Here is a 114520-nt window from a genome sequence, read left to right on the forward strand (position 1 = left end):
GTTTCCGCAAACCACATTGTGGCTCGGTTCGCATCGATGAGACCTATGTGCGCGTCAAGGGCCAATGGCACTATCTGTATCGGGCCATCGACAAGCATGGAAATCCGGTCGATTTCTTGCTCACGGCAAAGCGCAATCTGAATGCGGCCAAGCGGTTCTTTCGAAAAATATCGAAGGATGCCCCGCTGCTTTCACCGAGCAAAATCGGCACAGATGGTGCCTGCAGGTTTCCTGCGGACATCGGGGACGAGGTTGACGGCGGTTTGCTTGCTTCTGATCCGGTGCACTATGTGACCAAGCATTTGCAAAAAGGTATCGAGAGCGATCATTTCAGGATGAAGAAGAACATGCCAAAAGTCGGCGGGTTCCGTTCGTTCAATTCAGCCAGAAAATCTATTGCCGGTTTTGAAGCCATGCTGTGGCTAAGGAAGGGCTTCGACTTTGACGGTCAGTGGAACGTCCGCGAGCAGAACGATCTGCTTGCGGTGCTCTTCGGAATCGAGAAAGGGAACGAAGCCTGAAAAGCGCTCCCATAACGGGATACGTCCGTCTGCGAAAATTGCGACAGGCCCGATGGGCGAGCATTTTCTGGGGCGCTTGATCAACCGACAGTTCGGACAATTTAGAAGGTGCCCTTGTGAAGGCAGGGATAGCGGTCTTTTTGAGGTTAGCGATGCGAAGGAATGATGAAGAACGTTTTAGGGGAAAAAATTTTAAGGTCATTATTAAGGGGATCTTTTTTCTTGCTGCCGCTCTGATTTTTGCGCTGCTTCGCGAAATTTTGCCAGTGCCATATGGTAATTTCGTTCCAGGGATGGTTGCGGTTTCCGTTGCTGCGTTCGCAGTTTATAAATTTAGGTAAAGGGAGCTGATCCATGCCGTGCTAGGAGCGGACGAAGTGCCGGTCAAACCGGTTCATCCATTTGCCGATCGCTTCCCGACTGACACCAATATCCCTCTGCGGTTCTGTCGCCAAGGGCGGCCTGCGGGTCTGTCGTGAAGGCATCGAGTAATGCTCGTCGGGGTGTCCACATAGTCACTTGATAAAGACCGGCCTCACAGGTGCCGCCCTAATAGGATATCTGATTGTCTCAGAAGGTTCCCGTATTCTCTTCCCCCCGCCCCGTAATCTCGTGCCGGTGCCATGACCCAAGAACTCCTCAAACGTTATCAGCCCAACTATCTGGGGGTTATGATTCTAGTTTTGTCCCTAGACGGCTTTCAGAAGATTTTGCCGCACATCTTTCTAAAACTCGATGACCCGAAGGCTTTTCAGCGAGCATGCTTTGCCGCCACGAAAGAAGTGCCAGAAGCCTATTATGATGAGAATGCGGTGGGGTGGCACCAGTGGCATGAGAAGATTGGTGCCAACTTCAGCAAACGTGCTGTTTACGATATTGCCCAACCGGATCGAAACCGTGTTCTGCACTGGCTTGAAAATGGAAACCCTTGCCAATTCCATGGCTTTGCTCATCGGCATTTTTGGGCTGGAGCTTGTACCTGGGCGCATAAATCCGACGCTGTTGCCGAGCACTTCAATGGCCCGGATCTCATGGTGATCAAGAATTTTGCGGAAGGCGTCTTTACCGAAAAAAATGACCCCGCTTATTCGGAAATAAAAGAGGACATTGCCTCAACGCCCGAGACCTTCTTCGACACATGGCAGAAGACCAAGTTCCACATATATATTATCCCGGGTGCAATGATTTCGGCTCCCTTTATTGGTCTCAATTGGATGCGAACCTCCCATATCGTAAAGAAACACACCGATTCTTATCTTTTGAAAGGCGGCGATCCCGCACTTCTGGAGCGAATGGTCATCCTCTATTCCGAGTTGAAGGAAAGCGAGACAAAATGGTCGCAGCCCTACATCGACGACAAGGAAGCCTTTAAAATCGAAAACCTTTGGTCGAATAAATTCCGGGAAAGCGAATTCTCATGACAATAAAGGTGAAATCGTCTTTTTTTGAAACGGGCGCAAAAAACAATGAAGAAGCTGTCATTCAGTATATCGAAAATAAATATAAAGCTGAATCAGCAGCCAACTTCTTCAATCTGAATAGTAGCGAAGAATCGCTGCGTTCCTTCGTCCAGCATTTATACGATCACGATATCTATGATGAAGAACTTATTGATCGGCTAACCGGCCGCATTGTTGATGAAAATTTACATCCGCTGCAGTGTATTCGGCTATCACAAATCATCAACGATCCGGACGAAGACCTTGAGGGCGAGGACAAGGAAGCCTTAATCGATCAGGTTCTTAATCTAGAGTGGCCTCACAAGCTTCAAAACTAAATTGGTGTGCTCAATGGCCGAACTTCTGTCCATTCTCACTCCTACTCCCGAACAAGAAGCAATAAACCTCGCACTTGGGGCCTGTCGCGAAGTTTTTCGCTTTAATCACGCCTTGAGATTTGGCTGTTGAAAGGGCGCTCCAGAAATTGGAGTTCCAGGAACATTTCTTCCAAGTCCCGATAGCTCAGCGGATAACGCAAATACCAGGACACTGCCTGGATGATCAGCCAAGCCTCGAACTGTCAGCCTTTGAAGTCAACTTTCGAACCGCGATTCCGCATGTCATCGCTGTCCGCCCGGACTTATATTGGTGCTGACAGGAGGCCGGTGATCTCTTCTTCCGCCAGCAGGTTTTCCCCGTTGCTACGGATATAGTCCAGAACCTTTTGCATTGCAGGATCCAGCGTCAGGTCGGCGCGGTGCAGGACAAACCAGTGCCGTACGATCGGCAGCAGTTCGGCGCGGATAATAGCAAGACGGTTCGATTTCAGTTCCTCGATCACGGTGTGCGCGGAAATCAGGGCGATGCCGAGACCGGCAATCACGGCCTGCTTGATCGACTCGTTCGATTCCATTTCCGTGAAAGTGAAGGCCTGGCCTTCACCCAGCTGGTCCAGAAAACGCATTGACAGGATGCGGGTCCCCGAACCGGGCTCGCGCATGATGAAGTTCTCGTTGACGATGTCTGAACTTTCGGCCGTGCCGCCTTGTGCCAGGGGGTGGGCGGGATGGGCAATCAACACATGGGGATGGTCGCCGATATTGTAGGCGGTTACCTCGGGTTGACGCGGTGGACGTCCCATGATCGCAATGTCGATCTTGCCGGAATCGAGATCGGAAATGGTTCGGTCACGGTTGCCAACTTGCAGCACCACTTCAATGTCCGGATAGTCCCTTTTCAGCTGGGCCACGATTGATGGTGCGAGATATTTGCACGTACTGACCACTCCCAGGACCACGCGTCCGGCCAGGCCCTTCTTCATTGCATCGATACTGCCGATCGCCCTGTTCAGGGCTGACAATGAGGTTTCATACGCGTCCAGCAACGCCCGGCCCGCTGTTGTCGCCTCGAAACTGCCGGCCCGGGTGCGGTTGACAAGAGCGCAGCCGAAATTCTCTTCCAGCACCTTGAGTTGGGTATGGACGGCAGGTGGCGTCAGGCCCAGCAAGTCAGCAGAATGACTGATACTGCCTGTTCTGACGACGGTGCTCAGAGCTCGCAACTGTTTGAAAGTGATGGCGTTAAGACGTGTCATTTAATTATTCTAAAACAAGGTTCTGAATTTTTAAATTTAGTTTATTTTCAAAACCCTGAATATCAAGGCCATCCACGAGGACGGGAGGCCTTGATGATCGACAATCGCCTAGCAGAAAAATGCGACCATCTTCCGGCTGAATGCCAGACCCTGGTCGACGCTCTCTGCCGCGTGGCCATTACGCTGTCGCGAAAGATCGCAAGGGGACCGCTGGAGGGGACGTTCGCAGCCGAAGTCGGCCGGAACACCGGAGGCGACTCGCAGAAAGCGCTCGATATCGAAGCCGATCTCGCGTTCGCTGACGCGGTGACCGGTTGCGGCGTGCGCTGGTATGCTTCCGAGGAACAGGAAAGTGTCCTGGAGATCGATCCGAACGGCTGGCTGGCGCTCGCGATCGATCCGCTCGATGGTTCCTCGAACATTGACGTCAACGTATCTATCGGCACCATATTTTCCGTGTTCGATGCCAAAGCGGATCGCGAAGCGTCTTTCCTGCGGCCGGCCCGGGAACAGATTGCGGCCGGGTATTTCATCTATGGCCCGCAGACCGCGCTTATCCTGACCTTCGGCGCAGGCGTGCTGCACTATGTGCTGGACCCCACCGATCTGCAGTTCAAGCTGATCAATGACCACCTGGTCATTCCCGAAAACGCCAGGGAATTTGCCATCAACGCGTCGAACTACCGCCATTGGTCCAGGCCGGTACGGGCCTATATCGACGATTGCCTGGCAGGTGACGAAGGCCCCCGGTCGAAAAACTTCAACATGCGCTGGGTGGCCTCGCTGGTGGCTGAAACTCACCGGATCCTGAGCCGGGGAGGCATCTTCCTGTATCCGGCGGACAGCCGGCCCGGCTACGAAAAAGGGCGTCTCAGGATCGTCTATGAATGTGCGCCTATTGCTTTCCTCGTTGAACAGGCCCGCGGCAAGGCGACCACCGGCACCGACCGCGTGCTCGACCAGACCGCTCAAACGCTACACCAGCGTACGGGGTTTGTTTTCGGATCGGCCGACAAGGTTGACCGGGTTACCGCCTATCACGACCTGCCCGACCAGGAAGTCTCTGCCTTGTTCGGCACCCGTGGCCTGTTTCGTGGCTGAGACCTGTGCCCGCGTTGGCACGACAAGGATCTGAGGGATTATCATGTCCAAGAAACATCCGATTATCTCGGTGACCGGCTCCTCGGGTTCGGGCACTACGACGGTCAAGAGCACCTTCGATCAGATATTCCGCCGGGAGGGCATCAGCACCGTTTCGATTGAGGGGGATGCCTTTCACCGTTACGACCGGGCAGAGATGAAACGGGAGCTTGATGTCCGCAAGAGCGCCGGCGACGAGACCTTCAGCCATTTCAGCTATGACGCAAACGAACTGGAAAAGCTTGCAGAGGTCTTCCGCACCTATGCTGAAACCGGCCAGGGCGAAACCCGCCATTATATCCATGACGAGGAAGAAGCCGAACGTTATGGCGCTGAACCTGGAACCTTCACCGGCTGGGCGCCTTTTGAGGAAGGCTCGGACCTGCTGTTCTACGAAGGGCTCCATGGCGCCGTCGTAAATGACAGCGTCAACCTGTCGGCGCTCGCGGATCTGAAGATCGGCGTCGTCCCGGTGATCAATCTGGAGTGGATCCAGAAGATCCACCGCGACAAGGCCCGGCGGGGCTATTCGACCGAGGCCGTGACGGACACGATCCTTCGGCGCATGCATGCCTATGTGCACTGTATCTGCCCGCAATTCACCGAAACCGACATCAATTTCCAGCGGGTTCCGGTGGTGGACACGTCAAACCCATTTATCGCGCGCTGGATTCCGACCGCGGACGAGAGCCTCGTGGTCATCCGCTTCAAGAACCCGCGCGGCATCGATTTCGCCTATCTGCGGACCATGATCCACGACAGCTGGATGACCCGCGCCAATTCCATCGTCATTCCCGGCGGCAAGATGGATCTGGCGATGCAGCTGATCTTCACCCCGATGATCCTTCGCCTCGTCAACGAATCCAGACGCGCCTAAAGGAGAGCCCAATGAACATTCAGGTCACCATGCAAGCAACGGAAACCGCGATGGCCAACGCCATTCGCGCCCTTGCGATGGATGCGGTCCAGGCGGCAAAGTCCGGGCATCCCGGCGCGCCGATGGGCCTTGCAGATGTCGCTACGGTGCTCTTCAACCGCTTCATCAAGATCGATCCGTCAGATCCCGACTGGCCAGACCGTGACCGCTTCGTGCTGAGCGCGGGTCACGCTTCGATGCTGCTCTACGCAATCCACCACCTGCTCGGCTATGACGACATGGACGCGGAGCAGCTCCGCCGCTTCCGCCAACTCGGCGCACGCACGGCGGGTCATCCCGAGCATGGCCATGCCAAGGGCATCGAGACGACCACGGGACCGCTCGGCCAGGGCATCGCCACCGCAGTGGGCATGGCGTTGGCAGAACGCATGCTGAATGCCCGTTTCGACAACGATCTTGTCAACCACTACACCTATGTTCTTGCCGGTGACGGCTGCCTCATGGAAGGCATCTGCCACGAGGCGATCGACCTCGCCGGCCACCTCGGCCTCGGACGCCTGATCGTCTTCTGGGACGACAACCGGATCACCATCGACGGCGCCACGGACCTGTCGACATCGATGGATCAAATGAAACGGTTCGATGCCGCCGGCTGGCAGGTGCAGGCTATTGACGGCCATGACATGGATGCGATTGCCGATGCCATAGCCAATGCTTGTGAAGAAACAGGCAAGCCGTCGCTGATCGCCTGCAACACGGTCATCGGCAAGGGCGCACCCAACAAGGCGGGCAGCCACAAGGTCCATGGCGAGCCCCTCGGAGACGAGGAGATCGCTGCGACCCGAAAAGCGCTGGATTGGCCGCATGCTGCTTTCGAGGTTCCGCAACCGGTTCGAGATGCCTGGGCGGCTGTCTCGCGGCGCGGTCGCATTGCGAACGAGACCTGGAAACGACGAAAGGCAGCACACCCCCGGGGTGCGGAGTTCGACGCAAGTTTCGCCGAACCGGACGCAGATACCCTCGGTAAGGCGATCAGCGATCACAAGCGGCAGCTCAGCGTGGACGCGCCGAAGATCGCAACGCGCAAGGCTTCGGAACTCGCCCTTGAAGTGGTCAATTCCGTGCTGGCGAACACGATCGGTGGCTCGGCCGACCTGACCGGGTCGAACAATACCCGGACGAGTGGCATGCGAGCAGTCTCCCGGACAAATTTCGGCGGCAACTATCTCCACTACGGCATTCGTGAACACGGCATGGCAGCGGCCATGAACGGCATCACGCTTCACGGCGGGTTCCGCGCCTATGGCGGCACGTTCTTGGCTTTTGCCGATTATTGCCGACCGTCAATCCGCCTGTCGGCCCTGATGGGCGTGCCGGTGACCTATGTCATGACCCATGACAGCATCGGCCTTGGTGAGGACGGCCCGACCCATCAGCCGGTCGAGACGCTTGCCTCTTTGAGAGCCATGCCGAACCTGACCGTTATCCGTCCGGCCGACGCCGTGGAGACCGCCGAAGCCTGGGAAATTGCCGCGACCGCGAAGAAAACGCCGACGGTGCTGTGCCTGTCCCGGCAGGGGCTGCCGACGGTCCGCAAGGATCATACGTGCGAGAACAGGACCCGCCGCGGTGCCTATTTGCTGAAGGAACCGTGCGGTGCCCGTCATTTGACGCTGATCGCCACCGGGTCAGAGGTCGAGATCGCGCTTGCTGCCGCAGACCTTCTGGCGATCAACGGCATCAAGGCCGCCGTTGTCTCTGCCCCCTCTTTCGAACTTTTTGCCTGTCAGGATCAGGCGTATCGCGACGCAGTGCTCGGCACAGCGCCACGCGTGGGTGTGGAAGCGGCTGTCCGTCAGGGCTGGGACGTCCTGATCGGTTCCGGCGGCGCATTTGTCGGCATGACCGGCTTCGGCGCGTCGGCCCCGGCTTCCGACCTCTACGAACATTTCGGCATCACCCCGGTCGCCGTCGCCACCGCTGCAAAAGCACTTCTGTAAACTCGAGGAGATCTCCATGGCGCTCATCACTCTCCGGCAGCTCCTGGACCACGCCGCCGAGCACGGCTACGGCGTTCCGGCGTTCAACATCAACAACATGGAACAGGGACTGGCGATCCTGCGCGCGGCTTCAAGCTGCGATGCGCCAGTCATCCTGCAGGCAAGCCGAGGGGCGCGCTCCTATGCCGGCGACATCATGCTGCGCAACATGGTTGCCGCGCTCGCCGAGATGCATCCAGGCATTCCGATTGTCATGCATCAGGACCACGGCAACAACGAAGCCACGTGCCTTTCGGCGATACGCCACGGTTTCACTTCGGTGATGATGGACGGCTCGCTGGAAGAGGACATGAAGACACCGGCAAGCTACGATTACAATGCTGAGATCACCCGCAAGGTGACACGCGCCGCCCATTCGGTCGGTGCATCGGTGGAAGGCGAACTCGGCGTCCTGGGCTCCCTGGAAACCGGCAAGGCCGGCGAGGAGGACGGCTCGGGCGCTTCGGGCAAGCTCGACCACCACCAGCTCCTGACGGATCCGGACCAGGCGGCAGATTTTGTCCAGGCGACCAGATGCGATGCGCTCGCCATCGCCTGCGGTACAAGCCACGGGGCCTACAAGTTCAGCCGCAAGCCCGATGGCGAGATCCTGTCGATGAAGACCATCGAGGCAATCCACCGGAAACTGCCCTCGACTCATCTCGTCATGCACGGCTCGAGTTCGGTTCCGCAATATCTGCAGGATCTCATCAACGAAAATGGTGGCGATATGCCCCAGACCTATGGTGTGCCGGTGGAAGAGATCGAGCGTGGCATCAGGATGGGCGTGCGCAAGGTCAACATCGACACCGATTGCCGCATGGCAATGACGGGTCAGTTCCGCAGGGTCGCGAGGGAGAAGCCGGCCGAATTCGACCCGCGCAAATTCATGATCCCAGCGATGACCGAACTTGAAACCCTCTGCCGCGACCGGTTCGAACGGTTCGGCACCGCCGGACAGGCTTGCAGGATCAGGCCGGTGTCGCTCGACGACATGGCCGAGCGCTACAGGTCGGGGTCTCTCGACCCGCAGACCGTGACTTCCCGGGCCGCATAACCCGCCAACCAAGGAGACGGACCATGAACCAGATCAGCACGCCCAAGGAAATCAAGGGCAAGGAACGCTACAAGGCCGGTGTCCTGAAATATGCCCAGATGGGCTATTGGGACGGCGACTATGTACCCAAAGACACCGACATTCTGGCCCTCTTCCGTATCACGCCACAGGATGGCGTCGATCCGATCGAGGCCGCTGCCGCGGTTGCCGGCGAAAGCTCCACGGCAACCTGGACAGTCGTCTGGACCGATCGGCTGACTGCCTGCGACAGCTACCGCGCCAAGGCTTACCGGGTCGAGCCGGTGCCGAACCAGGAAGGACAGTATTTTGCCTACGTCGCCTATGACCTGATCCTGTTCGAGGAAGGTTCGATCGCGAACCTCACCGCTTCAATCATCGGAAACGTGTTCTCGTTCAAGCCTCTCAGGGCCGCGCGCCTCGAGGACATGCGCCTGCCGGTTGCCTATGTCAAAACCTTTGCCGGACCACCGACCGGTCTGATCGTCGAGCGCGAGCGCCTCGACAAGTTTGGCAAGCCGCTCCTGGGTGCAACCACCAAACCGAAACTCGGCCTTTCGGGCAAGAACTACGGCCGTGTTGTCTACGAAGGCCTCAAGGGCGGTCTCGACTTCATGAAGGACGACGAGAACATCAACTCCCAGCCCTTCATGCATTGGCGCGACCGCTTCCTTTACTGCATGGAGGCCGTCAACAAGGCGAGCGCCGAGACCGGTGAGATCAAGGGGCACTATCTCAATATTACCGCCGGGACGATGGAGGAAATGTACAGGCGCGCCGAATTCGCCAAGGAACTCGGCTCCGTGGTCGTCATGGTGGACCTGATCGTCGGCTGGACCGCGATTCAATCCATCAGCAACTGGTGCCGCGACAACAACATGATCCTGCACATGCACCGCGCAGGCCATGGCACCTATACGCGGCAGAAGAACCACGGCATCTCATTCCGCGTCATCGCCAAATGGCTGCGTCTTGCAGGCGTCGATCATCTGCATTGCGGCACCGCTGTCGGCAAGCTCGAGGGAGACCCGCTGACCGTCCAGGGCTACTACAATGTCTGCCGAGAAACGTACAATGAGGTCGATCTGCCGCGTGGCAACTTCTTCGAGCAGGACTGGGCCGATCTGAAAAAGGTCATGCCCGTTGCTTCGGGCGGCATCCATGCCGGCCAGATGCACCAGTTGCTGGATCTTTTCGGCGACGATGTCGTGCTGCAGTTCGGCGGGGGCACTATCGGTCACCCGATGGGCATCCAGGCGGGAGCGACCGCCAACCGTGTGGCGCTGGAGGCCATGGTGCTCGCGCGCAACGAAGGCCGAGACATCAGGAACGAGGGTCCGCAGATCCTGCGTGAGGCCGCCAGATGGTGCAAACCGCTGGAAGCGGCCCTCGATACCTGGGGCAACATCACCTTCAACTACACCTCGACCGACACGTCGGACTTCGTCCCGACCGCCTCGGTTGCAATGTGAGGAGAACGACTCATGCGCATCACTCAAGGATGTTTTTCGTTTCTGCCCGATCTGACCGATGCCCAGATCGGTGCCCAGATCGAATACTGCCTGCAGCAAGATTGGGCGATCGGTGTGGAGTTCACCAACGACCCGCATCCTCGCAACACCTATTGGGATATGTGGGGCAACCCCATGTTCGACCTGCGGGACGCCAAGGGCGTGATGATGGAACTGGAAGAATGCCGCAAGGCTCATCCGGACGCCTATATTCGCATCAATGCCTTCGACGACGTGCGCGGCATAGAGTCGGTCAAGATGTCCTTCATCGTCAACCGTCCGGCCGCAGAGCCGAAAATCCATATGCAGCGCATCGACTTCATCGACCGCGCCCAGAAATACAGCTGGGACGTGCGTTACTGAACCTCGACCAGCCCACCTTCGCACGCTGCAGGACAGCGTGCGGCTCTTCCGCAAATGCAGGAGCGTGCGCAATGACCACCGAGATGATCGATGCAACTGAAAAAGCTCCGCCGACCACGATCGATCTGGCCACCGAGTATGAATCGTCCGGGGTTGCCGACGTCCTCAGGGAACTGGACGAGCACCTGATCGGCCTTGCCCCGGTCAAGCAGCGCATCCGCGAGACTGCGGCTTTGCTCCTGGTCGACCGTGCCCGGCGCGAAATGGGACTTACCCAGGAGACCCCTACCTTGCACATGTCCTTCACCGGCAATCCGGGTACAGGCAAGACCACGGTCGCGCTGATGATGGCAGGCCTGTTGCATCGCCTCGGCTATGTGCGAAAGGGCCATCTCGTATCCGTGACTCGCGACGATCTGGTCGGTCAGTACATCGGCCATACGGCGCCCAAGACCAAGGAGGTGCTGAAGAAGGCCATGGGTGGCGTCCTCTTCATCGACGAGGCCTATTACCTTTACAAGCCCGACAACGAGCGCGACTACGGCCAGGAAGCAATCGAGATCCTGTTGCAGGTGATGGAGAACAACCGCGACGACCTGGTCGTCATCATGGCTGGCTACGCCAACAAGATGGACCAGTTCTTTTCAGCGAATCCCGGTTTCCGTTCCCGCATCGCCCATCACATCGATTTTCCGGACTACGCAGAGGAGGAATTGTTGCGCATCGCCAGGTCCATGCTGGCGGCGCAGAACTATTTTCTCGATGACGCTGCCGAGCGGGCTTTGGCCGACTATATCGGCCTCCGCCGGCAGCAGCCGCACTTCGCCAATGCCCGCTCGGTGCGCAATGCCCTCGACCGGGCGCGCCTGCGCCAGGCCAACCGTCTCTTCAGTGAAGCCAAAGGCCCGCTGGATGCCGATGCCCTGTCGATGATCTGTGAACCGGACATTCGGGCGAGCCGTGTCTTCAGGGGCGGCCTCGATACCGACCTTGCCGCCCGGCCGCAAGCGGCGGAGTAGCCGGACCACTCAAGCAAACCTCTGAGGACAGACCGATGACCTTCGAACCTTCCGTCAGGATCGCCCCCTCGATCCTTTCCGCCGACTTCGCTGATTTCGGCGCCGAAATCCGGGCAATCGAGCAACAGGGCTGCGATTGGGTACATGTCGACGTGATGGACGGTCATTTCGTGCCGAACCTGACCTTCGGCCCGCAACTCTGCAAGGCGATCCGGCCCCACATAACAACGGTGATGGACGTCCACCTGATGATCGCGCCTGCCGACCCCTATATCGAGTCTTTCGCGGAGGCGGGGGCGGACATCATCACCGCGCATCTGGAAGCCGGCCCCCACCCCCACCGGACGCTCCAGGCCATCCGTGCGACGGGGAAAAAGGCCGGGCTCGCCCTCAATCCTGGAACACCGGTAGAGGCGGCGACTCCCCTCCTGGACCTTTGTGACCTGATCTTGGTCATGACAGTGAACCCCGGTTTCGGCGGCCAGAAATTCATTGAAACGCAGGTTGACCAGATCCGCCGACTGAAGGCACTCATCGGTGACCGGCCGATCCTGATCGAGGTCGACGGAGGCATCGACCCGACAACCGCGCCTCTCGTGTCGGATGCCGGGGCGAGTGTGTTGGTCGCGGGTTCCGCCGTGTTCCGGGGCGGCTCCGTACGGGTTCCTTCCGTTTACGGCGACAATATCCGCACCCTTCGCGAAGCGGCGGCAGAGGCAAGCACAAAGGCGGCATGACCGAGCCGGGACATTCCGAACGGTGCTGTCACCTTATTCCTATGGCAACAATTTCTGTGTAGCTGCGGGTGTATGGCCAGAACTGCGCCGACTTACAAAAACCATTCGCTATCCGATTGAAATTGTCTCACGTGCTGTTTGGCACTATTTCCGTTTCAATCTGAGCCTGCGCGCTGTCGAAGAAATGTTGTTCGAACGGGGCGTCGTCGTTTCTTATGAGACCATCCGTCGATGGTGCCGCAAGCATGGTACCGAGTATGCGCGTCGTCTGCGCCGCAAAGCACCGGGAAAAGCTGATATCTGGCACCTCGACAAAGTCGTGGTGCGCATTCATGGCCGGAAATGCTGGCTGTGGCGTGCGGTTGATCAGGACGACTATGTTCTCGATGAGATCGTTCAGACGCGCCGTACCACCAAGGCGGCCAAGCACCTGCTGATGCGACTTTTAAAGAAGCAGGGCCTGCCACCAAAGCGCATGATCACCGACAAGCTGGCTCCTATGGTCCGGCCAAACGCCAGGTCATGCCCACCGTCGAACACCGCTCACACAAAGGTTTGAATAATCGGGCCGAGAGAATCCACATCTTCCGTTTCGAAAACGGGAAAGAACGCGCCAGGGCTTTCGGTCGATAAGGTCACTGCGGCACTTCGTGTCGATATTTTTTCTGTGCGGAACCACTTCGTTCCATCACACGCCGTCCACTCTGCAGCACAAATTCGAGATCATCGACTTCGGGCCATTGCCGAGTGGAAAACCGTGAGTGAACGACACGTCTGAAAAAAACGACGCAACTTCCCGAGTCTATACTTTAAACAATGTGACAGCTCAGTTCGTTCTAATCAATGCAGATGTTTTGAACCTGGCGAACCGAAGTAGCAAATCGGAGAAGGAAATCAGGATGAGTGTTGATATTTGGGCGAGTAAGGCAGGGGTCGATCCAACTCGAATAAAGTTTTTCGAAGCCGATTTATCGCTTTCGGATCTGAACAAAGCGATCGAGTCTGGGGAAAGAAATGTAAAAGGTGAAGCCTTGTCCGCAGACTGGTTTCCCAAAGAGGCTTACGGAAGGTATGCAGAAAAATTCCTGCCGAAACAGGAAGATCTTATCTATTTTGGAAGTTTTTTCGTTGTGTCTGCTCGTTTAGCGAAAATTCTGCAAGATCTCGATCTTGGGGGCGGCGCGCTGTATCCAATAAAGCTATTTCAGCATGACCGTAAAACTCCGGTCGACGGCTCCTACTATTGCCTAAATTTCGGGAATGCAAAACTTTGGTTTCTCCCGGAAAACTCTCCGCGGACAAGGTGTTTGAACACGACTAACGGTCCGCATTGGAAGCCACCCATGGAGCTAAATGATGACGACATCACCGTAAGTGCAGAGGCCGCGGCAGGTGCAGACCTTTGGATCGATCCAAGATTAAAAAATGTGTTTTTTGTCAGTGCCCGATTGGCCACTGCTTTGCGGCAGGCCGACCTCGAAAAGTTTTTTCGTTTTAAGAAATGCAACATTCTAACCGGTACGGTGGAGTTAAGTTAGTCGGGACTTGGAGGAAATGTTCCTGGAACGCGGCTTCAAAGTCGATCACAGCACTATCAACCGGTGGGTTCTGACCTATGCTCCTCTGATGGAGAAACGGTTGCGGCGTTTCCGCAAACCGCATTGTGGCTCGGTTCTCATCGATGAGACCTATGTGCGCGTCAAGGGCCAATGGCGCTATCTGTATCGGGTCATCGACAAACATGGAAATCCGGTCGATTTCTTGCTCACGGCAACGCGCAATCTGAATGCGGCCAAGCGGTTCTTTCGAAAAATGTTGCAGGATGCCCCGCTGCTGTCACCGGGCAAAATCGGCACAGATGGTGCCAGCATATTTTCTCCGGCCATCCAAGGTTCAGTTGACGGCGGCCTGCTTGCTTCGGATCCGGTGCACTATGTGACCAAGTATCTGCAACAAGGCATTGAGAGCGGCCATTTCTGGCTGAAGAAAATATGCCGAAAGTAGGCGGGTTCCGCTCGTTTAACTCAGCCAGAAATTCCATTGCCGGTTTTGAAGCCATGCTATGGCTCAAAAAGGGCTTCGGCTTGACCGGCTAGTGGAGCGTCCGCGAACAGAACGATCTGCTTGCGGTGCTCTTCGGAATTGAAAAAGGGAATGAAGCCTGAAAGTCGTTCCCAAAATGGCAGAAACCTGCCCGAACGCAAAAGTTGCGACACGCCTATTGGGCGTCGGCCCTATTTGAAGCACACCATATTCCATTTAACGATGTTATATGTGATGCTTTTGATGTGACGTCTCTCTTTGAGGACCAGACAGGTACCGAGAGCGATAATGTGGGAACTGGGGCGCATGACAATGGATACAGGGACAGTCCTCGCGGATGCGCCGCGCGCGCCCGCCTTCATCGTGACCATCTACGGCGATGTGGTGGAGCCGCGCGGGGGCATGCTTTGGATGGGCACCTTGATCGACTGCTGTGCCGCGCACGGTCTGAGCGAAAGTCTTGTGCGCACCGCCATGTCCCGGCTTGTGGCGGCAGGGCGTCTGGAAGGGGTGCGGGTCGGGCGGAAAAGCTACTACCGCCTCTCCGAGGCCGCTCGGGATGAGTTTCACGCAGCGGCAAAGCTCCTGTTTCGACCGACGCCCGCGACAAAGGGCTGGTTGATTTGTTTGTCAGACACCTCTTTCGATCAAGAACTTGCCGACGGCTGGGTCCGGTTTTCGCCGACCGTTGCCCTTGCGCCGGACCGCCCGGATGTGGCGCGGATGGACGGCGTTCTGATGGCGGCCCGGCATTTGGGCGGATACGGCGATTTGCGGGCTCTGGCGTGGGACAAATGGGGGCTTGAGGCGGTCGCCGCGGCCTATGACAGATTTCTGGACCGCCATGGGTGGCTGATGTCTCGGCTGGCGGAGGAGACCCCGTTTCCGTCAAAGGACGCGCTGGATCTGCGCTTGCGCCTTGTCCACGATTACCGTCTCGCGGCGCTCAATGACCCGAGGCTACCAGAAGACGCCTGTCCGCCGGACTGGCCTGCGGACCGGGCGCGTCAGCTTTTCGTGCGTGCCTACGTCGGCCTGTCCGCGCCCGCGGACCGCTACGTCGGAGAGGTTTTTCTTAGCAATGACGGGGCCTTGCCCACGCAGAGCGCCGGGAGCGAGCGGCGTCTGATCCAGCTGAATCAAGAGATCGCCGCGTGGGCGGAAAACGGCTGATCACTCAAAGCATCACGTAAAATCGAATAAATCACTTAACACGTGCTGTTTTGAGTGCTATATGTCTGACCGAACGGTCGGCCTATGGTTCGGCGGGAGAGTTCTGAGGGAGGAAACTTGATGGCTGACGCCTTTATCTGCGACGCTGTCCGCACACCCATCGGACGCTACGGCGGGGCCTTGTCCGGCGTGCGCGCCGACGATCTGGCCGCAGTGCCGCTGGCCGCGCTAGTCGCGCGCAACGGGTCTGTCGACTGGGAAAGCGTGGACGACATCATTTATGGCTGCGCCAACCAGGCGGGGGAGGACAACCGCAACGTCGCACGGATGGCGGGGCTGCTGGCCGGTCTGCCGATTGAAGTACCGGGCACGACGGTCAACCGGCTGTGCGGGTCGGGCATGGATGCCATCGGCCTTGCGGCGCGCACGATCCGCGCGGGCGATGGTGACCTGCTCCTGGCGGGTGGTGTCGAGAGTATGAGCCGCGCGCCCTTCGTGATGGCCAAGGCGACCTCTGCCTTTTCGCGCAACGCCGAGATGTATGACACGACCATCGGCTGGCGGTTCAAGAACCCCAAGCTGAACAAGGCTCACGGCACACATTCGATGCCTGAAACCGCCGACAACGTGGCCGCCGACTACGGCATCTGCCGCGCCGATCAGGACGCCTTTGCCGCACGGTCCCAGGCGCGGTGGGAAGCGGCGCAGGCCGCAGGTATCTTCGCCGAAGAGATCGTCTCTGTTACAATCCCGCAGCGCAAGGGCGATCCAAAAGTCGTCGATACCGACGAACATCCGCGCCCCGGCACAACGGTTGAGGATCTCGCGCGGCTCCGCGGCGTGAACGGACCGGATCTGAGCGTGACGGCTGGCAACGCCTCTGGCGTGAACGACGGGGCGGCTGCGGCGATCATCGCCTCCGAGGCCGCGGCGCAGAAGAACGGGCTAACCCCGCAGGCGCGTATCGTCGCCATGGCGGCGGCGGGGGTGCCCCCGCGCGTGATGGGCATGGGGCCGCTGCCCGCGACGCTCAAGGTGCTGGGACTGGCTGGTCTGACGCTCGACCAGATGGACGTGATAGAGTTGAACGAGGCCTTTGCCGCTCAGGGTCTGGCCGTGATGCGCGAGCTGGGCCTGCCCGATGATGCGGCCCATGTGAATATGAACGGCGGGGCCATAGCGATGGGCCATCCACTAGGCATGTCGGGGGCGCGGCTTGTGCTGACCGCCGCCCGGCAACTGCATCGCACGAATGGCCGCTATGCCCTGTGCACCATGTGCGTGGGCGTGGGGCAGGGGATCGCGATGATCCTCGAACGCACTTAATTCTTTTCAGGAGGAGCGGACATGTACGCACAGATGGTCAAATCGGAAGGCATGAAGTCTCTGGAAGAGATGAGCCCCGAAGAGCGCGCCTTTCAGGAGCGGATCGACGCGAACGAGAAGATCGAACCGAAGGAATGGATGCCCGAGGGCTATCGCAAAACGCTGATCCGTCAGATCGGCCAGCACGCGCACTCTGAAATCGTGGGCCAGCTGCCAGAGGGCAATTGGGTGACCCGCGCACCCACGCTGGAGCGCAAGGCGATCCTTCTGGCCAAGGTGCAGGACGAGGCGGGGCATGGGCTCTACCTCTATTCAGCGGCCGAGACCTTGGGCGTCACCCGCGACGAGCTGACCGAAAAGCTGCTGTCGGGCGACATGAAGTATTCGTCGATCTTCAACTATCCCACGCTGACCTGGGCCGATATGGGCGCGGTTGGCTGGCTGGTCGACGGGGCCGCGATCATGAACCAGGTGCCGCTGCAGCGGACCTCTTACGGGCCTTATAGCCGCGCGATGATCCGTATCTGCAAGGAGGAAAGTTTCCACCAGCGGCAGGGCTTCGCCATCATGATGAAGATGGCGAATGGGACGCCCGAGCAGAAGGAAATGGCGCAGGACGCACTCAATCGTTTCTGGTTCCCGGCGCTGATGATGTTCGGGCCCTCGGATGCGGATTCGGTTCACTCCGCGCAGTCGATGGCCTGGAAGATCAAGATGAACACCAATGACGAGCTGCGTCAGAAGTTCGTCGACGAGACCGTGCCGCAGGCAGAGTTCCTGGGCCTGACCGTCCCGGACGAGACGCTCGCCTGGAACGAGGAAAAGGGCGGCTACGACTTTGCCGAGCCGGACTGGAACGAGTTCTTCGAGGTGATCAAGGGCAACGGTCCGTGCAACGAGGAACGTCTGAGCGCGCGGCAAAGGGCGTGGAGCGACGGCGCGTGGTTCCGCGAGGGGCTGACCGCCTATGCCGACAAGGCCGCGTCGCGCCGCGCGGCAGCACAGATGGCCGCCGAATAACCGGGATCAAAGGGAGGATATGGCATGAGCAAGAAAGAATGGCCGCTCTGGGAGATTTTCATCCGGGGCCAGCACGGATTGAACCACCGCCACGTGGGCAGCCTACACGCGCCGGACGCCGAAATGGCGATCCGCAACGCGCGAGATGTCTACACGCGCCGCAAGGAGGGTGTCTCGATCTGGGTCGTACCGAGCGCACAGATCACCGCGTCGAGCCCCTCCGAGAAAGGGCCGATGTACGACCCTGCCGAAAGCAAGGTGTACCGTCATCCGACGTTCTATGACATTCCTGACGAAGTGGGGCACATGTAATGCCGTCGCTTCCCGATGCCGCAACGCCGGACGCCGCCGCTCTCGCCAAACAGGCCGCGGCGCATCAATCCCACGATCCGCATGTCGCGGACGTTGACCTGCAACCTGCCTTCTTTGATTGGCTGTGCCGGATGGGAGACAATTCCCTGGTCCTCGGTCACCGCTTGTCGGAATGGTGCGGGCACGGTCCCGCGCTGGAAGAGGACATCGCGCTGGCCAATACCGCGCTTGACCTGATCGGGCAGACGCAAATGTGGCTGGCGCTCGCCGGCGAGGTCGAGGACGCGGGACGCACCGCCGACGATCTGGCCTATCTGCGCGACACGAGCAAGTTCCGCAATCTAAAGCTGGTCGAACTACCGAACGACGATCTGGCCGTGACCCTGATGCGCGGGTTCCTGTTCGATGCGTTCCATTTCGAGCTGCTGAAAGAACTGGCTGGTTCGTCCAGTCCGCGCGTGGCCGAGATCGCCGCCAAGGCGCTGAAAGAAGTGTCCTATCACCTCGAACGCTCTTCGGATCTGGTGGTGCGGCTGGGCGACGGCACGACCGAAAGCCACGAGCGGATGCAGGCCGCTCTGAACCGACTCTGGCCCTATACCGGAGAGATGTTCAAAGCGGACGGCGTGGACGAGGCTGTGGCCGAGGCCGGGATTGCGCCGAAGCTGTCGGACGTGCTGCCAGTCTGGCAGCGGACGGTGGACGATGTTCTCTCCGAGGCGACGTTGGCCAAGCCCGACCGCAAGTTCGACGCACAGACCGGCGGCAAGCAGGGACGCCACACAGAGCATCTGGGCTTTCTTCTGGCCGAGATGCAGTTCCTGCAGCGCGCCTATCCCGGCGCGAGCTGGTAAAGCCGATGACGACGCTTTTGCCATCGACCGATCAGGTCTGGGACTGGCTCTCCGAGGTGCCCGACCCCGAGATCCCCGTGGTCTCTGTTACGGATCTGGGCATCGTGCGCGAGGTGCGTTGGGACGAAGGCACGCTGGTGGTGGCCGTTACGCCCACCTACTCGGGCTGTCCCGCGACCGCCGTGATCGACCTGATGATCGAGACGCACCTGCGTGAGAAGGGCATCGACGATCTGCGGCTGGAACGCCGCCTCTCGCCGCCCTGGACCACCGACTGGGTCAGTGAGGAAGGCCGTGACAAGCTGCGCGCCTATGGCATTGCGCCGCCTGTGGACGGCACCGCCTCGGACGGCATGACGGCGGGCCGCGCGGCACGGTTGTCGGGCAAGTCGAACCTCGTGATCGTATGCCCACGCTGCGGATCGAACCAGACCGAGAGGGTCAGCCAGTTCGGCTCGACCCCCTGCAAGGCCAGCTACCGCTGTCGCGACTGCCTGGAGCCTTTCGACTACTTCAAGTGCCACTGAGCCACTTCGGTGCCCCTACGGGGCATCGCCGACGCATTGCCCTATCCAGACAGGAGGAGGTCTGACATGCCCCGTTTCCATCCCCTAGAGGTGACCGACATCCGGCGCGAGACCCGCGACGCCGTTGTCCTCACGCTGACGCCGCGGCCCGAGGACGCGGCGAATTTCGAATTCACCCAGGGCCAGTACCTGACCTTTCGCCGCGATTTCGACGGCACCGAACTGCGGCGGTCCTATTCGATCTGCGCCGGCAAGGACGAGGGCGCGCTCAAGGTCGGCATCAAGCGCGTCGACGGCGGGGCCTTCTCGACCTGGGCCAACGAAGACCTGAAACCCGGCGACACGCTGGACGCGATGGTGCCGCAGGGCCGGTTCTTCACCCAGATCGACCCGGCCAGCACCAAGTCCTACCTTGGCTTTGCCGGTGGGTCGGGCATCACGCCGGTTCTGTCGATCATCAAGACCACGCTGGCGCGGGAACCGAATGCCAGTTTCACGCTGGTTTACGCCAACCGCCAGACCTCTTCGATCATGTTCCGCGAGGAGCTGGAGGATCTCAAGAACACCTATCTCGGGCGCTTCTCCGTTATCCACATCCTCGAAAGCGAAGGGCAGGAGATCGACCTCTTCACCGGGCGCATCGACGCGGAGAAGATGGAAATGCTGTTCCGCCTCTGGATCGACGCCGAAACCGTCGACACCGCCTTCATCTGCGGCCCCGAGCCGATGATGTTGACCATCGCCGAAAGCCTGCGCCAGGCGGGGCTGAGCGACGCGCAGATCAAATTCGAACTTTTTGCCTCGTCTCAGCCGGGCCGCGCGAAAAAGCGCGCCGTCTCGCAACAGGCCGCCGCTGCGGGCACTAGCTGCGAGGTGTCGGTGACGCTCGATGGCACGACCCGCACGTTCCAGATGCCGAAAGACGGCACCGCCGTGCTGGACGCCGCGATCGAGAACCACATGGACGCGCCGTATTCCTGCAAGGCGGGTGTCTGTTCGACCTGCCGCGCCAAGGTGCTGGAAGGCGACGTCGAGATGGAGATCAACCACGCGCTCGAAGATTACGAGGTACGCGCCGGCTACGTGCTGTCGTGCCAGTGCATTCCGCTCTCTGACAAGGTGGTGCTCAGCTATGACGAATGATTTCGACACCATGACCATGGGCGACTACCTCGCACAGGGGGGAAAGCTGACCTCGCCCGAGAATGTGCCGCCGCGCTATCGGGGCGAATTGCTGCGGCTGATGTCGTCTTTCGTTGACAGCCAGCTGGCCGCCTCGGCAGGGTTCGCCGGGGCGATCAACTGGGCGCCCGGCATCAAGTCCCGGATCGCCGCCAGCCGGATCACGCTGGAAAAGGCCGACCACGCCGAACGGGTGCTGGATCTGATGGTAGGTTTTGGCACCGACGCGGCGCTCTATGAGCGGGCGCACGATTGGGCTGCGCGCGAACCTCGCGACAGCACATTGGAGGCCAAGCGCCATGGCGGCGACATGCGCCTGTCGGTCTTTCACTACCCGCTGACCGGCTGGACCGACGCGGTGGTGATGAACGTACTCATGGGGCTCGCGACGCAGCACGCGGTGGGCGAGTTGACGCAGTGCTCTTACCAGCCGCTGGCCGATGTGCTGCGCGATCTGCTGCCGCGCGAACGGCGGCACATGGAACTGGGGCTCGAAGGGCTGGAGCGGATCGGCGCGACGGAGGAGGCCAAGACCTCGGTCGCCTATTGGATGCCGCGCGTGGCCGAGACCTTTGGCCCGGCGCAGTCCGACAGGTTTGAACGGCTCAAGGCGATGGGTCTGCGCCGCACCGACAATGAAACGCTGCGCACTGCGTGGCGCGCCGAGGCAGAGCGCACGCTCTTCGCCCTCGGTCTGACCTGAACCGAAAGGACAAGCAGATGCTGGATACCGGACGCACCGCGCGCCGCCTCGAAAGCTATGTGCAAGGCGCCTGGCGCGCCGGAGAGGGGGACGGCAAACCGCTTGCCAATGCCGCTACCGGCGAAGTGCATGCCTACATCGGATCCGAAAGCCTCGATTTCGCAGGCGCGCTTGACTGGGGCCGCGACGTTGGCGGCCCCGCCCTGCGCGCGCGCACCGTGCATGAACGCGCGTTGATGCTGAAGTCCATCGGCCTCAAACTGATGGAAATGAAGGGTGAGTTCCACGCCGAAAGCCTTGCCACAGGGGCCACGCCAAAGGACGCCTGGCCCGATATCGACGGCGGGATCGGCACGCTTTTGACCTTTGCCTCGGTGGCGCGGCGCGAGCTGCCCAATGCCAAGGTCATCCCCGAGGGGGCTGTGGAGCCGCTGTCCAAGGATGGCAGCTTTGTCGGCCAGCACATCCTCGTGCCGATGCGGGGCATTGCCATTCACATCAACGCCTTCAACTTCCCGGTCTGGGGGATGCTGGAAAAGATCGCGCCCGCGCTGATTGCCGGGATGCCGTGCCTTGTGAAGCCAGCGTCCTCGACCGCCTATGTGACTGAACTGGTGGTGCGGCGCATTCTTGAGATGGGCATCCTGCCGGACGGCGCGTTGCAGCTCGTCTGCGGCGGAGTGGGCGACATGCTGGATCATGTCACCGGTCAGGATGTGGTGACCTTCACCGGCTCTGCCTCCACCGGGCGTAAGCTGAAGGCGCACCCGGCGATTGTCGAAAACGCCACGCGCTTTACGATGGAGGCGGACAGCCTCAACGCCGCGATCCTCGGCCCCGATGCGGGTCCCGACACGCCGGAGTTCGATCTGTTCGTGCGCGAAGTGCACCGCGAGATGACGACGAAGGCGGGTCAGAAATGCACCGCGATCCGGCGCGTCATCGTGCCGAAAGCGCTGGAACAGGACGTCATCGCGTCCCTGTCCGAGCGGCTGGCGAAAACGCCTGCGGGCCTGCCCGATCTGCCCGAGACCCGGCTGGGCGCGCTGGCCTCGATCGGCGACCGCGACGGCGTGCGCGAGAAGATCGCAGAGATCGCGAAAGAGGCCGAGATCGTCTTTGGCGATCCGAATACCGTCAAGGTGGCCTCGGGCGATGCCGAGGAGGGCGCGTTTCTGAACCCGGTGCTGCTACGCTGTCCCGATCCGATGACCGCCAATGCCCCGCATGAGGTCGAGGCCTTCGGCCCGGTCGCGACGGTGATGGGCTATGACGGGATCGACGAGGCGGTCACGCTGGCGATGAAAGGAATGGGGTCGCTGGTGTCGTCGGTCTTCACCAATGACGAAGACGTCGCCGCCAAACTGGTGCTGGGCATCGCACCCTTCCACGGGCGCGTGATGCTGGGCAACCGGGACAGCGCCAAAAGCTCGACCGGGCACGGGTCGCCTATCGCGACGCTGATCCACGGTGGACCGGGGCGCGCAGGTGGCGGCGAAGAGATGGGCGGCATGCGCGGTGTGAAGCACTTCATGATGCGCACCGCCGTGCAGGGGACGCCAAGGCTTCTGTCGGCTGTAACGGGCAACTGGGTGTCGGGCGCCCCGGCAGAGCAGGGGACACATCCGTTCCGCAAATCTCTGGCCGAACTCAACATCGGCGACCAGCTGCTGACCGACAGCCGCGTGGTCAGCAAGGAAGACGTCGAGCATTTCGCGGAGTTCACCGGAGACACCTTCTACGCCCACATGGACAGCGAAGCGGCCAAGGCAAACCCGTTCTTCGAGGATCGCGTCGCGCACGGCTACCTGATCGCCTCTTTCGCGGCGGGTTTGTTCGTACAGCCCGATCCGGGTCCGGTGCTGGCGAACTACGGCGTCGACAACCTGCGGTTCCTGACCCCGGTCTATTTCGGCGACAGCCTTCAGGTGCAGCTGACCTGCAAGCAGATCAACCCACGCGAGGGGACGGTATACGGCGAGGTCCGCTGGGACTGCCGTGTCACCAACCAGCGCGACGAGGTTGTTGCACAATACGACGTTCTGACCATGGTGGCCAAAAGCTGGCCGCTGCCGGACGAGGGCTGAGCGTGGCGATCTGGTCTTGGGACGGCGTGGTGCCGGTGGTGGCGACGTCGGCCTTCGTCCACCCGGACGCCACGCTGATCGGCGACGTGATCGTGGGGGCAGGCTGTTACGTCGGCCCCGGCGCGGTCCTGCGCGGCGATTTCGGGCGTGTCACGCTGGAGGCGGGCTCGAACGTGCAGGAGACCTGCGTCGTCCACGCCTTTCCGGGCAAGGACGTTCTGGTCGAGGAACGCGGCCACGTCGGGCACGGGGCGGTGCTGCACGGTTGCATCATCGGTCGCAATGCGCTGGTGGGGATGAATGCCGTCGTCATGGATGAGGCGCGGATTGGCGAGAACAGCATCCTCGGTGCTGCGGCTTTCGTCCCGGCGGGGGTCGAGATCCCGGCGGGGGTCATGGCCGTCGGCGCTCCTGCCAAAGTGTTGCGGGATCTGACGGAGAAGGAAATCGACTGGAAGTCGCGCGGCACGGATATCTATCGGCAGCTGGCCGTCGATGCGAAGACGAAACTGGCCCCCGCGCAGCCGCTGACAGAGGTCGAGGCGGACCGCCCCCGGGTGACGGCGCCGGACTACGATCCTCTGGTGGTCGAGCGTGCGGCTAGCGGACGCCCTTGATCCCTTCGAGAATCAGGGTCGTCGCGATGCTGGCGTAATCTTCACGGCTGATCTTGCCGCCGTCGCGGAACCACATGTAGACCCAGTTCATCATCCCGAAGAGTGACATGGTCACGGGCATCAGCAGCGGCCGCTCGGGCGTGTCCAGATGCGGGTGCATCCGCGAAATTACTTTCGAGAAATGTCCAACGATCCGGCGTTCGATGGCCGTGACCTCGCGCTTTTGCTCGTCCGACAGGGCGGGCCCTGCGTTCAACTGAACCTTGTGCTGATCGTCGGCGCCCTTGTAGGCGTCGAGCACCGTCATCACCAACCGCTCCAATCGGTCGCGCGGGGACAGCGTCTCGTCACCGGCCTGGTCGAGCGCGGCATCGACCTCTTCCAGATGTGTCTTGATGATCGCGAAGATCAGCGCGCCCTTGGACGGATAGTAGTGGTAGAGCAGCGACTTGGAGACCCCAGCCTCGGCGGCGATCTGCGACATGGAAGCCTTCTCCATGCCTTGGGTCGCGAAGACATGCGCGGCCGTCAGCAGCAGGCTGTGCTGCTTTTCCTCGAAGTCTTCGGCGCGGGTTCTGGCCATGGGTTAGCGTGCTCCTTGCTGTCCGGCGGTCGCAGGTGGACGACCCCTTCTACCCGCCGGACGGCGTTTTATCCAGCCTGTCGCCGGATCACGACTTGGGACGGTTGTCGACGACGCGCTTGGCCTTGCCTTCAGAGCGCGCGACGGTTTCGGGGTCGTGCACCTCGATCTTTGTCGACACGCCGACCACCGATTTGATGTGATGCGACAGTTCCCTGGCGGATGCGTCGCGGGCGTCGCTGTCGGAGCGGGCGGGTGTGCTTTCGACATGCACGGTCATGACGTCCATCCGGCCCTTGCGCGACAGCTCGATCTGGAAATGCGGGGCAAGCCCCTCGCATTTCAGGATCTGCTCCTCAATCTGGGTCGGGAAGACATTGACGCCGCGCAGAATGATCATGTCGTCGCTGCGCCCGGTGATCTTTTCGATGCGCCGCATTGACCGCGCGGTGCCCGGCAGGATGCGGGTCAGATCGCGGGTGCGGTAGCGCACCATCGGCAGCCCTTCTTTGGTGAGCGTGGTGAACACCAGTTCGCCCATCTCCCCGTCGGGCAGCACCTCGCCCGTGGCGGGGTCAATGATCTCGGGGTAGAAATGATCCTCCCAGACATGCAGCCCGTCTTTGGTTTCCACGCATTCCTGCGCCACGCCCGGGCCCATGACCTCGGACAGGCCATAGATGTCGACCGCGTGCATGTCGAAGGCCTGTTCGATTTCCTCACGCATGGCATTGGTCCAGGGTTCGGCCCCGAAGATGCCGACCTTGAGCGAGCTCTCGCGCGGATCGATGCCCTTGGCCCGGAATTCATCCAGGATCGACAGCATGTAGGACGGTGTCACCATGATGATCTGCGGCTGGAAATCCTGGATCAACGTGACCTGCCGTTCGGTCATCCCGCCGGAAATCGGCACCACGGTACAGCCCAGACGTTCCGCTCCGTAATGCGCGCCAAGCCCGCCGGTGAACAGCCCGTAGCCATAGGCCACATGGCAGATGTCCCCCTTACGTCCCCCGCCCGCGCGGATCGAACGGGCGACGAGGTCGGCCCAATTGTCGATATCGTTTTGCGTATAGCCGACGACCGTCGGCTTGCCGGTGGTGCCGGACGAGCCGTGGATGCGCACCAGATCCTGCCGCGGGGTGGCGAACATGCCGAACGGGTAGGTGTCGCGCAGATCCTGTTTCAGCGTGAAGGGAAACTTGGCGAGGTCGGCCAGCGTCTTGAAGTCGTCGGGATGCGCCCCGTGGTTATCGAACTGCTTTTTGTAGAACGGAGAGTTGTCGTAGGCGTGGCGCAGCGACCAGGCCATGCGCTTTTCCTGCAGGGCCGAGATTTCGTCGCGGCTGGCGATCTCGATGGGATCGAGAATGTCTTTCGTGGGGCTCAGGTCTGTCATCGGTTCCTCCCTTAATGATCACTGTGCCGCGGATTGGTCCGTCAGCATGGGCGTATTGAGTGTCCGCGCGTGTCCGCGGAATTCTGCGATGACGGTCCCGTCCTCCCGGGTGATCGTCACATCGTAGATGCCGGAACGGCCCTTGCGCGACACCTCACGCGCGCTGGCCGTCAGCCTGTCCCCCAGGGCACCCGGGGTGATGTAGGTGACCGAGCAGTGCTGCGCGACTGTCACCGCGTTGTAGGTGTTGCAGGCAAAGGCAAAGGCGCTGTCGGCCAGCGTGAACAGGTATCCGCCGTGGGCATTGCCGTGGCCGTTGGTCATGGCCTTGGTCAGGGTCATCAGAATCGTCGCCTGACCGGGGGCCACATGGGTCAGATCCATGCCAAGCTGCTGGGACGCAGTGTCGGTCGACCACATCTGCGCTGCGCAGGCCTCGGCCAGTTCTTGCGGGGTCATCATGTCGGGGTCGGCCATGATCATTTACCCTTGAAACCAGGCGCACGCTTTTCGAGGAAGGCCGCCACTCCTTCTGCGTAGTCGTCTGAATAGCCTGCCTTGCGCTGGCAGTCCCGTTCGCGGTCGAGGTGAGTGTCCAGGTCGTTGGTCGCCGCTTCCTGAATCAGCACCTTGGTCAGCCCCAGCCCGACGGTCGGCCCGGCGGCAAGTTTGGCGGCAAGTGTCCGGGCCTCGTCCATCAGGGCGTCGTCGTCGATCGCCTTCCAGATCAGGCCCCAGTCGGCTGCGGTGTCCGCCATCAAGGGCTCGGCCGTCATGGTTAGCGCTTTGGCGCGTGGCTCGCCCAAAATGCGGGCCAGCGACCAGCTGCCGCCCGCATCAGGGATCAGCCCGATCTTGGAAAAGGCCTGAATGAATTTCGCGGATTTTGCAGCCAGAACGATGTCGCAAGCAAAGGCGATGTTGGCACCTGCACCGGCTGCGACGCCGTTCACGGCACAGACGACAGGTTTGTTCAAAGCGCGTATCTTCCGCAAGAGCGGGTTGTAGAAGGTCTCGATCGTGTGGCCGAGGTCGGGCTTCGGTCCGCCCTTGCGCGGATCGCGATCGCCCAGATCCTGCCCCGCGCAGAATCCGCGCCCCGCGCCGGTGATCAGAACGGCACGAATTTCTGCGTCGTTGTGCGCGCGCTCGATCTCGGCCCGCAGGGCGAGGTGCATCTCTTCATTGAAAGAATTCAGCTTGTCCGGGCGGTTCAGCGTCAGCGTCAGAACGCCGGAGTCCTGCTCGGACAGGATGGTTTGCGATGTGGTCATTTGGTCCTCCAAGGCCCTCTCTCCCAGGCCGTCGTAAATAATGCTTGCATAAACCGACCGGACGGTCAATCATTACGTTCAAGCTTTGGGAGGAGCCATGACAGATTTTTTTACCCACCACCGCGCCCTTCTTGACGACGCCCTGACAGCGTTGACGACGCGCAAATTCTGGACCCCCTTTCCCGAGATCCCGAGCGGTAAACTCTACGGGGAAACCGCGCGCGAGGATGGCGAGTCTGCGTGGCAGGCACTGCTGGGCAAGCCGTTCGATCTGCCGGACCAGCCAGGGATTGGGCGCGTCGGGGCCGAGGTCTCGCCCTGGGGACCGGACTTGGGGATCACCTATCCAGCCGCCGATCCTGATACATTGATTGCCGCCGCCGAGGGGGCCGCAAGCGCCTTTGCCGAAGCCGGGGTTGAGCGGCGCGTCGGCGCGCTGCTGGAGGCGCTGGTGCGGCTCAACCGGATGAGCTTTCTGCTGGGCCACGCCACGATGCACACCACGGGGCAGGCCTTTGCCATGGCCTTTCAGGCGGGCGGACCGCATGCGCAGGATCGCGGCCTGGAGGCCGTCGCCATGGCCTACGCCGAGCTGACCCGCTACGCCCGAGATGCGGTCTGGGAAAAGCCGCAGGGCAAACACGCGCCGCTGGTCATCGAAAAGCACTGGACATTGGTACCGCGCGGCCCCGCCCTGACCATCGGCTGCAACACCTTTCCGACATGGAACAGCTATCCGGGGCTGTTCGCCAGCCTCGCCACCGGCAATCCGGTGATCGTCAAACCGCACCCGCGCGCGATCCTGCCGCTCGCGCTGACCGTGCGTGTGCTGCGAGAGGTCCTGGCCGAGGCGGGGCTGCCTGCCGACGCGGTCGTGCTGGCCGCCGACGCGCCGGGCGAGGAAATCACCAAGACCCTCGTGGCGGACGACCGGATCGCCATGATCGACTACACCGGTTCGACGGCGTTTGCGGACTGGATCCGTGCCAACACCAGCGCGCTGGTCTTCACCGAAGAGGCGGGGGTGAACTCGGTCACGATCACCGGCACCGACGATTTTGACGGCATGTGCGCCAATCTGGCGTTTTCGCTGTCGCTCTACTCCGGGCAGATGTGTACCTCGCCGCAAAACCTCTACGTCCCGAAGGACGGGATCGAGACTGACGCGGGCCACAAGAGCTTTGACGCCGTGGCAGAGGGGATTAAGGCCGCGATCGACGCGCTCCTGTCGGACCCTGACCGGGCCGCGGGTGTCTGCGGGACCATCGTAAACCCCGACACGCTGAAACGGGTCGAGGCTGCACGCGGGGCAGGGCGGGTGCTTCGCGACAGCGCCGAGACGGGCACAGGCCGCAGCGCCACGCCGCTGATGTGTCTGGCCGAAGGCGAGAGCGGTCCGCAGGACGATGAATGCTTTGGCCCCGTCTCTTTCGTTGTGCCCTGCGACAGTGCCGAGGACGCCATCGCGCGGGCCGTAAACATCGCGCGTCGCAAGGGGGCGATTACGGCAGCCCTTTACGCCACGGACGAGGCGCTGATCGACAGGGCAGCACGGGCCTTTGCGCAGGCGGGGGTGAACCTGTCGGTGAACCTGACCGGCAACATCTACGTCAACCAATCGGCGGCCTTTTCCGACTTTCACGTCACCGGCGCGAACCCGGCCGGCAATGCCAGCCTGACCGATACCGCCTTCGTCGCCCCGCGCTTTCGGCGGGTGATGATCCGCAGGCCCAAGACCGCCTGACAGGCCGCCTAACAGGCCGACATTCGACAATCACACTGGGAGGAACCAACATGCTTAAAACCACCACGGCCATCGTCACACTCGCCGCCCTTGCCGGTCTCACCGGGGCCGCGCAGGCCGAAATCCGGCTGGGCGCAAGCCTTTCGGCCACCGGGGGGGCCGCCTTTCTCGGCGACCCCGAGGCCAAGACCATCGAGATGCTGGTCGAGCAACTGAACGAAGCCGGCGGCATCGACGGCGAAGAGATCGCGCTGACGCTTTATGACGACGGCGGCGACCCCAACAAGGCGCGCACATTTGCCACCCGCTTGGTCGAGGACGACGAGGTCGTGGCGATCATCGGCGGCTCGACCACCGGCACCACCATGTCGATCCTGTCCGTCGCCGAAAGCGAGGGGATCCCGTTCATTTCTCTGGCGGGGGCGATCTCGATCATCGATCCGGTGCGCGACTATGTCTTCAAGACCCCTCATACCGACCGGATGGCCTGCGAAAAGATCTTCACGGACATGCAGGCGCAGGGGATCACGAAGGTGGGCATGATTTCCGGCACGGACGGCTTCGGTGCCTCAATGCAGGCGCAATGCAAGGAGGTCGCGGGCGACTACGGGGTCGAGATCGTGGCGGATGAGACCTACGGTCCGCAGGACGCCGACATGACCCCGCAGCTGACGCGCATCCGCAACACCGACGGCGTGCAGGCGGTTCTGAACCCCGGCTTCGGCCAAGGCCCGGCCATCGTCACCCGCAACGTGGCGCAGCTGGGTTTCGACGTGCCGCTCTACCAAAGCCACGGGGTTGCCTCGGATGCCTTCATCGAGCTGGCAGGTGCCGATGCCGCCGAGGGCGTGCGCCTGCCGGGCACCGCGCTGCTGATCGCCGACAGCCTGAGCGAGGACGATCCGCAATACGATGTCGTGACCTCTTACACGACAGCCTACAGGGACGCCTACGGGCAGGAAACCTCGACCTTCGGGGGCTACGCGCATGACGCCTTTGCGCTGATGGTCGACGCGATGAAACGGTCCGGCGACCCGGAGGATCCGCAGGCGATCCGCGATGCGCTTGAAGAGACCAGCGGCCTTGTAGGCACCACCGGAACCTACAGCTTCTCGCCCGAGGATCACCTGGGCCTCGACCTCAGCGCCTTCCGGATGCTCGAGGTCAAGGACGGCGGCTGGCAGCCCGTCGAGTGACTCGCCCGGGGCTTCGGGGGGACCTCTCCCGAAGCCCCCGTCTCCATCGCATCTACTGGAGCCAAAAATGGACGCCCTGCTACAATTTCTGTTCTCCGGCCTGACCGTGGGTGCTGTCTATGCGCTCGTGGCTCTGGGGTTCACGCTGATCTACAACGCCTCCGACGTGGTGAACTTTGCCCAGGGCGAATTCGTCATGCTGGGCGGGATGATCACGGTTTTCGCCTATCAGGCCGGTGTGCCGCTGCTGCTGGCGGCGACGCTTGCCATCCTGATCACCGCCGCCTTGGGCGTCGCGCTGAACAAGCTGGCGATCGAGCCCGCGCGGGGCGCACCGGTGGTGTCGCTGATCATCATCACGATCGGGGCCTCGATCCTGATCCGGGGTGCGACACAGCTGATCTTCGACAAGCAGCTGCACCGCTTCCCGGCCTTTTCGGGCGACGATCCGATCCGCGTGATAGGGGCCACGATCCTGCCGCAAAGCCTGTGGGTGCTGGGCGGCGCATTGGCGGTTTTCGCGGTCCTCTGGGTTTTCTTTAGCCGCACGCTGACCGGCAAGGCGGTGCTGGCCACGGCGAACAACCGGGTCGCGGCACAGCTGGTTGGCATCAATACCGGCTGGATCATGACACTGTCCTTCGGCTTGTCAGCGGCCATCGGGGCCTTTGCGGGCGTGCTGGTCACTCCGATCACACTGGTCAGCTACGACGTGGGCGTGACCCTGGCGCTGAAAGGCTTCGCTGCCGCGATGCTGGGCGGCATGGGCAACCCCAAGGGTGCGCTGGTCGGCGGACTGCTGCTGGGCTGCCTGGAGGCCCTGACGGCGGGCTACCTCAGCTCGCAATACAAGGAAGCGGTCGCCTTCATCGTCATCCTCGGCACGCTCTTCGTTATGCCGCAGGGCCTGTTCGGCGCTAGAACGACGGAGCGTGTGTGATGGCCGGTCGAAGGAAATGGATATCCTTGGCCGTGCTGGCGGCGCTCATCGTGCTGCTGCCGCTGGTCTTCCCCTCGGGCTATTACTACCGCGTCGGTGCGCTGGTCTTCGTCAATGCGTTGTCGGTGATGGGTCTGGTGATCCTGATCGGCTACGCCGGGCAGATCAGCCTTGGGCACGCGGGCTTTGCCGGGATCGGCGCTTATGCCTGCGCGCTGGCGCCCGAGCATCTGGGCCTGCATCCGCTGCTCGCACTGGTGCTGGGGGCCGCGATCTCGGCGGCGATGGCCGCGCTGATCGGACGCCCGATCCTCAGGCTGAAAGGGTACTACCTTGCCGTGGCGACGCTGGGTTTCGGCATCCTCGTGTCGATGGTGCTGACCAATGAACGCGCACTGACGGGTGGCCCCGACGGAATGGTGGTCTCCGATCCCGGCCTGCGCAGCCTGCTGCGCGATATGGGCTGGCGGGTGTCGGGTGGAGAGTTCTGGTACGGCGCCTCGGGCTTCGTGCTGCTGGTGGGCGCTTGGCTTGCGCTGAACCTGTACGACAGCCCCACGGGGCGGGCGATGCGCGCGCTGCACGGGTCAGAGGTCGCGGCCGCCACGGTCGGCATCGACGTGCCCCGGCAAAAGCTGCGCGCCTTCGTGATCTCGGCGGTCTACGCCTCGGTCGCGGGCTCGCTGCTGGCGCTGCAGAACGGATACATCACGCCGGATGTCGCGGGCTTCATGCATTCGGTCGAGATGGTGACGATGGCGGTACTGGGCGGTGTCGGCTCGGTCTTGGGGGCGACCTTCGGGGCGGCGATCCTGACGCTGTTGCCGCAGGTTCTGACGGTGTTCGCCGAATATGAACAACTGGTGCTGGGCCTCGTCATGGTGCTGGTGATGATCTTCATGCCCCAGGGGCTGCTGCCCTCGATAGCGCAGCGCCTGAAAGGGAGGAACAAATGAGCCTTCTGGATGTGAATGGCCTTGGAATTAGCTTCGGGGGGCTTAAGGCCGTCGACGATGTCAGCTTCGCCGTCAAACCCGGAGAGATTGTGTCGGTCATCGGGCCGAACGGCGCGGGCAAGACGACGCTCTTCAACATGATCTCGGGGATCTACCTGCCCGGGCGCGGATCGGTCTCACTCATCGGGACCGACGTGACCGGCACGGCCCCGAACCGGCTGGCCGAGATGGGCCTGTCGCGCACCTTCCAGAACCTGCAGATCTTTCAGGAGATGACGGTACTCGACAACGTTCTGGCGGGCTATCACCTCAGCGAGCGCGGGTCGGTGCTGGCGGACCTTCTGTCGCTGCCGGGGATGCGCCGCCGCGCGGGCCGGGCGCGGGCGGGCGCAATGAAACTCCTGAACCGCGTGCGGCTGGACGACAAGGCAGACGAGATTGCGGGCAACCTCAGCTACGGCGCGCTCAAGCGGCTGGAAATCGCGCGAGCGCTGGCGCTTGACCCGAAGATCCTGCTGCTGGACGAACCTGCGGCGGGCTGCAACGCGGTCGAAACCGAAGAGATCGACCATCTGATCGCCGAACTGGCCGCGCAGGGCATCGCTATCCTGCTGGTGGAACACGACATGAAGCTGGTGATGCGCATCTCGAACCACATCGTGGTGCTGGATCATGGCCAGAAGATCGCCGAGGGCGACCCGGCAACCGTCTCGCGCGATCCGGCGGTGATCGCCGCCTATCTTGGCACCGAGTACAAGGAGCCCGCCCATGTTGACGGTTGAAGGGGTGCGCTCGTGCTACGGGCGGATCGAGGTGCTGCACGGCATCGACCTGGAGGTCCGCACGGGAGAGATCGTGACCGTGGTGGGCGCCAACGGCGCGGGCAAGACGACTTTGCTGAAATGCCTTTCCGGCACCCAGCCCATCAGCGACGGCACGATCACCTTTTGCGGCGAAAGCTTTGCGGCAGTGCCGGCCCACAAGCGCCTGTCACACGGCCTGGCCCAATCGCCCGAGGGGCGGCAGATCTTCACCAATCTCTCGGTCGAAGAGAACCTGCGTCTGGGCGCGTTTCTCTATGCTGACGACCGGGTGCAAAGCGACATGGACGATGCCTTTGCCATGTTTCCGATCCTCAAGGAAAAACGCAACCTCGCCGCTGGGGGCTTGTCGGGCGGGCAACAGCAGATGCTGGCCATCGCCCGCGCGCTGATGGGCCGCCCGCAGTGCCTGCTGCTGGACGAGCCGTCGATGGGCCTGGCCCCCCTGCTGGTCGCACAGATCTTCGACGTGGTGAAATCGCTGAAAGCACGCAACGTGACCGTCCTGCTGGTCGAGCAGAACGCCTTTGGCGCGCTCAAGATCGCCGACCGCGGCTACGTGATGGAAACCGGGCGGATCACGATACAAGGCCCCGCGCCGGACCTTATCGCCGATCCACGGATCAGAGAAGCTTACCTGGGAATTTGACATGACACGTCTGACACTTCGCATGGATGTCGACATTGCTGTCGTCACGCTGGACAATCCGCCCGTCAACGCGATCTCCGAGGCTGTCCGAAAGGGGTTGGTCGAAATGGTCGACCGGCTCGACGCCGACGATACCGTGCGCGCCGTGGTGCTGATCTGCGCCGGGCGGACCTTCATCGCGGGTGCGGATGTGCGCGAATTCGGCAAAACGCCGGTAGAGCCGCACCTGCCCGACGTGGTGGACCGGATCGAGGCCGCGCAAAAACCCTGGGTCGCGGCGATCCACGGCACGGCGCTTGGCGGAGGGTTCGAGATCGCAATGGGCTGCCGCTTCCGCGTGGCGCTTGGCAGCGCGAAGGTCGGCTTGCCGGAGGTCAACCTTGGGATCATTCCCGGCGCGTCCGGCACGGTCCGCACACCACGCCTTGCGGGAGTCGAGTTTGCGGTCGACCTGGCAACCGGCGGCAAGCCCGTGTCCGCTGCCCGTGCTCTGGATGCCGGACTGCTGGACCTTGTGATCGGAAATGATCTTGAAGCCGCCGCGATCGACTTCGCCAGACAGGCGCTGGACGCTGACCTGCCGCAGCCGGCATCACAGATCCCGCTGGAACCGATGCCCGATGCGTTTTGGCAGGCATCGCGGACGTCCGCCGCCAAGGCCGGGCATCAGGCCCCGGTGCGCGCGCTCGACTGCATCCGCTTTGCGACCGAACACGACTTCGCCGCCGCGATGGCCCACGAGCGCAAGACCTTTCTGGATTTGCGCGCCTCGGAGGAGGCCGCCGCTTTGCGCCACGTCTTTTTCGCCGAACGCGCGGCCCCGAAGCCTGAGGTGCTGACAGGGATCGAGCCGCGACAGATCAAGACGGTGGGCATCGTCGGGGGTGGCACGATGGGCGCCGGGATCGCCGCCGCCTGCCGCGAGGCGGGGATGCGGATCGTCCTGATCGAACGCGATGAGGAGGCCGTCGCGCGGGGGATGCAAAACATCGACAAAATCTTTACCGGTGGTGTGAAGCGCGGCAAGATGAGCGAAGCGGACCGCGCCGACCGCATGGCAGGGGTGCAGGGCAGCACCGACTACGCCGCGCTTGCACAGGCCGACATGGTCATTGAGGCGGTCTTTGAAGAGATCGGCGTCAAGCGCGCGGTCTTCGAGCGGCTCGGTCATTTCTGCCGGGCCGATGCGGTGCTGGCGACCAATACCTCGTATCTCGATCCCCGCGACATCGCGACAGGCCTTCCGCACCCCGAGCGTTTCATCGGCCTGCATTTCTTCAGCCCCGCCCACATCATGAAACTGCTCGAAATCGTGCCCCCCCCCGACACCGCGCCCGACGTGCTGGCGACGGGATTTGCGCTGGGTCGCGCGCTGAAAAAGATGCCCATTCAAGCCGGTATCTGCGAAGGGTTCATCGGCAACCGGATTCTCAAACGCTACCGCGCCGAGGCCGAGGCGCTGGTGAAAAAAGGCGTACCGATTGCCGAGATCGACGCCGCGATGCGCGACTACGGCTTCAAGATGGGGCCCTTCGAGGCGCAGGACCTGGGCGGTCTGGACATCGCCTTCCTGCAGCGCGAAGGAGCCCGCGACGCCGGACAGAAGGTGCCCGAGACGTTGGGCGACATCCTCGTACGGGCAGGGCGCAAGGGGCAGAAAACCGGGGGCGGTTGGTATGATTACGCCGACGGCGACCGGACCCCGCAGCCGTCGATCACCACGACAGCATTGCTGGCGCCCCACGTGTCCGCAGACGGGCAGGGGCCGTCGCTCCGCCCCGACATCGCCCGGCATCTTGTCGCGACGATGGCCTCGGAAGGAGAGGCCATCCTCAACGAAGGGATCGCGCAGGCCCCCGAGGACATCGATCTGGTGGAAATCCACGGTTACGGCTTTCCCCGCTGGAAAGGCGGGCCGATGTTCGCCACCCGCGACCGCGCCTCCGGGGGAGCTGCCTGATCGCCACCAAGGCTTTGCGCGATACGCCGATTGATCTGAAACAGCGGCCGGCGCTTTTTCGTTCCCCGGCCGAAGTTCAAGAGCTATGCCGAACTCAACGCATCGCTGTCCAGATCAACGATCAACGGTGAGGTCAGATGATCGTACATGACTTTTGCGAATTCTTTTCGAGCTACAAGCAGTGTCGATCACTGCAACATGCCCTAGCTTAAATTTCACCTTTGACGTCAAATCGGTGTCCGTCAAATCTCGCAACCGAAAGACCGTCAATACTTTCGCGATTCCAACTTTGGATGTCACTTTTTCAACCCACTCAAGCCCACAACCAGGAGCTCTTACCAAAGTGTTTACTACCCACTGACTTTGAGTCAATGAGATCCGAATTGGGGTATATTGCAGTGTTCAAAGAACTTGAAAATAACGCAATCTAAAATTGTATTCTGCGCGAGGCGCTATGGTACGCCATGACAAAAAATTTTTCTTACCGGATGATCAGGGGGAAGAGTTAAATTAAATTGTAAGTCAAAGAAAAAACGAAGAACATATCAGCAAAGATATAAAATATAAGTTCCTAAAATTTTTATCTTTACAATATTTTTAACAATTAACAAAAATTAATATCTAAGAAATACCTTTATAAAATTTTACAAATGGCTGGAAGATTGGAAAAATACTAAGGACTCTAAGCTTGGAAATTTTACCGACGCAATTGACTATCCGAGAAGCGCGCACCGGAAAATTGGCCTATTCAACACTTGGTTTCGATTGAAGAATAACCCTCCGGACTACTCAAGTCTTCGATTTATCGACTTGGCACTCTGCACCTACTCAAGCGTAAAAGAAGGGGAAATTCTTGAGAATGAGAAGGTGGCAGCTGAAAGAACCCAGAATTTTAAGTGTGTTGAGTGCGGAGAGTGAAAAGGGCTTCCGCTTTCCCAGGTCGATCATTTCTTACGCGGTTTAGGCCTATCATCAGTTTGCGTTGAGTACGGCGGATGTTGATGATCTCCTTGCGGAGCGGGGGATGTATGTCAGCCGGGAGGCGATTCGCAAATGGGTGAACCGGTTTGGCCCGCATTTTGCGCGTTGCATTTGCCGGGATCGACTAAAGCCAAACAGCGAATGGCATCTGGATAAAGCCGTGATCGCCATTGGCCGAGTGAAATACCGGTTCTTGCGGGCAGTTGACGGATATGGAGACGTACTCGACATCTTGGTTCAGCCCTGCCGGATTGCCAAGGCGGCCAGACGCTTATTTTGCGCGCTGGTCAAGCAATTCGGCGGGCCCAGGGTCGTGCTAACCGACAAACTGCGGAGCTGACCAAGCCGGTTCAGGCGCTTGCACCAGATGCCGAGCATCGCGCTCACAAGGGGCTGAACAATAGGATTGAGAACTCCCACCGCCCGACACGGACGCGGGAGAAGATCTTTGGCCGGTTCAAATCGCCTTGGCAAGCGCAACGATTTCTGTCCGCCCACGATCAGATAGACACGATCTTCCTGCCGCGGCGATACAAACTGTCCGCTGCCTCATACAGGGACGCGAGAGCAGATGCGTTCAGCCTATGGCAGGTCTACACCGGAGAGATGAATGCCTGAAATCCGTCTAATAACGAACACCTTGCTGACTGAACAAAACAAGTTGGCAATGCCAAGATGACAGAGGCTCTTGTTCTTTGGCTACGAAAGTTGGGCCACCACCGACATTTCGCCATATGCCACGAGAATGTGGCAGACATCATTGCTGGTTTGATGGGGCTTGCTGAAAAAGCTAGCCTCACGCGTACGCGAACCGGCCCAAAGGACACCGCCCTACGAACGGCACGAAGTTGCTACAATCATCTTGCGGGCGACATGGGGGCACGACACTTCGATGCCCTCTACAAACGTGGCTATCTGTCCAGGTTGGATGCGGACCTCAGATTAACCTATTTAGGTCGCGATCGGCTAATTTGAAAGGATGTCTGTCAGGAGCCGAAGGCTGGCCGGGGCGGCGAAGCGAATGCTTATTACTTTCGCTGCCGCGAATGTCCTCAATGAACCCAGGGGATACAAGGTTCTGTTTTAGCGTGCCGGCATATCCGCAGTGGATGGCGTGGAGGACGCATATCCAAATGCGGAATGCCATTTACGTTGTTGAAGACAAAGGTCAGGCGCCTGCCTACTTCTTGCCTTTGCCGTCCTGAAGTCCATATCCGGAAAAGGATTTGAGTGTGTCGGCGATGACCTGATCGGACAGGAGAACCGGGCCGCCGATCTGGAGGCTCAGGTAATATTGCCGGGCGATCGTTTCCAGTTCGACGGCCCGCCACATGGCCTTGCCAAGGCTTTCACCGACCGCGATCATGCCGTGATTGGCCAACAGGCAGGCGGTCCGGTCCTGCATCGCTTCAATTGCGAGTTCGGACAGCTCCGCCGTGCCGAAGGTCGCGTAGCCCGCGCAGCGCACATTGGTGCCGCCGAATGCCGCTATCATGTAGTGGCAGGACGGGATTTCCTTCCTCGCGATGGCCAGTGTTGTGCAATAGGTTGGATGGGCGTGCACGACTGCTTCGGCATCCTTGCGCTCGCGCAACAAGGCGTGGTGGAAGCGCCATTCGGTCGAAGGTTTCAAGGGGCCCTCCCAGGCGCCCGACAGATCGTTGAGGTCGACGGACGCAATCATGTCCGGTTCCATTTGATCGTAGGGGGTTGCGGATGGCGAGATGAGCATACGGTCCTCATACCGGACCGAAATGTTGCCTGACGTCCCCTGATTGAGTCCGTTCGCGTTCATTTCCCGGCATCGGGCGATCAACTCCTCACGGAGCGAGAGTTCTGCCTTTTTCATTTTGAGCGTCTCCTGTTTGTTTTCAGTTCGGGCCTGCGCCAGCCGTGTGGCGGTCGCATGCCGTTAAAATCTCAGGTTTTCCATTGAAAAATCCGCGGTGGCCCCGTTGTCCGGCGTGCCGGCCTGGACCCCGGAAGTGATTAGCAGGGTTCGGCAGCCGGCGCGGTTGCCGCCGAGAATGTCATGACGGGGGCTGTCGCCGATCATCAGGCATCGCTCGGGCGTGACCGGACCGAGTGCCCGCAGGCCGGCGGAGAACATGGCCGCATCCGGCTTGCCGAGATGGACGACCTCGCCCCCCGCATCGGCATAGTCTTTCGCCACGAGGCCAGGTCCGTAGGACGCCTGGTTTCCGGCATAGATGGTGGTGTCCGGGTTGGCGCAGATGGCGGGAACGCCGGCCCGTGCCAGAGGGGTAAGGAGGCGCCTGTAATCCTCCCGGCTGTGTGTTTCGGGATTGTTGCCGCTGATGATCACGAGTTCGACAGGGGCCCCGGGGTCGGCTCCTGTCACGGGCAAGTCGTCAATCAGGCTTTGATCGTTTTCCCGCGACAGCAGCAAAACGGCTCCACCCTCGGAAAGACGTTTATCTGCAAGGCGTTGAAGCAGCAGGTCGCGGGCCAGTTCGCCCGATGTGACAATGGCCTTGAAGGCGCTCACCGGGAAGCCAAGCCGGGCCAGGCGATCCGCGTTGGGTTTGGCGAGCCGTCCCGAATTGGAAAGGGCAACCATCGGCACCCCGCGCTCCTGAAGAGCCTGAACGCACTCTATCGCGCCCGGGAAAGCCCTCTTGCCGTCATGCAGCACGCCGAACTGGTCGAGCAGCAAGCCGTCGACAGAGCCAAGGATTTCAGAAAGGTGGGTGATCGTTTGCGGCATGTCAGGACAAGGCCTCGCGGGCGGTGAACGCGGATCCGACCGCGGCTTCTTTGGCGAGAACCGGTTCGGCCGGAACATCAAGCAGCTTGAGTCGGATACGGGTCCAGACGGGGTTGTTCGCGCCGCCGCCAACGGTCCTCATGCTGGTCAATGCCGGAGCGCCGAGCTCCACGAGGCGCTGGTAGCCGAGCCTCTCGATCCGGGCAATCCCGGTCAGCAATCCCTTGAAGAAGGCGGCATTGTCCTCCGGCCGCGGCGTCACGCGGGGCGGCAGCTTCGGGTCATTGATTGGAAACCGCTCGCCGGGCCGGGGCAGTGGATAGTAGTCGAGTTCGCTGGGCGTTTCCGGATCGATGCCGGCGGTAAGCTGCGCCATTTCTTCGAGATTGAAATGCGCGAGAAGAGCCGCGCCGCCGCTGTTGGACGCGCCGCCCGCGAGCCACAGATCGCCGATCCGGTGACTGTAGATGCCGTATTCCGGGGCGAACAACGGACCATCGCACAACACTTTCAAAGTCATGGTGGTGCCGAGCACCGTCACGCCGTTCCCGGGGCGCTTGGCGCCGGTGGCGAGGAACGACGCGCAGCCGTCGCTCATTCCGGCGACGATCGGACGGCCGGCCGGCAGCCCGAATGTGCCGCCGGTGCGGGCGGTGACGGTCCCCGTCGGCACGACCTCCGGCAGCAGGCTCCGCCGGATCGAGGTTCCGTCGAGCCAGTCCGGCCAGGTGCGGTTGACCGGGTCGTAACCGGTCTTGAGTGCATTGCTTTCGTCACTCGGCACAGGCGCACCCGCGAGCCGCTCGGCGATCCAGTCGGCCTGATGCACGATCCGGGCAACGCCGGGCCGACGCTGCAACTCTATCGCGCGGGCCAAGGCGGAACTGGCGCCATGGGCCGCGCTTTGGCCTGGCGCGACCGCCGCGATCTCTTCGGGAATGTGCTGGTCCGCGACCGCGTCGTTGTACATCAGGGCGTGCCCGATCGGTTGTCCGTTTCCGTCCAGAGCAAGGACGGTGCCTGACGTTCCGTCCACGCAAATTCCAGCAATCGCGGAAAGGTCCGCCGTCCGTCCCAGATCGCGGAGGCAGGTATCGAGCGCTTGTTCCCACACGGCGGGGTCGCGCCGGATATGGTCGTCCGTTTCGATAACAGCGCGGCCAAGTCCTAGGATCGTTCCGTCCGCGCCGATGGCCGCGGCCCGGACACCGGAAGTTCCGATATCGATCCCGACAAACAACGCGTCTCCGGTCATGTGACGTGTCTCTGCGTGCTTTGCTCCTTGTTGAGCAACTTCCGGTAAGTCTCCGCATCCCAGTCGAGAAGTTCCGCTTCCTGGTCCCTCGACAGACGCGTCACGCTCGCATTCGGATCGACCCGCGCCAGCACGTCGCCGAATGCCGAAGCAAGGGCCAGCTCGGAGCGGGAAGCCGTTTCCGGCATGGCGACGCCGTGGCCCGGGACGATCACCAGCTTGCTGGGGAATAGGGATTGGGCAGCTCTTGCCACGGCTTGCGAAACCGTCTCGGACGGCATGGCGATGGTGACGCCCGGACCCAGGAACACCAGATGGTCCGGATAAAGCGTTCGCCCATCGGCAATCTTGAGCAGGCGTTCGTCCAACGCGATCCGTTGGGTCGGCCGATGGGGCACGGGCATCCAGCCGGTGCCGGAAAGCCGATCCTTGAGCGCCGGAGAGGCATCCGCCGGATCCGCCTTGGTCGTCGGTGTCAGCCTGGCGCTGACCTCTCGCAGCAGACTGTCGGCTTCAGCAACCGTCTCGCCACAGACGACGAGACCGTGATTGCCGAGAACCAGGATCTCCGTTCCCGCCGGCGCGTGCGCGCGAATGGCGCGGGCGAGGCCGCTGCCGGGTTTGGTATAGGGGATGAACGCGAACGAGAGACCGGCGAGCTTTTCCGCCAGAAACGCGGGCGCGTCTTTCCGGATCGCCGCCGCGATCGTGGCCACACAGTGGGTGTGCAGCACGACTTTGGCCGGCGAACTGGCGTGCACGGTCGCCTCGATGGAGGCCCGCAGGCCGGACGGATTTTCGGATGCGTGTGTAAACGGTCCGACGTCGTCAGCGCTTTCGTCGTTCGCCACAATCGCCTGGGTCAGGCCGTTATAATCGACGGGCACGAAGATATCCTGCGCCTCAGCGTCCGCGAGCCAGGTCCCGGAGGCCTTCACCCACATGATGCCCCCGGACTTGATCGATGTGTTGCCGCCCGGCCCTTGAACCTGCAACGGATCCAGGCCCAGCCGGGTCGAGACCGTCCGCAAGGCCGCGAATTCCGGATTTGCCCGCAAAGCCTCGTAAGCCGTCATGCCGCCCCCCGTCTGCGTGTCATCCAGGCCTCGATCGAGGCTATTTCCGTTTCGTTCAGGAAAAGCCCGTGCTTCGTCCGGCGAACCAGCATGTCCTCGGTTGTCTGGGCCCATTCGTTGTCGGTCAGCCAGCGGGCTTCGATTTCATAGAAGAGTCCGCCGAAATGCGTTCCGAGATCGGCGAGGGAATGCGCACCTGACAGCAGGTCGAAGGTTGCCGTGCCATAGCAGCGCCCGTAGTGGCGAACCAGATCCGGCGGAAGTTCCGGGAAAGCGCTCTGGAGGGAGGCAAGCCAGACGTTCATGTTCGCATCGGGAATATCGCCTCCGGGCAGAGGCGCGTTATCGGTCCAGGCGGGCCCCATCTTGGGAAAGAACGGGGCGAGACGCTCAAGTGCGTGTTCGGCGAGCTTTCTGTAGGTCGTCAGTTTGCCACCAAAGGCGCTGAGCAAAGGGGCCTGCCGGCCGGCGCCTTTGCGTCCTTCATCCAATTCGAACGTGTAGTCGCGGGTAACGGCGGATGCCGATTTGCCGTTGTCGTCATCGAACAGGGGCCGGACACCGGAATAGGCGTGCAGCACGTCCGACGAACCATGCTGCCGGAGGAAGTAGCTGTTCAGGATATCGAGCAGGTAGTCGATCTCGCCCTGATCGACCCGGACGTCCTCCGGCCGACCGTTGAACGGCACATCGGTCGTGCCCACCAGGGCAAGGTCGTCGAAATAGGGATTGACGAAGATGAGGCGCTTGTCCGGTGCCTGCAGCACAAAGCCGTTTTCTCCGTCCCACCACTTGCGCATGATGATGTGACTGCCCTTGACCAGACGGACGCTGGATTTGGAGGCGGTACCGTCAATGGACGTAATGACCTTTTCCACCCACGGGCCGGCGCCATTGAAGATCGCCCGGGCATAAACCGTGCGTTCTGCTCCGCTTCGCGTGTCCTGCAAGGTCGTGCGCCAGAGATCGCCGTCGCGTTCGGCGGCGCTCAAGGCCGTCCGGGTCAGGATCTCTGCACCCCGTCTTGCCGCGTCGATCGCGTTGAGGACAACAAGCCGGGCGTCGTCAATCCACACATCCCAGTAGGCAAAGCCCTTGTCGAAGGTTGGCCGGAGCAACGTGTTGCCCCATTCCGCCTTGAGATCGGCGCCTTTCGAGCCCGGGATCCGTTTGCGCCCGCCCAGGTGGTCATAAAGAAACAGGCCCAGACGGATCAGCCAGCGCGGCCGCTGTTCGGGGCTGTGGACCAGAATGAGGCGCAGCGGCTTCGACAGGTGTGGGGCGACGTTGAGGACGACCTCGCGCTCGATCAGTGCTTCGCGCACCAGGCGGAATTCGTAATATTCCAGGTACCGCAGGCCGCCGTGAATATATTTGCCGGAGCGGGAGGACGTGCCTTCGGACAGGTCGTCCTTCTCGCACAGAATGACGGACAGGCCACGGCCCACCGCGTCGCGCGCGACACCGACCCCGTTGATGCCTCCGCCGGCGACGAGAAGGTCGACAGGGTTTTCCTTGCTTCCGATGTTTGGGGTTTGGGAACCGCTGACACTCATCCTTGGCTTGTCCTCAGCATGGATTCACAGGTGGCTCGCCGTCGAGCCAGCGCCGGACTTCCTCGGCGGCTTTCGAGGCGGCGATGCGAACGGTCTTGAGCGACGCCCCGGCAATATGCGGTGTCAGTGTGACATTGGGCAGTTGCAGCAGCGGCCAGTCGGGCGGGGTCGGCTCGATGGCGAAGGTCTCCAGCATGGCACCGCCCAGGTGGCCGCTTTTCAGGCTGTCGTAGAGCGCGTCGTAATCCATCAAAGGCCCTCTGGCCGTGTTCACCAGAACGGCGCCGGGCTTCATATCCGCGAGTTCCCTGGCGCCGATCATGCCCCGGGTTTCATTGGTGACCCGGGGGTGGAGCGACACCACGTCCGACTGGCGCAACACTGTCTCGAGTGACACATGTTCGACACCGGCATTGGTGTCGTCGGCAGACAGTTGAACGTAAGGATCGCACACCAGAATGCGGGTGCCGAAGGCGCGCAGCAGGCGTACCACCCGTGTGCCGACCGCGCCGTAGCCGATAATCCCGACGGTCATGTCGGAGAGCTCGTCGCCGGTGACATCGGCGCGGTAAAGATCGCCCCGATACTCCCCTTTGCGCAGGGCGTCATGGCCTTTGGTGATGTTGCGGGTTTCGGCAAGGATCGCGCCGATGGTGAACTCCGCCACGGCGGACGCGTTACGTCCGGGTGTGTTCACGACAAGAACCCCGTGCGCGGCGGCGGCGTCCATGGCCACATTGACCGGCCCGCCTCTGGAAACCGCGACGAGTTTGAGCGACGGCGCGGCTTCGAACACCGACCTCGACAATGGCGCCAGATGGGTCACCAGGATCGGCGCATCGCCCAGATGGGCAAGGACCTGCTCCGACGTCCCCATATATTCCTTCAGGCCCTCCATGCCCGGAACCGCGTAACCGTGCTCCATCGGTTCATCCGGCCAGGGAAGATCCAGGCTGCGGCAGACGATGCGGTCGCCGCAGGCCTCGTGCAGCGCGGCGGCGAACATCTCGGACAACATGAACCGGTCGCCGATAATGGCCACTTCCGTTCTCATGACAGTTTCCTCCGGGCGAGGGCCTGTGCGGTCCATGTCTCCGACATGGCGCCTCGGGTTGCGAGATAGGCGGAAAACAGGGTGTCGAACGTGTCGGCGAGCTCGGGATCCGGCTCTTCGGCGGGCTCGACCAGGGGATCGACCCAGGCGCGCGTCGCCGATGTGAGATCCGGATAAAGCCCTTGCTGCACGGCGGCCATCATGACCGCCCCTGCCGCTCCGGCCTCGGGCTGCGCCACCGTTTTGACCGGCGCCCGCAAAGCCGCGGCCAGAAGTTTCTTGAGCGCGCCGGATTTGGCCGCGCCGCCGGTCAGGTGAATTTCGCCGGGCACATGTCCAAGTGCCCGGTAACAGTCACGGGTCGCGAGAACCAGACCGTCGAAGATACTGCGCAGGATGTCGAACCAGCCGGTGTTTTGATCCATGCCGGTCAGGGCCGCCCGAGCGGACGGGTCGGCAAATGGCCCCCGTTCGCCGGCGGAGGAAATGTAGGGCAGGTAGAAGGCGGCGCCCGGCCGGGCGGCCAGGATCTTGTCGTCCAGGCCGATCAGAAGCTCGTCCTGCGTTTTCTCGACGCCTGAGTCGAGCAGCATCTCGCGCATCAGGCCGAGCGCCCAGTCGATGTTCAGCGTCGCCGCCATGTTGGTCTGTATCTGGGCAAACGTGCCGCCCGGGAACGGCATCGTGTACCCCGACCGCTCCGGGTTGAGGACCACTTGATCGGCGTCGGAAATGAAGCGCATATGCATGCCCGTCGAGCCCAGAATGGTGATGCCCCGATCGGCGGCGGGATCGTGCAGACCGGCCCCAAGCGCGCAGCACATGACATCCACGCCTCCCAGGCAGACGGGCAGACCGGCCGGCAGGCCCGTGAGGGCCGCCGCTTCCGCGGTAAGAGCATTGGCCCGCCGGGTACCGTCCACGATGGGCGGCAGCAGGTGCCGGTGGGGCCTCAAACCGAGCGCGTCGATGACCGCGTCGCTGTAAGCGCCGGTTTTGTAGGAGCAGAACGTGAAGCCGGCTTCCGAAACATCGGCGGCGATGACGCCGGTCAGTTTGAAGTAGAGCCAGTCCTTGCAGTGAAGAGCCGCGGCGCTGCGCTCCAGAAGCTCCGGCTGGTGGAGCGCCATGTGGACCAGATGGGTCCGCATCTGGCAGACGTTCAGCCCGGTCGCCGTCTCCCGGTAGATCGTTTCGATCGCTTCCGAATCTGAAAGATCCCGTGCGGTCTCCGCGGAGCGCGCGTCGAGCCAGAGCCAGCCGTCGTGGACCGGCTCTCCATCGGCGTCGACCAGCCATGTTCCGTCTCCCTGACCTGTGATGGCGAGGGCCAGGACATTGGACGCGTTGCCCGGAAGTTTCGCGACCAGGTCTCGCAAAACCTCCGCCGTGTCCCGCCAGGTCCGGGCCATGTCCTGTTCCACGCCGCCGTCCGGCCGGCTGTGGTAGACATTCCGTCGATGCGCCATGGCGAGCTGACGGCCCGACAGGTCATAGGCGACGGCTTTGATGACCGACGTGCCCGCATCGACTCCAATCAGCACCTCCCCGCTCATGCAAGTGCTCCCCCATGAGAGAAGGCACGGCCGCTGTCCGCCGCGAAGATGTGAAGGTCATGGGCGGCCACGTCGATGCCGATGGTTTCGCCCGGCGCGTGATGCGCCCTGTCGTGGCGGACCGAGACGATGGTCTGGCCGGCAAACCGGGCCGCGATGTGGGTCTGGTCGCCAAGCCACTGATTGGCGTAGACCCTGGCCGGGTGGCCGCCGGCGGTGATTTTCACCGCATGGGGCCGCACACCGATGACGAACGCATCCGATGCCAGCAGGCGCGCTTTGAGATCGTCGGAAAAGGCGCTTGCCGGATAGGTCAGGCAGACCCCGTCGGCGAGGTTCAGTTTCAGATCGTCGCCGTCCGTTTCAGCCTGGGCAGGAAACACGTTCATGGGCGGTTCGCCGATGAATGTGCCGGTGAACAGATTGGCAGGCCGGTCCTTGAGGTGAAGCGGTGAGTCGAATTGCTGCAGGACGCCGCCTTCCATCACCGCGATCCGATCCGCAAGCGCGTTGGCTTCCGTCTGGTCGTGGGTCACCAGAATGGCGGTCAGTCCGCGTTCCTTGATGAAGTGCTTGAGGCGGCCGCGCAACAAGGCCCTGAGCTGCGGCTCCAGCTGGCCCATCGGTTCGTCGAGCAAATGCAGATCCGCGTTGCGGATCAGTGCGCGGGCGAGGCTTGCTCTTTGCTGTTGCCCGCCGGAGATCGACCCCGGATAGCGATCCAGAATGTCCTCGATCTCCAGAAGGTGGGCGATCTCAGCCACCTTTTTTCGAATCTCGTCCTTCGCCAGACGCTCGGACTTCAAGGCGAAGGCGATGTTCTCCTCAACCGTCAGTGGCGGATAGAGCGAATACCCCTCAAAGGCCATCGCCACATTCCGCCTGGCCGGGGCAAGCTTGTGAATCGGGCGCCCCTTTATGAGAATCTCGCCCGAAGACACCGCTTCGAACCCGGCGATCATGCGCAAGGTGGAGGTCTTGCCGCAGCCGGACGATCCCAACAGCGCGACGATTTCGCCCTGGGTCACGCTCAGGTTCAGATACTTGACCGCCCGGACCGGATGACGGGAGGTCTCGTTATAGATCTTGTCGATCTGTTGAAGGTCGAGCAGAACGTCGCTCATGCCGCTTTCTCCGCTGCGTGACTGGTTCCGTTCGGGTCGAGCCGGACGCCGGTCTGGCGATCGAACAGGACCGCGTCGCTCGGATCGATGGTGATGTGCGCCATTCCCGACGTGGGCGCGGGCATCTCCGCAGGACGGGAGACCAGAATTTCTCGTTTGCGCAGCGTGGTGACCAAGGTGACGGCCTTTTCGTTGAATGGCGTTTCCGCTTCGATGGTGACGGGCACGCCTTCATCGGCATCCGTGAAGCTCAACGCCTCCGGGCGCAGGCCGAGGACGCACTCCCTGCCGACAGTGCCGGACAGTCCGGGGTCGAGCTGGATTCTCCGGTCGGACAGGCTGGCATAGACGCCGGAGGCGTCGCTCTGGGGAACCACATCCAGAAGGTTGATGGTCGGATCGCCGAACAGTTTGGCGATGTTGATTGTCGCCGGACGCCGGTAGATCTCCTCCGGTGTGCCGTTCTGAATGATCCGGCCGCCGTCGAGCACGGCGATCCGGTCCCCGAGCGCCATGGCTTCGCGGTAGTCCTGGGTGACATAAATGACCGTGGCGCCCTGATCGGCCAGCAGGCGGGGCAGTTCCAGGCGCATCTCGAACCGCAGCTTGGCATCCACGTTCCGCAACGGGTCGTCGAGCAGCAGAACCTTGGGCCTGGACACCAGCGCCCGGGCCAGCGCGGTTCGTTGTTTTTGTCCGTTCGACAGGGCCTTGGGTGTGTGGGACAGCACGTGATCGATCTTGAGCAGCTTGGCGACCGTATCGACGCCGGCGCGGATCTGATCGGCCGTCCTGCCGCACGCGGTAAGGGGGCTTGCTATGTTGTCGAAGGCATCCATGTGCGGAAACAGCGCGAAGTTTTGAAACGCCATGCCGATCCCGCGATGCTCCGGCAGCACGTCCGTCACATCCTCTCCGCCAATCAGAACCTCGCCGCCGTCTTGTTCGACGGCGCCGGCGATGCAGCGGAGCAGGACGGTCTTGCCCGCCCCGGACGGACCGAAGAGAACCAGGGTGCTGCCTTCGGGCACATCCAGATCGATGCCTGAGAGCACTTCGGTGTCCTTGAAGCGCTTGACGAGTTTTTTGAGTTCAATACGGCTCATGAGTTCATCCTTTCACCGCGCCGAGCGAAAGGCCTTCCACCAGATAGCGTTGCGCCCACAGGGCAAGGAGCAGGGTCGGTGCGATCGACATCACGATCGCGGCGGCGATCTGGCCGTATTGAATGCCGGAGGCCGTGACGAAAGCGAGGGCGCCGACCGTCACCGGCTGTTTGTCGGCGGACGCCAGAACCAGTGCGAAGACGAAATTGTTCCAGGCGAAAATAAACGCCAGGAGGCCGGCTGCCGCGATGCCCGGACCGGCCAGCGGCAGGGCGATCTTCCTGAAAGTGGCGAACCAGCCGTGCCCGGCGATGCGGTAGGCATGTTCGATGTCCGGGGAAATATCCTCGAAATAGCCGCGCACGATCCACAGAATCAGCGGCAGGCAGATCAACTGGTAGACCCAGACCAGCCCGAGATAGGTGTTCGCCAGTCCGAGCGCCTGGAAATAAAGCGTCAACGGCAACAGCACCAGCAGGGGCGGGGCGAAGCGGAACGACAGCAGCGTGAACGCGATGTCCTCCGAGCCGCGGAACTTGTGCCGGGCAAAGGCATAGGCTGCCGGAACCCCCAGGAGCAGCGCCAGCGCCACGGAAAACACCGACAGCAGAATCGAGTTCAGCAGGTTGTTCATGAAGTGGATGCTCATGGTGCCCGCGTTGGAATCGAGTTCACCGGAAATGATCGCCGCATAGTTCTTGAGGGTCGGCACGAAGGACATGCTGGGCGGTGAGCGTAAAATGGTCTCGTTGGTCTGCAGCGACATGAGCACGATCCAGAAAATCGGGAACATGAAGAAAACCACGATGGCGGTGAGGGCGATGGCGCGCAGAATGCGCTCTAATGCGGATCGGTGATCCATGGTTATGCCCCTCCTTTGGCGCGTTCGCGCAGGCGCAGCCAGTTTTTCACAAAGACGTTGGATAGCGCGTAGGTGATGGCCCAGAGGATCATGAGCAATGCCGCCGATCTTCCCACGTTGGTGGACTGGAAGAAGTTCAGATAGGCCTCGACCTGGAACACCATCAGACGGTTTCCGGGGCCGCCCTGGGTCATGGCGTAGATGATGTCGAACTGCTGGATGGAATCGAGCAGGCGGAAAAGGGCCGCCGTCAGAATGTAGGGCGACAGCATCGGCAGCGTGATCCGCCAGAATTGCTCGAACCGGGGCACGCCATCGAGCGCGGCCGCCTCGAACGGTTGGGTCGGCAGGGACCGCAGACCCGCCAGCAGCAGGATCATGATGAACGGCGTGTAGACCCACACATCCACGAGGATGACGGTCAGAAGCGCGGTGTTCGGCGACGACGCCCAGCGGAAATCGTGGAATCCGAGCAGCTGCATGAAATAGCTCAGGATGCCGAAATTCGGATTGGTCATCAGCTTGAACATGAGTGCTGCCAGCGCGGGCGCGGTCATCAGGGGCATCAGGAGCATGATCGACACGAAGTTGTTCACCCGGCTGCGTCGTTGAAGCAGCAGCGCTATGGCGAGCCCCAGGACGAGCTCGATGCCGACCGTCAGTCCCGCGTAGACCAGCGACACCTTCAAGGTGTTCCAGAAGTCGGGATCGGTGAAGAAATTCAGATAGTTCTCGCCCCAGTTCATGCCTCGGTTCCAGGGCTGGGACATGCGGTAACGCTGAAGCGAGTAATAGATGGCCGTCACGAACGGGATCAGGATCCCGATGCAGACCAGAAGCGCCGGCAGGCTGAGCAGGTAGGGCAGCAGCGTCCTGGACAGGCGGCTGGAGCGCCGCAAGACGGGCATGTCGGCTTGAACGGACATAAGACCTCCATGGCGCGCGGCGCTTCTGCCGCTGCCGGTTCGCTGGAAGGGTGTGCAGGGCAGACTGCCCTGCACATGTCAGTTGACGTTGATGTTGATCAGCGCAGGCCGGCTTCGGAAAGCTGACCGTTCATGCTGTCGGCGAGCTGATCCAGACCTTCATCGACCGGGATTTCCTTGGCGACCATACGCTGCAGCATAGCGGCCCATTCCGTGGTCAGATCGAAGAACAGCGGCTGAGGCGTGAACTTGATCGAAGCGCCGGGCGCGGACGTCTTGTACATGTCGACGTAGCCCGGATAGCTCTTGTTGAGCTTCTCCTGGAACATCTCGTCCTGCCAGACCGTGTTGCGGACCGGATCCACGAAGTCCATCTTCCGCGCGCCGAAGAGGGCGTGCTCGGGTCCGGAGGCCCACTGCATGAAATACCAGGTGGCATCCAGGTCCTTGGAGAACTTGGACATGGCCAGTGACCAGATCCAGATGTTCGGCGTCGGACCCTTGGCATCCGGGTTGGCCGCGAACGGCGCGTAGGCCAACTGGCCGGCCATGGCGTTGTCGCCGCCGTTCATGAAGTAGCCGAGAATGTCGGCGTCGAAGATCATGCCCGACTTGCCGGCCCCAAGATCCGTGCCGACCTGGTACCAGGTATGGGTCGACCAGTCGCTTGCGCCGCTTTCCTGGATCATCTTGACCCACTTGGCGTGGAAGGCCTTCGACCCGTCGGTGTTCATGGCGGCGGAAAGCTTGCCGTTGTCGTTGGTCAGATCCATTTCGCCGAAGTTGGCGTAGGCCGACAGGAAGCCGGGGTGGATGGTTGCCCAGGAGCGCGAGCCGCGCACGCCGATGCCGTAGATGCCGTCGTTTCCGGCCTGAACCTTGGCGGCGGCCTCGATGAGCTCGTCCATATTGGTCGGGACGGCAACGCCCGCCTTGTCGAACATCGCCTTGTTGTAGGTGAGGTTGTTCTGCTCGTAGCCCCAGGGGATGCACCATTGCTTTGCATCGTCCGAGCCGAGCTTGCCGCCCGGGATGCCGTTCCAGGCGCAGGACTTGCGCACGCCTTCCAGCATGTCGGACCAATTGTAATGCGGATTGGTCTTTTCCGGGTCGTTCAGCCACTCATTGTGATCGACGATCCAGCCTGCCGGTCCGTAGGTCCAGGTCATGTAGGCGCCGGTCATGAAGGCGTCGTATTCCGTGGATCCGGAGGACAGGGCCGCCGTGACCTTGTCGAAATAGACGTCTTCCGGGAAGACGTCGTAGGAGACGTCCATGCCGGTCAGTTGCTTGAACGTGTCCAGATTGGCGATCATGGCATCCGTGTAGGGATGCTTGTTCAAAAGCAGCTTGATGCTTTTGCCGGAATGTTTCTTCCAGTCGAAATCCGCCGCCAGAGCGCGGGTCGCCATCATGTTGTGCAATGTTCCGGCCGAGGCCGCCGTGAGCCCCAGAGCCCCAAGCCGCCGGATCAGGCTGCGTCTGCTCATTCCACCGTTCAGAAACGTGGAAATCAGATCCTTTTCCTTTTCGTACATGGTCTTTCCTCCCAAAAAGCCCTGACTTGAAAGTGCTCCCGGCGTCTATGCCGGAGGCCGCTCGACGATAGCCCGGGCCGTGGCTTCGTCTGTGATCAATCCGGTGAGCAAGCCGCTGGCGAGTGCCGCGCGGATCGCTGGAATCTTGGTCTTTCCGCCTGCGATGGCGACCACCTCCCGCCCTCTCAGGGTTTCAAGGCGCGGTGCCATGACGCGGTCGTCATAGGGGCTGGTCAGGATGCCGCCATCCTCGCTCAAAAACTGTCCGAGCATTTCCGCAACCGCGCCGGCCTTGCGCAGATCCATCGCCGCCGAAGCGCCATCGAGCATGGAACAGCTGATGCCGCCTTCGTCGCTGCCGACATCGCCGATACCCACGACAACCAGCGTGGCCTCTTCGATCAGCTCCATGGTTTCGACGATGCCGAACTGCTTCAGCATCACCTGCTTGTCTCCGGCGGAGTTCGCATAAAGCGGTGCCGGCATGAGGAACGAGGCGGCGTTGGTCTTCTGTGCCAGCCGATGGATGACGTCGTAGGGATTGGCGGCAAAGGACCGGGTCAGACCGCCGAGGACGGACACGAAGCGCACATCCGGCGTGGTCTGCCGGCCCATGGCGTTCACCGATGCGGCGAGTGTCCGGCCGTTTCCGACCCCGATCACCTGATGTTTGCGCCCGGCGGCGGCCTGCATGAAGAAGTTCGCGCCGACGGCCGACAGCGTCTTCAGCGGTATCGGATTGTTGTCCGGAATGTCCATGCCGATCCGACAGAGATCAAGGCTGTAGCGGTTCATCAGCTCGGTTTCGAGCTGAACGCAATCGGTGGCTTCCACGTCGACGAAGATGCGCACCAGACCCTCGTTCTGGGCTCGGGCGATATAGCGGTGGGCGCGGGTGTTGGGAACATTAAGGCGCTTGGCGACTTCGGCCTGGGTCATGCCACCGACGTAGTGCAGCCACGCGGCGCGTGCCGCAAGATCGGCGTCCCCATCGGTTTTCGTTGGCATCAGGCCCTGGCCGTCGTTCATCTCTCTACCCATTCTATTCATTTGAAATAAATTTCATACCTGGAATTTATTTCCAAAAAAGGAACCACAGACTGTCGTTGCCCGCAAGGAAAATTTGACTCAAAGCCCAACCAGTCAAATCTATGACGATTCTTTAATTATGTATTTCAATTACTTACTGCCAGCATCGCGCTTGGAATCAGACGTTGGAAGATGCGCGCGGTTCTTTGCCAAACATCCACCCGCAAAACACACAAATGGAAAAACTGTTTCCAGTCAAACCTTTACAGGGCAGAAACTTGTCGAGAGGATGTTCGGCAGGCTCAACGAGTTTCGCAGGATCTCCACACGCTATGACCGCATTGCCAGGGATTTTCTGTGGCCCACCCTGCCTCGCGGCAACCGTATGCTACTGGTAATGAATCTGAAGCCTAGGAAAACATCCGTTCAGGACATCGCGCATGCAGCTGGCTTGTCATAGCCAGGACTCTACCTGCATTTTTCCGGTAAAGACGAGATCTTCTCCGCAGCAATGGAAACGCACCTAGCCATGAGTGCCCCGGAAGCGGCCGGTAAAAGGTTCATTGCGGTGGCCGACGAACCGGTTTCAATGATTACAGTAGCAAGGATGCTGCCTCGCCATGTTAGAACTTCGGCGGCCAAAGCTCCTCGATTTCAACTTCCAGATGCCTTCGCCCGGTTGATGTCCCGGTTTGCGCCAGCTCTACGCTACATGACGCTGCAGCTGTGAAAGTACAGGCAGGCATCAAGCGCAAGGGGGCTATCAACACACTGGGATGGTCGCCTCGCAGTCTGGAAGTAACAATAAAAGTGACGACAGAGAGCCTGCGCGCGCTGCTGGAGTGACTTCGCGCAAGTTGGCTATCGTTACATTGAGGCTTGTATTACCGCGTACGAACAACTCACTAGCCAAAACTTCAACCCGACCAGATATTTCCCAGGCTGAAAAACACGACCGCTGAAGGACCGGACAAAGGGGGCACCGGTTTCGTTCCTTGAACTAACGTTCCAGGCTGACCAAACTTGGTTGTCAATGTCGACGTCGCATCTCAGACGCGGTCCAGAACCTCGGGACTGTAGCCCGGCATCACGTCAGCGCGGCTTCCGAGGAATTCAAGCCAGGCGTCGAGCAGGCGCTCCCGCTCTTCGTCCGACGCATCGAAACTGCCGTGGATTGCGATACCACGCAGCATACACAGGTTTAAATGCAGGAAGGTTAGGACCTGCGGGTCCTCCGCCTCATCTTCACGCCCCAGCAACTGCAGGGAGAGGAAGTCGCGCACGGAGCGCCACCGGGCAAGGACGCTGCGCAGATTGGCAGCAAGATCCCCGTCCATCCGGGCCGCCATCATCAACTCGAGCGCTGCCACATAGTTTTGCGAGGAAAAGACCACACGCCACAGGTGCCGGGTGTAGGCTTCGAAGCTTATTGGCTGTCCTTCGGGCAGTGAGGCGATATGTGTGCGCCGCTCCGCTTCCCAGGCTTCCAACAGATGTTCGAATGCAGCCGACAGGATGTCGACGCGGGTGGGAAACTGGTGCGTGAGAGCACCGCGCGAAACACCGGCACGGGCGCAGATTTCCTGCGTTGTGGTCTTCTCATAGCCGACTTCAGCGAGGGCACTCAAGGTGGCCTCGCACAGCTTCAAACGCATGGCTGCGGATTTTTCCGCCTGTGTCCGACGAGGTGGCTTCCTGCCTGTCATTCCGTACTCCGGTAAGGGGCGGGCGCACCTTGAGGGAGCGCGTCCGCCCGATGTCGTGTCAGAGGATCGTCTGGACCCCGATGTCCTTCGAAGTCTTGGTCAGCACCTCCGGGGTATCGGCGACAATAACCGTGTCATCCAACCGGAATCCTCCCAGGCCCCAGATATAGATGCCGGGCTCTGCTGAGTACACTTCGTTCTTCATCAGAAGACGGGTGTTGAAAGCGGTGTCGGCCGGATACTCGTGACCGCGCATGCCCACACCGTGGCCGGTCCGGTGCATGATGTTTTCGCCAAAGCCGCGGGCCTCGATCACCTCGCGGGCGGCATTGTCGATACCACATACGGTTTGGCCGGGTCGCATCGCTTCGATGGCCGCTATCTGGGCCTGGAGGGCGGCGTCATAAGCCTCTTCCTGCGCCTTCGACGGACGGCCGCAGAAGAGCGTGCGCTCGTTCTCGATGGTGCAGCCATTGAGACGCGGTATGATGATATTCACCAGTCCGTCACCTTCCTGGATCGTTGCACCGGTTTGTGCGCCGTTGCCGTGCGGGGAGGAGGAATGCTCGCCGCGCAGGGTGTAGATGCGCCACTCACAGTTCTGGCCCGGGAAACGGCGAGCGGCCTCGACCACGGCCTGGCGCTGCATCTCCACGTCCAGCTCTTGAATCAAGCGGCCGGGCCGGATGTTCTCGCGATAGCGGTCCTGAAGCCAGTCGGAGATGGAGGCGGCTTCGCGCATCAGCGCAATTTCCTCGTCGGTCTTCACCAGACGCAGATCGCGGAGGTCCTGAACCATGGGTACGGCCTTGCCGCCGCCCAGCGAGGCGATGATCGCGGTCATGTGGGCGGAGGCGCCATCGTGGCCAAACGTAGCACCATGCAGCCCACGCGCACGCAACCGGTCGGCCACATGGTCGTGAAAGCCGGTCAAGAGCCGTACGCCCTCGCGCTGATGCTCGTAGTAGAACTCCACGTCGGCGAGCCATGCGCTGCCGCGCTCACGGGCGAAGTGGAAGTGGTGTGTCGAAAGAGAGTGCAGGACGGCAAAGATCTCGCCCTCAGCGGGAACGACCACCGCGACGGGGCGTTCCCACACCTGAACGTCGACAATCCAGTTGGTATAGAACTCGGAGTCTGCGCCAAACAGAACCACGGCGTCGAGCCCTTTGCGGGCCATTACGGCGCGAAGCGCCGATATCCGGTGTTCGAAGACGTCAGAGGACAGGAAACCCATGTCGGGGAGCCTTTCTTTTTTGGATTGGGAAGCTAGACGGTTTTGCTGCGCACGACGCGCGTCACCACCAGGGTCGCCAGAACGGTCGTCGCCATGAGAATGAAGGCGAGGGCGGAGCCGAACGGCCAGTTCGAGATCACCGAGATCTGCTCGTAAAGCGCTGGAGCCATCATCTTGTAGCCCGGCCCACCAAGCAGATATGGCGTCGCGTAGGCGTTCATGCAGAGGATGAAGATGAGCGCGAAGCCGGCGGTCACGCCAGGCATGACGAGGGGGAGAAAGACGAGGCGAAAGGCCTGGAATCGGCTCGCGCCGAGATTGAGAGCGGCGTCCACAACCGAGAAATCGACGTTCTCGATCACGCTCTGCAAGCTGAGCACCATGAAGGGCATGACGACTGAAAGCGTGCCGATGATCACGGCCCAGTCGGTGTACATGATTTCAAGCGGGCTCTCTATGAGGCCGAGCTTTATCAGCGTCACGTTCAGAATGCCCTGCGATCCGAAAAGCGCAATCCATCCGGCGGCGCGTACAACATTGCCAACCAGCAGCGGAAACACCACGAGGACGACCAGAAGGCTCTTGTAGCGGCTTTTTGTGCGGGCGAGGAAATAAGCCAACGGAAAGCCCAGCAGAAGGGCGCCAAAGCTTGCGCCAAATGCTACCGCGAGGGTCGTGAGAATGACCTCGTGGTAGTAGGGTTCGGCGAAGAAACGCGCGTAGTTCTCCAGGGTGAAGGTCTCGCGCATCAGCATGATGGGGTCGTAGGCGTTGAAGCTGTAGCGTAACAGCGTCAGCATAGGCGCGACCAGCGCCACGACCACCAGCAGCGTCGCGGGGAGGAGCAGCGCGGACGCCGCCCCTCCACGCTTCAGATCTGTTGCGGACAGAGCCATCGGCGATCAGGCCTTGAAGCTCTGGTTCCACCAAGCGAGCGTTTCGCTCTGCTCCTTGGCGATGTAGTCGAGGTCCGGCAGGATGAAGTTCTCACGCTCTGCGTCGGTGAAACCGAGATCCTCGCGCATCTTTTCTGGGATCGGAGCGTCGGAAACCGTAGGCAGGTAGCCCATCGCTTCAGCGAACTTGAGCTGCAACTCGGGATCGAGCAAGGCATCGAGAGTGACCCCCGCGCCCTTCACGTTCGTGGCGAAGGATGTGCAACCGGCTTCGAAGACCACCGGAACCGCACCCTCGCTCGGGGCGACTGCGACGAGGTCGAGCCCGGCCTTGCGCCACTGGAAGGCGCGCGCCTTCCACATGATCGTGGCCTTGATCTCCTTGGCATTGAATGCGTTTGCGATTGCCTCGTTGGAGGAGTAGACACGCACACCGCCGGACTTTTCCTTGTACTCTTCGTAAGCGGCCTTTGCTGCGGCGAAGTCATTGCCATTCTTGCCGAAGGTGGCTGCCGCGATCACCAGGTAGTAATTGAAAAGAATGTCGGAGAAACCGACCTTGCCTAGATATTCCTCCGTCCACAGGTCCTTAATTGACGTGGGCGGGGTGTCGACCTGCGAGCGGTCGTAGATGATCGTCATCGCGCTATAGATATGCGGGATGGCATAGGGCTTGGCGAACTGTGGGAAGATTTTGTCCTGGCGGGTAAGGCCGAGTTCGTCAACCTGCTTCAGGGCGCCAGCGGTGGACATCTGATGCATGTCGGAGTTGGACAGGCAGGAGACGTCCATTGCGCCGCCACCAATGCGCAGGGCGGTGATCATCTTGGTCTTGCGCGAGGTCGCGTTACCCGTGTCGATGACGAGATCGACGCCGCTTTCTTGGGTCTTGGGATCGACTGCCGACTTGAGCAGACGCTCGTAGTCCCCGCCCCAGGCGCCGACGATGACGCGGCTCGTCTGGGCGCGCAGAACGGATGGTGCGGCAAGGGTTGCGCCTGCGGCAGCGGCCCCCATGAGCATGGAACGACGGGTCAGGGTAAAACGGGACATTGTCTTCTCCGAAGGTTTTCTTATGGACTGGGAAGGTGAAGGGAGCGGGGCGGCCTGGTCAGGCCGCCTCGGACATGTCGTCAATGAGGAGCTGGGTGGCGTTGGTACGCCAGCCAACACGGATCGTGTCACCGACCGCCAGGTGCAGCTCGCTGCCGGTTCGGTTCTGGTGATGTGCAACGACGCGCTCGCCACCAGGGAGCAAGAGGCTCGCCTCGGTTATGGAACCGAGGTAGGTGACTGTCTCGACCGTGGCGTCCAGTACCGTTTCGACGCCTTCCGTCTCGCCGCCCAGCAGCAGGTTCTCGGGCCGAACGGCAAGAACGCGTGGCCCGTCGGTGCTGGCGCTTGGCAGCTTGATGCCACCATCGGTTCTGAAACCGCCTTCGACAGGCGTTCCCGTCAACACGTTGGAGTGGCCCAGAAAGTCGGCGACAAAGCGCGTCGCGGGTTCCTGGTAAAGATGCTCCGCCGTGCCTTCCTGCACGACCCGGCCGGCGCGCATGATAACCAGCCGATCGGCCATCATCAGGGCCTCCTTCTGGTCGTGGGTGACGAAGACCGTTGTGAGACCAAGTTTCTGCTGAAGGGCGCGCAGTTGCATTCCAACACTCATACGCAGCTTGGCGTCGAGGTTCGACAAGGGTTCATCGAGCAGGAAGACGTCCGGGTTGACCACAAGGGCGCGGGCTACGGCCACACGCTGCTGCTGGCCGCCCGATAGCGCACGCGGACGTCGCTCGGCGTAGTCCGTCAGCGACACCAGGTCGAGGGCATGTGCGACACGCTTCTCGATTTCCGACTTGGGAACCTTGCGCATGGCCAGGCCGAAGGCAACATTCTCCGCAACGCTCATGTGGGGGAAAAGCGCGTAATTTTGAAACACCATGCCGGTGTTGCGCTTGTTCGGTGCCAGCTTGCTGACGTCTCGTCCGTCGATCTCGATGGCCCCGGAGGAGATGGGCACAAAGCCGGCAATCGAGCGTAGAAGCGTCGTCTTTCCGCAGCCCGAGGGGCCTAACAGGGCGACCAGTTCTGCAGTCTCTGCCTTGAGGTTGATGGTGTCCACCACGCGGTGGTCGCCATAGGTCTTCACAAGGTTACGAATTACGAGCTCGGCCATATCACACCACCTGAGAGAGCTTGACGAAACGGTCGGAAATCAGCAGCAGCGCACCGATAACGAGGATCTGCACTGTGCTGGCGGCCGCGAGTGTCGGGTCCATGTTCCACTCGATGTACTGGAGCATCGCGATTGGTAACGTTGTGGCGCCGGGTTGAACCAGCAGCACGGAGACCTCGAGGTTCTCGAAGCTGATTACGAATGAAAACAGAGCCGCGGCGACGATCCCCGCACGCATGCGCGGCAGCGTCACGAGAAGAAATGCCTTTAGCGCGCCGGCCCCCAGGTTCCGGGCAGCTTCTTCCACCGAACGGTCCAGCATCCCCATGGAAGCTGCGATCAGGCGCACCGACCAGGGGATGGTCAGCATCACATGCGCTATCACCAGGCCGACGAGCGAGCGTGTCGGGTTCCAGCCCGTAGACTGGGCAATCTGGATGTAGAAGACGTAGAGCGCCGTGCCGATTACGATCCCCGGAACAAGGAGGGGAGCAAGAAGGAAGCTCTTGATTGCTTCACGGCCGGGAAACTCGAAGTGAACCAGCGCCAGGCTTGCCAGTACGCCGGACACAACGCCGATCAAAGAAGCGAGGACGGCGACCTCGGCACTCGTGATGAAGCCGCTGATCAGCGCCTCCTGCTCGAACACGTTGGCGAACCAACGCAACGTGTATCCGGGAGGTGGGAACGACAAGAACTGGCTGTTGAAGAAGCTGACATATGTAATCCCCAGCACCGGCAGCAGCAGGAAAAGATAGAGCAGCACGATCAGCGAGCCGAACAGGAGGCGAGATGTCAGAGCACGGGCCATTCGGCACCTCTATTAAAAACAGAACGTACTGTATGTTTATGGGTTTAAATAGGATGTGCAAGACATTTTTGAAAGCAGATACAGGCAAAATTGCCTAATAATTTGGCATTTTGCGATCTGTGAGTGCGCTGATTTGGTGGGGAGCGATTCATCTCGATCTTCTCCTCCGTCTGCAACCTTTTCGTCCCGCCCAGCTCACAACGCTTCGCTCTTCGCTTCCACAGCCCTTGCCTGCGCGCATTGGCCGATCGGAACGCCGTAAGCCCGTGGCCATTTCTAAAAAACCCAAGGCAAACCAGTGAGGCTTGACAAGCCTCGCTTAGTTATTGAATGATCGTTCTATAATGAAGGAAGCCTATGCCCCACCCGATTCAATATGATCTCGATGATGTTCTTGATCGCACCATGAGCGCGTTCGGGCAGTTGGGATTGCTGCGCGTTCGGCCAGCGTTGGAGGTTGTTTTTGCGCGGGCACAGGCTCAAGGCGACCTGCCTGAGCAGCTGTTGGCTGGAGTATTTGCCATTCAAACTTAAGCGGTGATGAACGGACTGGCCGCGCTCCAACAAACAGGCACGTCGCAAGACCAAATTGTATCGACGCCAGGGTTTGGCCCGATCAATCGCTCCTCTGAAACAAATGGATGACTGACATGAATCGAAAGATCTTCCTGACTATTGCCTCCCTCATTGCGTTGAGCATCGGGTTTATTGCCACCTTCCTTCCAAACATTCTTCTCGTCGATATGAAGTATGCTGTCCCCAGCGAAACAGGGCTGGTCATGGCGCGAACTGCTGGCGTTTTTCTTTTGAGTTTTGGGGTGTTGAATTTTCTCGTGCGCGCTGACGAAACATCGCCAACAATGGTCAGCCTGCTTATGGCCAATGCTCTTCTTCAGCTTCTGATCCTGCCCGTTGACCCTCTGGCCTATGCGTTGGGTGTCTACGGATCTGTGCTGTCGTTCATCCCGAATACGGTGCTGCACGTCGGGCTGTTGTTCGGGTTTGTGTATTTTTGGCGAAATGCGAGGGTGTCGCTGCAGACCGCGAATGGAACTCAGTGATGTCTTTGTTCGTCATGACAGGCGCAACGTCGGGCATTGGGTTGCAGGCGGCGCGGCAATTGCTCGAAAATCCACGGCATGAATTGATCGTTGGCGCCCGTGATCCGGAACGCGCAGAAGCTCTCAGGCGGTTGGCACCGAAGGACCGCCTGAAAATCGCGCCCCTTGATACATCATCCCTGAAATCGGTCAGAGCATTCGCCGGCTTTGTCCAAAATGCATCTGCAGGCCGGAAGATAGCAGCACTTGGTCTGAACGCAGGAATGCAACCTTCACACGCGGCGAGGTTTACAGAAGACGGTGTAGAGGAGTGTTTTGCGGCCAACTACTTGGGCCACTACTGCCTGAGCCAGCTTTTGCAGCCCCTTATGGAGAATAATGCTGCGATCATTCTCACTGCAAGTGGCGCCCATAACAAGGCTGACCCAGTCGGCAAATTTTTGGGGTATCACGGCCAAAAGTATTCAAGCGCCGCCAAAGTCTCGGTAGGCGCGTTGAGCGAGACAAGCTCCCCGGCCCAGGGCGCCCGCGATCGCTATGCGACATCGAAATTTTGCGTGCTGCTTTATGTGTTTTCAAAGGAATCCGTGAAGATGCATGAAAACGTAAGACTGATCGCTTTTGATCCGGGCACGGTTCCCGGCACGCAGATTGTGCGAGATCTCGGCCTTGTTGCGAAATTCGCCTGGTCTACAGTCTTCCCAGTCGTCGCAGGCATGCTCTCCGGGTTTAGTACAACAACCCAATCAGGAGACGCTTTGGCAAAGCTGATGGTTCTTCCTGACCTGGCCCCTCACACGGGCTTGCACATTGATTACCGTCTCAAGACCGCGAAAGACTCCCCGGAAACGCATGACAGCAATTTGCAAAGTGACTTGATGGCCTATTCAGAAACTGCTTGGCCGCACTCAGCTTGCGCTCTGCCGTGAGCAGGAAGTCGACCGGATTTCCCTGCTTATCAATGGCTCGATACAGATAACGCCATTGGCCTTGATGCGGACCGTGCCGCAATGCGGTTTTCGGAACCGGCACAATCGTTTTTCCATCAATGGGGCGTAGGCCAGGCCCCACCGCTTGATTGTGCCGTGATCGACTTGAAAGCCGCGTTCCAGGGATATGTCCTCCAGATCGCAGTAGCTCGGTGAATACCGCAGCTACCAGGACACTGCCTGAAAAATATGAGCGGTTTCCGCTCAAAAATCAGAGCCGTGCAATAGGAAGCCGGTCTGATCTGGCATAATCTGATCGGCGGGAGGACAGGCAGTTTGATGCCATTCGGAGCCAAAAGGCTCAATCTGGCGAGGAGATATCTCTGGGGTGCAGTTGTTGCGGCCCTGATTCCGCTTGTCCTGATCGCGACGCTTTATGACCGCTACAGCGCCAACCTGATCGACAATCTCGTCACCAACCGCGTGAATGCTCACCTGGAAGGGGCGGCGGTCCAGATGAGCAACTTCATGGCCGTTCAGGTCAACAAACTGGAGAGCATCGTCGACCTTCCCGACACAACCGACTTCTTTCTCGAGCCGGATGGCAATTCGATCTCGCCCCTGATGCGGGACTTCCTGTTGCTGGAAGTCGAAAGCCCGGATGTCTATGCCATCGAACTGTCCCGGGTCTCCGGCGAAACCGTCGCAACGGTACCAAGGAACCGCGCAAGGGAAGAGCCTGCGGACCTGACCACGCTGCCGCTGGTTCAGCATGGTGTGGTGGAGGTACTTGGCCCGGTCCTGCCTGAAAACGGGCGTCCCGGCTGGTTCCTGATCCGCATGCCCGTCCTGTTCAACCAGAAACAGATCGGCATGGTTTCGCTCCGCATGCGGCTGGCCTCGCTTACGGAACTGGCCGCGCAGCTCGTCGAACCTGGTGTCTACCAGCCGCAGATCGTCGTGTTCGACCGGGAGCGCCTGACACCCGTCGGAACCCGTGCCGAGGAAACGGACATTCTCGCCCGCTCCCGCCAGTTCCTGCCGGGATGGCGCATCCAGCTGGTCGATGGCGGGGGCGATCTGGAGGAGCCACGGAATCGCATCCGGTATATCCTCCTGATCGCGGCCATCGTTTCCGCTCTCGGGCTGGTCGTCCTCTTTTTCATGATGTCCCAAAAGCTTACCGGTTACCTGCTTCCGCTGAACGAGGGCGCCCAGGCGATCGCCAACGGCAATTTCGGCGTTTCCGTTTCGGAAGACGGGCCGGGTGAACTCGGGTCGCTGGCACGTTCCTACAACCGTATGCGCGAACAGCTTGAAAACCTGATCACCTCGCGGGTCGAGGTCGAAAGGCGCGCCGCGCTCGGAGGCATGGCGGCGGGGATCGCTCACGAGATCCGCAATCCGCTGGCGACTGTGGTGACGACCGTTCACGGGCTGAAACGGAATGAGCAGGACGCGGAACGGCAGAAGATGTTCGAGGTGATTTCCTCGGAAATCACGCGCGTCGACAAGACCATCGGGGAGTTCCTGAACTATGCCAAGCCCAGTCCGCCGGTGCGCGAGCCGGTCCTGATCCGAGAAGCCTTCCGAACCATCCGGACGCTGCTGGCCACAACCGCGCACGAGAAGAATATCGTCATCGATCTCTCGGGCGAGTCCAGTCTGCAGATTGAGATGGACCGTGCGCATTTCAGCCAGATCCTCCTGAACCTGACCCTTAACGGGATCGACGCAATGCCCGACGGCGGTCACCTCCAGCTGCGCGCGTATCGCGATGACGGCAAGGTCGTCGTGAGTGTGGCAGACGATGGAACGGGCATGGATGCGGAGACCAGGTCCAAGGTGCTCCGTCCCTTCTTCACGACCCGGGGAAAGGGCTCCGGGCTCGGGCTGCCCGTCACCAAGCAGCTGGTGGAGACGAACGGCGGCCAGATGTTCATCGAGAGCGAGGCTGGTCACGGCACGACGGTCATTCTTGTTTTTCCGAAACACGATGCGGCACAGGAGAGGACGGCATGAACAGACCCAATGTCCTGATCATCGACGACGAGATCAACCTGACACGCTCGCTGGCCTTCACCCTCCGGCAGGCCGGCATGGACTGCCAGGAAGCACATAACGGCCATATCGGCTGCCGGATCGCCCAGCGGGAGACACCCGATATCGTGCTTCTCGATGTACGCATGCCCGGCATGGGGGGATTGGAGGTTCTCGACTGGTTCATCACGGAACTGCCCGGCGTTCCCGTCATCATGATGTCCGCGCTCGACGACACCCACGATGCGGTGACGGCGATCAAGATGGGGGCCGTGGACTATGTGTCCAAGCCATTCGATGTTGACGAGCTGATCCATCTTCTCAACGAGACGGAGTCTCGCCGCCAGCTTGATTCCGAGGTCCGTTATCTGCGTCAGCAATCCACCGAGTTCGATTTCATCGGCGGATATGCGGGCATTGCAAAGCTCCGCCACGAGATAGAGCAGATCGCGGCGAGCAATGCCCCGACCGTTTTTCTCTCCGGTGAAACAGGTGTCGGCAAGGCCGTGGTCGCTCGTGAGCTGCACAAGCGCGGCAGCGGCTTGGACGCGCCTTTTGTGGAGGTGAATTGCGCGACGCTGCCGGTCCGGCAGATCGATGCCGAGCTGTTCGGCGCCGAAAAGGCAAACGGTGCGGCCTTGCGCAGACGCGGGCTTGTCGAGATCGCCCATGGCGGCACGCTGTTCCTCGATGAGATCGGTGAGATGCCGCTGGAGATCCAGGCCAAGCTGCTGCATTTCCTGGAAACACATTCCTACCGGCTGGCCGGCAGCAACCGGGAGCATCACGCCGATGTGCGGGTCGTCGCGGCCACAAACAAGGACCTTGCCACGGCGGTCAATGAGGGCACGTTCCGGCAGGACCTTTTCTTCAGGCTGAATGCCGTGCCAATCACCATTCCGCCGCTGCGCGAACGGGAAAAGGACGTCGAGCTTCTGGCAGCGCATTTCGCGGCGAAATATGCCCGGTCGTCCGCGGTCATGCCGATCGGCTTCGACAAGGCGACACGCGCCTTCTTCCAGTCCTATGACTGGCCCGGAAATGTCCGCGAATTGAAGAACCTCGTCGAACGCCTGTCGATCCTCTATCCGGGCAAGACGGTGACGGCCGATCTCCTGCCTGCAGAATTCAAATCCGTCGAACCCAAGACGGCTCTTTCCATCGAGCAGTCGATGGAGAATGTCGAACGAGACCTGATCCGCGACGCACTCATGCGCTGCAAGGGCAAGAAGGGGCTGGCCGCGGACCGGCTCGGCATTTCCCGTCACGCGCTGAAGCGCAAGATGCAGCGGCTGGGGATTGCATGAAGACCATCGCCATTTTCCGGGCCGTTCTGTTCTGTCTTTTCCTGTGTGGTCCGGCCGCCGCGGACGAGCCTCTTCGGGTGAAGGCCGGCTGTCTCTATCCGCTGACCGGGCCGGGCGCGCTTTACGGCCGCGACAGCGCGGTCGCCATCAAGCTCGCGCAGCAGCATCTGAAAACCCTGGAAGCGTTCGGGTATCCGCAGGTCGAAGTGCTGATCGAGGACACGCGCTCGAAATCCCTCCGCTCTCTCCAGATCGCAAGGCGGCTGGTCGACGAGGACAGGGTCGATTTTCTGTGCGGCGTGGTCAATTCCAGTGTCGCGCGCGCCGTCTCGGAGTTTGCCCGCGACGCCGGGGTCTTCTTCATCGGCACCGACCATGCCTCGCCAACGCTGACCAGCGAGGATCTGCATCCCTTCTATTTTCGCGTCAGCAACGACACGCGCCAGTCGATGCGCGCCGGGGCCAAGTTCATTCAGGAAACCTATGGAGGGCGCAAGGACCCGATCAGGATCGCGTTCATCGGTCCGGACTACGAATACGGCTACCAGGCCTGGGACGATCTGCGAACCTTCCTGTCACAGCAGAATCTCGATTTCGAGATCACGGGCGAATACTGGCCGAAGGTCTTTGAGACCGATTTCACCCCGTATATCCAGCAGCTTATGGCGACGCCAACCGATATCGTCGTCAACGGCCAGTGGGGACTCGATTTCGTGACCTTCGTCAAGCAGGCGAAACAGCTGGACCTGTTCGACAAGGTCCAGTTCATGAATTTCGACGCAGGCGGCAATTACGAGGTGCTGGCAGAACTTGAAAACGACATGCCCCTCGGCCTCGTCCTCTCGGCACGGCATCACATCAACTGGCCACCGACGGACCGCAACCGATCCTTCGTGGAGGCCTTTCGAGAAGAGGCCGGGCGCTATCCGAGCTATGCGGCTGAGGGCGCTTATGCCGGCGTGCTGGCCATTGCCGAAGCCGTGCGCCTCGCGGGCGGCACCGACGACCAGGACAAGCTTCGCGAGAAACTGGAAACGCTGACGCTGAGCCTGCCGGAAGACCCTGAGGGCTTTCGCTCGAAAATGGATCCGGACAGTCACCAGGTCCTGCAGGTCCAGGCTATCGGCAAGACGGTCTATGACAACAGCTACGCACCGGCGAAAGTGATGCTGGGCGATTGGCGGATCTATTATCCGCCGGAGACCTGGCCGGTCCTTGACGACGGCAGGTAGACGGCCCGATTTCATGACATGAGCGCTCTCCGCGCATGATCCCGGCCCAATGAGCGCCTACCGCTCATTTACCGTTCCGCGATCCATGGTTTTCCGCCCGTTTCCACTGAAAACTCCAGGACATGCGCTGCAAGGCGCATTGGGAGGAAAATCGCATCACCGAACGGGAAGGTAGGCACCGGGTGCCAGCCGACCGCGTGCATGCGGCTGTCTTTCCCGTCGAAAGATCAAGTGGAGGAGAACTGATCATGGCATCAGGCAAGCAGGCTGCGCGGTCGAGCGCAATCCGGAAATCAAGACACATTCTCATGACGGCAACGACCCTCGGACTGGCCTCGGTGCTTGCCGCGGCTGCGCCTGCACAGGCCGAGGAGGGATCCGTCAAGATAGGCTTCGTGACCTTCCTGTCCGGCGGGGCGGCGGGTCCCTTCGGCGTTCCTGCGCGCAATGCTGCCGAATTGATGATCGAGGCCATCAACGCGGGCTCCGTGCCGGCGCCCTATGCCAGCACCGGTCTGGCGGGAAAATCGATCGACCCGATCTTCGTTGACGAAAACTCCAAGCAGAAGAACGCCGACTATCAGAAGCTCGTCGAAAAGGACGAGGTCGACATGGTTCTCGGCTACATCTCGTCCAGCAGCTGCAAGGCCATCGCGCCGGAAGCGGAGAAGGCGCAGAAGCTGACGATCCTGTTTGATTGCGGCACGCCGCAGATCTTCGAGGAAATTGTCACTGATCCGCAGTACACGTTCCGCACCGGCGCCCATGCCACCATGGACAATGTTGCCGCGGCCCGTTACCTCGCCGACACCGGAGCGAAGACCGGATCCTATGCCGGGATCAACCAGAACTACGCCTTTGGACAGGACTCCTGGCGCGACTTTTCCGCGTCCATGGCGCAGATCAACAGTAATGCCAAGATCGCGGCCGAGCAGTTCCCGAAAATCTATGCCGGACAATACGGATCAGAGATATCGGCTCTCTTGACCTCGAAACCCGATGTCGTTCATTCCAGCTTCTGGGGCGGCGATATGGAGGCCTTTGTCATCCAGGGCTCCGCCCGCGGCATCTTCGAACGCGCCAAGGTGGTGCTGACAACCGGCGAAACGGCAATGCATCGCCTCGGCGCGCAGATGCCGGACGGCACGATCATCGGCGCACGCGGTCCCCATGGCGACCTGGCCCCGGAATCCGAACTGAACGACTGGTTCCGCAAGGCCTATTACGACCGGTTCGGCACCCTGCCAACCTATCCTTCCTACAAGATGGCGCAGGCTCTACTGGGTGTGAAGGCGGCCGCCGACAAGGCAGGCAGCACGGATCAGGATGCGGTCATCGGTGCCCTGAAAGGTCTGGAATGGGAAGGCCCGAGCGGCAAGGTGTCCATGGCTCTGGCCAATGGTCACCAGGCGATCCAGGGAACCGCCTACGGCACCTACGAATTCGACAAGGAAACCGGCAAGGCAAGCCTCGTCGACATCGTTCGCTATGACGCCGAGTGCGTTAACCCACCTGCCGGAATGAACTCCATCGACTGGATCAACAGCGGGTTCGAAGGCGCCAAGTGCGACTAGCCGTCAGGCACTTGCGTCAGAGGTGTCCTCAGGCATCTAGCCCGATCCTCTGACACATTGCCGGGTTCCGCACATCGCATTGCGGCGGGACCCGGTCTTTCCCGGCAGCCGGGGCGCCCGGAGGCCACATTCACATAAGACTGGTACGGAGAATTCAATGCTAACCGCTGTCGCGATAGCAGTGGACGGGCTCGGCTTTGCCGCGTGGCTCTTCCTGTCATCCGTCGGCCTCACGCTGGTTTACGGCGTGATGCGGATCCTCAACATTGCCCATGGCGGTTTCTATGCGCTCGGCGCCTACACGTCCGCCTGGGCCATCGGCCTCTACACACAGACCGGCAGCACCATCGCGCTGACCTACCTGATCATCCCGCTCGCTGCGCTCGCGGCCGGTCTCGTCTCGGGGCTACTCGTGGAGCGCGGCATCCTGCGGTTCATGTATGGCCGGGACGAGGTGCTGATGGTCCTGGTGACCTACGCCATCTTCCTGGTGCTGGAAGATGCCACCAAGCTGATCTGGGGCACGGACTCCTACGTCTCCTACCAGCCAGCCTACTGGCTCGGCACAATCGACGTTTTCGGTCTGCCCTACACGGTCTACAAGTTCCTCATCGTCGGTGTGGCCATCCTTGTCGGCGCGGCGCTCTACTTCGCCCTCAATCACACACGGACAGGCAAACTTCTGCTCGTCGTGATCGAGGACCGCGAGGTCAGCAGCGCGCTCGGCATCAATGTCACGCTGTTCTTCACGGTCACCTTCGTCATCGGCGCAACCCTGGGCGCACTCGGCGGCGCACTGACAGCTCCGGAGATTTCCGTTGTGCCTGGTATCGGCGCGGAAATCATCGTCATGGCCTTCGCGGTGATCGTCATCGGCGGCATGGGTTCGATCGGCGGCGCCATGCTTGGCGCGCTGATCGTTGGCTTTTCCCGGGCAGCCTTCGTCCACCTGTACCCGCCGGCGGAGCTTTTCTCGATCTATCTCGTCATGGCCGCAGTCCTGACAGTGAAGCCTTATGGGCTGTTTGCACTCTCGGAAAGCAGGAAGATATGACCAAGTCCTTCGACAAAACCGAATGGGGACTGCTGCTCGCGCTGCCGGTTCTCATCTGCCTCACCTTCGTTCTTCCCGCATGGGTGGTCAATTACATCCAGGTGTCGCTCGGCACCGGGCTGGTCGCGCTCGGCGTCATGATCCAGATGCGCGCGGGCCTCGTGTCCTTCGGCCAGGGTCTCTACTTCTGCATCGGCGGATACACGGCCGGACTGGCGGGCAAGTTCCTCGGCATTTCGGATCTCTTCGTGTTGCTCGTGATGGGACTTCTGGCAAGCGTCGTCATCGCCTTCCTGCTCGGCTTCCTGCTGCGCCGCTACCGCGAGATCTTCTTCGCCATGCTGAGCCTGGCGGTCTCGATGATCCTGTTCGGCCTGCTGTCCAGCACCGAGGAACTCGGCAGCACGGACGGCTTCAACCTGCCGCAGCCCACCTATCTCGGCTGGGCGCCCGAGGGCGACCTGGGTGAAACGGTTCTCTACGTGGTCACCTGCGTTGTCACACTCGGCCTCGCACTCGGTCTCAACAGGGTCCTGCGCAGCCCCCTCGGCTACATCAACGAGGCCATCCGCGAGAACGAACTGCGGGTCGAATACCTGGGAACCTCGGCGCATCGTGCCGTCCACATTACCTATGTGATCGCTGCAGCCGTCTCGGCAGCGGGCGGGGTCCTGTGGGCCATGGCGCTCGGCCATGTCGATCCGGAGATGACCAACTGGACCACGTCCGGGCAATTCGTCTTCGTGTCGATCCTCGCCGGGACAGGCAACATTGCCGCGCCTCTCATCGGCACGTTCCTTCTGGAAATTGTCCGCGTCTACGCAGTCGAGATTTCACCGAACACCTGGCAAATGATCCTCGGCACTTTGATGCTCCTGACGATCATTTTCCTGCCCAGGGGCCTGTGGTCACTGATCGCTTCGGCAAAACGGAAAACAGCCGCGCCGAAGGCCTCGGAAATCATGGAGGGAAATTGACATGACACCCATCCTGGAAACCAGAAACCTGGAACGCACCTTCGGCGCTGTCGTTGCCGCCAGGGACATCAACATCCGGATCGGCGCCGGTGAAATCCTCGGCGTCATCGGCTCGAACGGGGCCGGCAAGACCACCTTCGTCAACATGGTCACCGGCTATCTGCCGCCGAGCGCCGGCGAGATCCTTTACCGGGGCAGCTCGATCACCGGCAAGCCGACACGCGAGATCATGCGGCTCGGCATCTGCCGCTCCTTCCAGATCCCCCAGCTTTTCCCGGAAATGGATGTGCTGGACAACATGCTGATCGCGCTGACGATTGCGAGCCGCGTCAAACCCGCCCTGCTGACGCCGGCCATCGATGCAGGCCGGGAGGAGGAGGCCCTGTCGCTCCTCGCCCGCTTCGGCATCGAGCGCTACGCCCACCAGGAAATCGCGACGCTGCCGCAGGGCGTGCGCAAGCTGGTCGACATCGCCATGGCCACTGTCTCGGACCCTGACCTACTTTTCCTGGACGAGCCCACCAGTGGTGTCAGTGCCGACGAGAAGATGGACTTCATGGAAACGCTCATCAACGCCCTGAAGGCCAACGACACGGCGGTTCTGTTCATTGAACACGACATGGAGATCATCGAGGCGTTCTCGCCGCGCTGTGTCGCCTTTTACGAAGGCACAATTCTGGCGGATGGGCCGACGCGCGAGGTTCTGGAAAACCGGAAGGTGCGGGAATTCGTCATTGGCAGCGAGTTTCACCGCAAGACCGACAAACAGGCGGCGCCCGCCGCCGGAAATGGAGCCGCCTGATGCTGACCATCAGCCAACTCAACCTTTCGATACAGCGCGTTCCCATTCTCCGGGGCGTTAGCATGGACCTGGAGACCGGGACCACCTGCGGCCTGATCGGCCGCAACGGCGCCGGCAAGACAACGTTGATGCGCGCGGTCATGGGCCTGCTTCGAGCAGACAGCGGATCGATCCTGTTCAATCACGAGAGCCTGCACACGGAGAAAGCCCATCAGCGCGCGGCGCTCGGCATCGGCTACCTGCCGGAAGACCGGCGGCTGGTGCCGCATTTCACGGTCGAGGAGAACATTCTCGTGCCGCTCTGGGCGACGGGCAACACCGATCGGTCCCGTGTCAAATGGGTCTATGACCTCATGCCTGAGATCGGCCGCTTTGCCGGGCGCAAGGCGATGACACTCAGCGGCGGGCAGCAGAAGCTGGTCGCCCTGGCGCGGGCACTCGTGTGCGGCTCAAATCTCCTGTTGCTGGACGAACCCTTCGAGGGCGTTGCGCCGGCGCTCGCCCAACGTCTCATGGAGGTGTTCGCGAACCTGAAATCGGAACATCTGACGGTGCTGATTTCGGAATCCGACTACACCCATTCCGAGAACGTGGTCGACAAGGTCTATTCGATAGAAAGAGGCCAGATAAGCCTCATGAACTCTCTGGCAGCGTGAGGTGGATCATGGATGATTTCGTTTTCAACACGACCCCCTCGATCCGGCTTCAGAGAAACGGCGCCGCCCGGCTCGGCGAGATGCTTGAAACCATGCCATTCGCCGAGAAGAACCGCAGCGTGCTCTTCGTGACAGATCCCGGGATCGTCAAGATCGGCCTCGCGGAAACCGCGCTGGCGAGCCTCCAGTCAACCGGCTTCAATGTGACACTGTTCGACGGCGTCGAGGCCGATCCCAAAGCGGACACCGTTCTGGAGGCGGTCGACATTGCAAAGGCTGACAACATCGCCTGCATCGTCGGCTTCGGCGGCGGCAGCTCGATGGATGTGGCCAAGGTTGTTGCGCTGCTTTCTGCGTCCGACCAGCCGCTGGACACAGTCTACGGCGTCAATCAGGCGCGCGGCACCCGGTTGCCGCTCGTGCTTGTGCCGACGACGGCGGGCACGGGATCCGAGGTGACGGCCGTTTCCATCCTGACGACGAGGACGGAGGAAAAGAAAGGCGTCGTCTCGCCGATCATTCTGCCCGACATCGCCCTTCTGGACCCGGAGCTGACCGTCGGCCTGCCACCGCACATTACAGCGGCGACGGGGGTCGATGCCATGGTGCATGCCATCGAGGCCTATACATCCCGCAGCGCCAACAACAATCCCATCTCGAGAATGCTTGCACTGCAGGCGCTTGATCTGCTCGGCGCAAATATCCGCGAAGCAGTGCATAACGGCAGCAACGTGGACGCACGGGTCAATATGCTGCTTGGATCGATGCTCGCCGGACAGGCCTTCGCCAATTCGCCCGTTGCCGCGGTGCATGCGCTGGCCTATCCGATCGGCAGCCTGTTTCACGTGCCCCACGGCCTGTCCAATGCGCTGGTGCTTCCCGAGGTCATGCGTTTCAACGCTCCTGAATGCGGCACCGCCTATGCGGAGCTGGCACCGCATGTCTTCCCGGATATCGGGGGGGGCCGTTCCAGCCAGGCCGTAACGGCGGACTTCATCGATCGACTCGCCGGTCTCAATCGCGACCTGGGTCTTGAACCGGGCCTGCGTCAGGTCGGCATCACGGCGGCGGACATTCCGAAGCTCGCCTCAGACGCGATGAACCAGACCAGATTGCTCGTGAACAATCCGCGTGACGTCCGGGAGGAGGACGCCGCACGGATTTACGAAGCCTCGCTCTGACCGTGCGGAGCTTCTCAGGGTAGGAAAGCGGTCGCCTGCCACAGTCACGTTTCGGGCCGCATTCAATCGGGAGGAATAGAAGATGAAATCCTTATTACTGGCCTCGGCCCTTTGTTGCGGACTGGCAGGGACTGCCCTTGCCGAAGACTGGCACGATTCCCCCTGGGGCCCCGACGATGAAATCGGCGCCGCCAACCTCATCACGCCGGAAAGCGTGCTGGAGGCCGCCAAACTGGTCAAGACGGGCAAGACCTACAATCTCGGTATCGTCGTAGACAAGGATACGCCTGCCTTTTCGCCGCGCTCGATGAGTATCACGGTGTTGCAGCCGAACCAGATCACGACCGAAGGTCTTGGGACCAACGGGATGACCTATAACGACGATATCTTCATGGGCTGGCTTGGCATCGGGCCACAGATTGATGGCCTCGGCCATATCGGCATCAAACACACCTATTACAACGGCCTTGCCGAAGCAGATGTTGCCAAGGCTGATGGCCTTGTGAAACTCGGTCTGGAAAAATTGCCGCCGATTGTGGCGCGCGGGGTCATGCTCGACATGGCCGCCTTCTACGGTCAGGACATCGTCAAGGAAGGCACCGCCTATACGAAGGACGACATCGTCGCCGCTGCGAAAGCCCAGGGTGTTGAATTGAAAAAGGGAGACGTCGTTCTGTTCCATTCCGGTTGGCTTGACCTTCTGGACGGCGAAACACCGGACCATGATCGCTATGTGAAGGTGGAACCCGGCCTCGGGATCAGTGGTGCGGAATATCTTGCGGAGGTCGGTGTCATCGCTGTGGGCGCGGACACCTGGGGCGTCGAGGCCGTTCCTTTCGAAAACGGGACCGATGGCGTGTTTGCGGTCCACCAGATTCTCATTCCTCAAAACGGCATCTATATTCTGGAGAACATGGACACCCGCGCGCTTGCCGAGGACAATGCCCATGAGTTTCTGTTCGTCCTGGGCGTGACCCGCATGAAGGGTGCCGTTCAGATGATGATCAATCCGACGGCCATCCGCTAATTTGGCGGAACGAAAACTGCTGCCCCACGTTCGCCTTGCGAGCGAGGGGCTTGCGAAAGAAAGGAATACCATGTCGACACCATCCGAAAGCCTGACAGGGCGATTGAAACGCCAGGATCTTCTTTGCACGCAGGCCTTTGTTGCCGGAAACTGGCTGGACAAGGCTAAGGCAGGGGATGAATTCGAGGTCACCAATCCCGCGAATGGCGAGGTGCTCGCAAGACTGCCCGATCTCGGCGTCGAGGACACACGAACCGCGATCGACGCAGCCTTCAAGGCGCAAAAGGACTGGGCGGCAAAGACCGGCAAGGAGCGCGCCGGAATCCTGCGCAAGTGGTTCGATCTCATGGTCGCGAACGCGGACGATCTCGGTGCGATCCTGACTGCCGAGATGGGCAAGCCCCTTGCCGAGGCGAAGGGCGAAATCATGTATGGCGCCAGTTTTATCGAATGGTTTTCCGAAGAGGCCAAACGCCTCTACGGCGACGTTATCCCGGGACACCAGAGCGACAAGCGAATTGTCGTGCTGAAACAGCCGGTCGGGGTCGTTGCCTCCATCACACCCTGGAACTTCCCCAATGCCATGATTGCCCGCAAGGTCGGCCCGGCGCTTGCGGTCGGCTGTGCTTTCGTTGCCAAACCGGCTGCAGAAACGCCTCTGTCCGCCCTGGCGATGGCAAAGCTCGCGCAGGAAGCCGGTGTTCCGGACGGCCTGTTCTCCGTCGTCACTTCGACCAGGTCGGCCGATATTGGCCAGGAATTCTGTTCTAACGACAAGATCCGCAAGATCACCTTTACCGGGTCCACGCAGGTCGGCCGCATTCTGTTGCGCCAGGCCGCCGACAAGGTGCTGAAGGCGTCAATGGAGCTTGGCGGCAACGCGCCCTTCATCGTGTTCGATGATGCCGACCTCGACGCCGCCGTCGAAGGCGCCATGATTTCCAAGTATCGCAACAACGGACAGACCTGCGTCTGCGCCAACCGCATCTACGTTCAGGCCGGTGTCTACGACGCTTTCGCGCAAAAGCTGACGGAAGCGGTGAAAAAAATGAAGGTGGGCGACGGTTTCCAAGACGGTGTCATCGCCGGCCCCCTGATCAGCGAAAAGGCCGTTGAAAAGGTGGAAGACCACGTTGCCGATGCGCTGTCGAAAGGCGCGCAGGTCCTGACAGGCGGCAGCCGTCACGAATTGGGTGGTACCTTCTTCCAGCCCACGGTGATGACCGGGATCACTCGCGAAATGAAGGTCGCATCGGAGGAAACCTTCGGGCCGGTCGCACCGCTGTTCAGGTTCGACACCGTCGATGATGTGATCGAGCAGGCCAACGACACGATCTTCGGCCTGGCCTCCTACTTCTACGCAAGGGACCTTTCCAGGGTCTGGCGGGTCGCGGAAGCACTGGAATACGGCATGGTCGGCATCAACACAGGACTGATCTCGACCGAAGTTGCCCCGTTCGGTGGCGTCAAGCAGTCCGGTCTCGGCCGTGAAGGTTCCAAATACGGCACGGACGATTTCACCGAGATGAAATATCTCTGTTTCGGCGGAATCTGACATCAACCCATCCAAGCCACTTTCGGGCGTGCCGTACAGGACGGCACGCCTCTCTGTCAGGAACGGACATACGGTCCTGCGAAGGGCTTGCCGCAAGTTCTGTCAACGGACATATCTGCCCCGTCTTTGGGCAGACTTTCAGGCTTCGCTGACTTTGTTAATTCCGAAGAGGACAGCAATCAGATCGTTCTGCTCGCGGACGGTCCATCGACCGGCTAGGTCGAAACCTGACCCTCTCCCCATGAAGTGGTCCGCAATGTTCTGTCGCAAAAATTTGCGGGTGACGAGATGGTCTTGCGGATGCATCAGGCGAGGCAGTTTTTCGCAAGCGTCTGCTTCGAAAAGAGGTTTTGGCTTTTTTCGATGATCAGCCCAGCTGTTTGGTTGCGATCGCTGCTTGCTGTTGATTTTCACTCAGAACGACCCGGCATTTCCACCGGCAATTGACCCGCCATTTGCGTCTGGAGCAGCAGTTACGCTGTGGTCAAGATCTTGGTTTCCTCCTTTCGGTGTTGGTCTGATTTGCGGTGCAGTTTTGAAGCGGAAGCTTTCGTTTCCGGTTTCAAGGACATGCCAGTAGAGGGCGTTCGGAAATTTATTGGCATGGCCAAACCTAATTCCCGATCCGAAGTTGCACATTGGCCAATACCCGCGCAAAAACTCCTGTAAGCCCGTTTTCTGGCCATAAACGCCGCCGCGGTCGACCCTATGATCTGCCAACTCGACCTTACGCCCCCTCCGCGAACTCATCAGTCGCGACAGGTATAGGGCCTGGGATATTCTGTGACTTTTGATTGAGTGATCTGAGACAGATCCAGTGTGATCAAAATCAAGCACCGAACCAAGGTCTCAATCCGGGCGATAACCCCGCTTGTGTTTTTGAACTGCGAGCTTCTCCAGGTGGGCCAGAGCCGATGAGACATCCGCGAAGAGATCCAGACGTGTCCGACCCGTAGCGCCCAGACGTCCCCATGTCCGGCAAACGGCATATCCACCGAACAGGGTCGGCTCGACCGACAGGTGGTAGAACCGGTTCATATTCCGGCCAAGGTCCACGCGTTTGAGCAATAAAGAAGCAGCCAAAGGTTCCATTCCGCAAATCTCGAGGACTTTCGATCCGCAGTCCAATGAATGATTGGAATCAAAGCGCGGGAATGGATTCGTGAAGGTAATCAGTGGCAGGGAAGAACGCGGTCAGGTTGGCTCGATCCAGAAAGTGAACGGAGTGGTTTTGACGATTAGATGGAGAAGCGTTTGGCAAACCATCTGCGGCCGCTTCACTTATGCCGTGCGTCAACGCGCCTACTATCGGGGCAAAAATACATGATCCACATCGCCCGTTCCAAACCTCAGAACGAGCGCAGAAAATGCCACCCAATACTCTGATCGAAAGGAAAAGTAGACTTTCTGACCTACCAGATGGAAGGCTCATGACTGCCGGTTCTGTTGATCATGAAATCAAGTCGATGTGCCAAACGGATGCTCCAGCTCGCCTGTGACCGTGCCTCCTTTGACCTGTCTCAACCAGTCGACGAACAAGTCTCGAGGTTGATAGTTTGGTTCATCTATGGGCCAGACGAAATAGTAGGTTCCGATGCTGGTCCTGCTTTCCGACCATAGCGCCACCAATCGGCCATCCTCCAGCTCGTTTTCCACCAGATAGGTCGGCAGAAGCGCGGCTCCCATTCCATGGATGGCCGCCTGGATCATCGACGCGAACTGATCAAAGAGCATGCCGACAGGGCATACAATGTCTTTTCCAAGCGCCTGGGCCCATTTTTCCCACGCATCCGGGCGTGTATCCAGATGCAGGAGCGGCAGGGAAAACAGATCGCTCAAGGTGTTGCCGCGAATGGTTTGGGCGACTTTGGGCGATGCCACGGGCACGACATATTCCCGCATGAGCTCCTGGTAGGCGACATCGGACCAATCCCGCTGGCCAAAGTGGATGGCACCGTGAAAGGGTTCGGAGGCAAAATCGAAGGGTTTCAGTCTGGTGCCAAGGTTCACGGTCACTTCGGGATGGCGTGCCACGAAGTCGGGCAGTCTCGGGGCCAGCCAACGGACCCCGAAGGCCGGGAGCATTGCGATATTCAGCTGTCCGCCGCGGGGATTGGCCTTCAGGCGCAGGCTTGCCGTTCCGATCTGTTCCAGCGCGATCCTGACTTGCGTGCAGTAATCGCGCGCAGCAGGAGAGAGCCGGATGGTCTTCCTGTCCCGCGTGAAAAGGGGCGTATCGAGGTAGTCTTCCAATACCTTGAGCTGACGGCTCACCGCGCTTTGGGACACGCCCAGCTCAAGACCGGTTTGCGTCACACTGCCCGTCCGCTCGAAGGACTCGAGTGCGCGGAGCGCTGTCATCGGCGGCAGGAAGCGCTTCGGATGCGGCATAGGTATGAGCCTTTTGCATATGTAATGCGATAATTGCGTTTCTCACATGATTGGACAGCATGTCAAACAATGCCTTCATCGGAGGCGTGTGATGCTGCAGAAAGCTGACAGAATTGATGGAATGGCGCTTTCGGAGATCGTCGCTATCTCGGAAGCGGCGGCACGTCTGCGGAGTGCCGGGCATGATGTTTTGGCATTAAGCACAGGCGAGCCCGACTTTCCGACACCCGCCCATATCTGCGACGCGGCCCACAGGGCAATGCAGGCAGGCCAGACGCGCTATCCGCCCACCGCCGGCACTGCGGCGCTGCGTTCCGCCATTGCGGAAAAAGCAGGGGTGGAAGCCGCAAACGTCATCGTTGCCACCGGCGCGAAGCAGGTACTGGCCGATGTGTTCCTGGCCACGCTGAACACCGGTGACGAGGTCATCGTGCCTGCCCCCTACTGGACGAGCTATTCCGATATCGTCGCGCTGTCTGGCGGGAAGACGGTCATTTTGCCTTGCGGTGCCGACGCGGGCTTCAAGATGACGCCCGAGCAGCTTGAGGCCGCAATCACGCCGCGCACGCGCTGGGTCTTGCTGAATTCGCCGTCGAACCCCTCCGGCGCCGTCTATAGCGCCACAGAACTGGCTGCCCTCGGAGAGGTTCTGGCACGCCACCCCCATGTCTGGATCGCCTCCGACGAAATCTACGACCTGATCTGCTACGTGCCTTTCACGCCCTTTCGCGCGGCCTGCCCCGATTTGACTGAGCGTACCATCGTGATCAATGGCGTGTCGAAAGCCCACGCGATGACAGGCTGGCGGATCGGCTGGGGCATTGCTCCGGCGGAGCTGATCCAGGCCATGACTGCCGTGCAGGGACAGATCACCTCCGGCGCCTGTTCAATCGCGCAAGCCGCCGCACTGGAAGCGGTGACCGGGGATCAAAGCCATATCGCAGAGCGGCAGGCCGCGTTCCGGGACCGCCGCGATTTCGTCGTGGAGGCGCTGAATGCCATTCCCAGCATCACCTGCTCGGTGCCTGACGGGGCGTTTTACGTCTTCCCATCCTGCGCGGCGATGCTGGGTCAAAGAACTCCGGACGGCACTCTGCTTGAGACGGATGCCGACTTCTGCGCCTACGTGCTCGCCAAAACGGGCCTTGCCATCGTGCCCGGTCGCGCCTTCGGGCTGCCCGGGCATTTCCGCCTTTCCTACGCCTATGCGCGCGCCGATCTCGAAGATGGCTGCGCGCGCCTGAACCGGGCCGTCCAAGGCCTGATCCCGAACCAAAGGACAGCCTCATGAAATACCAGGACATTCTCGACGCCTGCGGCCTGACCGCAGCGGACACGACCGGTGGCACGCTTTCCGTCACCACCCCGGTGGATGGCAGCGAAATCGGCCAGGTGCCGATGCACTCGGTCGCAGACGCGGAAGCCGCGATTGCCAAGGGTGTCGACGCCTTCAACGTGTGGCGCAAGGTGCCGGCGCCGCGCCGGGGGGAACTGGTGCGCCTTCTGGGCGAAGAGTTGCGCCGCGAAAAGGAGAACCTTGGCCGCCTCGTGTCGCTGGAATGCGGCAAGATCTACCAGGAGGGGCTTGGCGAAGTGCAGGAGATGATCGACATCTGCGACTTCGCGGTCGGCCTGTCGCGCCAGCTCTACGGCCTGACCATTGCGTCCGAACGTCCCGGCCACTCGATGCGTGAAACCTGGCACCCCATCGGGATTTGCGGCATCATCACCGCATTCAACTTCCCCGCGGCTCCCTGGTGCTGGAATGCCGCACTGGCGCTGGTTTGCGGTGACCCCGTGATCGCCAAGCCGTCGGAGAAGACGCCTTTGACCCAGCTGGCGATCCAGAAAATCTGCGAGCGCGCCATGGCAGCCTTTGGCGAGGACGCGCCTGATGGCCTGATCCAGACCCTGATCGGCGAGCGAGATCTGGGCGAGGTTCTGACTGGCTCGCGCGATGTGGCGCTCATCTCGGCCACTGGCTCCGTGCCCATGGGCAAGGCGGTCGCGGCGGATATGTCCAAGCGTCTTGGCAAGACGATCCTCGAGCTGGGCGGCAACAACGCGATGATCGTGGCCCCCTCGGCGGATCTGGAAATGGCGGTGCGGGCGATTGTCTTTTCCGCCGTCGGCACGGCGGGTCAGCGCTGCACCTCGCTGCGCCGCCTGATCGTACATGAAGATATCTATGACCAGCTGATCCCGCGCCTGATCAAGGTCTATGAGGGGCTCTCCATCGGCAGCCCTCTTGCCGATGGCACCCTTGTCGGCCCGCTGATCGACAGAGGCGCCATGACGGCGATGGAGAAGGCGCTTGAGCAGGCCAAGGCTGAAGGCGGCACCGTCCATGGCGGTGGCAGGGCCTTGACGGATCAATATCCGGATGCGGCCTATGTCGCCCCTGCGATTGTCGAGATGCCCGGGCAAAGCGCCATCGTCCACACGGAAACCTTCGCGCCGATCCTCTATGTCCTGAAGTACACGGACCTCGACGCGGCCATCGCGATGCAGAACGCCGTGCCGCAGGGCCTGTCGTCCTGCATCTTCTCGACCGATCTGCGCGAGACCGAGCATTTCCTTTCGGCGCAAGGCTCTGATTGCGGCATCGCCAATGTCAATATCGGCCCTTCGGGTGCTGAAATCGGCGGGGCCTTTGGCGGCGAAAAGGAAACCGGCGGCGGGCGCGAAAGCGGCTCGGACGCATGGCGCGCCTATATGCGCCGCCAGACCAGCACGGTGAACTACTCACGCGAGCTGCCGCTGGCTCAAGGCATTTCGTTCGAGATATGACGACCGTGACGCGCCCCGACAGCCTGTGGTCCGACACCGCCCCTGAGCAGACCTGCTATGCGCCTCTTCGCGACACGCTCACCGTCGATGTCGCCGTAATCGGCGGCGGGTTCACCGGGGTCTCCGCGGCCTATCATCTGGCCGCCGGGGGAGCCTCGGTGGCGCTTCTGGAGGCACGGACCATCGGCTTTGGCGGATCGGGCCGCAACGTGGGCCTTGTCAACGCCGGGCTTTGGACGCCGCCGGATGATGTGGAGAAGACGATTGGGAAGACGACCGGCGGGGACCTGAACAACCTGCTTGCCGGCGGGCCTTCGGTGGTGTTCGACTTGATTGAGAAACACCAGATTCGATGCGAAGCAACCCGGCAGGGCACGCTGCACTGCGCCCACTCGGCGGCAGGTCTGCGCGACCTCGAAAACCGCTTTGCGCAGCAAGAGGCACGCGGCGCGCCGGTCAAACTGCTGGACGCCGCGGAAACCGCGCGGCGCACAGGTAGCACAGCCTATTGCGGTGCCTTATGGGACGGGCGGGCCGGAACAATCCAGCCCTTGGCCTATGTTCAGGGGCTAGCCCGCGCGGCAGAGACTCAGGGCGCGCAGATTTTCGAAGCGTCAAGCGCCCTGGCCATCACCGAGGCGGCAGAGGGCTGGACCATCCGGACCGAACAAGGCGAGGTCCGCGCAGCCCGGCTTATCCAGGCGACAAATGCCTATGGCGTGAACGCGGCGGATACCAACGCGATCATCCCCGCGCATTTTTTCCAACTGGCGACGGCGCCGCTTCCGGATGACCTGCGGAAAAGCATCCTGTCTGGCGGGGAAGGCTGCTGGGACACGGCGCTGATCATGTCGGCCTTTCGCCTTGATCAAGCGGGGCGGATGATCTTTGGCGCGCTTGGCAATCTCGACGGCTTTGGCGGTGCGCTGCATCGGGGCTGGGCCTCGCGCAAGCTGGCCAAACTGTTTCCGCAACTGGCGGGCATCCCGTTCGAGCAGGAATGGACCGGCCGCATCGCGATGACCGGCACTCATTTGCCGCGCATAGAACGGCGCGGCAAAAGCGGCATCTCCATCTTCGGCTACAGCGGACGCGGGATTTCCCCCGGCACGCTGTTTGGCAGGGCCGCTGCCGGTTGGGCGCTCCGCACTGGTGAGCTGCCGCTGCCGATCCATGACCCGCAATCAGAACCCTATGCCGCCGCCAAGAGCCTCTACTACGAGACCGGAGCGGCTCTCACCCATCTCACGAACGGGCGCATTTAAGCGCCGGAGGACCGACCGATGACCGTAACTCCCAGCCAGATCCGCGCCGATTTTTCCGCCGCGATGTCGAACATGTACCGCAAGGAAGTGCCCGCCTATGGCACCCTTGTCGAGATCGTCGAAGCCGTGAACACGGGTGTGCTGGAGCGCGACGACAACGCACTGGCGCTGACACCCGGCGAAGACACCAACCGCATCAGCGCGGAACGCCACGGTGCGATCCGGCTTGGCACGGCCGAAGAGCTTGCCATGATGGGGCGCGTCTTCGCCGTCATGGGGATGGAGCCTGTCGGCTATTACGATCTGTCGGTCGCCTCCGTGCCGGTGCATTCCACCGCCTTTCGCCCGATCGGGCGCGATGCCCTGGCCGAGAACCCGTTTCGTGTCTTCACCTCGCTCCTTCGGCTGGAGCTGATCGCGGATGAGGCGCTGCGCGACAAGGCCGCCGCCACGCTGGCCCGCCGCCGGATCTTTACCGACGACGCCATTGCCCTGACCGAGAAGGCCGAGACCGAAGGGGGCCTCAGCGCAGAAGATGCCGACCGCTTCGTGGCCGAGGTGCTGGAAACCTTCCGCTGGCATCCAGAGGCTTGCGTCGATGACGCGACCTTCGAGGAGTTGATCGGCGCGCACCGGCTGATCGCCGACGTGGTGTCCTTCAAGGGCCCGCATATCAATCACTTGACGCCCCGCACGCTTGATATCGACGCGGCCCAGGCCGAGATGCTGGCCCAGGGCCTGCCTGCCAAGGCCATTGTCGAAGGACCGCCGCGCCGCGCATGCCCGATCCTGCTCCGGCAAACCGCGTTCAAGGCACTGAATGAGGCGATCCGTTTCCCTGCGGACGGTGGATGGCATGCGGGCCAACACACCGCACGTTTCGGAGAGATCGAACAACGCGGTGTGGCGCTGACGCCCAAGGGCCGGGCGCTTTATGACAGCTTTCTGGCCGAAGTGCGCGCGGAGATCCTGCCCGCTGCTGACGGGTCGAACGCGGCAGAGTATGTGGCGAAGCTCGAAGAGGTCTTTGAAGGCTTCCCCGATACCTGGCGCGACTTGCATGATCAGGGCCTTGCCTATTTCAAATATGGCGTCGGCGAGGGTCCTGTGACGAGTGACGATCTTCACGCGTTGCTGGACGCAGGTGCTCTGACACTCAGCCCGATCATCTACGAAGATTTCCTTCCCGTCAGTGCCGCGGGAATTTTCCAGTCCAACCTTGGCGATGAGGCACGTGATGACACGCAGGCCGCGTCGAACCGCGCAGATTTCGAGACGGCCCTTGGGAAGCCCGTCTCGGATGAATTCACCCTCTACGAAAAGATGCAGGCCGCCTCCTACAACGCCGCGTTGAACCAGTTGAAAACGTACGCGGCTTGAACCCGGCCATTTTGCTGCCAGAGACGACGGAGCAGGTGGCGCAGTGATTGCGCCATCTGGACAGATAGTTGAAGAACAGCAGCGCTCCGGCATCCGGGATCATGACCCGGCCCAGGCGCCGCTGAACGGCTGGCTGGATTACCTGCCAACCATTTTGATTGCCCTTTTGTAGGACAGTCTGATCGCGGTCAACGGCCATGGCCGCGGGCAGGGTGACTTCATCGGCGCATCGATATCTGCACATTCTAAACTCACTCTGTAGAATGCCCCGGAGAGTTTAAACTCAGACGGCGCATCGGCCGCGACGGCTGACACCAGTTATCTGTTGTGCGCGCCTTGAATCGCAGGTTCGGGAAAACTGCACGAAAGCGCGCAGCCTCTAACGAAAAGCAGCAATAGGCCGATAGCGACGCCAGCGATATCGATTGGATAGCGCGGCGCGCTAAGGTCCGCTGTTAGAAAGGTGGTCAAGAACCTTACAAAGCCATGCGAATGCTTTCACCGCCACAACAAGTCATCACACGGTTTAAGTCCCTCCATGATCCGAGGCCTGAAACTCGAAAACCTTGACGCTGTCCGGTGCGACAGCGACCGATATTGGCTGCCCGGGACTTAAGTCGATGCGATCGGCAAAGGTTGCAACGAAGTCCTGCTTGCCCTTTCGGAGCACGACTTCTGTCATCGATCCGGTAGGTTCCACGACAACGACCTCGGCAGAAAACGCATTTTGCGCCCCACGATCCACCAACTGAAAGCTTTCCGGCCGAATGCCAACTGACACTTTGCCCTCCAGCCCGGACGGCCTGGCGGTTCGGATTTCGTCGCCATCAGCCAATCGCAGCAACACCGGGTCTGCTGCCGAAAGATCTGCAGTGAACAAGTTCATGGACGGAGATCCGAGGAAGGTTCCGACAAACGCATTGGCAGGGTTGTCATAAAGTTCAAGGGGACTCCCGATCTGCTCGATGCGGCCGTCTCGCAGCACGACGATCCGGTCGGCAAGCGTCATTGCCTCGATCTGATCGTGCGTCACATAAATCGTAGTGGTACGTAGCTTTTGATGGAGTTCCTTCAGCTCCGCTCGCATTTTCACACGCAACTTTGCGTCAAGGTTGGACAGGGGTTCGTCGAACAGGAAGACGCTTGGTTCACGCACCAGGGCGCGGCCCATGGCAACGCGCTGACGCTGACCGCCAGACAGTTGCCGCGGGTATCGGTCCAGATATGGTTCCAGCCCCAAAACCCGGGCCGCTCGCCCGACCTTCTCGGCCATCTCTTCTTTCGAGGCACCGGAAAGTTTGAGGGAAAAGGCCATGTTCTGGGCACAGGTCATGTGAGGGTAGAGCGCATAGGACTGAAAAACCATCGAGATCCCCCGTTCCCTCGGAGAGACGTCGTTCATCCGCGTTCCGTCAATCAGGAGTTCACCAGATGTGATTGCTTCCAGACCGGCGATCATGCGCAGCAAAGTTGACTTGCCACAGCCTGAGGGCCCGATGAGCACAACAAATTCGCCTTCGGCAATCTCGAGGTCAATGTTCTTGATGACATTCACTGCCCCGAAGGACTTGTTCACGCCTTTTAGCGATACCGTCGCCATTTGCTATCTCCCTAATCGACGCTCTTGGTCGTGTCGCAGGCCTTGCTGAATTCAAACGTCACCTTGGCTTCCCATGTTTCACCGGGCTTCAGAACTTTGCCCTCGGCGCTCGTGCCGTCGTCGTTTCGAGCACAATTGACGGGCTCGAGTGCCAGGACGTTTCGCCTTGCGCGCCGGTCACGCCAGATCTGAAAGAAGGGCAAAGCGTCGCTCGGGCCTGAAATCGATGCGCCAAAGCCGGGCCAAGAGCCTGCCGGGGGGCGAACAAGTTCTGCCTTGAAACGGGAGCCCGGCTTGCCGGAGGGCTGACAGTCAACGCGTGGCGGTGTCTGACCGCTTTCAGCGGCCGTTGACTCCGGACCGGTGATCGTCTGGCCATTCAATCTGACCAGCGTTCCTTCACCTACCGCGGGAAACCCAAAATTGACGTGGTAGAGGATGCACATTTCCGCAGCGTCTGGGCCAATGTTTTCGACCCGGTCCGCAACAGACACAATGCCTCGGCCAATCGTTGCCTCAATCCTCCGGGTCAGCCGGAATGCATGACGACCCAGATGCGCCGAGACCATCTCAGCTTCGGCAAAGAGGTAAGGGGTGGAGGCATTCCAGTCGGCCCCATTCCTCATAAGACGCGCGGGCGTATAAGGGAGCGTACCATGTAGCGGTAACCCGTTTTGCGGTTGCCTAACGTTGTCCAGACCGCAGGTGACCAGGAACCCGCCCAGAGATGTTTCGATCCCGGTCGCTTGCGCGTCATAGGGGCTTTGCAAGGCTGGATGCACGAACCCCGCCGGATGCTGCCAGGCAACCGGCATACCCTCCCAGTGGAGAATGCCGATATCCATGCTGCGGTCCTGCATCACCCAGAAGTCCAGTCCCCCACCGGTGGAAAAAACGAGGGCGCGCTGATTGGCTTCAGGTCCGTCTTGGAGCGTCACCTGACGAACGAACGCCAGTTGCCGAAGATCGCCGACAAGATCCGGCAGACTTTTACGCCGAGCCTTTGGGAAGGGAGTGCTCACTTGGCAGCCTCTCCGGTTGTGTCCAGCCCAAGTCGGACAAAGGCCTCATCCGGCGCCCCCAGCTCGATCATCAGTTCGCGCATCCGTGCCGCGAGCTGCGTCTCTACCTCCGGTGCATCAATGGGATTGTCCTGCCCCGGATCGGTCTTAAGATCGTACAGCCGCGTATCATCCTCGATGAAGCATTCAGGCCCGTAGTTTTGAGACATGGCTGAGCCGGCTTTGACAGGCACCTTCAGAACACGCGCGCCCTTTGTGAAGCTGAACGGTTCAACAAGCTCTGCTTCGGCCAGTTCATTGACGGGAAACATCTCAAAAATATGGGTCGGCATAAGCGTGTATTGGTATGTCTCCTGCGAGCGCAAGTCAGGCGGATAGCGGTGATAGGTGTAGCGCCCGTCGGCGATATTCACGGCGCCACCAAAATACCCGTACAAGATTGCATCGTAGGCAGATGCCGCCCCTTCGAGCAGGGGCAACACCGATTGCGCCGTGACTTCTTCCGGAATGTCCGCGCCATAGATGTCGAGCATCGTTGGGGCAATATCGCTTGTCTGCGTCAGCCCGGCGACACGCTTTCCATGGCTTTCGGGGCGGCGCGGATCATGGACGAAGAGCGGAATATGGGCGATCTCTTCGTAGATGTTCATCCGGTTCTTGGCCCAGAAATCGTGTTCGCCCAGAAGAAAGCCATGGTCTGTCGTCACGATGAGCATCGTGTCTTCCCAAAGGCCTTCCGCATCCATCTGGTCGAGAAGGCGGCCCAGCAGGTCGTCACACAGAGCGACGGTTGCGTAATAGTTGGCCCTCAGCTCCTCGCATTCTTCCGGCAGTTCGTCGACCCGGCCGTAGCGCGGCCAATCGCGAATACCGCCACTCCAGCCTGTTTCGAACGGCTTCTTGAAGCGTTCCGGCGCGTGAAACGGTTCATGCGGATCGAAAGTCTCTATCTGCAGCACCCAATTGTCTGCATCCTTGTTGCGCTCGATGAACGACATGCCTGCTTCGAACACCTGGACCGAAGGAAAGTCAGATTCCTCCCGGACGAACTCCCGATTGATGACGGACTGGGACTTGTAATTCCTGCGCTCGGTCGTGAATTGCGCGGCATGATACTTCTCGCGCAACCGCTCCCAATGCGGCTGTACCATGGCCTTCCAGCGATCCCCTTCCTGACCTCGCACGAATTCGTAGCTATCGTAGCGATTGTGATAGGTCGCACCACCATCTTCGAAATAGTGGAAGTGATCGGTCACAAGATGGCTGTAGACCCCCTTTTCCTTCGCAAGAATCTCGGGAAACGCATTGTCGAAAGGCTCAAGCGGTCCCCAACTGCGGTGCAGAAAGCTGAGCCGTCCCGTCAGAAGATCCCGGCGAGCAGGCATGCACGGCATGGAGCCGATATAATGTTTGTCGAACGTGGTCGCCCGGGAAGACAGCCGGTCGAAATTCGGCGTCGGAATACGCGTGCCGCCGTAGGGTGACAGCATGTGACGGTTCAAGCTGTCGAACAGAACAAAGATGGTTTTCATGGGCAACGTCCTTATTTTACGGCACCTGAAGTCAAGCCGCTGACAATGAACCGCTGTGCGATCAGCAGCAGCACGAAAGCCGGCAGGATCGAGAGGGTTGAGGCGGCCGCCATTTCGGTAAATGCGATCGTGTTTTCCTGGGCATACCGTCCGATACCCAACGGCACCGTCGCGGTCTGGCGTTGGCTGAGCACAAGCGCCACGGGAAATTCGTTCCAGCTGAAAATGAAGGTCAGGATGCCGGTCGCGGCAAGTCCCGGTCGCACGATCGGCAGCACTACGTACCACAACGTTTGTGGTATCTTTGCCCCATCGATATGCGCTGCATCGACCAACTCCCTGGGGACGTCGCGAACGAAGACCCCCATCATCCAGAGCGCCATGGGCAGATGCAGAGTAGCGTGCGCCAGAATGAGGCCAAGATAGGTGTTGTCGAGCCCGAGCGTCCGGAACATCGTGAACCAGGCGCCCGCCAACGTAATGGGAGGGACCATGTGAAAGATGACCGACCAGCCGAGAAGCGAATGAAGCACCCATGAAGGCCAGCTCAGGCGGTAGAGCGAGAACGCGGCCAGCGTCGCAGTGAAAAGGACCAGTACCGTGCTGCAAACTCCGATGATCATCGAGTTGCCGAAGTTGCGGGCAAAGTCGGAGGTTCGGTCGAAGATCACGTTCTCGAACCCGTTTAGGTTCGGCTTGAAGAAGACGTGACCCATCAGAAGGTCGATCTGGGTCTTGAACGCCGACAGCACAATCCACACGAACGGAAAGAGGACAATGCCTGCAAACAGGATCAGCATGCCATGTCTGAAGAGTGTGTTTTTGGTGGAATTGGCAAGGTCGCTCATGACGCATCCGCCTTCCGGGTTGTGGCGCGGGTCGCCGCGAGGATCATGACCGTTATCAGGACGATCACCGCAATCGACATTGCAGCGCCATAGCCGACCTGATCCTCGGTGAAGAAGCGTCGATAGATTGTGAAACTGATGACTTCGGTTGACGTGCCAGGACCACCGCCCGTGAGCAGGTAGATTTCGTCGAAAACCTTGAAAGCGAGGATCATCCGGAAAACGAAGGTCACGATGAGCGTCGGCAGCATCAGCGGCAAGGTTATGTGGCGAAGGATCTGTGTGTCGGTTGCACCATCAACACGCGCTGCTTCAAAAACGTCTTTCGGCAGAGATTCCAGACCCGCCAACAGCAGGAGAAAACAGAAGGGAGTCCAGTGCCAGACATCAACGATGATCACCGACAACAGCGACAGATTGGGATTTCCAAGCCAGTCGACAGGGCCGACGCCAAACACTCCAAGGGCCATGTTAATGACACCGAAATCGAAGGAATACATCAATTTCCAGATCGCGCCGATGATGATCCCCGGCACGAGAATGGGCAGGATGAAGATCGTTCGGTAGAAAAGGCGGCCTCGCGTGACCTGGACCGTCCAATGCGCCAGGAAAAAACCGATGACCATTTGCAGCACAACTGCCAAGACGGCGAATATCACTGTGTTCAATATGCCTGCACGCAGGAGGTTGTCTTCTGGTAGGGCCAGAAAATTCTCAAGGCCTACCCAGTCCCAGACTGCCTTTCCGTCGACCCATTCCACATCGTGAAAACTCAGCGCCACAAGATTTGCGAGCGGCAGGAACGTCAGCAACGCGAAAAAGAGGATCGCAGGCAGCAGGGTTGCGTAGCGCCAGATACCGTCAGCGCGCATCTAAGTACTCCAGTGCGGAAAATAGAGAAGGAGCGACGGCCCGCACGCATGGCGTGGGCCGTCGGTGGCCGGCTCCTAGGGCAGCGGATCCGGCTTGACGAAGGAATAGCCAGCTCCTTCCAGAACCGCGGCAATTTCGTCGGCCGCAGTATTCAGGGCTTCGTTGAGTTCCAGTTCACCGCCGATGGCCTGGTTGAGGCGAAGTTCGGTGATCGCCAGAACCTGCGTTGCCTCCGGGAAGGTGAAGGTCAGGCGCGCGTTCGGCAAAGCCTTCGCCATGGCCTTCATCCAGCGGTACTGCTCCTGATCCGCCATGTCGGATTCCAAAATGGCACGACTGACCGGCATCGAGCCCGCCTCGGCATAGGCTCGCTGAGCTTCATCGGTCTGGAACCAAGACAGGAACGCAAGCGCCGCTTTCTGTTTTTCGGCAGAGGTGTTGCGGGGGATTCCGGCCAACCAGTGCCCCAGGGGCGTGACAGACGGAATTTCCGATGTCCCCGGAGGCGGCGCGTAATCGACCAGACCAACGACGGCAGACTGGGTTTCGTCATCAAACAGACCCGGTGCAGGTACCGAGTTGATGTGTGCGGCGCGACCGGTGGCCATGTTCTGGATGACATTCGTCTGGGTCTGACCTGCTGTAGAGGGGTGGCCTACCTCCTTGGCGAGCTTGAGATATGTTTCCATGCCGGCTTTCGTGCCTGGGTCGTTCATGGAAATGCGGTAGGACCCATCCGCCTGCTGATCGACAATTCCGCCGCCGTAAGACCAGATATACGGAAAGACGTCAAAGGTCACATCGAACGCACCGCGCTGACCGCGTTGCGAGATACCGTAGCGGCTACTCGTCTTCAGGACCTTGGCATTCTCGTAAAGCTGATCCCAGGTTTGCGGTACTTCCAGGCCGTTCTCCGCATAAAGGTCCCGGCGGTAGTGCAGGATGAGCACATTGGGGTTGACCGGCACGGACAGCAACTCTCCGCCATCGCAGGTGATTGTCTTGGCCTTTGCGTTCCAGCACACACTGTCATCAAATGTGTAGATGTCTTTCGACAGCTCGAACGACGCGTCGATTTCCTTGAGCGGCTTGAGAAAGCCCCCAGTATAGAATTCGGTGAAGAACCCCGCGTTCATGATCAGAAGGTCGAAAGGGCTTTCGCCGGCACGCACTGCGGTCCGTTGTTTTTCCAGGCTGCCGGCAAACGGGTTGACGTCCAGATTGACGGTGTTTCCGCTTGTCTTTTCATAAAGTTCGACGACCGCCTGAAACCCCGGCAACCAGGGCGACTGGTTGATTACGATTGTGATCGGCTCTTCGGCTTGCGCGGTCGTGATGACCGGCAAGGCAATTGCCGCAGCAAGCGACAGAGCGCCATATTTCAAAAAACCTGACTTCATCGTTTCCTCCCAATTCAGTTGAAGATGCGAGACCGCTTCCCCTCGCAACGGGTAGCAGGCTTGAGGTGCGAGAAAAAATGATAATATTGCAGGTCTCCATAGCCTGCGGCTATGGCATCAGTTTCTCGGATCTTTCGAGCAATACATTTTCAACGCCTTCGCAACGCGTTCCGCGGAAGGCGAGAGCAGCGCGCCGGTGCGCCAGATCAGGCCTGCATCCCTGCTTGTCATCAGTTCGGGAACATCGATCTCGACAAGATGAGATCCCTCCAGGGTTTTCATCTGGCTTCGCGTGGTGTAGAGTAATAGATCGCTGATCCCAGCCAGTGTCATCAGGAACGTGTGCGATGAGGAGATCACCGTCTTTTCGGGAAGGTTGAGGCCTAGACTGGTGACCTTTCCGACGAGTTTGCGGTGCGCCAGGGTATCGGCTGGCGGAAGCCCCCACCGGACCCTCATTGCTTCCTGCGCTTTAACGCCGGAACGACCAGCCAGGGCATGCTCTGGACGTGCGATCACAACCAGATTGTCCGTCGTCAGGTGTTCAAAGGCGTAGTCACCGTCGCGTTCAAGTGGCAGCTCGGCAACGACAAAGTCCAGATCGCCCGTTGTCAATCCAGTGAGCAGGTTGGCGTCGAAACCACCGACGACTTCAATGTGAATACCGTCCGCATCTGACAGCACATATTCGACTGCTTCCGGCAGGTAACGCCTTACCCAGGACGGGCCAGCCCCGATCCGCACTGTTCCTATCGTTCCCAGCCGTCTTTGTTCAAGTTCTGTTTCTGCCTGCACAACCTGCGCTCTTACAGCGCGGGCGTGCTGAACCAGACGTTCGCCCACAGCCGTCAACGTCACACCGTGGGCGTGCCGAACCAACAGAGGCATTCCGAGTTGGTGCTCAAGGACCTTCAGGGCCTTTGAAAGGGTCGGCTGGGCAATATTCAACTGCTCAGCCGCGTGGGTAATATTCCCGGTCTCGCCAACTGTCAGCAGGTAGGAAAGCAACCTCAGATCAAGCTTCGGGTGTCTTGTTTCTCGAGATGACACTTTGGGCATTCCATTCAGGTTGTCAGGAGCGATAAGCGAACCGGCGAGAATCAGGCAAACTGATCGATTGGCGCTTGCTTAACTACAGGTGCGACTCCTGACCCTGCAATAGCCACCAACAACGCAATCCTAATTGAAGCTGTCTGTCTCTGGAGCACCTTCGTCCCAAGTTTTACGTCCTATCGTGCGAGCGATACTTGAAAGCCTGCTGCTTCAGTGCGCGAGGGTAGGGGGCACCCTCTCATCTTGCCAGCATTTTTGCGAGAAAACTTCCTCCGGCATCTTCCATCCAAGTCATTTGGAGGTGTTGCGTCAAGCTGCTCGCAGATCGGCTCCCTGAGCAGGTCAACGCCATATAATTTTGCGACACGCGTACTCGCACTGTGCCGTCGGTTTCTCCAACATTAAAATTTAGAGGAACCAGAGACTACCGCTGAGTGCATACCACGGACCCCGAACGAACCCATCGCGCCCCGCTACGGACTTGGAACAGCTCACAAAGCATTAAAATACAAATGCTTACGGAATAATTACGCCCCTGAAAACCTTTTCGATGCGCCGATTTACTGTAAGGGCAATTTAATGGGCGACTATCCCAGTTGATTTTGATATGGATAATACTGTTTTTAATTTTTGTGATTTCAAATGAGTGATCATCAGTTCAACACATCGGTCCGGATGGGCTCCGAACGGAATTTCGGGCTCGTCTTCGCGGCAGTCTTTGCACTGATCGGGTTGTGGCCGGTCACGGAGGGGGACGCGCCGCGCTGGGTTTTGCTGGGTCTCGCGGCGGTTTTCATTGCCCTCGCCATGTTTGCGCCGCAGATCCTGCGCCTGCCCAACAAGTTGTGGTTCAAGCTGGGCCTGCTGCTCGGTGCCATTGTGGCGCCGATAGTGATGGCGCTTGTTTTTCTTCTGGTCTTCATTCCAATCGGGCTGGCGATGCGGGCCAGCGGAAAAGATCCGCTTTCAAGGAAACTGGATCCGAATGAAAAGTCATACTGGATCTCCAGAACCGAGCAGCCGAAATCCATGAAACTGCAATATTAGGACAAATACCGGCACGGTTTCAAAACGAAGCAGGGAGGAGGAGTCTCTATGTCGATGATAGCCGAAATGTGGGGTTTTCTGCGCGAAAGGCGGAAATTCTGGCTTTTGCCTGTTTTCATTGTGCTGGCGATTTTCGGGGCGCTGATCGTGCTCAGCCAGGGTTCGGCAGTCGCACCCTTCATCTATACGCTGTTCTAGCCCCGTGACGGCGATCCTCGGGATCTCGGCGCTGTATCACGACAGTGCAGCGGCGCTGCTGGTCGATGGCCGGATTGTGGCCGCCGCACAGGAGGAACGCTTTACCCGGCGCAAGCACGATGCAGGGTTTCCCGCCCATGCCATCGCGTATGTGCTGGAGGAAGCGGGGTTGGATCTTGCCGGCGTCGATCACGTCGCCTTCTACGACAAGCCCTTCCTGAAGTTCGAGCGTCTGCTGGAAACCTATCTGGCCCATGCCCCGCGCGGCCTGGCCTCATTCCGGATGGCGATGCCGGTCTGGCTGCGCGAGAAGCTGTTCCTGAAGGACCTGCTGAAGCGAGAACTGAGCCTTTTCGACCCGCGCTTTTCCGCGGACAAGCTGCTGTTCGCCGAACATCACGTCAGCCACGCCGCCAGTGCCTTCTACTCCTCGCCCTTCGAAGAGGCGGTGGTGCTGACCATCGACGGGGTCGGGGAATGGGCGACGACCACGGTCGCCATCGGGCGCGGCAAGGATCTGGAAATCCATCGCGAGCTGCATTTCCCGCATTCGCTGGGCCTGCTCTATTCCGCCTTCACCTATTACACCGGCTTCAAGGTAAATTCCGGCGAATACAAGGTGATGGGGCTGGCCCCCTACGGACAGCCGCGCTTTCGCGACCTGATGCTGGACAAGATCGTCGATGTAAAGCCGGACGGTTCTTTTCGGCTGGATCAGCGCTATTTCAACTATGCAACCGGGCTGACCATGACCAGCAAGGCCATGGCGGACCTGTTCGGCCACCCTGTGCGCCAGCCCGAGACCGAGCCTCTGACCCAGTTCCACATGGATATCGCCGCCTCGGTCCAGGCCGTGACCGAGGAGATCCTTCTGCGCATGACCCGCGCGCTGGCGCAGGAATACGGCATTCCATCGCTGTGCCTTGCCGGTGGCGTGGCGCTGAACTGCGTGGCCAATGGCAAGATCCTGCGCGACGGTGCCTTTCGCGACATCTGGGTGCAGCCGGCGGCGGGCGATGCCGGGGGCGCGCTCGGCGCGGCGCAGGCGGCGTGGCATATGGAACTGGACCAGCCTCGACAGGCGCCACCCGGTGATGCCATGCGGGGCGCCTATCTGGGCCCAGCCTTCGACGACGATCGGATCGCGGCGGATCTGACGGCAGCGGGAGCTAACTTCACCCGGCTTGACGAGGCTGAGATCCTGACCCGCAGCGCCCGGGCGCTGGCGGATGGCAAGGCCGTGGGCTGGTTTCAGGGGCGGATGGAATTCGGGCCGCGCGCGCTTGGCAACCGTTCGATCCTTGGCGATCCGCGCTCGGATACCATGCAGAAGCTGCTGAACCTCAAGGTGAAATACCGCGAGAGCTTCCGCCCCTTCGCGCCCTCGGTCCTGCGCGAGCATGTCGGCGAGTGGTTCGATCTGGACGGCGACAGCCCCTATATGCTGCTGGTCGCCGATGTCGCCGAGCAAATCCGGCGCCAGATGACGTCCGAGGAGGAGGCCCTGTTCGGCATCGACAAGCTGAACATCCGCCGCTCGGCCATTCCCGCCGTGACCCATGTCGACTATTCGGCCCGCGTGCAGACCGTGCATCGCGACACCAACCCGAAATATCACGCGCTGATCTCCGCTTTTAACGACCTGACCGGCTGCCCATTGCTAGTCAATACCTCGTTCAACGTGCGCGGAGAGCCGATCGTCTGCACCCCGACCGACGCCTTCCGCTGCTTCATGGGCACCGGGATCGAGGTGCTGGTCGCCGGCAATTGCCTGCTGGAGAAAGAGGCGCAGGACACCTCGCTGCAAGAAAATTACGAAAACAGGTACGAGCTGGACTGACTGGAGAAGCCCTTGCCCATCGTTGGCCGCCATCGGCGGATCGCCATCATCCTGTGCCTGATTCCGGCGGGGTATTTCGTGCTGACCGCGATCTTTGCGCTGGCACATTTCGACGACTACGCCTCGGACCTGCCCCGGCTGCTGCGCTATGTGGTGGGACCGCTGGCGATTGCAACGCTGCTGGTCGGTTGCGCCACGCTGCTATCGCCCGACAACGCGCTGATGATGGGGATCACCGTGTGCTCGATCCTTGCCGCGATGTTCTTGTTCGAAGGTTATATGCGCTGGCAGCATCTGCCGCAGCGGATGGGGCTGGCCGGGATCGTTGATGGCGGCGCGGACGCGGACCGCTTTGGCGACGCCATGCCACCGGCCTATACGATCAAAGCTCTGAATGCCAAATTGGGGACCGAAACTCTGGCCGATGCAGTGCTGTCCGGGATGCCCGGAGCTGAGATGCTGCTGTGCAGCCGCATGGGTGTGCCGGTCACGACACGCAACGACCGTTACGGGTTTCGCAACCCGCAGCCGGAAACCGCTGCGCCGGTCGATCTGATGGTGCTCGGCGACTCCTTTGCCGAGGGCATCTGCCTTGAAGATGGCCTGCATCTCGTCGACCAGATGCGCACGGGTGGGGCCACGATCCTGAACACTGCCAGCCGAGGCGCAGGCCCCTTGTATGAACTGGCGGTTTTTGGCCGCTATGGACCGTATTTCCGCCCACGCGTCACCGTTGTGGCCTTTTTCGAGGGGAATGACTGGGAAAACCTGTCCGTCGAGATCGAACAACCCTGGCTGCACGAGGCCCTGACGCCGGGCGCCGATTTCGGCCCGATCGAGATGGACGCGGCACAGCGCGCGGACTCGGCCCGGGTCATTGCCGACTGGTGGCAGGGCACCGCCGCCAGCCTGGAGGAATATCTGAGCCGCCGGTCCTACATGCGCAATTTCCTGGCTCTTCAGGAAACCGCCAGCATTCTGGGCCTGCACTACCCCAAGGCGGCCGGCGACAACCCGGTTTTCGAGCAGATCCTTCATCGCATGAAGGAGATCGCGGAGGGTTGGCAGGGGCAGGTGGTGGTGGTCTACATCCCCGCGCTCGACCAGTTCGGGGGGCTGTTTCCGCATGGCTTCGTCAGCGCCCCGCTACGCCGGAACGTGGCCCGCGCAGCCGAGAACGCAGGGGTGGGCCTGATCGACCTGACCCCGACCTTTCGCGACCATCCGTCGCCGCTTGGGCTTTACGCGCCGGATGCGCATCTTAATCCCCAAGGCGCGGCGCTTGCTGCCGGCAGGATCATGACCGACCCGCTGCTGGCCCTTCCCTGACCCCGGCTTGCCGGAAGTAGAGGACGCGGCCAGGATACTGGTAAGGATCAAACCGCCTGAGGGCGACGGTCGGGCTTCCCGAATATCGGATCGATACTGATCACGCGTTAGAGCGTTTCCCACGAAGCGTGAATCGGGATGGCTTCCGTTTGATTGCGATTTGCGCTTCAAACTGAGGGCTGGACAAGGAGGCCGGTCCTCATGACACGGCCTCTATCGGCTGATTTGCGCCGGCGTTTTGCGGAAGTCTACGCCTAGCGCATCATGCCCAGGCGTTTGAAGATCCAGAGTTGTGCGCCTCCTAGAAGTAGCAACAGACCGCAAACGATCGAAAAGGCCCACGGATCACCGGTCCCGGGAATACCTCCAACGTTGATGCCCAACAAACCGGTCAACAAACCGAGGGGGAGGAAAATCGAGGTAACCACAGACAGGACGAACATGCGCCGGTTCAGAGTTTCCGACCGTTTATCTGCTATTTGATCATGCACCACCTGAGCTCTGTCTCGAATGGCATCGAGCTCCTCTCCCAAGCGCGTCACGCGATCTGCAGCTTCCCGGATCCGGCTTCGATCCCGATCAGTCAGCCAGGGCAAATCCTCAATCTCGAATGACGTGAGCGCATCACGCTGCGGAAACATGTAACGACGGAGAGTAATTGCCGAGCGACGAATATCGGCAATTGCGCCCTTGGACGCACTGAGCGTTTCGTCCAGAAGATTTTCTTCCAGTTCGTCAATGCGTTCGTTCAGATTTGCAATTGTCGGTTCTGCCCGATCGGCCAGCCGAAGGGCAAGCTTTGCCACCAGGTCTCCAGGCGAGACAGGGGCTCTGTTTGCTTCGATTGCGTCGAAAAGATCACTTATTGCCTTTAGCGGTCTGATCCATACACCGATCACCCGCTTTTCTTCGATCCAAAGTCGAGTGGAGATCATGTCTTCGGGTTCGGCGCCCGGATTAAGGTTGACGCCTCTCAAAATGAGAATGGCACTGTTTCCGTGGACTGTGCATCTTGGGCGGGTCTCCTCAGCCGACAATGCCTCTATTACGAAACTGTCGAGATCGCACTTTTGGAGCCATTCTTGCGCGGCCGAATTTTCGCGGTGCATATGCACCCACGTGAAGCCGAGATCCGCGCTACGGGAAGACGTGGTCGAGAGTTCGTCCAATTCGCCTTTGCGAGCACTTCCATGACCGTCCATGAAATAAACCGCGATTTCCGGCAGGACTGAACCGAGTTCTACAGCAGGTAAGTCGTCACTCATCACATTTATTGCCGACATGGTTCGTTCGTGAATTGCTCAATTCTAATACGAAACAATGTTCTCAAAGTCCTCCATTGAAATTCAATACGAAAAAGCGGCGCGCTGGAGATGTCGGGACGACTGGAAGCCGAGCATGAGAGGGATGCGCCGTAAAGGACCGGATTTGAGAACCAACAACATGCCCCGCAACTTTCGTCGCGGGACTTTCTTCAGCCATCGTCAGCGGGCAGTTACCCAGGAAAATCTGCAACACGCCCGGATTAAACTTACGCCTCGCGGATCGGCAGGGTGATCTTGATTTCGGTGCCCCGGGAACTCGGCATGATCTCAATCGTCCCGCCATGCCGCAGAACGACATCCTGAACGATGGCAAGCCCGAGGCCGCTGCCGGAACCAGGTTCGATCTGGCCAAATCGCCTGAAGGCGACATCCGCCAGTTCCGGGGGCAGCCCTCTTCCATCGTCCATCACCTTGAGCACAGCATTTGACCCGGCCCGTTCGGTTTGAACGGCGATCTCACTGAGGGGGGGGCCACCATGCTGAAGCGCATTGTCGATGAGATTTTTAACGGCTTCGCTCAAGAGGGTTTCGTCAGCTTCGATAACAAGCGCCCCCTGCGCCGCATCGAAACTGAAATCCAGATCCCGGGACAGGATTTCCGGAGCCACCGCCTCGCACGCTTCTTTCACGACGTCGTTGAGGTCGAGCGGGATCAGTTTGGCCGGCCCGTCATAGCGCAATCGTTCAAGGGACAGAAGCTGTTCGGCAAGGCGTGCCGACTTTCGCGCAGCCGTGACAAGCTCGGATTGAAGCTGAACGCGATCCTGCTCCGTCTTAGCTTCGCGCAGCGCTTCTGCCAGGGACAAGAGAGCAGATGCCGGATTGCGAAGCTGGTGTGCCGCGTCAGAGATGAAAGCCTGATGCATCACGATACTCTGCTCGACCTGGCCGAGCAGCCTGTTCAAGGTGGCGACGATGCCGGAGACTTCTTCGGGCACAGGTCGGCGGATGCGACGCAAATCCTCGGGCGACCGCAATGCAATCGCCTCCTGGAGCCCTCTGAGCGGCTTGAGGCCTATTTGAACACCGAACCAGACCACAACTGCCAAGGCGACCATAAGCGCGGAGATAAGCGCCGCCGCGCGCAGGGCCAAAGTGACCGCAAAGGCACGGCGATCGCTTACCCTTTGCCAGATCGTCACAACCGTCTCGCCACTCAGGTTGCCGATGGTCGTTGTCTCCGACATCCGCAAGACTCGCACCTGTTCGCCCCGATAACTGGCCATGTAATAGCTCGGATCATCGCTGGTCGCCCTCGACACCGAGACAGGCGGGTAGGCATAGCCGGTGACGTAGATGCCGCCCGGACCGGTGACGTGATAGAATATTTCGCCCCCACCGGCATCGGAGATGATGCTGCGGGAGCGTTGCGATATGGCATCGCCCTCTGAAATCGCGACGTCTCGGGCAATTGCCAGACCGGCGGCGAGAAGGGTGCGGTCAAAGAGCTCTTCGGCGGTTCTCTTGGCTGCTTCGAACCGCCAGAGACCAAGAAGGCAGGAAACGCACAGAAGCGGAACCAGAATAAGCAGGAACACCCGCAAACGCAGCGAGAGGGATTTCTTCATGCCGTGTCGATTTCGAGCATGTATCCCAGTCCGCGGGCTGTTTTGATATGGATGCCATACGCCTCGATCCTGCGGCGAAGCCTGGAGATATGCGGTTCGATCGCGCTTTCAGCAATATCTGCGCCTGTGCCGTAGACGTGCGCAAGCAGATGGGATTTTGACACGAGCCGTCCCCGCCGCTCCAGCAGGCATTCCAGTATCGCGATTTCCTTGCGTGGTATGTTCAGCACTTCGGTCTCGCAGGACAACTGACGGCTGGTCCGGTCGAAGACCAGCCGGCCCAGTGGCTCCAGCTCCGGGAAGGCAAGGTTTCGGCGACGCGCAACGGCTCGTATACGCGCCTCGAGCTCATCCATATCAAAGGGTTTTGTCAGATAGTCGTCAGCCCCGGCGTCGAGCCCCGCCACCCGTTCCTTGGTTTCGCCATGCGCGGTCAGCAAGATGACGGGCGTCCCGTCTTCGCGCCGCCGCAGGGCACGCAATATCTCAAGACCACCCATTGAAGGCAGATCGATGTCGAGGACGATCAGATCGGCCCCTTCCTGCATCAGAAACGCGTAGGCTTCCTCGCCATCATGCAGCAGGTCGACCGAATGCCCCCGGCTTCGCAGACGGTAGGCAATCCCGTTAGCCAGAGACTGGTTGTCTTCCACGATCGCGATTCGCATGACGACGTATTTGTCACGAGGCGCAAGGTTTTTGCAAGGTTGGCTTGGCAACGTGCTCCGGTTGGAGGAGAGGCCTGTGCCTCATTTACATTATTGAATGAGCGTAGGTCGCACCTGCGACAGAAAAGGTCTTAGGGAGGAACCAATGACCACTATCAAACAATTTGTGACTTCAGTAGCCGTGGCGGCTCTGCTGGCGACGCCTGCAGCCGCAGAAGTGGATTTCAGCGGGAAGACGATTGAATGGGTGATCCCGTTCTCCGAAACCGGTGGTTCCGCGAAATGGGCGAACTTCTTTGCTCCGCTGCTTTCCGAGGCGTTGCCGGGCAATCCTACAGTCGTCGTCAAGTTCATGCCCGGCGCGGGCTCGACCAAGGGCGCGAACTGGTTTCAGGAGCAGAAGTACGACGACGGTACGCTCCTCTTCGGAACATCCGGTTCTACCCAGTTTCCCTATCTGCTCGATGATCCGCGGGTACGCTACGAATATTCCGACTGGGTACCGGTGATGGCATCCGGCACCGGCGGTGTGGCTTATCTCAACCCGGAAGACGGCGCGAAATTCGATGGCTCCGCCAATGCGCTGCAGGATATCAACTTTATCTACGGTTCGCAGGGCGCGACCCGGCTTGATCTCGTGCCGCTTCTGGCATGGAAGATGCTGGGGATGAATGTTGAGCCCGTGTTCGGGATCAAGGGACGCGGTGACGGCCGACTGATGTTCGAGCGCGGCGAAGCCACAATCGACTATCAAACGTCCTCAAGCTATCTCGGCGCGTCGGCCGACCTGGTGGCCCAGGGCAAGGCCGTACCGATGATGACCTGGGGTGCGATCGACGACAATGGCAATATCGTCCGTGACCCGACCTTCCCCGACATTCCGACCTTCAAGGAAGTCTGTGAAGCGACCGACGGTTGCGAGACCAGCGGCGACGCCTGGGATGCCTGGAAGGCCTTCTTTGTTTCCGGCTTTCCCGTGCAGAAGATTGCCTTCCTGCCGGCAGGGACGCCCGATGATGTAGCTCAGACGTACGCCGATGCATTCGACGCCGTGCGCAAGCGCGACGACTTCCCCACGATCTCGGCGAAGGCAATCGGCAAATATGACATCTTCGTCGGCCCGAACGCCAAGAAAGCGACCGCGGCAGGAACCACGGTCTCGCCGCAGGCGAAGGACTATGTCAAGAACTGGCTTCAGGAGGCCTACGGGGTTTCCCTGAAATAGTTCCTCACCGTAAGGTCGGCTCATCCTTCAGGGTGGGCCGACCTTGATGGTTGAGCGGTGCCGCTTTCGGGACCTGTGCTTTCCAGGGAAAGCACAGGCAAGCCCGGACTTATGGCACGGACCGTGACTGCGATGCGATCCGTCATGGTGAACAGGGATGCTGGCTGGTCCGTCTGGCCCCGATTGTCTCTCAACTTTCATACCCCTTTGCAACTGGCAACGCCTGCCCGATACTTTACGCGCCCTGTGGCTGCAGGCAGATGTCGGGACCCAACCGAAATCCAAAGAGGCTTCTCCAATGGAAATGTTTGCGAGCGCATTGCCGGCATTGTCTGATGCCTGGCACATGATCCTTCAACCGGAAGTTCTCGGATATCTGGTGCTTGGCGTGGTCATGGGCCTGGCTGTCGGCATCTTTCCCGGGCTTGGCGGGATCGCCGGCCTTTCGCTTCTGTTGCCGTTCATGTTCGGAATGGAGCCGCTATACGGCCTTGCATTGATGATCGGCATGGTGGCGGTGGTGCCGACATCCGACACGTTTGCCTCGGTGTTGATGGGGATTCCGGGATCCTCCGCGAGCCAGGCAACTGTTCTGGATGGCTTTCCGCTTGCTCGAAAAGGTCAAGCCGCCCGCGCCCTTTCAGCCGCTTTCACGTCGTCGCTGTTCGGCGGGCTGGTCGGGGCGCTTTTCCTGACGATATTCATCTTGTTTGCGCGTCCCATCGTCCTGGCCTTCGGGCTTCCCGAAATGCTGATGATTACCATTCTCGGCCTGTCGATGGTTGCGGTTCTGGCGGGGCGGGTTGCCCTCAAGGGGCTGGCTGCGGCTGGTCTCGGCATGCTCATCGGTACAATCGGCGAGGCCGATGCCGGTGGCAGTCTTCGCATGGCGACTTATGACATTCCCTATCTCGTTGACGGACTGTCGCTGGTGATTGTCGGTCTCGGCATATTCGCGGTACCCGAGATCGTCTCGTTGCTGCGCCAGGACAGATCGATCGCAAAGGATGCCAATCTTGGCGCGGGGTGGGCCGAAGGCGTTCGCGATTGGGTGGCCAACAAATGGCTGTCGGTGCGGTGTTCCATCATCGGCGTCATGGTTGGTGTTATCCCGGGTCTTGGCGGGTCTGTCGTGGACTGGATTGCCTATGGCCATGCGGTGCAGACCACAAAGGACAAGTCGAATTTCGGCAAGGGCGAGATCCGCGGCGTTATCGGGCCGGAAAGCTCCAACAACGCCAAGGAAGGCGGTGGGCTGGTTCCCACGCTGCTCTTCGGAATACCCGGATCCGGATCGATGGCGATCTTCATCGGCGCCATCGCGCTTCTGGGAAGCGGAGACATCGAGGTCGGCCCGTCGATGCTGCGCGACAATCTCGACATCACCTATTCCATCGTCTGGCTGCTCGCGCTTGCCAATGTTGTCGGTACGCTGCTGTGCATCGCCGCATCCGGCGGCATCGCCAAGCTGACCACCATCCGCTTTACCTATCTTGCGCCTTTCCTCTTCATGCTGATCAGCTTTGCGGCCTTTCAGTCGGGACAGAACTTCGAGGATCTGCTGGCGCTTTTGGGCATCGGCCTGATCGGCATCTTCCTGCGTCGTTTCGACTGGTCGCGTCCTGCATTCCTGATCGGCTTCGTGCTGTCCAACCCGGTGGAGAAATTCTCCAACCAGGCTTTCCAGATCGCCTCCTTCCGCTTCCGCAACAGCTTCGAAGAAGGAATGACGTATCTGTTCTCGCCGATCGTGATCGTGTTGATTATCGTCACGCTCGTATCGGTCGTTCTGGGGATCCGTCAGGCCAAGAGCATCATGGCTGAAGGCAATGTGCAGGCCGGTTCCAAGCGTGCGCCTCTTGTTTTCCTTCTGGTGATTGCCGCCTACGTGGTGGCGTCCCTGGTCAACGCGCAAATGATTCCCGACTACAACATGACCGACAAGATCGTTCCGCTGGTGATCTGCACCATCACGCTCGGATGCTGCATCATCCTGCTGGCGCAGATGATGCTCCGGCCGGAGACGGATCCGATCTTTGCCGACAAGGAACGCGCCGGCGAAGACGCCGATGCGCCCTACGGCCTGTGGCCGACGCTTGCATGGTTCGGGTTCCTGATAGCGGCGTCATGGGTCGTGGGCTTCATTCTGGCGCTGACGGCTTTCCTGATCGCGTTTCTGCGGGTTCGCGCAGGGGCGGGTTGGCCCAAGGTCCTGCTCCTGACGGCTTGCGGCGTGGCGCTGATGTGCACGATGGCGGGAGCGCTCAATCGTGACTTCCCCCCGGGGCTGCTACAGAGCGCCGTTGATCTGCCATGGCCACTCAAGTGATCGGAGATAGAAGATGTCACAGACAGCCATTCCTTTCATTTTCATGCGTGGCGGCACTTCGCGCGGCCCCTATTTTCGACGCGAAGATCTTCCCGAAGATCGCGACACCCTGGCGGCGGTGCTGGTCGCGGCCGTGGGCTCCGGCCATCCGCTCAACATCGACGGTATCGGTGGCGGCACTGCGGTGACCACAAAGGTCGCAATGCTCTCTGCCTCAGAGGACGACTGGGCCGACGTCGACTACTTTTTTGCGCAGGTTTCGGTCGAGGACCGGCTGGTCGATTTCAAGCCTACCTGCGGCAACATACTTTCTGGAGTTGGTCCGGCCGCAATCGAGATGGGCCTGATTTCTCCCACCGGCGACGAGACGGAAATCCGCATCCGGGCGGTGAACACCGGCGCGAAGGTGCTCGCGCGCGTCCAGACGCCGGGTGGCAAGCTGACCTATGAAGGCGACGCCGCGATTGCGGGCGTTCCGGGAACGGCCGCGCCGATCGCCCTGAACTTCATGGAGGTGGTCGGCTCGTCGACCGGCTCTTTCCTGCCAACGGGAAACCTGCGTGACGAAATCGACGGTATCGAGGTCACCTGTATGGACGTCGCCATGCCGATCGTCATCGCCCGCGCGTCCGATTTCGGCCTGACTGGCCATGAATCAGCTGCGGAACTCGATGCGAACAAGGATTTCTTCGCCCGCATGGAGAAGATCCGCATCGAGGCCGGCACACGCATGGGCATGGGCGATGTGACGAAATCCGTCGCCCCGAAATTTGGTCTGCTGGCGCCGGCCCGGGAGGGTGGCACGATCGCAACGCGTTACTTCATGCCTTGGAATACCCATCCGAGCATGGCGGTCACCGGGTCTCAATGCCTCGCCTCGTGTGCGCTGACGCCGGGCACGGTTGCCGATGGTCTGCTCGAGCGTTCCGGACAAAGCCCGGTCAACGTGACGCTGGAACATCCTTCCGGCCGGATCGAGGTGCTGGTCGAATTTGACGATGCCGACGGTTTCAGCCTCATTTCCGCCGGCCTCCTGCGCACCGCGCGCAAACTGGCCGACGGCAAGATCTATGTTCCAAGTTCGGTCTGGAAAGGACGCTGATCATGGCACTCTTGAATTTGCTGGTGGCATTCAACGGAACCGAAGCCTCCGAGGCTGCGCTTCGCTATGCAGCCTCGCTGGCCAAGCAACGCGGGGCGCAGGTAACGGCGCTTCTGGTTCACTCGACCCACGACACTTTCGATACGACCTCACGCTGGATTCCACGCGAGGCCCGCAATCTGCTTGCCAATGCCCAACAGGGCATCGTGTCGGAAATCGTGGAACAATTCGAGCGATTGCGACCGACCCTGGGTCTTGGAGACAATCTGGTACTCAGGACGCAGAGTGGAAGAGTTGACGTCGTTCTGTCCGACACGGCGCGCAGCTTCGACATCCTGATCGTCGGGAGGCCGATGCGCGGTGATGACGAGCACATCGTCCTGCATCCCGACCGGATCACACTTCTGGCGGGGCGTCCGGTGATCGTCGTGCCTGAAGGCTATGATGTGGAAGCCCGCCATTCCCATGCCGCGCTTGCCTGGGATGGCAGCCGCGCGGCCGCGCGGGCAATGTCGGACAGTCTGCGCCTGCTTGAGCAACAGGGTAAGGTGAGCGTGCTCACCATCGGTCCGCCAGTGGGATCGCTCGATGATCTGATGGCACATCTGAAACTGCACGATATCGAGACAGTCCATGAGGCCTGGCCGGCCGGCCATCCGCTGGTGGATTGCATCGTTTCCTACTGCAAAAGGCATGATCCCTCGTTGCTGGTCATGGGCGCTTATGAGCATTCCAAGTTCCGTGAGGATTTTCTTGGTGGACATACCGCTCAGATACTGCGCGAGATTTCCATTCCGATCCTGCTGTCCCACTGACATCTGTAGTCCGGCCTGAGCCGGACCGGAATGGACATAGAGAGAGCGATGCGTATCCATATCCTCGACGACTGGTTCAAGACCTTGTCCGGCCTGCCGAGTTTCAGCATGCTGGACGACCACGAGGTGACGGTCTGGACCGATCACGCGAGCGACGAGGCGGTTCTGGCCCAACGGCTGGCAGACGCCGAAGCGCTGGTGCTGTTTCGCGAACGCACGACGATCACCCGCAGTCTGCTCGAGCGCCTGCCCGCATTGCGGCTGATAGCGCAGCGCAGCACCTGGCCGCATATAGACGTTCCCGCCTGTAGCGATCACGATGTGCTTGTGTGTTCCGGCAAGGGCGGCGACGCGCCCAATGTCGCGGCGGCCGAACTGACGTTCACCCTCATGCTTGCCGCGCTTCGCGACCTGCCCGGACAAATGGCGTCAGCCAAGGCGGGTCTCTGGCAAAGCGGCGTCGGACGGACGGCGAAGGGACTGACGATCGGCCTTTATGGCTATGGGCGGATTGCCCGGCTCGTCGCCCAATATGCCCGCGCTTTCGGCATGACAGTTGACTGGTGGGCTTCTCCGGATGGGCGGGAGAGGGCGCGTGGCGATGGCGAGACGGTTGCAGCCAGTCGCGCGGCGTTCTTTGCCGAGAGCGATGTCGTCTCGCTTCATCTCCGCCTGACAGCCGAAACGCGAGGCGTCGTCACCGCCGACGATCTGAGGGTGATGAAACCGAGCGCTATCCTGGTCAATACCGCGCGGGCGGGATTGATCGCGCCGGGTGTGCTGAAGTCCGCCCTTGATGCGGGAAGACCAGGGCGTGCCGCAGTGGATGTGTTTGATAACGAGCCTCTGTCAGACCGGAACGATCCGCTGCTATCACATCCAAGGCTTATCGCGACGCCTCATATCGGTTTTGTCACCGAGCAGGAAATCGAGACCCAGTTCCGCGAGATTTACGAACAGATCCTCGCCTATGCCGCCGGTGCGCCGATCAATATGGTCAATCCGGAGGTGTGGTCCCGACGTTCTTCCGGCCTATGAGCGAAGCGGCCAGCGGCGCACCGACGATCACCAGCACGATGCGGGTCAGATGGTGCGTGACGACGTAGCCGAGATCGGCTCCTGTGACGATTGCCAGCACTGTCATTTCGGCCTGCCCCCCGGGCGAGAAGGCGAGAAATGCCTCCGTTGACCGGCCGAGTTCCAGGGTCGTGACGACCAGGGCAACCAGCGCCGCAAGTGCAGCCAGCAGGAACACATAGGCGACGGCGGCGATCACGATCCGGCTCAGTTCCGACCAGGTGATCCCGGTAAAATGCACACCTATGCCGCAGCCAATGAAGAATTGAGCCGCCAGGATGGCTTCAGCCGGCGGACGAATGTGGATCAGGCCGGCCAGTGAAAGCGCGGCCGTCACAATCATCGGGCCAAGGATCGAAGCACCAAAGAGGCCGAGCTTTTCTCCGCCTTTCCAGCCGACAAGGGCAGCTGCCACCATCAGGCCGAGTTCGTGGAATGGCACGTCCCTGATAGGGGCTCCGATGGGGTTGGTGAGGGCAGCGCCGAAAAAATGCGTCAGGATGAAGGGCGCAAGCGTCACCACAAGCAAGACCCGCGTGGCATGGATCAGGGACAGGGCACGCGGATTGCCGCCGGCCTCCGTGCCGAAGATCACCATGTCCTGAAGGCCGCCGGGCATCGCCGCATAATAGGCGGTCGGTGCGTCGAACCCCCATATTTTCCGGAAAAACGGAACGCCCAGACATCCGATCAGCGCAATATAAACGGGGATGATGGCGAGGGATGCCGCCAGACGCGGCAGCTCTGTGAACAGCTGCGGCGTGATCGAAGCACCGACCGCCACGCCGAGGATCGTGCGTGCCCCGACCGAGACCTGGCCAAAGCCCTTCAACGGCACCCCGACCAGCGCCGCGCAGAGGCACATCAGCATCGGACCGAACAGGAACGGCAACGGCAGACGGAGCCCCCAGAAGACACCCACCCCAATCGAAGCGAGAGCGAAGGTAACAGCGCGGCGCGCAAGAGGGTTCGTGAAATCGAAACGCATAAAGGTGGATTGACTCAAGCTGTGTCCATATGTATCCAACTGGATACAAGAATCACGAAGGCAAGTCTAGCCATGAATGACGAAGCAGCAGCAGCACCCGATTCATCGCAGGGAAATGCCGTCTACAGGCAGCTTCTGGATGAGGTCCGAGACGGCCGTCTCAACCCCGGCGACAGATTGCGGGAAACCGAAATCGCCGAGCGGCTCGGGGTGAGCCGCACGCCGGTTCGGGAGGCGATCCGCCTGCTGGAAACCGATGGAATTGTCGCGCATGTGCCGCGCCTGGGCGCGACGATACGCAGCCTCGACTATGCCGAGGTGATGGAGCTCTACGAGATGCGTGCGGTCCTTGAGGGCACGGCGGCGCGCCTTGCCGCACGCGCTGCTTCGGAAATAGAAATCGACGAGTTGTTCGACATGAACCGCGAACTGGAGCGGCTGGGTAGCGATCCGGAAGCCTTCGTTCTGAACCGCCAGTTCCACGCCGCCCTTCTGGACGCTGCCAAGAACCGCTTTCTGAGCTGGTCGATGAACAGCCTGCAGAAATCGCTGATGATCCTTGGACCCACGACCCTGACCGAACCCGATCGCGCGGAGAAGGCTGTCGAAGAGCATTTCGGCATTCTGGAAGCGTTGCGCATCCGCGACGGGAAACTCGCCGAAGCGGCGATGCGAGCGCATATCGAAATGGCTCAACGGGTGAGAGTCCGGTCATTGCGTGCCCGGAAGTCATACGACGGAGACCTTCTATGACCAAGCAAGTCGACATCGTCGTCGTCGGAGGTGGGAATGCAGCACTGTGCGCCGCCATGACGGCGGCAGAAGCTGGCGCCAGTGTCCTGATCCTGGAAACGGCACCCAAGGCCTATCGTGGCGGCAACTCCCGGCACACCCGCAATTTTCGCTGCATGCACCAGGGGCCACTCGGGCCTTTGGTCGAAAGCTATAGCGAAGACGAATATTTCGCCGATCTGATGAAGGTGACGGGTGGCAAGACCGACGAGAAGCTTGCCCGGCTGGCAATCCGGACTTCGGAGGAATGCCTGCCCTGGATGGAGGAGCGCGGTGTCCGCTTCCAGCCCTCCCTTTCAGGAACGCTTTCTCTTGCAAGGACGAACGCGTTCTTTCTCGGCGGCGGCAAGAGCCTGGTGAACGCCTACTATCGAACCGCCGGAAAACTGGGTGTCGAGGTGGAGTACGAAGCCGCCGTCAGCCATCTTGAACTGGACGACGGCAAGGTCGTCTGGCTCGACTACAAGAAAGGCGATCGGTCGTATCGGATCGCACCCAAGGCAGTCGTCGTCGCGTCCGGCGGCTTTCAGGCCGATACGGACTGGCTGGCCCGGGCCTGGGGGCCGGCCGCGAAAAACTTTCTGATCCGCGGCACGCCCTATAATCGCGGCATCGTTCTGGCCGATCTTCTGAACCAGGGCATCGAACAGGTTGGCGATCCGACCCAGTGTCATGCGGTGGCCATTGACGGGCGCGCGCCGAAATATGACGGCGGCATCGTCACCCGTCTCGACTGCGTGCCGTTCTCCATCGTGGTCAACAAGAATGCTGAACGGTTCTACGACGAGGGCGAGGATGTCTGGCCAAAGCGCTACGCCATCTGGGGCCGGCTCGTCGCCGCCCAACCCGATCAGGTCGGCTATGTAATCATCGACGCCAAATCTCTGGAACTGTTCATGCCGTCAGTGTTCCCCCCCATCGAGGCGCCGACAATCGAAGATCTGGCGATCAAGATGGGGCTTCCGCCCGAACGGCTGCGCGAAACCGTCGACGGCTTCAACGCCGCCTGCGGAGATACGTCGAATTTCCATCCGACTGAACTGGACGGGGTCTCCACCAGCGACCTCACGCCGGCCAAGACGAACTGGGCTCGCCCGATAACGGAGCCGCCATTTTACGGCTACAGCCTGCGCACCGGCGTCACCTTCACCTATCTGGGCCTGAAGGTCGACGATCATGCCCAGTGTTCCATGAACGCCCGGCCCGTCGAAAACCTCTGGGCTGCGGGTGAAACAATGGCCGGATCCATTCTTGGACAAGGCTATCTGGCCGGTTTCGGCATGACGATTGGCACTGTCTTCGGACGGATCGCAGGCAGGGAGGCTTCCACCTATGCAAATGCAGCCTGATTTCATCGGCGAGGCACGTCGCCAGGCCGAAATCTGCAACGCGTGCCGGTATTGCGAGGGATACTGCTCCGTCTTTCCGGCCCTGCACAGCCTCAGGACCTTCTCCGACGGAGATATCACCCAACTGGCGAACCTCTGTCATAATTGCCGTGGCTGCTACTACGCCTGTCAATATACGGCGCCGCATGAATTCGACCTCAATCTGCCCGGCGCGCTTGCCGAAGTGCGCCAGGAGAGCTGGAAACTGCATGCCTGGCCCAAAGGCTTCGCACGGCTGTTCGACCGGTCCGGCGTCGCCATGGCTGCACTCATGACGGTGGCGTTCGCCCTGCTGTTCGTGCTGGCACAGGCTCTTCGTCCGACGAGCGGGGAGGGGTTCTATGCCTATATGTCGCATGGCCTGATGGTGGCGATCTTCCTGCCGGCCTTCGTGCTGCCGCTTGCGGTCCTGGCTGTCTCGCTTCGCAATTACTGGCGCACAGTGGGCGGCGGGCACGTGTCGCCCGCAGACCTTTGGGCGGCAATCGTCTCCGCCGGCAAGATGCGCAATCTTGCGGGCGGGCACGGAGACGGCTGTAACTTCGAAGATACCGACCGGTTCTCCAACGCCCGCCGTCACGCCCACCAGGCTGTGCTCTATGGCTTTCTTCTGTGCTTCGCAGCAACCTCGACGGCAACGGTGATGCATTACCTGTTTGGCATGGAAGCGCCGTATAGCTTCTTCAGCCTGCCCAAACTGCTCGGCCTGAGCGGCGGGCTCCTGCTGTGCCTGGGAACCGGCTATATGGCGGCGCTCAAGCTGAAAGCCGACCGCAACCTCGGCGCGGCGTCCGCATGGGGTGGCGAAATGGCATTCGTGGTGCTGCTTTTCGCCGTATCGGCGACCGGCATTGCGCTCTATGCCGCTTCGGGCACGGGGGCAGTGGCTCTGCTGCTGCCGCTTCATCTCGGGACGGTACTGACCTTCTTCCTGCTCACACCCTATTCCAAGATGGCCCACGGTTTCTATCGTATGGCGGCTCTGACGCTCGAGGCACACAGGCGAGGGTCGCTAGTGGTGTGATCCCGCGCAAGCGCGGCTGGTCGGGCGCGGTCGGAAGGTCAGTCCTCGTCCTTGCCGCGCGCCCGACCCGCCGATCGCTATTGATCAAGTTCCGAAAGGCCGCGCTCGCACTTGAGCGATCGGCACTGCTTTTTCCGGATTTCATCACCTGACGCGGATACGATCGCGCTCACAGCCTGACGCCCCCGATCGTATATCCACCGTCCACGGTAATCTCCTGGCCGGTCACGAAGGCCGAGTCATCCGAAAGTAGCCAGGCGACAGTACCCGCCACGTCTTCAGGCGTTCCGTTGCGCTTCAGGGCGGCTTGTGAAGCGAGGCGGTCCGCCAGATCGGGGGCGAGTACATCATCAGCCATCGGCGTCAGGATGATGCCGGGGCTGATCGCGTTAACCCGGATGGCGCGGGGGCCTTGCTCGACTGCCAGCGTCCGCATCATCGCGAGCAAAGCGCCCTTCGTGGCGGCATAGGCACCTGCGCCAGGCATTACGGCGCTCGCGGTCCACGACGCGTTGATGAGAATGGCCCCGCCCTCCAGAACCGGCAGGCAGTGCTTGATGGTCAGGAACGTGCCGCGAAGGTTTGTCGCGATCAACGGGGCGAAGTCGGAGGCTTCCGTTGCGCCGAGCGGTTTGAACGTGCCGAGAACGCCCGCATTGGCAAAGAGGCCATCCACGCGGCCGAAGTGATCAAGCGTGTTCTGGACGGCCGTGGAAACTTTGTCCTCCAGCGAAATATCACAGGCGAGCGCCAGCGCCCGACCGCCCGCCGCCGTGATCTCGGATGCCAACTGTTCAAGCGGTTCCGGCCGGCGCCCGAGCAGAGCGAGTTGCGCGCCTTCTATTGCGAGGCGGAGGGCCGCAGCACGCCCCATGCCCGTTCCCGCGCCCGTGATGATGACTGTTTTTCCCTTGAACCGTGTCTGTGCCATGTGCCTCTCCGCGAGCAATTGATATCGAAGCAGATGGTAATTGATCGATTGATATGTGATAATTGCTGAATAATTTGAATGATATGAAAGTATGACTATCGAATGGACGTGTTCCGATCCATGAAAGCGTTTGTCACGGCCGTGCAGGCAGGTTCGATGAGCGCAGCGGCCGAACAGCTTGGCCTGTCCCCGGCAATGGTCGGGCAGCACGTCGCCGCGCTGGAAGCGCGGTTGGGCACCCGGTTGCTGAATCGCACCACGCGCCGTCAAAGCCTGACCGATTTCGGGGCGACCTATTTCGACCAATGCCGGGACATTCTGGAACGAGTTGCCCTGGCCGAGCTCGAAGCCGAGACGTTACAAACGGCGCCGCGTGGCAAGCTGCGGATCACGGCACCGACAACCTTCGGCGCGGAAAGACTGGTGCCCGCATTGAGGGACTATCGCGAGATAGCTTCCGAAGTCGAGCTGGACGTGGTCCTGACGGACCGCAACGTTGATCTCGTCGAGGAGGGCTTCGACATTGCCTTCCGTATTGGCACGCCTCCTGACAGCCGCCTGATTGCACGGCCTCTTGCCCCCTACCGGATGATGATTTGCGCTGCGCCGGATTATCTGGCGCGCAATGGCAAGCCTGAACATCCTGATGATCTTTCAAGCCACGAAACAATCGGCTTCACACCGGCAGCAAGATCATCGTGGCGCTTTTCCAGGGGTGATGATGTCGTGGAGGTCGCACCGTTGCGCCATCTTACCGTCAACAGCGGTCAGGCGGTTCGCATGGCGGCCCGCGCAGGCCTGGGGATTGTCATGCAGCCGGTCATCCTTCTCGCAGCCGACGTCGATGACGGTCAGCTTGTCCAGCTTCTGCCCGACTGGCGACTGGGCGAACGGCCCATGTCACTGCTTTACTATCGAGATCAGCGCATGACGCCGCGAATGCGCAGCTTCATCTCATTTGCGATGACTGAGTTCGGACAAGACCCTGATTGAAGGCATCTCAAACGTCCTGAAGCCCACGAGGTTCATGTCACGCGCCGGCTGAGGCAGCCAGGTGACGGATCAGTCCTCATCTGACGTCGGCGGTCGCCGCGACAGCCAAACCACATAGCCGACACCGCCGATCAGCAGCAGCGCCATGGTGTACCAGGTGAGCGCGTATTGCAGGTGGTGATTGCGGAAGTTGATGATGGTCAGACCACCCCTGGGCAACGCTTCCGGGGCACCGGTATGGTCGGCGTCGATGAAATAGGGGGCCGTGTCGCTGAGGCCTGTTTTGCTAGAGAAGGCTTCCGTGTCGCGGGAATACCAGCGGTTTTCGTCAGGGGCGTTCTTTTCCAGGAGGGTCCCGCCCGGTTCGGTGATCCGCAGCAGACCCGTGACAGTCACCCCCTCGCGATCGGTGCCATCGTCCCGCTCCGGGCTGCTTCTGTATTCGGAAGGCACGAAGCCCCTGTTGATCCAGATGATCTCGCCGTCGGGGCGCTCAAGCGGCTGCAGCATCCAGAAACCGGCGCCAAGTTCGGTGAGCGCCTTGACGAAGACGGTTTTGCCCCCGAGAAGCCGTCCTTCGGCGCTGACGCGCAGGTAGGCATGGCTTTGCGCCGTGACGTCAGGCCAGTCGGACCTGCCGGGTGCCGGAACTGCCTCGCCGTACGCGCGTGTCTCCACAGCGTGGATCAGTTCCGTCTTCCATTCCAGGCGCCGAAGCTGCCAGTTGCCGAGCAGCACGAGACAGACGACGATCAGCGCGGAAACGCCAACCAGAACCCAGTTCAAGACGCCGCGTTTTCGCCAGTCCGTCATCTGTTTCGAAGGTCCCGGTCTCCGTCAGGGAAGTGATTTCACCCGTTCGATCTGATCATGGGACGGCATCATGTTTTCGTCGAGATGGAACATGACCCAGATCGATCCCGACAGCACGATGACCACAAGCAACACCGTGAAACTCAGCGACATTGCCAGCCATCCTTCCTCGGCACGCGAATTCATGTGCAGGAAGAAATAGATGTGCACGATCATCTGACCGGCGCCGAGAATGAACACGATCGCAACGGCCAGAAGGCGGCTGTCCAGAACGTCGGTCATGGTCAGCCAGAAGGGGATGATCGTCAGAACGACAGAGAGACCGAAACCGATCATGTAGCTCCGGAAGGAGCCGTGACCACCATGCGCGCTGCCGTGGTCCTGGCTGTTACCGGAGGAGGTGTTTGAAGACGCGCTCATACGAGAACTCCAGCCAGGTAGACAAAGGAAAAGACGCCGATCCAGATCAGGTCCAGGAAGTGCCAGAACATGGAAAGGCACATCATCCTGCGCTTGTTTTCAGGTGTCAGCCCGCGCATCTTGAGCTGAACCAGCAGCACGACCAGCCAGATGCACCCGGCGGTGACATGGAGCCCGTGCGTGCCAACCAGCGTGTAGAAGGACGACAGGAACGCGCTGGCCATAGGCGTGGCACCGATGTGCCAGAGGTGGCTGAACTCGTGGATTTCAAGACCAAGGAACGCCAGGCCGAAAAGGCCGGTGACAACAAGCCAGATCTGCGTGCCCTTCAGATCTCCCTTGTCCATGCGCAGTACGGAAAAGCCGTAGGTGATCGACGAAAACAGGAGCATGAAGGTCGACAGCAGGATCATGTCCAGTTCGAACAGGTCTGCCGGCGACGGGCCGGCCGCGAAGTTGCGGCCGAGCACGGCGTAGGTGGCAAAGAGCGTGCCGAAAATCAGGCAGTCGCTCATCAGGTAGATCCAGAAACCCAGCATCGTGCCGGTTTCGTGGTGGTGTTCGCCTTCGTCGTCGTGTGCGGACTGCCGGACGTAGAATTCCGGCTGCCCCATTGCGGTTTCGGTACTCATTTCGGGGCCACCTCCGCGGCAAGCAGTCTGGTCCGTTCGCCTTCGATCCCGGCAACTTCGTCCGGCTGGACGTAGTATTCACGGTCATAATTGAAGGTATGATCGATGCCGTAGGCGATCGCGACCACGAAGGTCATCGCCGCCAGCCACCAGATGTGCCAGATGAGGGCGAAACCCAGCACCGTGATGATGCCTGAGAGGATGATCCCCGTGCTGGTGTATCTGGGCATATGGATCGGTTCGAAGTTATCCAGCGGCCGTTCGTACCCTGCCTGTTTCATCTGCCACCAGGCATCAATCTGATGGACCTTCGGCGTAAAGGCGAAGTTGTAGTAGGGCGGCGGGGAAGACGTCGACCATTCGAGCGTCCGGCCGTTCCAGGGATCGCCGGTGGTGTCGCGCAACGCCTCGCGGTTGCGGATGCTGACCGCAATCTGGATGAGGAAGGCTGCGATCCCTGCGGCCACGAACAGCGCACCGATCAGGGCGACGACGAAGTACGCCGAATAGGCAGTACCCTCGAACTGGCTGAGGCGCCGGGTGACACCCATGAGGCCGAGCACGTAAAGCGGCATGAAGGCCAGATAGAAGCCGATCAGCCAGCACCAGAAGGAGACCTTGCCCCAGAAAGGAGCGAGGCGGAAGCCGAAGGCCTTGGGAAACCAATAGGTCATTGCGGCGAAGACACCGAAGACCACGCCACCGATGATCACATTGTGGAAGTGGGCGATGAGGAACAGGCTGTTGTGCAGCACGTAGTCCGCCGGCGGAACCGCCAGCATCACGCCCGACATGCCGCCGATAACGAAGGTCAGCATGAAGCCGAGGGTCCAGTACATGGGCAACTCGAACTTGATCCGGCCCTTGTAGATCGTGAACAGCCAGTTGAACATCTTGGCGCCCGTCGGGATCGAGATCACCATGGTGGTGATGCCGAAGAACGAATTCACGCTGGCGCCTGCGCCCATGGTGAAGAAGTGGTGCAGCCAGACGATGTACGACAGGATTGTGATGACCGCCGTCGCGTAGACCATCGAGGTATAGCCGAACAGGCGCTTGCCGCTGAAAGTCGAAACGATTTCCGAGAAGACGCCGAAGATCGGCAGGATGAGGATGTAAACCTCCGGGTGACCCCAGATCCAGATGAGGTTCACATACATCATCGGATT

104 protein-coding genes and 5 pseudogenes (1 of these 109 cut by a window edge) are annotated in these 114520 nt (G+C 60.6%); 64 read left to right on the plus strand and 45 right to left on the minus strand.

Annotation, left to right across the window (positions count from 1 at the left end; genetic code table 11):
- The 3 genes from AC2A6O_RS25340 to AC2A6O_RS25350 all read left to right on the plus strand — a co-directional run.
- Window positions 1-521 (plus strand): IS6 family transposase (locus AC2A6O_RS25340; RefSeq protein WP_498931252.1); only part of this gene is annotated, 521 nt, incomplete at its 5' end.
- Window positions 522-1144: 623 nt separating this feature from the next.
- A complete protein-coding gene (locus AC2A6O_RS25345; protein ID WP_498931254.1) occupies window positions 1145-1942 on the plus strand; it encodes a hypothetical protein in 798 nt (265 codons plus the stop codon).
- Window positions 1939-2298 (plus strand): hypothetical protein, encoded by a 360-nt coding sequence (locus tag AC2A6O_RS25350; protein ID WP_498931256.1) that lies wholly within the window; start codon window positions 1939-1941, stop codon window positions 2296-2298. Before AC2A6O_RS25345 ends, AC2A6O_RS25350 begins: the two co-directional genes overlap by 4 nt.
- A gap of 143 nt (window positions 2299-2441) precedes the next feature.
- Here AC2A6O_RS25350 and AC2A6O_RS25355 read toward each other — a convergent pair.
- Window positions 2442-2579: pseudogene (locus tag AC2A6O_RS25355) on the minus strand (IS6 family transposase); the annotation flags it as partial.
- A gap of 21 nt (window positions 2580-2600) precedes the next feature.
- Window positions 2601-3554: a LysR family transcriptional regulator gene (locus AC2A6O_RS25360; RefSeq protein WP_498931258.1), complete on the minus strand. Its 954-nt coding sequence runs from the start codon at window positions 3552-3554 to the stop codon at window positions 2601-2603.
- Window positions 3555-3647: 93 nt separating this feature from the next.
- Here AC2A6O_RS25360 and AC2A6O_RS25365 point away from each other — a divergent pair, with 93 nt between their 5' ends.
- The 21 genes and pseudogenes from AC2A6O_RS25365 to AC2A6O_RS25465 all read left to right on the plus strand — a co-directional run bounded on the left by AC2A6O_RS25365 (window position 3648) and on the right by AC2A6O_RS25465 (window position 24159).
- Window positions 3648-4655 (plus strand): class 1 fructose-bisphosphatase, encoded by a 1008-nt coding sequence (locus AC2A6O_RS25365; protein ID WP_498931260.1) that lies wholly within the window; start codon window positions 3648-3650, stop codon window positions 4653-4655.
- 43 nt (window positions 4656-4698) lie between these two features.
- Window positions 4699-5571, plus strand: a complete 873-nt coding sequence (locus tag AC2A6O_RS25370) for a phosphoribulokinase (RefSeq protein WP_148582515.1) — start codon at window positions 4699-4701, stop codon at window positions 5569-5571.
- Between the two features lie 11 nt (window positions 5572-5582).
- Window positions 5583-7571, plus strand: coding sequence for a transketolase (tkt, locus tag AC2A6O_RS25375; protein ID WP_498931262.1), 1989 nt, complete (start codon window positions 5583-5585; stop codon window positions 7569-7571).
- 16 nt (window positions 7572-7587) lie between these two features.
- Complete coding sequence (gene fba, locus AC2A6O_RS25380) at window positions 7588-8667, plus strand: class II fructose-bisphosphate aldolase (RefSeq protein ID WP_498931264.1); 1080 nt, start codon at window positions 7588-7590, stop codon at window positions 8665-8667.
- 23 nt (window positions 8668-8690) lie between these two features.
- Window positions 8691-10157 carry a form I ribulose bisphosphate carboxylase large subunit gene (locus AC2A6O_RS25385; protein WP_498931266.1) on the plus strand — a complete coding sequence of 489 codons (1467 nt, stop codon included), beginning with the start codon at window positions 8691-8693 and terminating at the stop codon, window positions 10155-10157.
- 12 nt (window positions 10158-10169) lie between these two features.
- Window positions 10170-10559 (plus strand): ribulose bisphosphate carboxylase small subunit, encoded by a 390-nt coding sequence (locus AC2A6O_RS25390; RefSeq protein ID WP_498931268.1) that lies wholly within the window; start codon window positions 10170-10172, stop codon window positions 10557-10559.
- Window positions 10560-10630: 71 nt separating this feature from the next.
- A complete protein-coding gene (cbbX, locus tag AC2A6O_RS25395) occupies window positions 10631-11578 on the plus strand; it encodes a CbbX protein (RefSeq protein ID WP_498931270.1) in 948 nt (315 codons plus the stop codon).
- Between the two features lie 35 nt (window positions 11579-11613).
- On the plus strand, window positions 11614-12315 hold the full coding sequence (gene rpe / locus AC2A6O_RS25400; protein WP_498931272.1) for a ribulose-phosphate 3-epimerase: 702 nt from the start codon (window positions 11614-11616) through the stop codon (window positions 12313-12315).
- A gap of 25 nt (window positions 12316-12340) precedes the next feature.
- Window positions 12341-13093, plus strand: a pseudogene (locus AC2A6O_RS25405) (IS6 family transposase).
- Window positions 13077-13853 (plus strand): imm11 family protein, encoded by a 777-nt coding sequence (locus AC2A6O_RS25410; protein WP_498931274.1) that lies wholly within the window; start codon window positions 13077-13079, stop codon window positions 13851-13853. The pseudogene AC2A6O_RS25405 and the gene AC2A6O_RS25410 overlap by 17 nt, the downstream one beginning before the upstream one ends.
- 1 nt (window position 13854) lies before the next feature.
- Window positions 13855-14480, plus strand: a pseudogene (locus tag AC2A6O_RS25415) (IS6 family transposase); the annotation flags it as partial.
- A 184-nt stretch (window positions 14481-14664) separates the two neighbouring features.
- Window positions 14665-15531 carry a PaaX family transcriptional regulator C-terminal domain-containing protein gene (locus AC2A6O_RS25420; protein ID WP_498931276.1) on the plus strand — a complete coding sequence of 289 codons (867 nt, stop codon included), beginning with the start codon at window positions 14665-14667 and terminating at the stop codon, window positions 15529-15531.
- Window positions 15532-15651: 120 nt separating this feature from the next.
- Complete coding sequence (pcaF, locus tag AC2A6O_RS25425) at window positions 15652-16857, plus strand: 3-oxoadipyl-CoA thiolase (protein WP_498931277.1); 1206 nt, start codon at window positions 15652-15654, stop codon at window positions 16855-16857.
- 21 nt (window positions 16858-16878) lie between these two features.
- On the plus strand, window positions 16879-17877 hold the full coding sequence (paaA, locus tag AC2A6O_RS25430; protein ID WP_498931279.1) for a 1,2-phenylacetyl-CoA epoxidase subunit PaaA: 999 nt from the start codon (window positions 16879-16881) through the stop codon (window positions 17875-17877).
- Between the two features lie 24 nt (window positions 17878-17901).
- Window positions 17902-18189, plus strand: a complete 288-nt coding sequence (paaB, locus tag AC2A6O_RS25435) for a 1,2-phenylacetyl-CoA epoxidase subunit PaaB (RefSeq protein WP_148587546.1) — start codon at window positions 17902-17904, stop codon at window positions 18187-18189.
- Complete coding sequence (gene paaC / locus AC2A6O_RS25440) at window positions 18189-19043, plus strand: 1,2-phenylacetyl-CoA epoxidase subunit PaaC (RefSeq protein ID WP_498931282.1); 855 nt, start codon at window positions 18189-18191, stop codon at window positions 19041-19043. Before paaB ends, paaC begins: the two co-directional genes overlap by 1 nt.
- Window positions 19044-19048: 5 nt before the next feature.
- Window positions 19049-19570, plus strand: a complete 522-nt coding sequence (gene paaD, locus AC2A6O_RS25445; RefSeq protein WP_148587548.1) for a 1,2-phenylacetyl-CoA epoxidase subunit PaaD — start codon at window positions 19049-19051, stop codon at window positions 19568-19570.
- Between the two features lie 66 nt (window positions 19571-19636).
- Window positions 19637-20713, plus strand: a complete 1077-nt coding sequence (gene paaE, locus AC2A6O_RS25450) for a 1,2-phenylacetyl-CoA epoxidase subunit PaaE (protein WP_148587549.1) — start codon at window positions 19637-19639, stop codon at window positions 20711-20713.
- Window positions 20703-21455 (plus strand): Phenylacetic acid catabolic protein, encoded by a 753-nt coding sequence (locus AC2A6O_RS25455; protein ID WP_498931284.1) that lies wholly within the window; start codon window positions 20703-20705, stop codon window positions 21453-21455. Before paaE ends, AC2A6O_RS25455 begins: the two co-directional genes overlap by 11 nt.
- A gap of 17 nt (window positions 21456-21472) precedes the next feature.
- A complete protein-coding gene (paaZ, locus tag AC2A6O_RS25460; RefSeq protein WP_498931286.1) occupies window positions 21473-23542 on the plus strand; it encodes a phenylacetic acid degradation bifunctional protein PaaZ in 2070 nt (689 codons plus the stop codon).
- Window positions 23543-23544: 2 nt separating this feature from the next.
- A complete protein-coding gene (locus tag AC2A6O_RS25465) occupies window positions 23545-24159 on the plus strand; it encodes a phenylacetic acid degradation protein PaaY (RefSeq protein ID WP_498931288.1) in 615 nt (204 codons plus the stop codon).
- Here the strand turns inward: AC2A6O_RS25465 and AC2A6O_RS25470 are convergent.
- From AC2A6O_RS25470 to paaG, 4 genes are all read right to left on the minus strand, one after another.
- Window positions 24143-24742, minus strand: coding sequence for a TetR/AcrR family transcriptional regulator (locus AC2A6O_RS25470; protein WP_498931290.1), 600 nt, complete (start codon window positions 24740-24742; stop codon window positions 24143-24145). The two genes, AC2A6O_RS25465 and AC2A6O_RS25470, sit on opposite strands and share 17 nt — an antisense overlap.
- Window positions 24743-24830: 88 nt before the next feature.
- Window positions 24831-26141 carry a phenylacetate--CoA ligase PaaK gene (gene paaK, locus AC2A6O_RS25475; protein ID WP_498931292.1) on the minus strand — a complete coding sequence of 437 codons (1311 nt, stop codon included), beginning with the start codon at window positions 26139-26141 and terminating at the stop codon, window positions 24831-24833.
- Between the two features lie 18 nt (window positions 26142-26159).
- Window positions 26160-26618 (minus strand): hydroxyphenylacetyl-CoA thioesterase PaaI, encoded by a 459-nt coding sequence (gene paaI, locus AC2A6O_RS25480; protein ID WP_209001427.1) that lies wholly within the window; start codon window positions 26616-26618, stop codon window positions 26160-26162.
- A 2-nt stretch (window positions 26619-26620) separates the two neighbouring features.
- Window positions 26621-27415 carry a 2-(1,2-epoxy-1,2-dihydrophenyl)acetyl-CoA isomerase PaaG gene (paaG, locus tag AC2A6O_RS25485; RefSeq protein WP_498931294.1) on the minus strand — a complete coding sequence of 265 codons (795 nt, stop codon included), beginning with the start codon at window positions 27413-27415 and terminating at the stop codon, window positions 26621-26623.
- Window positions 27416-27512: 97 nt separating this feature from the next.
- Between paaG and paaN the strand changes: the two genes are divergently transcribed.
- The 8 genes and pseudogenes from paaN (at window position 27513) to AC2A6O_RS25525 (ending at window position 37280) form a co-directional block, all read left to right on the plus strand.
- Window positions 27513-29159 (plus strand): phenylacetic acid degradation protein PaaN, encoded by a 1647-nt coding sequence (gene paaN / locus AC2A6O_RS25490; RefSeq protein ID WP_498931296.1) that lies wholly within the window; start codon window positions 27513-27515, stop codon window positions 29157-29159.
- 50 nt (window positions 29160-29209) lie between these two features.
- Window positions 29210-30355, plus strand: a complete 1146-nt coding sequence (locus AC2A6O_RS25495; RefSeq protein ID WP_498931298.1) for an ABC transporter substrate-binding protein — start codon at window positions 29210-29212, stop codon at window positions 30353-30355.
- A 67-nt stretch (window positions 30356-30422) separates the two neighbouring features.
- Window positions 30423-31295: a branched-chain amino acid ABC transporter permease gene (locus AC2A6O_RS25500; protein WP_498931300.1), complete on the plus strand. Its 873-nt coding sequence runs from the start codon at window positions 30423-30425 to the stop codon at window positions 31293-31295.
- A complete protein-coding gene (locus AC2A6O_RS25505) occupies window positions 31295-32251 on the plus strand; it encodes a branched-chain amino acid ABC transporter permease (RefSeq protein WP_498931302.1) in 957 nt (318 codons plus the stop codon). Before AC2A6O_RS25500 ends, AC2A6O_RS25505 begins: the two co-directional genes overlap by 1 nt.
- A complete protein-coding gene (locus tag AC2A6O_RS25510; RefSeq protein ID WP_498931304.1) occupies window positions 32248-33033 on the plus strand; it encodes an ABC transporter ATP-binding protein in 786 nt (261 codons plus the stop codon). Before AC2A6O_RS25505 ends, AC2A6O_RS25510 begins: the two co-directional genes overlap by 4 nt.
- Entirely contained in the window at window positions 33020-33721 is a 702-nt protein-coding gene (locus AC2A6O_RS25515) for an ABC transporter ATP-binding protein (protein ID WP_498931306.1), read from the plus strand. Before AC2A6O_RS25510 ends, AC2A6O_RS25515 begins: the two co-directional genes overlap by 14 nt.
- Window position 33722: 1 nt before the next feature.
- The gene (locus AC2A6O_RS25520; protein ID WP_498931308.1) at window positions 33723-35681 is read left to right on the plus strand and encodes a 3-hydroxyacyl-CoA dehydrogenase NAD-binding domain-containing protein; all 1959 of its coding nucleotides are present in this window, start codon (window positions 33723-33725) and stop codon (window positions 35679-35681) included.
- Between the two features lie 859 nt (window positions 35682-36540).
- Window positions 36541-37280 (plus strand): annotated as a pseudogene (locus tag AC2A6O_RS25525) (IS6 family transposase).
- Between the two features lie 562 nt (window positions 37281-37842).
- Here AC2A6O_RS25525 and AC2A6O_RS25530 read toward each other — a convergent pair.
- From AC2A6O_RS25530 to AC2A6O_RS25620, 19 genes are all read right to left on the minus strand, one after another.
- Window positions 37843-38511, minus strand: coding sequence for a class II aldolase/adducin family protein (locus tag AC2A6O_RS25530; RefSeq protein ID WP_498931309.1), 669 nt, complete (start codon window positions 38509-38511; stop codon window positions 37843-37845).
- A 63-nt stretch (window positions 38512-38574) separates the two neighbouring features.
- Window positions 38575-39390 (minus strand): TIGR01459 family HAD-type hydrolase, encoded by an 816-nt coding sequence (locus tag AC2A6O_RS25535; protein WP_498931311.1) that lies wholly within the window; start codon window positions 39388-39390, stop codon window positions 38575-38577.
- Window position 39391: 1 nt separating this feature from the next.
- On the minus strand, window positions 39392-40645 hold the full coding sequence (locus AC2A6O_RS25540; protein ID WP_498931313.1) for an FGGY-family carbohydrate kinase: 1254 nt from the start codon (window positions 40643-40645) through the stop codon (window positions 39392-39394).
- On the minus strand, window positions 40642-41721 hold the full coding sequence (locus tag AC2A6O_RS25545; protein WP_498931315.1) for a class II aldolase/adducin family protein: 1080 nt from the start codon (window positions 41719-41721) through the stop codon (window positions 40642-40644). Before AC2A6O_RS25545 ends, AC2A6O_RS25540 begins: the two co-directional genes overlap by 4 nt.
- Window positions 41718-43277 (minus strand): glycerol-3-phosphate dehydrogenase, encoded by a 1560-nt coding sequence (locus AC2A6O_RS25550; RefSeq protein ID WP_498931317.1) that lies wholly within the window; start codon window positions 43275-43277, stop codon window positions 41718-41720. Before AC2A6O_RS25550 ends, AC2A6O_RS25545 begins: the two co-directional genes overlap by 4 nt.
- A gap of 13 nt (window positions 43278-43290) precedes the next feature.
- Window positions 43291-44331, minus strand: coding sequence for a 2-hydroxyacid dehydrogenase (locus AC2A6O_RS25555; RefSeq protein WP_148581949.1), 1041 nt, complete (start codon window positions 44329-44331; stop codon window positions 43291-43293).
- Window positions 44328-45887 (minus strand): FGGY family carbohydrate kinase, encoded by a 1560-nt coding sequence (locus tag AC2A6O_RS25560; protein ID WP_498931319.1) that lies wholly within the window; start codon window positions 45885-45887, stop codon window positions 44328-44330. The genes AC2A6O_RS25555 and AC2A6O_RS25560 overlap by 4 nt, the downstream gene beginning before the upstream one ends.
- The gene (locus AC2A6O_RS25565; protein WP_498931321.1) at window positions 45884-47011 is read right to left on the minus strand and encodes an ABC transporter ATP-binding protein; all 1128 of its coding nucleotides are present in this window, start codon (window positions 47009-47011) and stop codon (window positions 45884-45886) included. Before AC2A6O_RS25565 ends, AC2A6O_RS25560 begins: the two co-directional genes overlap by 4 nt.
- The gene (locus AC2A6O_RS25570; protein ID WP_498931323.1) at window positions 47008-48117 is read right to left on the minus strand and encodes an ABC transporter ATP-binding protein; all 1110 of its coding nucleotides are present in this window, start codon (window positions 48115-48117) and stop codon (window positions 47008-47010) included. Before AC2A6O_RS25570 ends, AC2A6O_RS25565 begins: the two co-directional genes overlap by 4 nt.
- 4 nt (window positions 48118-48121) lie before the next feature.
- Window positions 48122-48979 carry a carbohydrate ABC transporter permease gene (locus AC2A6O_RS25575; protein ID WP_148581945.1) on the minus strand — a complete coding sequence of 286 codons (858 nt, stop codon included), beginning with the start codon at window positions 48977-48979 and terminating at the stop codon, window positions 48122-48124.
- Between the two features lie 2 nt (window positions 48980-48981).
- Window positions 48982-49905, minus strand: coding sequence for a carbohydrate ABC transporter permease (locus tag AC2A6O_RS25580; protein WP_498931325.1), 924 nt, complete (start codon window positions 49903-49905; stop codon window positions 48982-48984).
- 98 nt (window positions 49906-50003) lie between these two features.
- Complete coding sequence (locus tag AC2A6O_RS25585) at window positions 50004-51443, minus strand: extracellular solute-binding protein (protein ID WP_498931327.1); 1440 nt, start codon at window positions 51441-51443, stop codon at window positions 50004-50006.
- Between the two features lie 45 nt (window positions 51444-51488).
- A complete protein-coding gene (locus tag AC2A6O_RS25590; protein ID WP_498931329.1) occupies window positions 51489-52472 on the minus strand; it encodes a sugar-binding transcriptional regulator in 984 nt (327 codons plus the stop codon).
- A 1049-nt stretch (window positions 52473-53521) separates the two neighbouring features.
- A complete protein-coding gene (locus tag AC2A6O_RS25595) occupies window positions 53522-54178 on the minus strand; it encodes a TetR/AcrR family transcriptional regulator (RefSeq protein WP_498931331.1) in 657 nt (218 codons plus the stop codon).
- Window positions 54179-54236: 58 nt separating this feature from the next.
- On the minus strand, window positions 54237-55415 hold the full coding sequence (locus AC2A6O_RS25600; protein WP_498931333.1) for a M24 family metallopeptidase: 1179 nt from the start codon (window positions 55413-55415) through the stop codon (window positions 54237-54239).
- Between the two features lie 32 nt (window positions 55416-55447).
- On the minus strand, window positions 55448-56311 hold the full coding sequence (locus tag AC2A6O_RS25605) for an ABC transporter permease (RefSeq protein WP_498931335.1): 864 nt from the start codon (window positions 56309-56311) through the stop codon (window positions 55448-55450).
- Window positions 56312-56317: 6 nt separating this feature from the next.
- Window positions 56318-57364, minus strand: a complete 1047-nt coding sequence (locus AC2A6O_RS25610; protein WP_498931337.1) for an ABC transporter substrate-binding protein — start codon at window positions 57362-57364, stop codon at window positions 56318-56320.
- Between the two features lie 58 nt (window positions 57365-57422).
- Window positions 57423-58487, minus strand: coding sequence for an ABC transporter ATP-binding protein (locus tag AC2A6O_RS25615; RefSeq protein WP_498931339.1), 1065 nt, complete (start codon window positions 58485-58487; stop codon window positions 57423-57425).
- A 1-nt stretch (window position 58488) separates the two neighbouring features.
- Entirely contained in the window at window positions 58489-59298 is an 810-nt protein-coding gene (locus AC2A6O_RS25620) for an ABC transporter permease (RefSeq protein WP_148582504.1), read from the minus strand.
- A gap of 357 nt (window positions 59299-59655) precedes the next feature.
- Here AC2A6O_RS25620 and AC2A6O_RS25625 point away from each other — a divergent pair, with 357 nt between their 5' ends.
- The 3 genes from AC2A6O_RS25625 to AC2A6O_RS25635 all read left to right on the plus strand — a co-directional run bounded on the left by AC2A6O_RS25625 (window position 59656) and on the right by AC2A6O_RS25635 (window position 61288).
- Window positions 59656-59832 (plus strand): hypothetical protein, encoded by a 177-nt coding sequence (locus AC2A6O_RS25625; RefSeq protein WP_498931341.1) that lies wholly within the window; start codon window positions 59656-59658, stop codon window positions 59830-59832.
- Between the two features lie 116 nt (window positions 59833-59948).
- Complete coding sequence (locus AC2A6O_RS25630) at window positions 59949-60359, plus strand: hypothetical protein (protein ID WP_498931343.1); 411 nt, start codon at window positions 59949-59951, stop codon at window positions 60357-60359.
- Between the two features lie 14 nt (window positions 60360-60373).
- On the plus strand, window positions 60374-61288 hold the full coding sequence (locus AC2A6O_RS25635) for an SDR family NAD(P)-dependent oxidoreductase (RefSeq protein WP_498931634.1): 915 nt from the start codon (window positions 60374-60376) through the stop codon (window positions 61286-61288).
- On the opposite strand, the pseudogene AC2A6O_RS25640 reads toward AC2A6O_RS25635, so the two are convergent.
- Window positions 61242-61549, minus strand: a pseudogene (locus AC2A6O_RS25640) (DDE-type integrase/transposase/recombinase); the annotation flags it as partial. The gene AC2A6O_RS25635 and the pseudogene AC2A6O_RS25640 sit on opposite strands and share 47 nt — an antisense overlap.
- Before the next feature lie 78 nt (window positions 61550-61627).
- Here AC2A6O_RS25640 and AC2A6O_RS25645 point away from each other — a divergent pair.
- The 11 genes from AC2A6O_RS25645 (at window position 61628) to AC2A6O_RS25695 (ending at window position 74693) form a co-directional block, all read left to right on the plus strand.
- On the plus strand, window positions 61628-63310 hold the full coding sequence (locus AC2A6O_RS25645) for a sensor histidine kinase (RefSeq protein WP_498931345.1): 1683 nt from the start codon (window positions 61628-61630) through the stop codon (window positions 63308-63310).
- Complete coding sequence (locus tag AC2A6O_RS25650) at window positions 63307-64635, plus strand: sigma-54-dependent transcriptional regulator (RefSeq protein ID WP_498931347.1); 1329 nt, start codon at window positions 63307-63309, stop codon at window positions 64633-64635. The genes AC2A6O_RS25645 and AC2A6O_RS25650 overlap by 4 nt, the downstream gene beginning before the upstream one ends.
- Entirely contained in the window at window positions 64632-65867 is a 1236-nt protein-coding gene (locus tag AC2A6O_RS25655; protein ID WP_498931349.1) for an ABC transporter substrate-binding protein, read from the plus strand. Before AC2A6O_RS25650 ends, AC2A6O_RS25655 begins: the two co-directional genes overlap by 4 nt.
- Window positions 65868-66115: 248 nt before the next feature.
- Window positions 66116-67441, plus strand: a complete 1326-nt coding sequence (locus tag AC2A6O_RS25660) for an ABC transporter substrate-binding protein (protein WP_498931351.1) — start codon at window positions 66116-66118, stop codon at window positions 67439-67441.
- 157 nt (window positions 67442-67598) lie between these two features.
- Window positions 67599-68495 (plus strand): branched-chain amino acid ABC transporter permease, encoded by an 897-nt coding sequence (locus tag AC2A6O_RS25665; protein ID WP_148582497.1) that lies wholly within the window; start codon window positions 67599-67601, stop codon window positions 68493-68495.
- On the plus strand, window positions 68492-69472 hold the full coding sequence (locus AC2A6O_RS25670) for a branched-chain amino acid ABC transporter permease (protein WP_498931353.1): 981 nt from the start codon (window positions 68492-68494) through the stop codon (window positions 69470-69472). The genes AC2A6O_RS25665 and AC2A6O_RS25670 overlap by 4 nt, the downstream gene beginning before the upstream one ends.
- 1 nt (window position 69473) lies before the next feature.
- Window positions 69474-70274, plus strand: a complete 801-nt coding sequence (locus tag AC2A6O_RS25675; protein WP_498931355.1) for an ABC transporter ATP-binding protein — start codon at window positions 69474-69476, stop codon at window positions 70272-70274.
- Window positions 70274-70930, plus strand: a complete 657-nt coding sequence (locus tag AC2A6O_RS25680; RefSeq protein ID WP_498931357.1) for an ABC transporter ATP-binding protein — start codon at window positions 70274-70276, stop codon at window positions 70928-70930. Before AC2A6O_RS25675 ends, AC2A6O_RS25680 begins: the two co-directional genes overlap by 1 nt.
- 8 nt (window positions 70931-70938) lie before the next feature.
- Entirely contained in the window at window positions 70939-72111 is a 1173-nt protein-coding gene (locus AC2A6O_RS25685) for an iron-containing alcohol dehydrogenase (RefSeq protein WP_498931359.1), read from the plus strand.
- 82 nt (window positions 72112-72193) lie between these two features.
- Window positions 72194-73138 carry a cyclase family protein gene (locus tag AC2A6O_RS25690; RefSeq protein ID WP_498931361.1) on the plus strand — a complete coding sequence of 315 codons (945 nt, stop codon included), beginning with the start codon at window positions 72194-72196 and terminating at the stop codon, window positions 73136-73138.
- Window positions 73139-73208: 70 nt separating this feature from the next.
- Window positions 73209-74693 carry an NAD-dependent succinate-semialdehyde dehydrogenase gene (locus tag AC2A6O_RS25695; protein ID WP_498931363.1) on the plus strand — a complete coding sequence of 495 codons (1485 nt, stop codon included), beginning with the start codon at window positions 73209-73211 and terminating at the stop codon, window positions 74691-74693.
- A gap of 138 nt (window positions 74694-74831) precedes the next feature.
- Here AC2A6O_RS25695 and AC2A6O_RS25700 read toward each other — a convergent pair whose 3' ends face one another.
- From AC2A6O_RS25700 to AC2A6O_RS25710, 3 genes are all read right to left on the minus strand, one after another.
- Window positions 74832-75107, minus strand: a complete 276-nt coding sequence (locus AC2A6O_RS25700) for a hypothetical protein (RefSeq protein ID WP_498931365.1) — start codon at window positions 75105-75107, stop codon at window positions 74832-74834.
- Between the two features lie 435 nt (window positions 75108-75542).
- On the minus strand, window positions 75543-75785 hold the full coding sequence (locus AC2A6O_RS25705) for a WGR domain-containing protein (protein ID WP_498931366.1): 243 nt from the start codon (window positions 75783-75785) through the stop codon (window positions 75543-75545).
- 366 nt (window positions 75786-76151) lie between these two features.
- Window positions 76152-77084: a LysR family transcriptional regulator gene (locus AC2A6O_RS25710; RefSeq protein WP_498931368.1), complete on the minus strand. Its 933-nt coding sequence runs from the start codon at window positions 77082-77084 to the stop codon at window positions 76152-76154.
- A gap of 91 nt (window positions 77085-77175) precedes the next feature.
- Between AC2A6O_RS25710 and AC2A6O_RS25715 the strand changes: the two genes are divergently transcribed.
- The 5 genes from AC2A6O_RS25715 to AC2A6O_RS25735 are packed head-to-tail and all read left to right on the plus strand — an operon-like array spanning window position 77176 to window position 82691.
- Window positions 77176-78375 carry a pyridoxal phosphate-dependent aminotransferase gene (locus tag AC2A6O_RS25715; protein ID WP_498931370.1) on the plus strand — a complete coding sequence of 400 codons (1200 nt, stop codon included), beginning with the start codon at window positions 77176-77178 and terminating at the stop codon, window positions 78373-78375.
- Window positions 78372-79874 carry an L-piperidine-6-carboxylate dehydrogenase gene (gene amaB / locus AC2A6O_RS25720; RefSeq protein ID WP_498931372.1) on the plus strand — a complete coding sequence of 501 codons (1503 nt, stop codon included), beginning with the start codon at window positions 78372-78374 and terminating at the stop codon, window positions 79872-79874. The genes AC2A6O_RS25715 and amaB overlap by 4 nt, the downstream gene beginning before the upstream one ends.
- Window positions 79871-81139, plus strand: a complete 1269-nt coding sequence (locus AC2A6O_RS25725) for an NAD(P)/FAD-dependent oxidoreductase (protein WP_498931374.1) — start codon at window positions 79871-79873, stop codon at window positions 81137-81139. The genes amaB and AC2A6O_RS25725 overlap by 4 nt, the downstream gene beginning before the upstream one ends.
- Window positions 81140-81157: 18 nt before the next feature.
- A complete protein-coding gene (gene hglS, locus AC2A6O_RS25730) occupies window positions 81158-82519 on the plus strand; it encodes a 2-oxoadipate dioxygenase/decarboxylase HglS (RefSeq protein WP_498931376.1) in 1362 nt (453 codons plus the stop codon).
- 43 nt (window positions 82520-82562) lie between these two features.
- Complete coding sequence (locus tag AC2A6O_RS25735) at window positions 82563-82691, plus strand: hypothetical protein (RefSeq protein ID WP_498931378.1); 129 nt, start codon at window positions 82563-82565, stop codon at window positions 82689-82691.
- 354 nt (window positions 82692-83045) lie between these two features.
- On the opposite strand, the gene AC2A6O_RS25740 is transcribed toward AC2A6O_RS25735, so the two are convergent.
- The 7 genes from AC2A6O_RS25740 to AC2A6O_RS25770 form a co-directional block, all read right to left on the minus strand.
- Window positions 83046-84119: an ABC transporter ATP-binding protein gene (locus tag AC2A6O_RS25740; RefSeq protein ID WP_498931380.1), complete on the minus strand. Its 1074-nt coding sequence runs from the start codon at window positions 84117-84119 to the stop codon at window positions 83046-83048.
- A gap of 11 nt (window positions 84120-84130) precedes the next feature.
- Window positions 84131-85141 carry a DUF4432 family protein gene (locus tag AC2A6O_RS25745; RefSeq protein WP_498931382.1) on the minus strand — a complete coding sequence of 337 codons (1011 nt, stop codon included), beginning with the start codon at window positions 85139-85141 and terminating at the stop codon, window positions 84131-84133.
- Window positions 85138-86673 (minus strand): sulfatase, encoded by a 1536-nt coding sequence (locus tag AC2A6O_RS25750; protein WP_498931384.1) that lies wholly within the window; start codon window positions 86671-86673, stop codon window positions 85138-85140. Before AC2A6O_RS25750 ends, AC2A6O_RS25745 begins: the two co-directional genes overlap by 4 nt.
- Window positions 86674-86684: 11 nt before the next feature.
- Window positions 86685-87521, minus strand: coding sequence for a carbohydrate ABC transporter permease (locus AC2A6O_RS25755; RefSeq protein ID WP_498931386.1), 837 nt, complete (start codon window positions 87519-87521; stop codon window positions 86685-86687).
- Window positions 87518-88393: a carbohydrate ABC transporter permease gene (locus tag AC2A6O_RS25760; RefSeq protein WP_498931388.1), complete on the minus strand. Its 876-nt coding sequence runs from the start codon at window positions 88391-88393 to the stop codon at window positions 87518-87520. The genes AC2A6O_RS25755 and AC2A6O_RS25760 overlap by 4 nt, the downstream gene beginning before the upstream one ends.
- 75 nt (window positions 88394-88468) lie before the next feature.
- Window positions 88469-89794, minus strand: a complete 1326-nt coding sequence (locus AC2A6O_RS25765; RefSeq protein ID WP_498931390.1) for an extracellular solute-binding protein — start codon at window positions 89792-89794, stop codon at window positions 88469-88471.
- 117 nt (window positions 89795-89911) lie between these two features.
- Complete coding sequence (locus tag AC2A6O_RS25770; RefSeq protein ID WP_498931392.1) at window positions 89912-90844, minus strand: LysR family transcriptional regulator; 933 nt, start codon at window positions 90842-90844, stop codon at window positions 89912-89914.
- Window positions 90845-91489: 645 nt separating this feature from the next.
- Between AC2A6O_RS25770 and AC2A6O_RS25775 the strand changes: the two genes are divergently transcribed.
- From AC2A6O_RS25775 to AC2A6O_RS25790, 4 genes are read left to right on the plus strand one after another with little or no spacing between them, the layout of a single operon-like run.
- A complete protein-coding gene (locus AC2A6O_RS25775) occupies window positions 91490-91894 on the plus strand; it encodes an SxtJ family membrane protein (RefSeq protein ID WP_148584080.1) in 405 nt (134 codons plus the stop codon).
- A gap of 54 nt (window positions 91895-91948) precedes the next feature.
- On the plus strand, window positions 91949-92092 hold the full coding sequence (locus tag AC2A6O_RS25780; protein ID WP_498931636.1) for a DUF5989 family protein: 144 nt from the start codon (window positions 91949-91951) through the stop codon (window positions 92090-92092).
- 4 nt (window positions 92093-92096) lie between these two features.
- Complete coding sequence (locus AC2A6O_RS25785; RefSeq protein WP_498931394.1) at window positions 92097-93932, plus strand: carbamoyltransferase family protein; 1836 nt, start codon at window positions 92097-92099, stop codon at window positions 93930-93932.
- A 12-nt stretch (window positions 93933-93944) separates the two neighbouring features.
- The gene (locus AC2A6O_RS25790; RefSeq protein ID WP_498931396.1) at window positions 93945-95261 is read left to right on the plus strand and encodes an SGNH/GDSL hydrolase family protein; all 1317 of its coding nucleotides are present in this window, start codon (window positions 93945-93947) and stop codon (window positions 95259-95261) included.
- A 254-nt stretch (window positions 95262-95515) separates the two neighbouring features.
- Here AC2A6O_RS25790 and AC2A6O_RS25795 read toward each other — a convergent pair whose 3' ends face one another.
- The 3 genes from AC2A6O_RS25795 to AC2A6O_RS25805 all read right to left on the minus strand — a co-directional run bounded on the left by AC2A6O_RS25795 (window position 95516) and on the right by AC2A6O_RS25805 (window position 98822).
- Window positions 95516-96526 carry a zinc transporter ZntB gene (locus AC2A6O_RS25795; protein ID WP_498931398.1) on the minus strand — a complete coding sequence of 337 codons (1011 nt, stop codon included), beginning with the start codon at window positions 96524-96526 and terminating at the stop codon, window positions 95516-95518.
- Between the two features lie 266 nt (window positions 96527-96792).
- On the minus strand, window positions 96793-98154 hold the full coding sequence (locus tag AC2A6O_RS25800; protein ID WP_498931400.1) for an ATP-binding protein: 1362 nt from the start codon (window positions 98152-98154) through the stop codon (window positions 96793-96795).
- Entirely contained in the window at window positions 98151-98822 is a 672-nt protein-coding gene (locus AC2A6O_RS25805; protein ID WP_148587516.1) for a response regulator transcription factor, read from the minus strand. The genes AC2A6O_RS25800 and AC2A6O_RS25805 overlap by 4 nt, the downstream gene beginning before the upstream one ends.
- 145 nt (window positions 98823-98967) lie before the next feature.
- On the opposite strand from AC2A6O_RS25805, the gene AC2A6O_RS25810 reads away from it, so the two are divergent.
- The 5 genes from AC2A6O_RS25810 to AC2A6O_RS25830 all read left to right on the plus strand — a co-directional run bounded on the left by AC2A6O_RS25810 (window position 98968) and on the right by AC2A6O_RS25830 (window position 105331).
- Window positions 98968-100047: a type 2 periplasmic-binding domain-containing protein gene (locus AC2A6O_RS25810; protein WP_148587515.1), complete on the plus strand. Its 1080-nt coding sequence runs from the start codon at window positions 98968-98970 to the stop codon at window positions 100045-100047.
- 298 nt (window positions 100048-100345) lie between these two features.
- Window positions 100346-102376, plus strand: coding sequence for a tripartite tricarboxylate transporter permease (locus tag AC2A6O_RS25815; RefSeq protein ID WP_498931403.1), 2031 nt, complete (start codon window positions 100346-100348; stop codon window positions 102374-102376).
- A gap of 13 nt (window positions 102377-102389) precedes the next feature.
- Window positions 102390-103478 carry a 4-oxalomesaconate tautomerase gene (locus AC2A6O_RS25820; RefSeq protein ID WP_498931404.1) on the plus strand — a complete coding sequence of 363 codons (1089 nt, stop codon included), beginning with the start codon at window positions 102390-102392 and terminating at the stop codon, window positions 103476-103478.
- Between the two features lie 2 nt (window positions 103479-103480).
- Entirely contained in the window at window positions 103481-104293 is an 813-nt protein-coding gene (locus AC2A6O_RS25825; RefSeq protein WP_498931406.1) for a universal stress protein, read from the plus strand.
- 48 nt (window positions 104294-104341) lie between these two features.
- On the plus strand, window positions 104342-105331 hold the full coding sequence (locus tag AC2A6O_RS25830; RefSeq protein ID WP_498931408.1) for a D-2-hydroxyacid dehydrogenase family protein: 990 nt from the start codon (window positions 104342-104344) through the stop codon (window positions 105329-105331).
- Here the strand turns inward: AC2A6O_RS25830 and AC2A6O_RS25835 are convergent.
- Window positions 105291-106376, minus strand: a complete 1086-nt coding sequence (locus AC2A6O_RS25835) for an AbrB family transcriptional regulator (RefSeq protein WP_498931409.1) — start codon at window positions 106374-106376, stop codon at window positions 105291-105293. The genes AC2A6O_RS25830 and AC2A6O_RS25835 overlap by 41 nt on opposite strands.
- 54 nt (window positions 106377-106430) lie before the next feature.
- On the opposite strand from AC2A6O_RS25835, the gene AC2A6O_RS25840 reads away from it, so the two are divergent.
- From AC2A6O_RS25840 to tcuB, 3 genes are read left to right on the plus strand one after another with little or no spacing between them, the layout of a single operon-like run.
- A complete protein-coding gene (locus AC2A6O_RS25840) occupies window positions 106431-107111 on the plus strand; it encodes a GntR family transcriptional regulator (protein WP_498931411.1) in 681 nt (226 codons plus the stop codon).
- Window positions 107108-108499 (plus strand): FAD-dependent tricarballylate dehydrogenase TcuA, encoded by a 1392-nt coding sequence (tcuA, locus tag AC2A6O_RS25845; protein ID WP_498931413.1) that lies wholly within the window; start codon window positions 107108-107110, stop codon window positions 108497-108499. Before AC2A6O_RS25840 ends, tcuA begins: the two co-directional genes overlap by 4 nt.
- Window positions 108483-109562 (plus strand): tricarballylate utilization 4Fe-4S protein TcuB, encoded by a 1080-nt coding sequence (tcuB, locus tag AC2A6O_RS25850; RefSeq protein ID WP_498931415.1) that lies wholly within the window; start codon window positions 108483-108485, stop codon window positions 109560-109562. The genes tcuA and tcuB overlap by 17 nt, the downstream gene beginning before the upstream one ends.
- 169 nt (window positions 109563-109731) lie before the next feature.
- Here the strand turns inward: tcuB and AC2A6O_RS25855 are convergent, their stop codons facing one another.
- A complete protein-coding gene (locus AC2A6O_RS25855; protein WP_498931417.1) occupies window positions 109732-110493 on the minus strand; it encodes an SDR family NAD(P)-dependent oxidoreductase in 762 nt (253 codons plus the stop codon).
- Between the two features lie 120 nt (window positions 110494-110613).
- Here AC2A6O_RS25855 and AC2A6O_RS25860 point away from each other — a divergent pair, with 120 nt between their 5' ends.
- Complete coding sequence (locus tag AC2A6O_RS25860; RefSeq protein ID WP_498931419.1) at window positions 110614-111486, plus strand: LysR family transcriptional regulator; 873 nt, start codon at window positions 110614-110616, stop codon at window positions 111484-111486.
- Window positions 111487-111555: 69 nt separating this feature from the next.
- Here AC2A6O_RS25860 and AC2A6O_RS25865 read toward each other — a convergent pair whose 3' ends face one another.
- The 4 genes in view from AC2A6O_RS25865 to cyoB are tightly spaced (at most 24 nt apart) and all read right to left on the minus strand, a layout consistent with a single transcriptional unit that may run on beyond the window.
- A complete protein-coding gene (locus tag AC2A6O_RS25865) occupies window positions 111556-112299 on the minus strand; it encodes an SURF1 family protein (protein WP_498931421.1) in 744 nt (247 codons plus the stop codon).
- A 24-nt stretch (window positions 112300-112323) separates the two neighbouring features.
- Window positions 112324-112719 carry a cytochrome o ubiquinol oxidase subunit IV gene (gene cyoD, locus AC2A6O_RS25870; protein WP_148587505.1) on the minus strand — a complete coding sequence of 132 codons (396 nt, stop codon included), beginning with the start codon at window positions 112717-112719 and terminating at the stop codon, window positions 112324-112326.
- The gene (gene cyoC / locus AC2A6O_RS25875; protein ID WP_498931423.1) at window positions 112716-113351 is read right to left on the minus strand and encodes a cytochrome o ubiquinol oxidase subunit III; all 636 of its coding nucleotides are present in this window, start codon (window positions 113349-113351) and stop codon (window positions 112716-112718) included. Before cyoC ends, cyoD begins: the two co-directional genes overlap by 4 nt.
- Window positions 113348-114520: the 3' portion of a cytochrome o ubiquinol oxidase subunit I gene (gene cyoB / locus AC2A6O_RS25880; protein ID WP_148587504.1), read on the minus strand. 843 nt of this gene lie beyond the right edge of the window; the window shows 1173 of its 2016 coding nt (coding positions 844-2016); the start codon falls outside the window, past its right edge; its stop codon occupies window positions 113348-113350. Before cyoB ends, cyoC begins: the two co-directional genes overlap by 4 nt.

This window comes from Labrenzia sp. ATLA3, from assembly GCF_057180185.1.

Excerpts from the sequence above, each read along its gene's own strand:
- paaZ (WP_498931286.1), top strand. The coding sequence starts at position 21,473 with ATGCTGGATACCGGACGCACCGCGCGCCGCCTCGAAAGCTATGTGCAA.
- AC2A6O_RS25500 (WP_498931300.1), top strand. The coding sequence starts at position 30,423 with ATGGACGCCCTGCTACAATTTCTGTTCTCCGGCCTGACCGTGGGTGCT.
- AC2A6O_RS25535 (WP_498931311.1), bottom strand. The coding sequence starts at position 39,390 with ATGCCGCAAACGATCACCCACCTTTCTGAAATCCTTGGCTCTGTCGAC.
- AC2A6O_RS25625 (WP_498931341.1), top strand. The coding sequence starts at position 59,656 with ATGCCCCACCCGATTCAATATGATCTCGATGATGTTCTTGATCGCACC.
- tcuB (WP_498931415.1), top strand. The coding sequence starts at position 108,483 with ATGCAAATGCAGCCTGATTTCATCGGCGAGGCACGTCGCCAGGCCGAA.
- AC2A6O_RS25750 (WP_498931384.1), bottom strand. The coding sequence starts at position 86,673 with ATGAAAACCATCTTTGTTCTGTTCGACAGCTTGAACCGTCACATGCTG.
- rpe (WP_498931272.1), top strand. The coding sequence starts at position 11,614 with ATGACCTTCGAACCTTCCGTCAGGATCGCCCCCTCGATCCTTTCCGCC.
- cyoD (WP_148587505.1), bottom strand. The coding sequence starts at position 112,719 with ATGAGCGCGTCTTCAAACACCTCCTCCGGTAACAGCCAGGACCACGGC.
- paaG (WP_498931294.1), bottom strand. The coding sequence starts at position 27,415 with ATGACCACATCGCAAACCATCCTGTCCGAGCAGGACTCCGGCGTTCTG.
- AC2A6O_RS25550 (WP_498931317.1), bottom strand. The coding sequence starts at position 43,277 with ATGAGTGTCAGCGGTTCCCAAACCCCAAACATCGGAAGCAAGGAAAAC.
- AC2A6O_RS25690 (WP_498931361.1), top strand. The coding sequence starts at position 72,194 with ATGAAATCCTTATTACTGGCCTCGGCCCTTTGTTGCGGACTGGCAGGG.
- AC2A6O_RS25665 (WP_148582497.1), top strand. The coding sequence starts at position 67,599 with ATGCTAACCGCTGTCGCGATAGCAGTGGACGGGCTCGGCTTTGCCGCG.
- AC2A6O_RS25510 (WP_498931304.1), top strand. The coding sequence starts at position 32,248 with ATGAGCCTTCTGGATGTGAATGGCCTTGGAATTAGCTTCGGGGGGCTT.
- amaB (WP_498931372.1), top strand. The coding sequence starts at position 78,372 with ATGAAATACCAGGACATTCTCGACGCCTGCGGCCTGACCGCAGCGGAC.
- AC2A6O_RS25470 (WP_498931290.1), bottom strand. The coding sequence starts at position 24,742 with ATGGCCAGAACCCGCGCCGAAGACTTCGAGGAAAAGCAGCACAGCCTG.
- AC2A6O_RS25780 (WP_498931636.1), top strand. The coding sequence starts at position 91,949 with ATGATAGCCGAAATGTGGGGTTTTCTGCGCGAAAGGCGGAAATTCTGG.
- AC2A6O_RS25365 (WP_498931260.1), top strand. The coding sequence starts at position 3,648 with ATGATCGACAATCGCCTAGCAGAAAAATGCGACCATCTTCCGGCTGAA.
- AC2A6O_RS25600 (WP_498931333.1), bottom strand. The coding sequence starts at position 55,415 with ATGGGTTTCCTGTCCTCTGACGTCTTCGAACACCGGATATCGGCGCTT.
- AC2A6O_RS25825 (WP_498931406.1), top strand. The coding sequence starts at position 103,481 with ATGGCACTCTTGAATTTGCTGGTGGCATTCAACGGAACCGAAGCCTCC.
- AC2A6O_RS25390 (WP_498931268.1), top strand. The coding sequence starts at position 10,170 with ATGCGCATCACTCAAGGATGTTTTTCGTTTCTGCCCGATCTGACCGAT.
- AC2A6O_RS25755 (WP_498931386.1), bottom strand. The coding sequence starts at position 87,521 with ATGAGCGACCTTGCCAATTCCACCAAAAACACACTCTTCAGACATGGC.
- AC2A6O_RS25670 (WP_498931353.1), top strand. The coding sequence starts at position 68,492 with ATGACCAAGTCCTTCGACAAAACCGAATGGGGACTGCTGCTCGCGCTG.
- AC2A6O_RS25570 (WP_498931323.1), bottom strand. The coding sequence starts at position 48,117 with ATGAGCCGTATTGAACTCAAAAAACTCGTCAAGCGCTTCAAGGACACC.
- AC2A6O_RS25530 (WP_498931309.1), bottom strand. The coding sequence starts at position 38,511 with ATGAAAAAGGCAGAACTCTCGCTCCGTGAGGAGTTGATCGCCCGATGC.
- paaD (WP_148587548.1), top strand. The coding sequence starts at position 19,049 with ATGACGACGCTTTTGCCATCGACCGATCAGGTCTGGGACTGGCTCTCC.
- AC2A6O_RS25630 (WP_498931343.1), top strand. The coding sequence starts at position 59,949 with ATGAATCGAAAGATCTTCCTGACTATTGCCTCCCTCATTGCGTTGAGC.
- AC2A6O_RS25805 (WP_148587516.1), bottom strand. The coding sequence starts at position 98,822 with ATGCGAATCGCGATCGTGGAAGACAACCAGTCTCTGGCTAACGGGATT.
- AC2A6O_RS25610 (WP_498931337.1), bottom strand. The coding sequence starts at position 57,364 with ATGTCCCGTTTTACCCTGACCCGTCGTTCCATGCTCATGGGGGCCGCT.
- AC2A6O_RS25635 (WP_498931634.1), top strand. The coding sequence starts at position 60,374 with ATGACAGGCGCAACGTCGGGCATTGGGTTGCAGGCGGCGCGGCAATTG.
- AC2A6O_RS25685 (WP_498931359.1), top strand. The coding sequence starts at position 70,939 with ATGGATGATTTCGTTTTCAACACGACCCCCTCGATCCGGCTTCAGAGA.
- AC2A6O_RS25695 (WP_498931363.1), top strand. The coding sequence starts at position 73,209 with ATGTCGACACCATCCGAAAGCCTGACAGGGCGATTGAAACGCCAGGAT.
- AC2A6O_RS25605 (WP_498931335.1), bottom strand. The coding sequence starts at position 56,311 with ATGGCTCTGTCCGCAACAGATCTGAAGCGTGGAGGGGCGGCGTCCGCG.
- AC2A6O_RS25775 (WP_148584080.1), top strand. The coding sequence starts at position 91,490 with ATGAGTGATCATCAGTTCAACACATCGGTCCGGATGGGCTCCGAACGG.
- AC2A6O_RS25715 (WP_498931370.1), top strand. The coding sequence starts at position 77,176 with ATGCTGCAGAAAGCTGACAGAATTGATGGAATGGCGCTTTCGGAGATC.
- AC2A6O_RS25495 (WP_498931298.1), top strand. The coding sequence starts at position 29,210 with ATGCTTAAAACCACCACGGCCATCGTCACACTCGCCGCCCTTGCCGGT.
- AC2A6O_RS25350 (WP_498931256.1), top strand. The coding sequence starts at position 1,939 with ATGACAATAAAGGTGAAATCGTCTTTTTTTGAAACGGGCGCAAAAAAC.
- AC2A6O_RS25650 (WP_498931347.1), top strand. The coding sequence starts at position 63,307 with ATGAACAGACCCAATGTCCTGATCATCGACGACGAGATCAACCTGACA.
- fba (WP_498931264.1), top strand. The coding sequence starts at position 7,588 with ATGGCGCTCATCACTCTCCGGCAGCTCCTGGACCACGCCGCCGAGCAC.
- AC2A6O_RS25710 (WP_498931368.1), bottom strand. The coding sequence starts at position 77,084 with ATGCCGCATCCGAAGCGCTTCCTGCCGCCGATGACAGCGCTCCGCGCA.
- AC2A6O_RS25705 (WP_498931366.1), bottom strand. The coding sequence starts at position 75,785 with ATGGAACCTTTGGCTGCTTCTTTATTGCTCAAACGCGTGGACCTTGGC.
- AC2A6O_RS25370 (WP_148582515.1), top strand. The coding sequence starts at position 4,699 with ATGTCCAAGAAACATCCGATTATCTCGGTGACCGGCTCCTCGGGTTCG.
- AC2A6O_RS25505 (WP_498931302.1), top strand. The coding sequence starts at position 31,295 with ATGGCCGGTCGAAGGAAATGGATATCCTTGGCCGTGCTGGCGGCGCTC.
- AC2A6O_RS25455 (WP_498931284.1), top strand. The coding sequence starts at position 20,703 with ATGACGAATGATTTCGACACCATGACCATGGGCGACTACCTCGCACAG.
- AC2A6O_RS25725 (WP_498931374.1), top strand. The coding sequence starts at position 79,871 with ATGACGACCGTGACGCGCCCCGACAGCCTGTGGTCCGACACCGCCCCT.
- AC2A6O_RS25675 (WP_498931355.1), top strand. The coding sequence starts at position 69,474 with ATGACACCCATCCTGGAAACCAGAAACCTGGAACGCACCTTCGGCGCT.
- pcaF (WP_498931277.1), top strand. The coding sequence starts at position 15,652 with ATGGCTGACGCCTTTATCTGCGACGCTGTCCGCACACCCATCGGACGC.
- AC2A6O_RS25540 (WP_498931313.1), bottom strand. The coding sequence starts at position 40,645 with ATGACCGGAGACGCGTTGTTTGTCGGGATCGATATCGGAACTTCCGGT.
- AC2A6O_RS25810 (WP_148587515.1), top strand. The coding sequence starts at position 98,968 with ATGACCACTATCAAACAATTTGTGACTTCAGTAGCCGTGGCGGCTCTG.
- AC2A6O_RS25420 (WP_498931276.1), top strand. The coding sequence starts at position 14,665 with ATGACAATGGATACAGGGACAGTCCTCGCGGATGCGCCGCGCGCGCCC.
- AC2A6O_RS25655 (WP_498931349.1), top strand. The coding sequence starts at position 64,632 with ATGAAGACCATCGCCATTTTCCGGGCCGTTCTGTTCTGTCTTTTCCTG.
- AC2A6O_RS25590 (WP_498931329.1), bottom strand. The coding sequence starts at position 52,472 with ATGAACGACGGCCAGGGCCTGATGCCAACGAAAACCGATGGGGACGCC.
- AC2A6O_RS25515 (WP_498931306.1), top strand. The coding sequence starts at position 33,020 with ATGTTGACGGTTGAAGGGGTGCGCTCGTGCTACGGGCGGATCGAGGTG.
- AC2A6O_RS25565 (WP_498931321.1), bottom strand. The coding sequence starts at position 47,011 with ATGAGCGACGTTCTGCTCGACCTTCAACAGATCGACAAGATCTATAAC.
- hglS (WP_498931376.1), top strand. The coding sequence starts at position 81,158 with ATGACCGTAACTCCCAGCCAGATCCGCGCCGATTTTTCCGCCGCGATG.
- AC2A6O_RS25585 (WP_498931327.1), bottom strand. The coding sequence starts at position 51,443 with ATGTACGAAAAGGAAAAGGATCTGATTTCCACGTTTCTGAACGGTGGA.
- AC2A6O_RS25645 (WP_498931345.1), top strand. The coding sequence starts at position 61,628 with ATGCCATTCGGAGCCAAAAGGCTCAATCTGGCGAGGAGATATCTCTGG.
- tcuA (WP_498931413.1), top strand. The coding sequence starts at position 107,108 with ATGACCAAGCAAGTCGACATCGTCGTCGTCGGAGGTGGGAATGCAGCA.
- AC2A6O_RS25820 (WP_498931404.1), top strand. The coding sequence starts at position 102,390 with ATGTCACAGACAGCCATTCCTTTCATTTTCATGCGTGGCGGCACTTCG.
- paaA (WP_498931279.1), top strand. The coding sequence starts at position 16,879 with ATGTACGCACAGATGGTCAAATCGGAAGGCATGAAGTCTCTGGAAGAG.
- AC2A6O_RS25860 (WP_498931419.1), top strand. The coding sequence starts at position 110,614 with ATGAAAGCGTTTGTCACGGCCGTGCAGGCAGGTTCGATGAGCGCAGCG.
- AC2A6O_RS25560 (WP_498931319.1), bottom strand. The coding sequence starts at position 45,887 with ATGAGCGGGGAGGTGCTGATTGGAGTCGATGCGGGCACGTCGGTCATC.
- AC2A6O_RS25830 (WP_498931408.1), top strand. The coding sequence starts at position 104,342 with ATGCGTATCCATATCCTCGACGACTGGTTCAAGACCTTGTCCGGCCTG.
- cyoC (WP_498931423.1), bottom strand. The coding sequence starts at position 113,351 with ATGAGTACCGAAACCGCAATGGGGCAGCCGGAATTCTACGTCCGGCAG.
- AC2A6O_RS25620 (WP_148582504.1), bottom strand. The coding sequence starts at position 59,298 with ATGGCCCGTGCTCTGACATCTCGCCTCCTGTTCGGCTCGCTGATCGTG.
- paaE (WP_148587549.1), top strand. The coding sequence starts at position 19,637 with ATGCCCCGTTTCCATCCCCTAGAGGTGACCGACATCCGGCGCGAGACC.
- AC2A6O_RS25765 (WP_498931390.1), bottom strand. The coding sequence starts at position 89,794 with ATGAAGTCAGGTTTTTTGAAATATGGCGCTCTGTCGCTTGCTGCGGCA.
- AC2A6O_RS25360 (WP_498931258.1), bottom strand. The coding sequence starts at position 3,554 with ATGACACGTCTTAACGCCATCACTTTCAAACAGTTGCGAGCTCTGAGC.
- AC2A6O_RS25575 (WP_148581945.1), bottom strand. The coding sequence starts at position 48,979 with ATGGATCACCGATCCGCATTAGAGCGCATTCTGCGCGCCATCGCCCTC.
- paaN (WP_498931296.1), top strand. The coding sequence starts at position 27,513 with ATGACAGATTTTTTTACCCACCACCGCGCCCTTCTTGACGACGCCCTG.
- AC2A6O_RS25595 (WP_498931331.1), bottom strand. The coding sequence starts at position 54,178 with ATGACAGGCAGGAAGCCACCTCGTCGGACACAGGCGGAAAAATCCGCA.
- paaI (WP_209001427.1), bottom strand. The coding sequence starts at position 26,618 with ATGGCCGACCCCGACATGATGACCCCGCAAGAACTGGCCGAGGCCTGC.
- AC2A6O_RS25580 (WP_498931325.1), bottom strand. The coding sequence starts at position 49,905 with ATGTCCGTTCAAGCCGACATGCCCGTCTTGCGGCGCTCCAGCCGCCTG.
- AC2A6O_RS25855 (WP_498931417.1), bottom strand. The coding sequence starts at position 110,493 with ATGGCACAGACACGGTTCAAGGGAAAAACAGTCATCATCACGGGCGCG.
- AC2A6O_RS25760 (WP_498931388.1), bottom strand. The coding sequence starts at position 88,393 with ATGCGCGCTGACGGTATCTGGCGCTACGCAACCCTGCTGCCTGCGATC.
- paaC (WP_498931282.1), top strand. The coding sequence starts at position 18,189 with ATGCCGTCGCTTCCCGATGCCGCAACGCCGGACGCCGCCGCTCTCGCC.
- AC2A6O_RS25555 (WP_148581949.1), bottom strand. The coding sequence starts at position 44,331 with ATGAGAACGGAAGTGGCCATTATCGGCGACCGGTTCATGTTGTCCGAG.
- AC2A6O_RS25795 (WP_498931398.1), bottom strand. The coding sequence starts at position 96,526 with ATGAGTGACGACTTACCTGCTGTAGAACTCGGTTCAGTCCTGCCGGAA.
- AC2A6O_RS25615 (WP_498931339.1), bottom strand. The coding sequence starts at position 58,487 with ATGGCCGAGCTCGTAATTCGTAACCTTGTGAAGACCTATGGCGACCAC.
- tkt (WP_498931262.1), top strand. The coding sequence starts at position 5,583 with ATGAACATTCAGGTCACCATGCAAGCAACGGAAACCGCGATGGCCAAC.
- paaK (WP_498931292.1), bottom strand. The coding sequence starts at position 26,141 with ATGACAGACCTGAGCCCCACGAAAGACATTCTCGATCCCATCGAGATC.
- AC2A6O_RS25680 (WP_498931357.1), top strand. The coding sequence starts at position 70,274 with ATGCTGACCATCAGCCAACTCAACCTTTCGATACAGCGCGTTCCCATT.
- AC2A6O_RS25740 (WP_498931380.1), bottom strand. The coding sequence starts at position 84,119 with ATGGCGACGGTATCGCTAAAAGGCGTGAACAAGTCCTTCGGGGCAGTG.
- AC2A6O_RS25865 (WP_498931421.1), bottom strand. The coding sequence starts at position 112,299 with ATGACGGACTGGCGAAAACGCGGCGTCTTGAACTGGGTTCTGGTTGGC.
- AC2A6O_RS25385 (WP_498931266.1), top strand. The coding sequence starts at position 8,691 with ATGAACCAGATCAGCACGCCCAAGGAAATCAAGGGCAAGGAACGCTAC.
- AC2A6O_RS25345 (WP_498931254.1), top strand. The coding sequence starts at position 1,145 with ATGACCCAAGAACTCCTCAAACGTTATCAGCCCAACTATCTGGGGGTT.
- cbbX (WP_498931270.1), top strand. The coding sequence starts at position 10,631 with ATGACCACCGAGATGATCGATGCAACTGAAAAAGCTCCGCCGACCACG.
- AC2A6O_RS25660 (WP_498931351.1), top strand. The coding sequence starts at position 66,116 with ATGGCATCAGGCAAGCAGGCTGCGCGGTCGAGCGCAATCCGGAAATCA.
- AC2A6O_RS25815 (WP_498931403.1), top strand. The coding sequence starts at position 100,346 with ATGGAAATGTTTGCGAGCGCATTGCCGGCATTGTCTGATGCCTGGCAC.
- AC2A6O_RS25840 (WP_498931411.1), top strand. The coding sequence starts at position 106,431 with ATGAATGACGAAGCAGCAGCAGCACCCGATTCATCGCAGGGAAATGCC.
- AC2A6O_RS25520 (WP_498931308.1), top strand. The coding sequence starts at position 33,723 with ATGACACGTCTGACACTTCGCATGGATGTCGACATTGCTGTCGTCACG.
- AC2A6O_RS25545 (WP_498931315.1), bottom strand. The coding sequence starts at position 41,721 with ATGACGGCTTACGAGGCTTTGCGGGCAAATCCGGAATTCGCGGCCTTG.
- AC2A6O_RS25800 (WP_498931400.1), bottom strand. The coding sequence starts at position 98,154 with ATGAAGAAATCCCTCTCGCTGCGTTTGCGGGTGTTCCTGCTTATTCTG.
- paaB (WP_148587546.1), top strand. The coding sequence starts at position 17,902 with ATGAGCAAGAAAGAATGGCCGCTCTGGGAGATTTTCATCCGGGGCCAG.